This window comes from Ochrobactrum sp. RH2CCR150 (genome assembly GCA_014138095.1).
Lineage (GTDB): Bacteria > Pseudomonadota > Alphaproteobacteria > Rhizobiales > Rhizobiaceae > Brucella > Brucella gambitense.
The window spans coordinates 115,344-230,686 of sequence record JACGXE010000006.1; the positions used below are offsets into that span (position 1 = coordinate 115,344).

Consider the following 115,343-nt stretch of genomic DNA (forward strand, 5'->3'; position numbering starts at 1 on the left):
GGAAGGGAGCTTGTCATGCACACCGCAATCACTGTTTCACATCAAAGGGATCGGCGAAATTTTCTCGTCCGCTTCTGCCAGCTTCTATGGTTCGGGAACGCGATCCTGCTCCCCGTGCTGGCCGTGATCTTCGCCTTGTTTCACCCCTTGCAGGCCCGCGCGGAAACAACCGCTTTCGTGACGCCCAACGAGATGGAATCGGGCAGCCTGCTGATGCAGACTGAACAGGCCGGGCAATATGTCGAGGCCCCCCGGCTTGCCACCGATGTGGACATCACTGTCAGCGGCCCAACAGCACGGGCGCGTCTTACCCAGGCCTTTGAAAATCCAACCGACGGTTGGGTTGAGGCGCTCTATGTGTTTCCACTGCCTGAAGATAGCGCGGTTTATTCGTTGAAAATGATCATTGGCAATCGCGTTGTCGTGGCCGACATCAAGGAAAAACAGGCCGCACGCGCCATTTACGAGCAGGCCCGCAGCGAAGGCAAAAAGGCCGCATTGGTTGAGCAGCAGCGGCCCAACGTCTTCACAAATGCGGTTGCCAATATCGGCCCGCATGAAAAGGTCGTCGTGCAGATCGAATATCAGCAGGCCGTTCGTCTGGCCGATAACCGCTTTTCGCTGCGCGTGCCACTGGTCGTTGCGCCGCGCTACAATCCGCAGGACAAGGCCGCCATCGACCAGCGCGCAGAACTGAATGGTGGCTGGGGACAGTCCACCACCAGCACGGCGCAGACCACCGATAACGCGCCGATCCATACATCACTGACTGGCCCGGACAGCACACGAACCAATCCGGTTACGCTTGCAATCAAGCTGGATGCCGGTTTCCCGGTCGATGATCTGAAGAGCCTCTATCACCCCGTCAAGATCGATAGGCTGAATGGCGAGGCGCGCCAGATCACCTTGCAGGGCGATGCCATTGCCGACCGCGACTTCGTGCTCGAATGGGGCGCTGCGGCAAGCAATACGCCAACCGTCGGTCTGTTTCGTGAGCAGGTCGGCAAGGATGACTATGTGCTTGCCTATGTCACACCGCCGGTTCTGGCTTCGTCCAAAAAGACCGGTCGCGAGATTGTCTTCGTGATCGACAATTCGGGTTCGATGGGCGGCACCTCCATGGCGCAGGCCAAAGCCAGCCTCGACTATGCCCTGTCGCGACTGGAACCGAACGACCATTTCAATGTCATCCGCTTCGATGACACTTTGACCAAGTTCTTCCCGGACAGCGTTGCCGCAACCGGCGAGAACGTCACCGCCGCGCGCAGCTTTGTCGGCCAGCTGGAAGCCTCCGGCGGCACGGAAATGCTGCCGCCGCTGCACGCCGCCCTCGATGACAGCCACCAGAGCAAGGGCTTACGCCAGATCGTGTTTCTGACCGATGGCGAAGTGAGCAACGAACAACAGCTTCTCGATACAATTGCCGCCCGGCGTGGACGCTCGCGCATCTTCATGGTTGGCATCGGTTCAGCCCCGAACAGCTATCTGATGAACCGCGCCGCCGAACTTGGTCGCGGCAGCTTCACCCATATCGGTTCGACAGCGGAAGTCGACGAACGCATGCGCGCCCTGTTCGACAAGCTGGAAAATCCCGCCGTCACCGATATCCGGGCCACTTTCTCCGAAAAGAATGTCAGTCTCACGCCGACATTGCTGCCCGACCTTTATCGCGGCGAACCGCTTGTCATTGCTGCCCGCATGGGCAAGGCAACCGGCGAAGTGACCATCAACGGCATGATCGGCGACCATCCTTGGACCGTGACACTGCCGCTCGATCAGGCCAGCAACGCGGAAGGCATTTCCAAGATCTGGGCGCGCCGCAAGATTGACGATGCAGAGGTTGAAGCTACGCTCGGTTCGATCAGCCAGGACGCTGCTGACGCCCGCATCCTGCGGCTGGCGCTCGATCATCATCTGGTGACGCGCCTGACCAGTCTCGTTGCTGTGGATGTAACCCCTTCTCGCGCTGCCAATATACCGCTGACCCAGGCCGATATTCCGCTGCATCTGCCTGCTGGCTGGGACTACCGCACCTTGCTCGGTATCGGCGCAACCCGTGATGCGAATGCCGGACAGTCAACCGAAAGCGAAACCGCCGAGTGGAGCAGCGTCAACCGTCAGGCCGAGCCGCAGGCTGCTCCGTCGCCGGTTTCTCCGAACCTTCCGCTGCCGCAAACGGCGACACCTGCAACCCTTCTGATGCTTCAGGGATTGCTGGCTGTGCTGGTCGGTGCACTTCTCTTCTGGTTCACGCGTCGTGAAAAGGCAGGCAGCCATGAGTAATCATCAGTCCATCCTCAAAGGGGGCGCGCTTGCGCGCTCCCTCTCCACACTCCTCGCCTGCCTTCTGATTGCAGGCGGTCTGGTCCTCGCCGGTCAGGGCATATGGATCCACGCCAAGGCCTTTGCCGCGCAGATCTTGCTGGAACGCGCCTTTACACAGAGTGTCGCGACCGGCGTTCCGGTCAAGCCATGGAGCTGGGCTGATACATGGCCGGTGGCGCGGATCGAAGTTCCGCGACTGGAAACTGCAACAATTGCGCTCAAGGGCGCGAGCGGTCAGGCGCTTGCTTTCGGCCCGGGACATCTCGACAATACGCCCGAGGCTGGAAATCAGGGCACCGCAGTCTATGCCGCGCATCGCGACACCCATTTCGCCTTCCTGAAAAATGTCGAGCCGAACGACCTGATCCGCATCACGCGCCGCGACGGAAAGGTTGTCACCTATCATACGACCCATATGGCCGTAGCCCGCTGGGACGAAGCGCCGATCGACCCGCAGGCGACGGGAAAGCATCTCGTACTGGCGACCTGCTACCCGTTCGACGCAGTCACACCCGGACCGCTTCGCTATTTGGTCTATGCCGATCAGGTCGCCGATCTGGCAGAAAGCGAATGAGCGGGCAGGTTCAGGCGGGGCCAAGCATGATGTTGGTCTCGCTTTTGCTGACGCCCTGAAGCGAACGTATCGTCGAGATCACCTCGTTGAGTTCCGACATCGTCGCCACTTCCAGTTCGGCAATCACATCCCACATGCCATTGGTGTTGAACACACCTGTCAGACCCGGCACACGCTTGATCGCACTGATCGTCGATTTGAGCGATGAGCCTGACATCTCGATCAGCATGAAAGCCCTGATCTGGTCCTTGCCGATATCGTCGCGCACGCGGACCGTGAAACCCTTGATGTCGCCATTGGCCACCATGCGGTCGAGACGCTTCTGGGCCGTTGCACGCGCCACCCCAAGAAGCTCCGCCAGCTGAGGCACCGATGCGCGGCCATTGATACGCAATTCCGTGATCAATCTCTTGTCGAGTTCGTCCATGTTCCCTCTTTCTTTTTAGTAAGTACGACTACCTATATCGGCAGTAATTTATAAAAATAATCACTTTATGTTCTTTTTTGTCAATCTGATTGCAGATATTGATTTTCGCCGAGGGGATTGCCCAGGTGGTTTCCAGACGTCGAACGCGATGGAAACACACGGACAATCCCGGGCCAAATTTTGCTTGGACCGGTCACAAGGTCACGAAAACAAGCGCATGCAAACGGCGATTTCACGGCCCCGATATCCGGGGCTATCACTGGGGAACTGACCTACATGAATACCGCGAAATTTCTCTCGACAGCGCTTCTGGCGCTCGGCCTCAGCTTTTCCATGACCGCGGCGAAGGCCGACGATCTGGATAAGATCCAGAAGGCCGGCAAGATGACCATTGCCCTGTCCGGCGTTTTCCCTCCCTTCAGCTTTGTGGATGAATCCAACAAGGTCGTCGGCTTCGACGTCGATGTCGGCTCTGAAATCGCGCACCGCCTGAAGGTCGAGCCGGAAATCGTCACCACCGCATGGGATGGCATCATCGCCGGTCTGGTCACCGGCCGCTACGACACCATCGTCGGCTCGATGGGCATCACCGAAGAACGCAAGAAGGCCATTGCCTTTGTCGGCCCTTACTACCGTTCGGGTCTGGCGCTGTTCGTCCGCAAGGACGACGCTGCCACCTCGCTCAAGGAATTTGAAGGCAAGACCATCGGCGTGACGCTTGGCGAAACGTCTGAAAAGTGGGTCCGCGAGCAAGGCAAATACGACGTGCGCACCTATAAGGGCCTGCCGGAAATGCTGCTTGACCTCGGTTCGGGCCGTATCGATGCAGTTGTCGCCGACGACGTGCCGGTTCTGGTTGCCATTTCCAAGAGCAACGCGCCGATCAAGCAGGTCAAGGATGACCAGCTGCCGCGCTACGACATCGGCATTGCGGTGCGCAAGAACAATCCGGAACTTGCCGCTGCCATGCAGAAGGCTCTGGACGACATGATGGCAGACGGCACCTACAAGACTATCTCCGAAAAGTGGATCGGCGCGGATATCCGCTAATCTCCCTCTCTAGAAGATGGGTTGTTACACACAACCCATCTTCGAATTTGATCCCCGATAACGCCTTGGTACTGCCCGCTTCTTGACCGCCGACAGACGGCTCGATCAAGCGTCACGGCTCCTCTGGCCATTCCGTGGACCACGTCCATGAGCACCGATGGGGAAGAAAGGTTGAAGGATGGATATCGCACTTATCGAGCGGATTTTTCCCTTCATTGTTCAGTCTGCCTGGGTCACCGTCCAGCTGACCGTCGTATCGCTTTTGATCGGTCTGGTCGTCGCAACCGTTCTGGTCATTGCCCGCTTTTCGCGCTTCAAGCCGTTCCGCTGGTTCGCCACGGGCTATGTCAGCATCATGCGTGGCACGCCGCTTTTGGTGCAGCTTTTTCTGGTCTTCTTCGGCGGCCCGCAATTCGGTCTGGAATTCAGCCCGTTCATGGCCGGTGTGATCACCATGGGCTTCAACATCGGAGCCTATATGTCGGAAGGCATACGCGGTGCCATTCTGGCCGTGGACAAGGGCCAGAACGAAGCTGCCCGCAGCATTGGCTTCGGACGTTTCAACACGATGCGGCTTTTCATTCTGCCGCAGGCAGCACCCTTGATGATCCGTTCGCTCGGCGTCAACACGATCATCCTGACCAAGAGCACCGCGCTTGTCTCGACAATCGGGGTGGTTGAACTGACCTATTCCGCACAGCGTTTCGTAACGTCGACATACAAGCCCTTTGAAGTCTTCACGATCGCCGGCATCGCCTACATCGTCATCATAGCGATCATTTCGATGATGGTTCGCGGCATTGAAACCTTCTTCAACGCTGACAGGAGGGCCGAAGCATGAGCCTCGATTTCACGGTCGTTCCTTCCTATCTGGAGCTGCTCTTCATCGGTCTGCTCTGGACGGTGCTGATCACGATCCTCGCCGGTGTCATCAGCGTGGTGCTGGGCGTCGTCATCGCTCTGGTGACGCTGCATGCGCCCAAGATCGTCAGCTTGCCGGTGCGCGGCATCGTGTTCCTGTTCATGGGAACGCCGCTGCTGCTCCAGCTCTATCTTCTCTATTACGGCCTATCGCAGATCGGCATCATGGTTCCGGCCTTCTGGACCGGCGTCTTCGGCCTTGGCATGCATTATGCCGCCTATAATGCCGATATTTTTCGCGCTTCCCTTCAGGCCGTGGACAATGGCCAGATGGAAGCAGCCCGTTCGCTGGGTTTCAGCCGGGGCATGTCGCTGCGCTATTTCATCATTCCGCAGGCGATCCTGACCGCGCTGCCGCAGGTGGGCAATAACAGCATCATCCTGCTCAAGGATACTGCTGTGCTCTCCGTCCTCGGCATCACGGAACTGGTTTTGAATGCGCAGCGCGCCATCAGCGAAACCTACCGTCCATTCGAATTCTATTTCGTCGCCGCCGTGCTCTATTACGCCGTCAATCTTCTGATGGAGTGGGCATTGAGCAAAGCGGCCAAGAAAGCGGAAGCTATCCGATGAACACACAGACACCCATGATCGAATTGCGCCAGATCAGGAAATCCTATGGCGACCATGAAGTTCTCAAGGGCATCGACCTGACCGTTGCGCGCGGCAAGATCGTATCCATCATCGGCCCCAGCGGGTCGGGAAAAAGCACGCTTCTGCGCTCGATCAACATGCTGGAAGAAACCTCGGGCGGAGAAATCTGGCTCGATGGCAATCAGGTCAACAAGCCGCTCAAGGGCCATGCCTTCGAAAAGCATATCAACCATATCCGTCAGGAAATGGGGATGGTTTTCCAGCAGTTTAACCTGTTTCCGCATCTGACCGTGCTGCAAAATATCATGATCGGACCAATGCGGCTCAAGCATCTGCCGCGCGCCGAAGCGCTGGACCGCGCCAACGCGCTGCTGGCAAAGGTCGGGCTTGTTGACAAGGGCGACGCCTATCCGGCCCGCCTGTCGGGCGGCCAGAAACAGCGCGTGGCGATTGCGCGCGCCCTCGCCATGCAGCCGAAAGTCATGCTCTTCGATGAGGCCACATCGGCGCTCGATCCGGAGCTGGTTGAAGAAGTCAATCAGGTGATGAAGCAGCTCGCCAGCGAGCACATGACCATGCTGATCGTGACCCATGAAATGCGCTTTGCCGCTGAAGTATCCGACCATGTGATGTTCATGGATGGCGGCGTGGTAGTCGAACAGGGATCGCCCGACCAGATGCTGTCCAATCCGAAAGAGGAACGGACCCGCGCTTTCCTGCGAAAGCATCTTTCGCACTAGAGCGCACAGCGCTCCTGAATTTTGTTTTGAAGCGCATTCTTTTCCGAAAACAGTTTAGACTTTTCGGGATGCGCTCTAGTCCACGGAGACGAGATCAATGACTGCGAATGGTTCAAACGGCCTGCAAGGCGCCGTAACGACGGCGCATAACCAAATCGATGCGAAACATGTCGAAGAGCTGGCTCTTCGCATGGTCAGCTGGCGCAGCGAAACCGGCACGCCCGGCGAAGCGGAATTCTCCGGCCGTTTTGTCGAACTGCTGAAGGAAATACCCTATTTCCAGCAGAACCCGGCAAATATCCGCACGGTTGCCAGCCATGGCGATCCGCTGACCCACAATGTGGTGGCGCTCGTTCGCGGCAAGGGTCGTGAGACGGTGGTGCTTGCCGGTCACTTCGACACGGTCGCGACCGACAATTATCACGAGTTGAAATCGCTCTCCTGCGATAGCGTTAATCTGAAAGAGGCGCTGATCAAGGACCTTGGCAAGCGCTCACGCTCGCAGCAGGAAGAGCGCGCGCTGGAAGACCTCCTCAGCGGTGACTTCCTCCCGGGTCGTGGCCTGCTCGATATGAAGAGCGGCATCGCCGCCGGCATTGCCTGCCTTGAACGATTTGCAGCTGATCCCGACCGCAGCGGCAATCTGGTCCTGATCGTCACACCGGACGAAGAGCGCGAAAGCCGCGGCATGCGGTCCATGCGCAATGCGCTGCCGGACATTGCCCACGACTTCGATCTCGATATTTCGGCTGCCATCAATCTCGACGTGACCTCCGATCAGGGCGACGGCAGCGAAGGCCGCGCCGTCTATGCTGGCACCATCGGCAAGCTTCTGCCTTTTGCACTCGTCATCGGTTGCAGCTCCCATGCCAGCTACCCTTATGAAGGCGTCAGTGCACAGGCGATGGCCGCAGGCATTCTCACCCGCTTTGAAGGCAACGCCGATCTTGCCGACCGCGACGAAAAGGACATTTCTCCACCGCCCATCTGCCTTGAGGCAAAGGACCTGCGCGACGGCTATGAAGTGACGACGCCGGAACGCTTCTGGATCGCGCTCAACTGGCTCTATCACGGCATGACTGCCGAAGAACTGTTCAAGCGCTTTCAGGACGAAGTGCGCACCGGCGCGGTCGATGCAGTTGCACGCTTCGCCGCACAGGCCGAAGCCTATGGCAAGCTGGTCGGCAAGCGCGCCGGAGCGACCCCGCCTGAACCGAAGCTGGTCACCTTCACGCAGCTGCGCGCCATGGCGGCAGACATTGCAGGCGACGACTTCGAACGCCTCTATGATGAGCAGGAACAAGGCCTTTCCGGCATCGACAATCCGCTGGCCGTCAGCCGCCAGCTGACCGAATGGCTGGTGGGCGTGGCCCACCTCGCCGGACCGGCGATTGTTGTCGGCTTTGCCGGACTGCACTATCCTGCAAGCCATCTCGACGATACGAAAACCAACGACCGCCTGTTTCAGCAAGCCATTGACGAGACCATCAAGGTCTTTGCCGCTTTCCCCGATCAGAGCCTTGTCTGGAAGCCGCATTTCCAGGGCATTTCCGATATGAGCTTTCTCGGTCAGGCAACGCTTGGACAGGATATCGTATCGCAGAACACGCCCGTGTCGCGCCTCGTCGATCATCCAGCCGCCAATGCGCTGCGGTTCCCTGTGGTCAATATCGGCCCATGGGGTCGCGAGTTCCACCAGAAGCTTGAGCGTGTCCACGCGCCCTACGCCTTCGAGGTTCTGCCGCAGATCGTTTCGATGATCGCTGAAAAATTCCTCGCGGCGAAGACCGGAAACGGCGCCCGCTGATCGGGCGCTCGCGCCCTGTGCAAAAAGGTTCATTCAAATGACCAATGATAAACTGAATATCGTCCCCTTCGTCAGCGTCGATCACATGATGAAGCTGGTTCTGACGGTGGGGGTCGAAACCTTCCTCAAGGAACTGGCCGTAGTTGTCGAAGAAGACTTTCGCCGCTGGGAACAGTTCGACAAGACGCCGCGCGTCGCCTCCCATTCCAAGGAGGGCGTTATCGAACTGATGCCGACCAGCGACGGCACGCTCTATGGCTTCAAATATGTGAATGGGCATCCGAAGAACACCCGCGCGGGGCGTCAGACCGTGACCGCCTTTGGCGTTCTCTCCGATGTGGACAGCGGCTATCCGCTGCTCCTGACCGAGATGACCATTCTCACCGCCTTGCGCACCGCCGCCACCTCGGCGGTAGCCGCAAAGCATCTGGCGCGCCCGGATTCCAAAACGCTGACGATCATCGGCAATGGCGCGCAGAGCGAGTTTCAGGCGCTGGCCTTCAAGGCGCTGCTTGGCATCGACAATCTCCGCCTGTTCGACATCGACCGCTCGGCAAGCGAACGTTGCGCCGCCAATCTGGCCGACAAGGGCTTTGCGGTCACGATCTGCGGTTCGTCGCAGGAAGCCGTCGAGGGTGCGGATATCATCACGACCGTCACCGCCGACAAGCAATATGCCACCATTTTGAGCGACAACATGGTTGGCCCCGGCGTTCACATCAATGCCGTTGGCGGCGATTGCCCCGGCAAGACCGAGCTGAACAAGGAAATTCTCCTGCGCTCGGATATTTTTGTCGAATACCCGCCGCAGACCCGCATCGAAGGCGAAATCCAGCAATTGCCGGAAGATTATCCGGTCCAGGAATTGTGGGAAGTGATCACCGGTAAACTGCCGGGTAGAACATCGGATCGCGCGATCACGCTGTTTGACAGCGTGGGTTTTGCCACTGAAGACTTTTCCGCCCTGCGCTATGTCCGCAGCAAGCTGGAAGAAACCGGTCTCTATGCTGAACTGGACATGCTTGCGGACCCCGATGAACCGCGCGATCTCTATGGCATGCTGCTGCGATGCGAGCAGGCATTGGAAGCCGCATAAGATTTCGCCGGGATGCCTGGCATCCCGGCTCAGAAGATAGTTCGGCCCAACACATGCTGTTGGGCCTGTTGTTGACGCTGCAATGTGATATCACCAACGGCATGTAACAGTGCGCGTGTAGTTGGATATCCATGATCGTCTGAACGATGCAGCAATTGGCCAGAAAAATATCTGCAGAAATCGGCTGGGGTATTCCAAGCTCGATCGTCCTGCATCTGTTGCTGGCCTTTGTTCTGCTCGTCCGCTTGCCGGAATTGCCGACAGCGCAGGAACAGAGCGTCAATGTAGAGCTTGTTCCGCCACCACCGCCCGCCGAAGAAAAACCCAAACAGGACCAGGACAAGCCCGCTCCTGCGCCGCCGCAGGCGCAAGCCCAGAAGCTCGCCTTTGAATCCGCTTCCAACGACCCCAAGGATGAAGCGCCAGAGCAACCGGATGTCCCGCCAGCTGCGCCGGAAGCTAGCGAAAAGCCCGACGAAGTTCCGCCTGCAACTGCCGAGGCCAAGAACGAACAGCCGCAGGAAGAGAAGCAGGAAGCGGCAGAGCTGAGCGCTCAATCTTCAAATGTCGATGACACCAACGGAGCCGCGGCCCCAGCTGTCGAGAACCCGCCTATTCCACAGCCAAAGCCAGAACAGGAAAAGCCAGCAGCCAAGGCCGTTTCAGAGCAAAAGGCTGAAAACTTCAAACAGGCGCGCAGGCTTTACTCGAAGGATGCCCTGTCCGATCCGCGTGTAAAACAAGCGCTCGGCAAGCTCTCGCCAACAGATCGCGTCATCCAGATTTGCAGTATCGAAGCGCTTGAACAGATCCGCCGTCAGCAACCGGGCGCTTTCCCCGACATGCTGGCGCGCGCCGGAGGTTCCGTTTCCAACACCGGTCTGACGGTCAGCAATGGCGCGTTTCGCAGCCGCGCCCAGTGGTATGGTGTGGACTTCAAATGTCAGGTCGATGCCGAGGCGATGTCGATCCAGTCCTTCAGCTATGCCATTGGTCACGCCATTCCCGAAAGCGAATGGGGCGCACGACAACTTCCCAGAGACTAGAATATGAAGTGATGAGACAAGGCTTGCAGCATTTGCTACAGTCCTCCATGTAATGCCCCACGAAACTAACATTGAATGGAGACAGGCATGAAAGTCGTATTTGTGACGACCGCTGTACTCGCTTTGTCGGTTACGGCTGCGATGGCAGACTGCACTTACCATAGTGCGCAATCTTCTACCAAAATGGAAAAGCCGCAAACAACGGCGAGCGCAGAAACTACTGCACCCACCCAGAAATAACTATACTCCCAATGGGAGGTATCGTGTGAAACGGTGCCTCCTGTTTGGGACACGGGGAACCCCAGACGCTAGTCAAAACCGCAGGCTGATTCCCGCCTTGCGGAGAAGCCAATAGAACAGCGCTGTCGCGCCTACCCCCAGCAGCATCGCCCAGCCAAAGCCGGACCCATCGCCGGTGAAGGGCAGTCCGGCGGTGTTCATCCCGAAAATCCCGGCGATCAGCGTGCCCGGCAGCAGCAGGGCGCTCATCACCGCCATTACTTTGAGGCTGCGGTTTGAATCATCCGCGAGTTCCGCCGCGATCTCTTCCTGAAGCAGCCGAGCACGATCATTGACCATGACGATCTCGCGGTCGAGCCGCTCCAGCCGCAAGGAAAGCCGCTTCAAGACCGCATGTCCCATCTCTGGCAAGGTCCAGTCCACACGGTCTTCTTCTTCGAACAGAGCCACCATACCGGCCACCGGACGGTGCAGCGAGACCGCCAGACGGCGCACTTCCTTGAGGTCCCGGCGCTCGTCGTTCAACCGCTCTGTCACCAGCCGGTCTTCCACGGAATCAAGCATCTTGCTTGCTTCGTTGAGCCTTTTCGCCGTGTTCTTGCAGAAACCTGTGACCACAGCCTCGAACAGTTCATAGGCCGTTGTCGGGCAAAAGCCGCTCGCGAATGAATGACGCACCCGGTCTATGGCTTCCAGCGGATGCCGCCTGCCGGTGACAAGAAGTCCGCTCGTCACCGCAAAATGCAGGCGACCGATAGTCGTGGACATGCGCTCCATATCCTGATGCATATCGGCTATGACACCGTGGATCGTCCCGGCTTCGTGGCTGAGCACCAGACTGTCGTCGTGCCCCTCCAGTATCGCCCGCGCCGAGGCTGGCAAGGCGCAACGTTCCGAAAGCCATCCTTGTGCACGCTGATCGACCAGATCCACATGCAGCCAGACCCAGCCGTCCTGCGCGGCCAGTGCAGCACCCACCTCATCAGCTTTCAGTTCAACCACCGGCTGGTTGGGGCGCTTGTGAAAAGCGCCCACCAGACCAGGACAATGTTCCGTGTTGGAACCGTGAATAATGTTCAATGGCGTATACCGATGCTCGGCGCTAAGCGGCCTTGCACGTGACTTTCAATAGACTTCCGGCACATACATTTCGGACGGAGTCTGGTGACGCACATAATCGTCATGACGCACGCGTTCCGGCAGATGAATGGCAGATTTCGGCACATCCTCATACGGTATCTGCGTCAGAAGATGCGCAATGCAGTTGAGGCGCGCCTTCTTCTTGTCGACAGCCTCGACAACCCACCAGGGCGCTTCCTCAATATGGGTGCGATGCAGCATCTCTTCCTTGGCCTTGGTGTAGTCTTCCCAATGCACGCGGCTTTCGAGATCCATCGGAGAAAGCTTCCACTGCTTCAGCGGATCGTGGATACGCATGTTGAAGCGGAATTCCTGCTCCTCATCGGTGATCGAGAACCAGTATTTGATAAGAATGATCCCGGAGCGCACGAGCATGCGTTCGAACTCGGGAACGGAGCGGAAAAACTCTTCCAATTCGTCCTTGGTGCAAAAGCCCATCACCCGCTCGACCCCCGCGCGATTATACCAGGAGCGGTCGAACAGAACCATTTCGCCAGCGGTCGGCAGATGCGGCACATAACGCTGGAAATACCACTGATTGCGCTCGCGTTCGGTCGGTGCAGGCAGTGCGACAACGCGGCAGACGCGTGGATTGAGGCGCTGGGTCACGCGCTTGATCGCGCCGCCCTTGCCGGCGGAATCGCGGCCTTCGAACAGCACGACAACCTTGAGCTTCTTGTGCTGCACCCAGTCCTGAAGCTTGACCAGCTCATGCTGGAGGCGAAACAGTTCGCGGAAATACAGGCGGCGTTCCAGCGTCTGTTCGGCAGGGCCGGACATGCCCTCAGCGACCATCGCGTCCAGACGCTCTTCCTCGATCTGCATTTCCAGCTCTTCATCAAAACTGTCGGCGATTTCCGCCTTGATACGGTCCAGATGGCTGTTCTCGAACATGTTCACACCATAAGCTGAAGATTATCTCCGAAACCTTAGCGGCTCCGCGCAATTGCACGAATATTAGAAGTCCGTCGTGACGGTTTCGTGACGTAATTTCGTCAGTCGCACCCCTTCTTGCTTTCCCCCAAGACTTTCTATCGGCCCCCGCATCACATGCCGACCGTCATCAAACTGAAATATCTATCAGCCATGGCAGGATATGTGTTTCGGTGAGGACAGAACCCAGATGAAGAATACATACGATCTTTTGGTTGTCGGCGCGGGCATTGTCGGCCTTTCCACCGCGCTTGCCGCAGCCCGCAAAGGCAAGAAGGTCGTCGTCGTCGAGCGCAACGCCAAGGCCGTAGGCGCATCGATCCGCAATTTCGGCTTCGTCACCATATCCGGCCAGAAGGCAGGCGATCACTGGGCACGGGCGCGCCGCGCCCGCGATATCTGGGCCGAAATCGCCGACGATGCGGGTATTGAGATCATCCATCGCGGACTGGTCATGCCTGCTTACCGCGAGGAAGCGGAAACCGTGCTGGATGCTTTTCTGAAAACGCCGATGGGTGAAGGCTGCCGCAGGCTGACATCTGGCGAAGCGCTGGAACATGTCCCGTCGATCCGAGCTGATGGAATGCGCAGTGCGCTCTTCAGCCCTCATGAACTGCGTGTCGAATCGCGTGACGCTATCCCGAAAATTGCCGCGTGGCTGGAACGCCGCCACGGTGCCACCTTCCACTGGAACACCGCCGTCAATGCCATTGAAGGCAACAAAATTACCACCAGTCGTGGCGTTATCGAAGCGGAAGCCACGGTCGTGTGCCCCGGCGACGACTTTTCGACTTTGTTTCCGGAACGCATCGCCGCCTATGATCTGCGCATCTGCACGTTGCAGATGCTGCGCGTCATGCCAGCCCAAGCAGCGCGTTTCGATGCCGCCGTCATGTCTGACTTGAGCTTTGGCCGCTATGAAGGCTTTGCCGATCTGCCGGAAGCCAAGGCGCTCTGCGACCGGCTTGATGCCGAACTTGGCGAAATGCGCCGCGGTGGCATTCATTTGATCGCCGTGCAATCCGCCGATGGTTCGCTGGTGGTGGGCAACAGTCATGTCTATGGCAATGCCCCCGAACCCTTTGCGCAGGAGCGCTTCGACACGCTGATCATGGAAGCCTTCGACCAGATATTCGATCTGCCGGGCCGCGAGGTCATCGGGCGCTGGTGCGGAACCTATGCCTCGGCCAGCGACCGCGTGGCCATGATCGATGAACCCGCCGACAATATCCGCCTCGTCATGGTTACAGGCGGAACCGGCGCTTCGACAGGGTTCGCGCTCGGTGAGCAGGTCGTCAATTCACTCTACGCATAACAACGGAGCAGTTATGGGACATCTCAAAGCAGTCGTGTTCGATTGGGCGGGCACGGTCATCGACTTCGGTTCCTTCGCGCCAATGGGTGTGTTCGTCGAAGCATTCGCACAATTCGGCATTGAGGTTTCGATTGCCGAGGCGCGTGAACCCATGGGCCGCCCGAAATGGGATCACATTGAAGCGATGCTGGCGCAGCCGCGTATCCATGCCGCATGGGAAGCGCACCACGGCCACGCACCGACGCAGGCCAACATTCAGGCGGTCTATGATGTGTTCGTTCCGCTGAACGAAAAGGTCGTCGATCAATATGCCGATCTGGTGCCGGGTGCTGCGGAAACGGCCCGCGCGTTGCGGGAACGCGGCCTCCAGATCGGCTCCACGACCGGCTACACCCGCTCGATCATGGAGCGCGTCCTGCCGCTTGCCAAGGCGCAAGGGTATGAGACCGACAATCTGGTCTGCGCCGGAGATTTGCCGCACGGTCGCCCGACCCCGATGAACATGTATCAATGCTTTCTCGATCTCGATGTCTGGCCAGCGCATGCTGTGGTCAAGGTTGATGATACCGGCGTCGGGATAGACGAAGGACGGGAAGCCGGATGCTGGACAGTGGGCGTATCGCTGAGCGGCAACGAAGCGGGCGTCACGCCGGACGAACTGGACCAGATGAGCGAGGCCGACAAAAATGCGCTTCGCGAAAAGGCATCTGCCGTTCTCGCCCGGCACCAGCCCGACTACATCATCGATACGGTTGCCGATCTCCTTCCGGTTATCGAGGCAATTGAACAGCGGCTCGTCAATGGGGAGCGCCCCCTTGCCCATAGCCCTGCCTGAGCGAAGCGCGTCACCGAACTAATTTGACGCAAACGTAAAAAAATATGCTTTCGTTGAAACCCGTTTGATTGCATTCTCCCGGTGATGCGAACCACCGGGATCGTTCAATGATTGCAAAACCTTCCTTCCGTTTCCTCCGCTCCGGACGAAGCGTCATATTCGGAGCCACGGCTGCTTTTGCATTCAGCATGTCGGTAATGACATTTGTCGTTCCCGGCCATGCCGATTCCCGCAATGTGGTTGCGGTCTCGGTGATGAAAGTCGCGGCAAGCGATTATCAGCCTAAATTGACGCTGTCCGGGGCGATAGAAGCCCGTTCGCTGGTCAACACATCGTTCCGGCTTGGCGGACAGGTTGTGGAGCGCAAAACGGAGATTGGCCAGCATGTCGACAAGGGCGAGCTGATCGCCCGCATCGACGATGCCGAACAGCAGGCCAATCTGAGGGTCGCTCAGGCATCGAAGGATGCGGCGCAAGCGCAACTCGTTCAGGCGGATGCCAATTTCAAACGCCAGAAGGCGCTGCTGGCTCAAGGTTTCACAACCCGCAGCACCTATGATCAGGCAAACCAGACCCTGCAAACCGCGCAAAGCACGCTGGCAAGCGCCGAAAGCCAGCTGAGCGACGCACGCGATCAGCTGTCCTACACCGAGCTGCGCGCGCCGGTTTCAGGTGTTGTCACGGCGCGCAACATCGAGGCGGGTCAGGTGATACAGGCCGCGCAGACGGCATTTTCCATTGCAGAAGACGGCCCCCGCGATGCCGTCTTCGACGTACAGGAAACGCTGGTCAACCACGCCAAGAATGGCATGGGCGTGACGATCGCGCTCCTGTCGGACGCCTCAGTGGTTGCCGAAGGCCAAATCCGTGAAATCTCCCCTGTCGTCGACGCACAGACCGGCACTGTCAGGGTCAAGGTCGGCATCGCTCACACCCCACCGCAGATGGCGCTGGGCGCGACCGTAACCGGCACCGTGCATATGGAGAACCGTCAGGTCATCGTCCTGCCATGGAGCGCCATGACCTCCGACGCCGGGCGCGCCGCGGTGTGGCGTGTGGCTGGCGATACGAATGTTGCAACGCTGGTGCCGATCACCGTGCTTTCCTATGAAAAGGAACGGGTGATCGTTGATAGCGGCCTGAACGACGGTGAACTGATCGTCACGAAGGGCGCACAGATGCTGCGCTCGGGCGAGCCGACCGAAATCATGCAGACGCAGGAAGGGGCGGTTGCGCAATGACGCCAGAAATCCGAAAGCCCGTTGCCCTGCCCTTCATGCGCGTTGCCGTCCTGATGGCCACCATAGCGCTTGCAGCTTGCGGGAAGAGCGATGAAAGTGACGCCAAGGCCGAACCCGTCCGCCCGGTTCTCTACATGGTTGTTGAACCAAGGCCCGCCACACAGGCCGGTTTTGCCGGTACGATCGAGCCGCGCTATTCGACCGACCTCGCCTTCCGGGTGCTCGGGCGCATCATCAGCCGCCCTGTACAGGTGGGCGATCTGGTGCAGAAGGGTGAAACCGTCGCAACACTCGATCCATCGACGCTCGATCTGGCGATCCAGTCCGCAAAGGCCGATCTCGCAAGCGCCGAGGCGCAATTTGCCAATGCCTCGGCCAGTGAGGAACGGCAGCGTATTTTGCTGCAAGGCAACAATGTTTCCCAAGCCGATTATGATGCCGCCAGACAGGCGCGCGACAGCGCCAGCGCCAATCTGGAAAAGGCCCGCGCCGGACTGAAAAAAGCGCAGGACCAGCGCAGCTATGCCGTGTTGCGCCCCGACTATGACGGGGTGATTTCGGCAACCAATGCCGAGGTTGGGCAAGTGGTCTCTGCCGGTCAGGCCGTGATGACAGTGGCGCGCCCGGACATTCGCGAAGCCGTGGTCGATATTCCCGACAGCATGACCCAGTATTTTACGCCCGACGCTGCCTTCAATGTGCAACTTCAGGCTGACCCATCGGTGACCGGTGCCGGCACCGTGCGGGAAGTTGCGCCACAGGCGGACGCGCAGACGCGCAGTCGCCGGGTGAGAATTGCGCTCGATAACCCTCCTGACGGTTTCCGTCTTGGCGCGACCATTCGAGCCGCTCTGGCAACCCCGGAGAAAAGTCTGGTGCGGCTGCCGATCCAGTCCTTGCGCGAGGATAGTGGCAAGACAAGCATCTGGATTATCGATCCCGACAAGCAGACCGTCTCGCTGCACGATGTTCAGGTCATCGAACGGCAGGGCAGCAACTTCGTCGCCGGTGGCGTCGATGTCGGAAGCTATGTGGCGATTGCTGGCGTACATGAGTTGAAAGAAGGACAGAAAGTCCGTCTGGACCAGAAAGGAACTGGCCTGTGAAAAAGGGATTCAATCTGTCCGACTGGGCTTTGAACCACAGATCGCTGGTCTGGTATTTCATGCTCGTGTTTCTGGTCGCTGGTTTCGTGTCCTATATCGATCTCGGTCGCGAGGAAGACCCGGAGTTTACTGTCAAGACGATGGTGGTGCAGGCCAACTGGCCGGGCGCTTCTGTTGAAGAGACGCTCAATCAGGTGACTGACCGCATCGAGAAGAAGCTAGAAGAACTCGATACGCTGGACTACACGCGCAGCGTCACCACTGCGGGCCAGTCGGTCGTCTTCGTCTTCCTCAAGGACACGGTGCGCAAACGACAGGTCACCGACGCCTGGAACGAAGTCCGCCATATGCTGGACGACATCAAGCCGGACCTGCCGAGCGGCGTCTACGGGCCTTATTACAATGACAAATTCGGCGATGTTTTCGGCAATATCTTCGCCTTTACCGCCGACGGTCTGTCGATGCGACAGCTGCGCGACTATGCCGAAGATGTGCGCGCCAAGATTTTGACGCTGCCCAATGCCGGCAAGGTCGAGCTGATCGGCGCGCAGGACGAAGCGATCTATCTCGAATTCTCGACGCGGCAGGTGGCGGCGCTCGGTCTCGATCAGCAAGCCGTGCTTCAGGCCTTGCAGGACCAAAACGCGATCACGCCATCGGGCGTCGTTCAGGCCGGGCCGGAACGGATCAGTGTCCGCGTCAGCGGCCAGTTCAATTCCGAAGCCGATCTGCGTGCAGTCAATCTGCGTGTCAATGACCGGTTCTTCCGTCTTTCCGATGTCGCCACCATCACGCGCGGCTATGTCGATCCGCCGACATCCATCTTCCGCGTCAATGGCGCGGATTCCATCGGGCTTGGCATCGGCATGAAGCCGAACGGCAATCTGCTCGAATTTGGTGCAGCACTCGACAAGATGATGCAGCAGGTGACGGCGGAACTCCCCGTCGGCGTCAAGGTGTTCAAGGTGGCCGACCAGCCGCATGTCGTGAAGGAAGCCGTTTCCGGCTTCACCAGCGCACTGTTCGAAGCCGTGGTCATCGTGCTTGCGGTCAGCTTTGTAAGCCTTGGCTTGCGCGCCGGTTTCGTGGTGTCGCTATCGATCCCGCTCGTGCTTGCGATCACCTTCCTGTCGATGTCGCTTCTGGATATTTCGCTCCAGCGTGTGTCGCTCGGCGCGCTCATTATCGCACTCGGCCTTCTGGTCGACGACGCCATGATTGCCGTCGAAATGATGGTGGCGCGACTGGAATTCGGCGATCCGATCAACAAGGCTGCAACTTACGTCTATTCGCATACGGCATTTCCGATGCTGACGGGCACGCTTGTGACCATTGCGGGCTTCATTCCAATCGGCCTCAATTCCAGTCAGGCTGGCGAATATACGTTCACGCTCTTCGTGGTGATCGCGGTCTCATTGGTGGTTTCATGGATTGTCGCGGTGCTGTTTGCGCCACTGCTCGGCGTCACCTTCCTGCCCAAGAAAATGAAACCCCATGCAGAAAAGCGCAGTCGTTTCTTTGAGGCCTTTTCCAAGGCGCTGTTGATGGCGATGCGCTATCGCTGGGTGACCATCGTCACCACGATCCTCCTGTTTGCGCTTTCAGTTTTCGGGATGCGCTTCATCGAACAGCAGTTCTTCCCGCAATCGGATCGCCCCGAACTCGTTCTCGACTGGACCTTACCGCAAAACAGTTCCATCGCCGAAACCCGGGCGCAGATGGAGCGTTTCGAACAAACGATGCTGAAGGATAATCCCGACATTGAGCATTGGAGCACATATGTCGGGCAAAGCGCGATCCGCTTCATCCTCTCCTTCGACGTGCAGCCTAATAATCCTTATTTCGGCCAGATGGTCGTCGTCGCCAAAGATGTCGAAGCGCGTGATCGTCTGAAGGCGAAGTTCGATGAGGTCTTCCGCAAGGATTATGTCGGCACCGATGTCTATGTGAAATTTCTGGAACTTGGACCGCCGGTCGGACGCCCCGTGCAATACCGCATTTCCGGTCCCGATATTCAGAAACTGCGCGGCATAGCGCAGGATTTTGCCGGTATTCTCAGTGCCGACCAACGGCTGGGCGTGGTGAATTATAACTGGAACGAGCCCGGCCGCGTTATCCGTGTCGATGTCATGCAGGACAAGGCGCGCAAGCTTGGCATTTCGTCCAAGGATATTGCAACAACGCTCAACGGCGTCGTCGGCGGCATTACGATTACGCAGGTGCGGGATTCGATCTATCTGATCGACGTCATCGTGCGCGCGCAAAAGCATGAACGCGATTCCATCGACACTTTGCAGAGCCTGCAAATTGCGACGGGCAACGGCACCTCGGTGCCGCTCGCATCTATCGCCAATTTCCGTTACGAGCTTGAGCAACCCGTCATCTACCGGCGGTCGCGCATCCCGACCATCACGGTGGCGGCAGGCATCATCGACAAGACGATGCCAGATACGATCGTGAAGGATCTGGGGCCTGCCATCAAGGCTTTCGCCGACAAACTACCGGCTGGCTACTATATCCAGACCGCAGGCACGGTTGAGGAAAGCGGCAAGAGCCAGGGACCGATTGCAGCCGTTGTTCCGCTGATGTTGTTCGTGATGGCGACTGTGCTGATGCTGCAATTGCAGAGTTTCCAGCGTCTGTTCCTCGTCGTGGCGGTTGCGCCACTTGGATTGATCGGCGTGGTCGCAGCACTTCTGCCGAGCGGCAAGCCGCTTGGCTTCGTTGCTATTCTGGGTGTGTTGGCGCTAATCGGCATCCTGATCCGAAACTCGGTCATCCTGATCGTGCAGATCGAGGAACACATCACCGAAGGCATGAAGCCATGGGATGCGGTGATGATCGCCAGCCAGCATCGTATGCGCCCCATCGCGCTGACGGCGGCAGCGGCAAGCCTTGCGCTTATCCCCATCGCGCGTGAAGTGTTCTGGGGGCCGATGGCCTATGCCATGATGGGCGGCATCATCGCCGGCACGGCGATCACCCTCCTGTTTCTGCCAGCGCTTTACGTGGCCTGGTTCCGGATCAAGGAACCGGATGCGGAAGAGACCCCCGCACCGCAGCATTGATCTGTCAACAAAATCAGTCTGGAGCGGGCTTCGCTCCAGACTAGGATAGCCCATCACAAAAATTTTATACCCGGGTCTTGAACGGGACAAAAACATACACATTTGAAGAAGGCAGCGCCGGGCCCCTCTGGTCATGGTTTTCCGCTATGGCGATGTCGGGGCTGCTCCACTTGTTCAAATGGAGATGGTCCGGCGATGGATTCGCTTATTGCAGCCCTTTCGGGCGATTTTCTCGGCACACCTGTATATTTCTGGGCGGCATTCATCACGATCGTCGTGGGTTTGCTGGTTTTCGATCTTGGTATTCTGCATCGTGACGAACATGAAATCGGAGCCAAGGAAAGCCTGCTCCTCTATGGTTTCTATGTTCTGATCGCGCTGGCCTTCGGCGGCTGGGTCTGGTGGGAACGCGGCTCGCAGGCGGGTCTGGAATTCTACACCGGCTATCTGATCGAGCAGAGCCTTGCGATGGACAATATGTTCGTCATCGCAACCATCTTCGGCTTTCTCGCCATCCCCCGCCTTTACCAGCACCGCGTGCTTTTCTGGGGTATTCTGGGCGTCATCGCCTTCCGCGCGGTTCTCATCGGACTGGGCGCAGCACTGGTGCATGAGTTCAACTGGATCCTGTTCCTGTTCGGCGCCTTCCTCGTCTTCACCGGCTTCAAGATGTTCCGCCATCAGGATGAGACACCCGATATCGAGCAGAATGCGGTCTTCAAATTCCTGCGCAAGCGCTTCAATATTACGAGCGAAGTGCATGGCCGCAATTTCACCGTCAAGAAGCCGCATCCGAAAACCGGCAAGATGGTCACGTGGCTGACGCCGCTTGCCGTCGCCCTGATCATGGTTGAAACCGTCGATCTGATCTTTGCCGTCGACTCTGTGCCCGCCGTCTTTGCCGTCACGCAGGATACGTTTATTGTCTACACCTCGAACATCTTCGCCGTTCTCGGTCTGCGTGCGCTCTACTTCGCACTCGCCGCCGCGATGAACCGCTTCCGTTATCTTCAGGTATCGCTGGCGATCATTCTGGTGCTGATCGGTATCAAGATTTTCCTCGTGCCGCTGGGCGTCCACATCAACACGTTGCTGTCGCTGGTGGTAACGCTCGGTATTCTCGCAAGCGGTGTTCTCTACTCGCTGTACAAGACCCGTAACGAGCCGGATATGAGCGTCGAAGAGCTGGCCGCGCAACAGCATAAGGAAGGCTGATCGAAAGCTCTCTTTCCTCAAGACAAAGCCCCCGGACTTCTCCAAGTCCGGGGGCTTTCCATTTCGGGCAGAAGATCAGGCTGCGATATAGTTTTTCAGGAAGGCGCGTGTCCGGTCCTGCTGCGGGTTGCGCAGTACGTCTGCGGGCGCGCCTTCTTCAACCACAACGCCGCCATCCATGAAGACGATCCTGTCGGCAACCTCACCGGCAAAGCGCATTTCATGCGTCACGATCAGCATCGTCATATGCTCGGCCGCGAGCTGCTTCATGACCGCATTCACTTCATCGACCAGTTCCGGATCGAGCGCCGAGGTCGCCTCGTCGAACAGCATCACCTTCGGCTGCATGGCCAAGGCGCGGGCAATGGCGACCCGCTGCTTCTGGCCGCCGGACAGGCGCGACGGATAGGTATCGACCTTGCTGGCGAGACCCACCTTGTTGAGCAGTTCCAGCGCGAGTTCACGGGCTGCGGATTTCGACAAGCCCTTCAGCTTTGTCGGTCCCAGCGTGATGTTTTCGAGCACAGTGAGATGCGGGAACAGATTGAAGTGCTGAAACACCATGCCCATCTGCTGACGCACGGAGTTGATGTGTTTTTCAAAAGCCTGCCCGCTGAGCGGCTGGTTGACCTGCAGCCCATCCAGCCAGACCTCGCCACCATTCAGCGTCTCCAGATGATTGATGGAGCGCAGCAATGTGCTCTTGCCCGAACCGCTCGGGCCGATGATCGCAATGATCTGGCCGCGCGATACCGAAAGATCGATCCCTTTCAGAACCTCCAGCGCACCATAGGCTTTGCGGGCGCCCTTAACTTCAACCATAGGCTTCAAGGCGCTCATCGCGTAACCTCCACTTTTCTTTCGATATGTCGCAGGCCCGCTTCCATGATGAGATTGACCACGTAATAGAGCGCGGCTGCAGTCAGATAGAACTCAAAAGGACTATAGGTTTCACTGATGGCGATCTGTGCGCTGTGAACCAGTTCGGCAATGCCGATGATCGACACGAGCGACGTATCCTTCAGCAGCACGATCATGTTGTTGCCGATGGGCGGGATGGTGTTGCGAATGGCCTGCGGGATGATGATATAGCGCAGCGCCTGTCCGCGGCTGAGCCCGATGGATCGCGCACCTTCCATCTGGCCGGGATCGACCGAAACGATACCCGCCCGGAACACATCCGCATTATAGACAGCGAAATGCAGGCTGAGGCCAAGAATGCCGGCAAACAAGGCCGGAATATCAATGCCGATCTGCACCAGACCGTAATAGATGAGATAGAGCTGCAAAAGCAGTGGCGTGCCCATGAAGAGCCACATGAAGAAGCGGACCGGATAGGCGAGCAGGGCCGGTGCGTAAAGCACGACCAGCGCAAATGCAATGCCGAGGATAAAGCTCAGCGCACTAGAAGCGACCGCAAGAATGAAAGTCCACCACAATCCGGTCAGAAGCAGATCGGTATAGGGAGCGACGATACTGAAATCGAGAGCTGGCATAGCGTCCTCCCTCAGCGTGCAGCGAAGCGCTTGTCGAGCAGATCGACAATCGACGCCACCACATAGACGATGACCATGTAAATGACCGCAGCAACCGCGAAAATCTCGAACGGCTTGTAGGTAGAGCTGATGAAACGTTGCGCCGTATAGGTAAGTTCAACCACGGAAATGGTCGACACCAGCGCCGAACCCTTGACCAGAGCAACGGCATTCACACCGAGCGGGCGGATCATCAGGCGCGCGGCCTGCGGCAGAATGATGAGGCGCAGGGTCTGTCCGCGTCCAAAGCCGATCGAACGGGCCGCTTCGTCCTGCCCCCGGTCAACACTCGCAATCGCACCGCGAATGGACTCGGCCATGTAAGCGCCGATATTGAGCCCCAGACCGATCACACCCGCCGCATAGGGCTCCAGTTCCAGACCGATCTGCGGGCCGCCGAAGTAGAGGACGAAAAGCTGCACGAGGCAGGGGGTTCCCCGAAAGATGCTGACATAAGCGCCGGATAGAAAACGCAGAATAGTACTGTTTGAAAGGCGTCCGGCGACCAGAATGCCCGCAATGACGAATCCCAACACGAGAGCAAGCACGGAAATCTGCACAGTTACCCATGCCGCCTCCAGAAAAAACGGGAGGACGTGCCGCATTAACGCAAGATCCATAGAATTACTCCGGAAGATCGCATGTGCCGGCCCGGACAAACCGGGCCGGATTGAAAGCTGGCTTAGCGAATATCGCTACCGATCCATTGCATCGAGATTTTCTCGTAGCCGCCATCGGCGAGCATATCGTCAAGCGCCTTCTGCATAGCTGCCTTGAGTTCCGGATTGTTCTTGCGAATGGCAATGCCGAGCGCCTCACGACCGCCTTCAATATTCGGCGTATCGAGAATGCGTACCTTCTGGCCGGTTTCCTTGACGGCGATCTTCACCGGAATGCTATCCATGATAAGCGCGTCGATGCGGCCTGCATCGAGATCGATCAGCATTTCCGGCAGGCCCTTATAGGTACGTACATTGAGGTCGCCCTGCGCCTTGGCCCACTTCTCATGGGCATCGCCCATGGTCACGCCAACGGTCTTGCCGTTGAGGTCTTCAAGTTTCTGGATGGGGGCGTCTTCCTTGACCACAACCGTGCGGCCCGCATGGTAGTAGGGTCCCACAAAGTCGACGGCCTTTTCGCGCTCTGGCGTGATGGTCATGGAGGCGACAACAGCGTCATATTTCTTCGCCAGAAGACCTGCAATGATACCGTCAAACGGCGTGGTCACGAGTTTGACCTTCACACCCAGACGATTGGCGATTTCCGTTCCGATGGAGGCATCGAAGCCGACCACCTGGTTATCAGCATTCGTGAAGCTGAATGGAGGATAGGCGCCGCTCATGGCAACGCGTAACTCACCGCTTTCCTTCAGCTTTTCCAGCTCGTCAGCATGCGCAGGCATGGCTGAAAAAGCGGCTGCAATCGCAACGGCGCCCGCCGCAAACAGGGTCTTGAGTTTCATATTCATGGCTTTGTGTTTTCCTCTGGAATGGTCTTATTGTTAGGCTTATGGTTTGCCATCAACCTTCATCGGCAGAGCTTCGCACAGGCGTTGTTTTCAAGCATCCTGCAATATGACTGCGGACCCGACACATTGCCGGAATTGACCGGCATATTGTCGGCGGAAGAGATGCTTTTTCCGACAAAACGCCATTACTACGTGCCGAAGTTTTGTCCTGCCCCTCACCGACAGAACAAGCGTCACACTTTGAACCCCCAGCGCGAAAAAGGCCGCACTCCCATCCGATGATCCGAATGGGAATGCGACCTCAATAATCAGCCCTGATGTCGAAGGCTTACTTCAATGCAGCCTCAAAGCTGTCGGCGAGAACGCTGAGCAGATGATCCGCATTTGCGCGGTTGAACACCATGGACGGGCGCATCTTCAACACGTTGTCGTGCGGACCCTCGGTCCCCATCAGGATACCGCGTTCGCGCGCGCCGTCGTTGATCTTGCGAGCCAGTGCCGTTGCGGGAGCCTTGGTCTTGCGATCCGTGACAAGTTCGATGCCAAGGAATAGTCCCTGACCGCGAACATCGCCGATAATATCGAAGCGCTGCTGCATCTTGCGGAAACCGTCGATGAGATAGTTGCCGACATTCAGCGCATTCTCGCGCAGCTTGTCGCGTTCGATCACATCAATGACTGCAAGACCAGCGGCACAGGACACCGGATTGCCGCCAAAGGTGTTGAAATATTCCATACCGTTATTGAAGCTGTCTGCGACTTCGCGAGTGGTCACAACAGCGGACATGGGGTGGCCATTGCCAATCGGCTTGCCCATGGTGACGATATCCGGCACCACGTCCTGCATTTCAAACGCCCACCAATGGCTGCCGACGCGGCCGAAACCGACCTGTACTTCGTCGGCAACGCACAGTCCGCCTTCCGCGCGAACCATGGCGTAAACTTGCCTGAGGTAACCTTCCGGCAGGAACACCTGACCGGCCACACTTGGAATGGACTCCGCAAAGAAGAAAGCCGGCGCACGACCCTGCTTGCGCATGGTGTCGATCTGTTCCGCAATACTCTCAGCAAAGCGCTTGCCATGCTCTTCCAGCGGCCAGTCTTCCGGCGCGTGATAGCTGTCAGGAATGACTGCCTCATAGACGTGATCCGGTCGTCCTTTGCCGCCCTTCCGCTTGTATTTGTAGGGGCTGAGATCGATCAGTTCCTGCGTGGTGCCATGATAGGCCCAGTCGAGAACGATGGCTTCCTTGCGTCCCGTATGATTGCGCGCCATGCGCAGCATCAGGCTGTTCGCTTCGCTGCCGGAGCAGGCAAAGGACGCGACAGTCAGCCCTTCCGGCAAGGTTGCCGTCAACCGTTCGGCATAGGCGACGATATTGTCGTGCAGATAGCGCGTATTGGTATTGAGCAGCGCCGCCTGACGGGCGATGGCTTCCACCACTTCCGGATGGGCATGGCCCAGATGGCAGACATTGTTGAAGCAATCGAGATAGGCGCGACCATAATTGTCGATCAGCCACGTACCATCGCCGCGCACGAACTTGATCGGTTCCGAATAGGAAATCGACAGGTTCGGCAGCAAGATTTCCTTGCGCTTCGCGATGATCTCGGCACGGGTGCGTCCATCCTGATGGAAAGTTTCCGGCGGAATGCCGGCCAGCGCCGCCACATCCGGGAAGACATCGGCCCATACGTCGAGATAGGCGGCTTCGCCAACGCCCAGAATTTCGGTTGCCGTCAGATTGATATCCGTCGTCATTTCGAAATGCAGATGCGGGGTCCATCCGCCATTCTCGTGAATGTCGCCCATATGGCCGACGAGGTCGCCAGCCTGCAACTTCTGACCCGGCTTGAGACGACCGAGCGCCTCATGTGCCATGTGTCCCCACAGGGTCACGAAAGGCGGGCAGCCTTCCGGGCGATGCTCAAGCTTGACCAGCCCGCCATAGCCGAGCGGTTCGCGTTCGATTTCAACGCTGACGACTGTTGCGGCCAACGGCGTGTAAAGCGGCGTCCCGGCAGGCATGAACAGATCAACGCCCAGATGATGGATGCGGCGCTGCCCTTCGATGAAGCGCGATTCAAACGCTGTGTCGGTATAGACGGTGCGCTTTTCGCCCCAAGGTCCGATACCAAGCTGGACGTTGTTCTCGGCGCAGAAACTATCCCACCATTCCGTCGCTTCCTTCGCGCGCTGTTCAGCGGAAGCAACCGTCATGAAATGCGTTGCATCGCCATAAGGCACCAGAGCCTTGGTCATGGTTGCCGGAGCCGGATGCACGATCGGCGCGAATGTTTTGCTGTTATCGGCAATCCATTTGCGGACAGCACCCGCGCCCTCAATGGCGTCGAAGCCGCAGGCCTTGCGCAGAATAGCGGTGGCAAAGCGCGGGTTCATCGCGTCCATCTTTTCAAGAAGACGCCAGGCCGGTGCCTCGCTGATCGCGAGATATGGATTGTCATCCGTCTTGTCGTGGCGCGAAGCCGAGAAAGTGACGCTGGTGACGAGACGCATGGCGATGAGATCGAACAGCAAGTCGATTTCTTCGGCCTTGAGCGGGTATTTTTCATGGAAACCGGCGGCCAGCGCTGCCGCCGCGCCGATTGGGTCTTCCATGTCGAGGATGGAATAGGCGCAGGCAATGGCAACTTCAGCAATCAGAACGGTGTGCACCGCATCGCCAAAATCGATCAGTCCTGCAATCTGTTCATGGTCGCTCTTGCTGACGAGCACATTCCAGTCATTGGCGTCATTATGGATGACTTGCGCACGCAAACGGGACAATTTCGGCGCAACATGGTTTTCAAAACGTACGATGAAGCGCTCAAGCAGCGCACGCCTGTCGGCATCGCCGACGAAATGCAGGCGCATCCGCGCCCGCCCGGCGTGGCGCAAATCCCAATCGAGTTCGCGCACGGCGCCCGGATGGATGAAGCCCTGCAATGCATGATCCAGTTCGCCAAGCGCGCGACCCAGATTGCGCATCAGTTCGAATGTGCGTTTGACTTCGGCAAGCGGAACGCCCGGAAGCCAGCCCACCAGTCGCATGGCATGGCGCTCGCCGCCGCTAGCAACAGCCGAAGCAAGCACATCGCCCGAAAGGCTTGGTTTCAGATGCGGAACGGCAAGTTTCGCATCCGCATTGGCAAGATGGTGCAGAAGTGCGGTCTGGAACTCACTTTCAACCTGCGGCTCGCTGGCATTGACGATCTTCAAAATCCAGTCGGCATCCGTTCCGGTCTCCAGACGAAAATTGCGATCTCGTTCGCTGTCGAGCGGCGATGCCGTCGCTGTGACGCCAAAGACTTCAATGGCTAGTTTCTCGGCATCGGCTGCGGAAAACTGCGGGTTCGGATGGGAGAGATCGGTCATAGACGGTGCGTTTCCAGTTTACATTTCTTATCAGAAGCTTGGCACGCAATGCGTTTTCGGGCATCAAGTATCCTGTCGGAAGAACCGGCACTTTGTCGGAATAGACCGGCATATGTCCGGTCACGCGTATAGGGTAACGATGCGGGAACTTGATGCGAAAGATCGCGAAATACTGGCAATTCTGTCCAAGGAAGCGCGCATCGCGCTGAAGACACTGGCCGGTCGTATCGGCTTGTCCCGCAGCGCGACCAGCGAACGTGTCACGAATCTGGAACGCAGCGGCGTTATTCGCGGCTATCGCGCGGATATCGGCGAGATCGATACCAATTTCATCCGCGCCATTCTGCTCGTAAGCCTGAAACGCACGCCCGCGCTGGCGCTTCTCGACATTTTGGCGCAGCACGCGGAAGTCCGCCGCGTCTCGTCGGTCAGCGGACAGCTTGATCTGGTTGTCGAACTGGAAGCGGCAACAATCGACGATCTGAACCGCGTGCGCGACCTCGTTGCCGCCCATGATATCGTCGACGACATCACCACCGCTTTCGTGCTGCGGCGCGATATCGACCGCGAAGTCAGATAGGCATCATACAAACGGCAGGCTGAAGCTCGCGCTTCGCCTGCCCATCATATTGCTTTAAGCTTTTGTTTTCACGTATGTCTTTATCCCGAAACGGTTTCCGCTTTCGGGAGACATGCTCTAGCTCTGATAAATATCAGCGCGTGTTTGCGGCACAGCCGAAATGCCACGTTTGCGCTTCGAGGCGAGCGTCTGGTTGATCTGAACCGTTCCGCGTTCAAATGCCAATGCACATCCTGCGAGATACAATATCCAGAGGCGCGCCCGCGGATAACCGACCTCGGCAACGGCCTTGTCAAAATTGGCATGAAGCCGTTCCGCCCACATGCGGCAGGTGCGGCCGTAATGCTCGCGGAGATTTTCCACGTCATGCACCTCGAAGCCATGGCCTTCGAGATTCTCGACGGTCATGCCCAGATGGTCCAGTTCACCGCCCGGGAAAATATATTTCACCAGCGCCAGATGCTCGGCGCTTTTGCGGTTGAAACTCTTCTTGTTCTTCTTCATGCGCCGGGTAATGGCGTGATGCATATAGAGGCCACCGGGCCGCAGCAAACGCCGCACCGATTTGAAATAGGTGTCGTAATTGGCAATGCCGACATGTTCGAACATGCCGATGGAAGAGATCTTGTCGAACTCCTGATCAAGCTCGGTATAGGACTTGATGTGGATGGTGATCTTGTCTTCCAGCCCGGCAGCCTTGATCCGTTGTCGGGCCAGCGCCGTCTGCGCTTCCGACAGCGAAACGCCGGTTCCAATCACGCCATAATTTTGCACAGCGTGGATCAAAAGCGCGCCCCAGCCGCAGCCGATATCCAGAAAACGGTCGCCCGGCTTCAGACGCAGCTTGCGGCAGATCAGATCCAGCTTGTCGTGCTGCGCCTGATCCAGACTGTTCTGCCAATCGGTGAAATAGGCGCAGGTGTAGACCATGCGTTCATCGAGAAACAGCTGATAGAACTCGTTCGACACATCGTAGTGATGGGTGATCGCTTCCTTGTTCGAACCGCTGACGAAGGGCGACTTTCCGTCGATATTCGCCTGCTCCTTCGCCTTTCCGGCAAAGAGCAGTGATGGAATGCCTTTCATCAACTGCCATTTCGGCAGCGCCTTGATCCGTTCCTTGAGATGACCGTCGAGCTTCGTTTCGGCGACATCGAAGATGGTTCCATTTTCGATGTCGACCGCGCCGGACGTCCAGAGACTGATAAGCGTATCGTAATTCGGCTTCAGCACCACCTGACGCACGACCGACGGGTCCTTGATCGCGAGCGTTGGCCCGTCAAAAGCGCCAATCTGGGTGCCGTCCCACAGTTTGACATTCAACTGCGGTCGAATGGTTTCGACAATGGTCCGAATGGTACGCGCCGCACCGGTCTCTGCTGCCATGCAATGTCTCCCAATCTGGACATCGATTCGCTATGAAGAATTACCGTAATCTCTCCGATTGGAGAAAGCATCAGGAATACCGATCTGCTGCTCGGCGCGATACAAGTTACCGTGAACGCACAGCTTTTCAGCCTATGCTTTGACCGCGATGAATGTCCTGCGGTCGGATTTTGGCAAGTGCGGACACCAGAACGCCGGTGATAACAGCCTTCACCACATCGCCCGGAATGAAGATGGCCAGCAGCTTGACCGCTTCAAGGAAAGGCTTTGCGAGGATCAGCGACATGCCGATTGCGCCGAACAGATAAAGCACAACAATGCAGCCCAGAACCGCACCGATAAAGGTCGATACACCGAGATTGGCGATGGGTGCACGCTCGATGAAAAGGCCCGTGACGTAAACTGCCGGTATCCAGCCGAGCAGAAAGCCAACCGTCGGGCCGGAGAAAACACCAAGTCCGCCGCGTCCGACCGCCAGAACAGGCAATCCGATTGCGACCAGAAGAATGACCAGCGCCACAGCGGCGACACCGCGTTTCGGCCCCAGAACAGCTCCGGCAAGCATGACGCCAAGATTTTGCGCAGTAATCGGCACGCCGAAGCCGAGCGTGACAGCCGGCAAAAAGCCCAATGCGCAGATCAGCGCTGCAAACAGGGCCACATGGGCGACATTTCTTTCCATAGGGTGAGCCTTTACTTGAGAGTTCCACCGCGAGCACGCAATGCTTCGGCAACATGATCGGCATCGTCGAGTGCCGCCAGCGAAAGCGGCAATACCAGTTGCCAGCCCGGACGCCTGCGCGACCGGGCGCACCATGCTTCAACGAGCTGTCCGGCCTTGGCAATCAGCACTGGTGAAAAGCGTATCACCAGCGGGATGGCCGTTTCGAGAATTTTTGTCGGCAGGCCGAGGCGACGGAGAGGCGCGTTCAGAAACCGCAGCAGATGCACGAAATCTTCAAGCGGCGTGGTCATCGTTACCAGATTGGCCAAGGCAATCATCGTGACCACCCGTACCGTGATCTCCACCCCTTCAAGGGCTGTGTAGAAAGCCAGATGCCAGAGAAAAATCACCGCAGCAAACGGCAGAACCGGACGCATGGCCTGCAAGCCCGCGCGAAAGAAAACGCGCCCCGGAAGGGCATAAAGCACGAGGCAAAACACAAAAGCGCCGAGCTGGAACCAGACCGACTTGACCATGAAGAGCGTCGTGGTCGCAATGCAAAGCGCTGCCACCTTGGCCGCCACCGGCCATTGATGGGCGCGTGTTTTAACGGGAGAGGTGAGAGAGATCATCGCTCTTGCCCTGAAGGATCATTTCTTCAACATAGCGGGTCAGAACAGTTTGCGCATCCCCGGTTTCCCTGATCTGGCCCTGATCGATCCAGAACACTTCGTCGTAGCCGTTCAAATCTTCCGGATGGTGGGAAATGTGGAGAAGACGCGCCTCACCGGCATTCAGATAGCGCGACAGCTGATGCCGCGTGGGAATATCGAGACCGGCAAAAGGCTCGTCGAGGATGATCAGCGCCGGGCGCATCGCAACCACGGACATCATGCAGACGAGATGCTTCTGCCCCTGCGACAAAGACTGGATGGCGGCATCGGCCCAATGTTCCTTGCCAAAATCGCCCAGCACCTTTGTCGCCATCGTCCGCGCATCGGCTTTGGTTGCGCCCTGCTGGCGCAGGCCGAAAGCAATTTCCTCAATGACAGTTGGAAAGATGATCTGGTGTTCGGGGTTTTGAAACAGGATACCGACCGTTGAAAGCGCCGCCTCGCGGTCTTCGTAAAGGTCCTGACCTGCAATGCGGATCGCTCCTTCCGAGGGTTTCAGCAGACCCGCCAGAAGCCGCGCCAGCGTGCTCTTGCCGGAACCGTTTCTGCCGACAATGCCCATTCTGCGCGCTGTGGAATGGAGCGAGACACCATGCAGGATCGGTCGCCCGGCGATCGCGTAACCGACGCCGTCGACAGCAATGAATGGTGCAGATGCGCCATTATCGGGCATGGTTCAACAATCCTGTATCTGGTCCGTCTCGGGCCTGCTTCTCACATCTCTGTAAAGCCTTGCAGGCTTTGACCAGAACCCGTCTAGGATTGCAACCATGCAGGCAGACCCGTCGCGCATGCGGATCAAGATGTTCATTCGTCAAACCGGCTTGTCGGTTCGTCCGTTTTTACTGTTTCCCAACACCTAAAGATTGGTTAATGTTCAGTTAATTGCGCCGATCTCGCGGCGACCCAACGCAGTTAGCGTTGGATGGGGGAGAAAATGAAAAATGCGCAGCAGTTCAATGAAGAGGGATAGCGGGGCAAAAGCGGAATCGCCCGCCCACACATCGACAAGAACGAACGGACAATTGAAGCGACCAATCTGGATCGACCGGCTTACGGCATCGGAACTGGCGCTCTTTGCCTGCTCATGTGCGGTCGGCACCATTATTGTGCTCAGCCAGGTGCTCCAGTTCTGAAGCTGCGGCCTTATGAAAAAGGCGGGACTGTTCAGTCCCGCCTTTTGTTTTATCAGGCTGCCAGCGAGGCGATATCGATCACGAAGCGATAGCGCACGTCGCTTTTCAGAACGCGCTCGTAGGCTTCGTTGATATCCTGAATATTGATCATCTCGATTTCGGAGACGATGTTGTGCTCACCGCAGAAATCCAGCATTTCCTGGGTTTCCTTGATCGAGCCGATCATCGAACCGGAAAGGCTCTTGCGGCCGGGGATGAGCGAGAAGGCATGGAGCGGCACCATATCTTCCGGCACGCCGACAACGACCATGGTTCCATTGACCTTGAGCAGGCCAAGATAGGCGTTCCAGTCAATGGCGACGCCAACGGTGCAGATGATCAGATCAAAGCTGCCTGCAAGCTTCTCGAAGGTCGCGGCATCGCTGGTGGCGTAGTATTCCTTCGCACCAAGCTTGAGGCCGTCATCCTTCTTCGACAGCGACTGGCTGAGCACTGTGACATGCGCGCCCATCGCATTGGCAAGCTTCACGCCCATATGGCCAAGCCCGCCCATGCCGACAATGGCAACACGCTTGCCGGGACCGGCATTCCAATGGCGGAGCGGCGAATAAAGCGTGATGCCGGCGCAAAGCAGCGGTGCCGAAGCATTGAGCGGCAGATTGTCCGGCATGGACAGGACATAGCCTTCCTTGACGACGATCTGATCGGAATAGCCGCCCTGCGTGCGCGCCTTGCCGTCGGCTTCGTCGCTATTATAGGTCTGGACCAGACCCGGCATGTAATGCTCATTGTCGACGTCGCGCGTCGCACAGCCGACACAGGAATCCACGAAGCAGCCAACGCCGACCTTGTCGCCAACCTTGAACTTCGTCACCTTGTCGCCAACGGCAGTGACAACACCGACGATCTCATGTCCGGGGACAATCGGATAAACGGCGTTCTTCCATTCATTGCGAACGGTATGAATGTCGGAATGGCAAACACCGCAATACTGGATCGAGATGACCACATCGTCGGCATTGGGCTCGCGGCGTTCAAACGTGAACGGTACCAGCGGCTGATCCGCATCAGTTGCGGCATAACCTCTTGCAATAGCCATAATAAACTCCGTTTTTCAGGGAAAAATTGGGGGAGGATGAGATGATCGACTATGCTCCGAACCGGGAAAACAGGGTAGACCGATCCTGCAAGCTTCTTGCACAATCCTGCAAATCTGATGTGCCCGACCAACCCTGTCCCTTGGTTTCGATTTCCGAAGAGGATAAATAAGGACCATGTCGGATCGTTGACAAAGCAAGGTGCCCATGAATTTACCCGTCGATGCATATAGGGAGCTGGCGTCGCTTGCCGAGCGCTTCATCGAGACTGATGGCGAGCGCAAAACTGCGATCGACGGCCTGTCGATAAGCAGACGTTCGACGCCAAGTGTGCCCTGCCATGGCAGCTATCGCCCATGTCTCGCGATGGTTCTTCAAGGTTCGAAGTCGCTGCGTCTTGGGTCGGCCACGATCAACTATGCAACGGGAGAATATCTGGTCACCTCGCTCGATCTGCCGGTAACCTGGCGCGTGGTCGAAGCCAGCGCGGAAGCGCCGCATCTTTGCCTGTCGCTCGCAATCGACAGCGAAAAACTGGTCGATCTGCTTGGTCGCAGCGATATTCGTCGCGGCATTATCCCTTCCGAAAACCAGTGGGGCATCAGCGTCAATGCGGCACCTGCCGGGCTGGTCGATGCGGTGATCAGGCTTTTGCGCCTCCTCGATAGCCCGGAAGATATTCCCGTCATGGCGCCGCTGATCGAACAGGAAATTCTTTATCGTCTGCTGACAGGCCCAAGCGGCGACCGTCTGATCAATATCGCCACAGTGGACAGTCAGGCCAACCGGATCGCGCGCGCCATCGGATGGCTGCGCCAGCATTTTGCGCTGCCTTTGCGCATCGAGCAACTGGCTGAACATGTGAATATGAGCCCGTCGTCATTTCACCACCATTTCAAGTCGATCACGGCCATGACGCCGATCCAGTATCAAAAGCAGCTGCGCCTGAGCGAAGCGCGCCGCCTGATGCTAGTCGAGAGACTGGATGCCGGCACGGCTGGCCACCGCGTGGGCTATCAAAGTCCTTCGCAATTCAGCCGTGAATATAGCCGCCTCTATGGCAATCCTCCGGTTCGCGATATCGAGGCCGCATAAGAACATCACAAAATTTGTTCAAACTTCTTCACTATAGGCAGGCTTTGCTTGCTGTCGCTGTCGTATTCCCTATCTATAAACGAGGCGGATCGATGCATGCATGATGGTGAAGATGATGAATACAAACGTCCAGGGATTCTCAAATCCGGAGCGTAGTTTTTCCGTTCCGGCCAATGAAGTCGAACGGCTGGAAAGCGTTCGAAGCCTTGTCTCCCTTTCGAGCATCGGCTTGCCTGAACTCGATACGCTTGTCGGTCTCGTCAAGGATGCATTTGGCGCGAGCACATCCGCTCTCAACATTGTCGATCAGGACTGGCAGCGCGTCGCCGCCAATGCCGGGCAGCAAGTCGGCAGTTGTCCGCGCGAGATGACCGCCTGCACATTCGTCGTTGAAAGCGGCAAAAGCTTTGTGATCGAGGACATGGTTGAAGACCGTTTCTTCTGCACCATGCCCTATGTCACCGGAGAACCGCTTTTCCGGTTCTATGCCGGCGCGCCGGTTTCGGTCGATGCAGGCCTGACGGTCGGTTCGCTTTGCATTCTCGACAACAAGCCCCGGCATATTTCCCAAAGCGACATGGCCAAGCTTGAAGACTTTGCACGCGTTGCGAGCGGCCTTCTGCGCCTGCAAAAGACCAACAAGTTCCTCAATGACGATTCCATTGCCCTCAAGCGTCTGGCCCTGACCGACCGGCTGACCAAACTCTACAATCGCGGCGCGCTTTACGAGCTGGCAATCCCGATGATCGAGGATGCGCTGAAGAACGGCAGATCGGTTGGGGCGCTGTTGATCGATCTCGACCGCTTCAAAGCCGTGAACGACACGCATGGACATATTATGGGCGACGGCCTGCTGATTGAGGCCGCGCGGCGTCTGCGTTCAACCCTTGGGGCCGACGACCTGCCGGTGCGGGTCGGCGGCGATGAATTCGCTGTTATTCTGCCCAATCCGAGCGGAGAGAACGAAATCGAAGCCGTTGCCGGAAAGATCGTGGACGCCTTCCGCGAGCCCTTCATCATTAATGGCATTGTTCTGGATGTCTCCGCCAGCATCGGCGCTGTTGTGGCGCCACGCGACGGCCTCACACCGCAGGATCTGGCGCGCAATGCCGACATCGCGCTCTATGAAGCCAAAGGCAAGGGACGCAATTGCTACAGCATCTTCAGCGCAACAAACTAATCTGAGCCCTCTATCCAAAACACTGCAACCGATCAGAACTGACCGGTTGCAGTGTTTTCATTTCAGGTTTTTTCAGTCGAAAAACTGGTTCCGCGGCCGCGGCAGTCCGAGATGATCGCGCAGGGTAGAACCCTCATAGTCGCTGCGGAAAATATCGCGCCGCTGCAATTCCGGCACCAGCTTTTCCACCACATCGTCCAACCCTTGCGGCACGAATGGAAACACAACCGTAAAGCCGTCACAACCGGCCTCGTCCAGCCATTGCTGCATTTCGTCGGCGACACTTTCCGGCGTTCCCACGAAAGCCAGACCCGAATAGCCGCCATAGCGTTGGGCAAGCTGGCGAACCGTCAGGTTTTCTTCGCGCGCCAGCTTCAACACCTGTTCCTGGCTCGACTTGCTGGCATTGGTGTCAGGAAGTTCCGGCAGATAGGAATCCGGATCGAGGCCGGATACATCGTGCCCGATGGCAATCGACAAGGAAGCGATAGCGCTGTCGTAATGCACCAGACTGTCGAGCTTTGCCCGCTTTTCCTTTGCGTCGGCAATCGTCTCACCAATGACGATAAAGGCGGCGGGCAATATTTTGAGGTGATCGGGATTTCGCCCGGCGGCTGCAACGCGGCTCTTCAAATCGGCATAGAGTTTCTTTGCATCCGACAATCCGCGCGGCGCGCAGAAGACAACCTCGGCTGTCTCGGCGGCCAGTTGGCGTCCCGGTTCCGACTGACCCGCCTGCACGATCACCGGCCAGCCTTGCACCGGGCGCGCGATATTGAGCGGCCCGCGCACGTTGAAGTCGTCGCCCTTGTGGTCAAGGACATGCATCCGCGACGGGTCGAAATAAATGCCGGATTGCTGATCGCGCAGGAATGCGTCATCGGCAAAGCTGTCCCACAATCCCGTCACGACATCGAAGAATTCACGCGCCCGCTTGTAGCGCTCATCGTGAACAAGATGTTCTTGCTCGCCGAAATTGAGCGCCGCATCCGGATTGGCGGTCGTGACGATGTTCCAAGCCGCCCGCCCCTGGCTGATATGATCGAGCGAGGCGAAGCGCCGGGCGATGTGGTAGGGCTCGTCAAACGTCGTGGACGCCGTTGCGGCCAGACCGATCTTATCCGTCACCGCCGCCAGCGCCGATAGCAGGGTAAACGGTTCAAACGACGTGACTGTGTGGCTGCGCTTCAGCGCCTCTTCCGGCATGTTGAGCACGGCCAGATGATCGGCCATGAAGAAGGCGTCGAACTTGGCGGCTTCAAGCTTCTGCGCAAAAGACTTCAGATGGTGGAAATTGAAATTGGCATCGGGATAGGCTCCCGGATATCGCCACGCGCCGGTGTGCAGACTGACTGGGCGCATGAAGGCGGTGAGGTGTAACTGTCGTGTCATTCGTTCATTCCCGAAGCAGTTTCGAACCCCAATTTTAAGGGGCTTGATCCCACAACGGCAAGCACGAGCTGTTTCCACCGACCGGCGCAATTGCGCAACATTTTGTTATCGGTAGGGGGTCTTGTAGCAATCGCGACCCGATCGCCCCCCGTCTGGAAACAAGACGAAAAAAAGCCCGCCCCGGGAAATCGGGGCGGGCTTACGATCAAACACCTGAACTTATTTTTCGATGGTGCGGTTCCAGCGGCTGTTAAGCTGCTGGCGGCCTTCATTGACAGCATCCCAATCGAGCGTGTTTGCGGTTTGCATGTAACCGCGGAACGCATCAAGCTTGGCCTGTGCTTCCGGCGTACCGGCCTTGGCCTTCTGGTTCGACGGAATGACATTGCCATGATCGAGCGCCTTGCTCTGCGCATCGGCGGACAGCAAATAATGCGCCAGCTTCTGGCTCAGTTCCGGCTCGCTATTGCCTGCCAGCACGCATTCGGTCACGGCGAGAACGACCGAACCTTCCTTCGGCTGCGCATATTCAACCGGAATGCCCTTGTCCTTCAGGTTGTTCACGCCGGTTGGCGTCAGCGGGAAGATTGCAGCTTCACCGGTCTGAACCATTTCCGAAATCTTGGCCGAAGACGGGATATATTCCAGAACATTCTTGCCGATCATGTCGGGGAACTTCTCGAAGCCCGGCTCGAGGTTCTTGTCGTCGCCGCCCTGAATGCGGTTGAACATCAGGAATGCATGCAGACCGAATGTCGAGGCGGAAGCCGACTGGAATACGACGGCATTGGCGTATTTTTCATCAGCGAAGTCCATCCAGGAGGTCGGCGCAGCCCAACCCTTTTCGTCGAAAAGCTTCTTGTTATAAGCGATGCCGGTCATGCCCATATCGACGCCGATGGCCATGTCGTCCTTGATGCGGGCGGCTGGCTGAATATCGGCCAGAACCGGATCGTCAGAGATTTTCTGGCACAGGCCGCCATTGATCGCGCGAACCATCACGCCATCATCGAGCAGCATGACGTGCATCTGCGGATTGTCCTTCTGGGCGGTCGCCTTGGCGAGAATATCTGCCGACGTGCCCGGCACGACCACGACTTTCACATCATTGGCTTTTTCGAATTCCGGCAGGACGTGCTCGGTATAAGCCTTTTCCATATTGCCGCCATTCATGCCGATATAGAGCGTCTTCGTTTCTGCCGATGCGGCTGAAGCGAAAGCGACCGACAGGCCAAGCGTGGCTGCAACAGTTTTCGTAATCCGGTTGGTGTTCATGCTACTCCCCTTTGTGGTTTCAGGTTGGATTGTTTTCGGGCGCAAAACGGTCGATGGCGAAAGCGCCGATCGGCGTTTTCGTTTCTCCGTTAACGGCGAAATCGGCGAGCACGGCTCCAACTCCCGGCCCGGTCTGAAAACCGGCGCCGCAGAAACCGAAGGCGTGATAGAGATTTTTGACCCGGCTGCTTGGCCCGATCACCGGATTTCCATCCGGCATTTCAGCCTCGGTGCCAGACCAGAAGCGGATAACCTGGGCATTTTTCAGGTGTGGAAAGAGTTCGATGGCGCGTAACATCACCGATGACGCCGCATTGACTGACGGACGCGAAAAATCCGGGTTTTCAAGCGCTGTGCCGCGTCCGCCACCCATCACATAATTTCCGCGCGTCACCTGACGTCCATAGAAACCGCCGCCTTCTTCGCCGAGACTCATCGGCAGGCGAAGCGGCATGGGTTCGGTCACGACCATGGATGGATAGACACGCTTCAGCGGGACGGGCTCGCCGAAAGACGCCGCAAAGCGATCAGACCACGCACCGGCGCAGTTGAAGAGCAGGCGCGAGCGGATTTCGATCTTCTCACCCGCCAGAATGGCAAAGCCGTCGCCGGTCGCCTGCACGTCATGCACTGGCGTATTTTCCAGAACCGTCGCGCCCGCCGCCTTGGCAGCGCGTGCAAAAGCAGGCGACACAAGACGCGGATTGGCGTGACCATCATCAGCGCAAAGCGAAGCGCCAGCCACATTGCCGGGCAGCCAGGGAAACCGCTCCTTGACGGCATTGCCGCCAATCAGTTCCACCGCAAGACCCAATGGGCGAACCGTCGCCGCATAGGCTTCCAGACTTGCAAAATGCTCCTCAGTGCGCGCCAGTTTCAAATGGCCGCTGCGGATATATTCGCCGTCAATGCCGATCAGTTCCGGCAGCCGCGCCCATATCTCATGCGCGCGCTGCGATAGGGCGATCTGCTCGGGCGGGCGGCCTTGCCTGCGCACACCGCCATAATTGACGCCACTTGCCTGCGCGCCGCAAAAGCCCTTGTCGAGCAGGATAACCGACAGGCCAGCCTGACGCATGAACAGCGCTGCCGAACCGCCAACAATTCCGCCGCCAATAATGACCGCATCGGCCTGAAGACGCTGGTTCATGACGAAACGTCCTCTCTGGCCGCAGCGCCAAAACCGAGCGGGATCGGCTTGACGGGTGCCTGGGCGCGGATACGTCCGCCATCAGCGGGTGACTTGTCGCGCATGGAAGCCAGAAGTTCCGCTGCCGCTGCCGAACACATTCGGCCCTGACAGCGCCCCATGCCAACCCGGCTCAAGGCCTTGAGGCGATTGATTTCCTGCGTGTTGCCTGCGCCGATCACATCCCGCGCTTCGCCAAGGCTGATCTCTTCGCAACGGCAAAGCGTGACATCGCCTACCACCGTCTGGAACCAGTCGAGCGGAAACGGAAATGCCTTTTCGACGATAAGCCGTTCGCGATAAATACCATCAAGCTTGCGGATGAGACGTTGCTCGGTCCCGCCATCGAACGGCAATCCAAGATCGCGGAGAAGCGCGATAGCGGCAAGCTGACCGCGAATTTCGGCGGCATCGGCACCGGCAATACCGGCACCATCACCGGCGACATAGACCCCGATCCGGCTGGTGCGACCAAGCTTGTCCGTCATCGGTAACCAGGCGCGGTCGCGGTCCTCGAAGCGGAAATCACAACCGGCAAGATCGGCAAGCTGCGTTTCAGGGCGGAGCGCAAAGCCATAGGCCAACGCATCGCACGCCACTTCGCGCTCACTCTTGCCCGTGCGATAACGCAGACCTTCCACATGGCCGTCACCAGTTACCGCCTCGGGCCGAACATCATAATGGATCGGAACGCCCGCCAGTTTCAGACGCAGGCCGTAATAGGCCCCCAGCGCCACAATGCGCGGCGCGTGCAGCGCCAGATGCGCGAGATGAAACTTCGCAGTAAAAGGCGCCGTATCCAGAACAGCCGCCACCTTGGCGCCTGCATGGTGATACTGCCAAGCCACCAGATAAAGCAGCGGACCGGAACCCATGAACACGACGCGTTCGCCAACGGTGCAGCCCTGCGCCTTGAGCGCGGTCTGCGATGCGCCAAGCGTATAGACGCCGGGCTTCGTCCAGCCCTTGAAGGGAAGGACACGATCCGTTGCGCCGGTTGCAAGAATAAGATGGCTATAGGGCAGCTGATCATGAACGCCATCGGTCAGCAGATCGAGATGATCGCCATCGTTGCGTGAAATATTCCAGACCAGCGTTTCCGGGCGATAATCGATAGAGCCGCGCAATGTATCGAATGTCGTGTGCAGCGCTTCGGCCTTGTGGGCCTCGGAACCATAACGGCTGCGATAACTGCGCCCGTCATCGATCGGCGGACGGCGATAAATTTGCCCGCCGGAGCGCATGCCTTCGTCCAGCACGACAGGCCGGAGACCAGACTCGACGAGAATTTCGGCGGCGCGAATGCCCGCAGGTCCAGCGCCGACAATGATAGGTGCCGAAGCCGTGCTCATGTCGCAGGCTCCGTCACAAACGCCATGCCGTCTTCCAGCAATGTCGTGCAGGCGCGCAACTGGCTCCCTTCCGCCGTCATGACATGGCAATCCTGACAAGCGCCAATCAGGCAGAAACCTGCGCGCGGTTCGCCGGTGAATTCGGTATGACGCAGCTTTCCCTGCACCGACAGAATGGCAGTCAGCACAGTGTCGCCACGGCGTCCCTCGCAAGGCACGCCGTCGAGCGAGAAGCTGAGCGGCTGTTCGGCCAGCCGATACCGTCTGCGGAACTGGGCCGCGGAAGGTGAAACCGGGATCGTCATGATCGGATCAGCCCTTGCCTACCAGAAGACGGTCGAGGCCGAACATGCGGTCGATGATGATCATGGTGACGGTCGCGACAAGGATCATCAAGGCGGAGACCGCAGCCATCATCGGATCGATGGATTCGCTTGCATACATATACATGCGGACCGGCAGCGTGACCGTCGAGGGCGACGTGACGAAGATCGACATGGTCAGCTCATCAAAGGAATTGATGAAGGCAAGCAGCCAGCCGCCCGACAGACCCGGCAGCAACAGCGGCAAGGTGATGCGACTGAACACTGTCCACTCTCCGGCACCCAGCGTCCGCGCCGCATTTTCAGCATTGCGGTCCATACTGCCGAGCGAAGCGAGAATGAGGCGCAGCGCATAAGGCGTAATCACGATGGAATGCGCAGCAACCAGCCAGACGAATGAACCCGTGAAGCCCATCAGGGAGAACAGGCGCAGGAATGCGACACCCAGCACCAGATGCGGAATGATCAGCGGCGACAGAAACAGCGCATTGAGCGCATCGCGGCCACGGAAATTATATTGCGCAATGGCAAGCCCGGACGGCACCGCCAGCAATGTGGAAATCGTGGCCGAGAAGAAGGCGAGCTTCACGCTGTTATAGAACGACGTCATAAAGTCGTTATGCTCGAACACAGCCTTGAACCAGCGAAGCGAAAGGCCGTTCCAAGGCATGGTCAGCGTGTTTTCCGGGGTGAATGCCACCAGACACACCACCAGCATCGGCGCCAGCATGAAGATGACGACCAGCGTGTGGAAGAAAAGGGCGAAAGGACCGTTCTTGACCATGGTGCTTACCCCAGTTTCTTCTTGGCCTGCCCTTCGAGCAGGCGGTTATAGGCGATCATGATGATGAGATTGGCCACCAGAACGATGATGGCGATCGCAGCTCCCAGCGGCCAGTTCAGCTCGATCAGGAATTCGTCATAGACGACGGTAGCCGCCATCTTGAGACGGCGTCCGCCAAGCAGGCCCGGAATGGCAAAGGAACTGGCCGACAAAGCGAATACGATGAGGCTGCCCGAAAGAATGCCAAGCACGGCCTGCGGAAACACCACGCGGCGCAATGCCGTCAGGCGCGATGCGCCAAGCGTAAGCGCGGCTGCTTCCACTGACGGGTCGAGTTTCTGCAGCACGGTCCACACCGGGATCACCATGAAGGGCAGCATGATATGCACCAGACCGATCACGATGGCGGTCTCGCTATAAAGGATCTGCGTCGTCGGCAGGCCGACCAGCTGCAGCAGGCTGTTCACCAGACCATTGCGTCCGAGAAGCATGCTCCAGCCGAAGGTGCGCACCACGACCGAAACCAGAAGCGGTCCGATGATCACCAGCAGGAAGATGGAGCGCCACGGCTTGCGCATATTCGAAAGAATATAGGCTTCCGGCACGCCGATCAGCACCGTGATGACAGTCGTGATAAGAGCGAGCTTGAGCGTCCGCCAGAAGATCGACAGATAATAGGGGTCTTTGAGAACCTGCGCGTAATTGGCGAGCGAGTAGACGTTCTCGATGCCCTTGTCATAGCTGTAGCTGTTGAAAGACAGCAGGATCGTCAGCCCCAGCGGCAACAGCACCAGCGCGAAGAAAAGCAGGGTCGACGGCCCGGCCAGGAAAAGCGGCATCAGATTGCGCGGTTCCTTCGGGGCTGCGGATGTACCTTCTGAGATCACCGAAGCCATGTTCAGTTCACCCCTGCGGTGAGGATACGGCAGTCTTCATGGTTCCAGTTGAGGCCGACTTGCGTGCCCTCAGCGGGCGGCGGATTGCCGAGATTGGGCAATGACACCGAAAGCTGGCCCGCCGCCGTATTGACGCCGAGCAACCACTGGCTGCCCATGAAATAGCGCGTTGCGACTTCACCGGCGATATGACCCTCGCCGTCATTCACCAGCTGCACTTTTTCCGGGCGGATAAACACCGAGAGATCGCCGGAAAGCTTGGCTTCGCCCGCCGGGAAGCGGATCGCTGTGCCCGCAAGCGCGATCATCTCGCCTGCGGCGCGTGCCTTGAGGAAGTTGGACTTGCCGACAAAATTGGAAATGAAATGGTTGTGCGGATGCTCATAGAGCTTGTAGGGCGCATCGACCTGCGTGATGAGGCCGTTTTCCATGACCACGATGCGGTCGCTGATCGACAGCGCTTCGGCCTGGTCGTGGGTCACCATGATGGTGGTGATCCCGACAGTGCGCTGAATGCGGCGCAGTTCGAACTGCATTTCCTCGCGCAACTGCGCATCGAGATTGGAGAGCGGCTCGTCCAAAAGCAACACTGGCGGATTAATGACCAGCGCGCGGGCAATCGCAACACGCTGGCGCTGACCGCCCGACATCTCGCGCGGATAGCGATCCGCCAAAGCGCCGAGATGCACCAGTTCCAGCACTTCGCGCACACGCTTTTCACGCTCGGCCTTGGCCACATTGCGCATTTCGAGGCCGAAGCTGACATTCTGCGCCACCGTCATATGCGGAAACAGCGCATAGCTCTGAAAGACGACGCCGAGTTCGCGCTTGGCCGGGGCCAGCCGGGTAATATCACGACCGTCAAGCGTGATCGAACCGGCGGTCGGGGGCACCAGTCCGGCGATCATCTGCAAGGTTGTGGTCTTGCCGCAGCCGGAAGGACCGAGCAGCGAAATGAACTCGCCCTTTTCAATCGTCAGATTAAATTTATCGACAGCCGCGAACTTGCCGTAGTGGCGGGAAATTCCGGAAAGGGTCAAAAAGCTCATTGCGTCTCCCTCTCGGCCTGACTTCCGCAGAATTGTGCGGGGGAGCGGAAGCGCCGTGATGTTGTCTCACGTCGCCTCTTTACAGGGCTGGCTGGCGGGGCGGTCATTCATGCTCGGTTGCGCAGCAACACTTTATTGGCCAGCCGCTTTCGCGGCTGCATCGTTCCCTGAACAACGCCTGAAGCAAAACCGCCGATCCGTTTGCAGCACCTTTTCGGTGCCTTGCCGGACCTTCCCATTGGCGACGCTTTCAGATGGCAGAAAAAATTCCGCGATTACAAATTATAATTTTTAAATCCGGAAGAAATTATATATATCTTTTAAAATACAGAATTTGGAAGCAATTTTATGGATGATATATCAGAGAATTCGAAATCTGGCGCTGCTCTCAACTCAAGTCTGGTGAAGGCAATCCATATTTTGAAAGGTCTGGCCGCCAGCGCCGAGGACGGCGTGCGGCTGATCGATCTGGCCCGCGATCTCGAATTGAGCCAGCCATCCACCCATCGTCTGCTGAAGACGTTGATTGCCGAAAACCTTGTCGAGCAAATCGCTGACAAGAAAGCCTATCGCCTGTCACTGGAGTTTTTCGCCATGGCGGCGCAGGCCCGGCAACGCGACGGAATACTGAATATTGCGCGCCCGTCGCTCCTGCGGCTGTCGACCACGTTCAACGATACGGTTTTCCTGCTGGTGCGCAGCAATTTCGATGCTGTGTGTCTTGATCGCGTCGAGGGACCGTTTCCGATCCGCTCCTATACCGGCGATATTGGCGGCAAGGTTCCGCTTGGTATCGGCCAGGGCAGTCTCGCCATTCTCGCCTTCCTGCCGGAAGAAGAGCGCGAGGCGATCATCCGCTTCAACATGCCCCGCATTCTGGATAAGTCCACCATCGACGAAGTTGATCTGCGTATCCTGATCGATGACGTGCGAAAGACAGGTGCTGCAACCTTCAACTTCAATATGATCGACGGCATGGCCGGTGTCGGCGTGCCCATTCTCGACCATAGCGGTGAAGCCGTGGCGGCCTTTAGCGTTGGCACGCTGGCCTCACGCCTGACCGAACAGCGGCTGCAAACAGTTGTCGAACTGCTGAGCCGGGAAGCGGCAATCATTTCCCACAAGATCAGCCCGTTCGATCCCAGCCTGCGCCAGCCTAATCAGGCGCTGGCAAATCGCAGATAGCGGTTACAAGCCTTACTGGGCGCGGCGCACGGTTTCAGACGGAAGATAACCGAAACGTTGGCGGTAATCGGCCGAGAACAGGCCCATATGGTTGAACGCCCAGGCCATGGCGATGCGCGTAATATCGCCGGGTCCGGCATATCCGCGGGCAAGCTCTGCATGCACCTTGTCCAGCCGCATATTCTTGAACACGCCGAGCGGCGTGTTGCCCCGGACACTGCGGAAGGTGCGGTGCAACGTGCGGGCGCTGGTGCCCGTTGCGTCGACCAGCTCCTGCAAGGTCAGTTGCTTGTCGAGATTGTCGAGCATGAATTTTTCGGCGCGCTGGACATAGCTCGGCACCGCACTCATCAGCGGTCTTGCGCGCGGCTGCGTATCGAGCGCCGCCGCAAGCGACGCCATCAGGCTGTCTTCCAGCCGCTCCGACAGACCGCCATGGAAGAAGGCTTCCTTGTCCTTCTCGATCTCGTTCATGACGAAATGCGCCAGCTGATAGAAGGCATGGCCAACCGGCGTATCAAACGAGACGACGCGCTTGTTGTGGGTGAACTGCTCGATGAATTCCTTGCCGCCCAGAATATCAATCTGGGTATCGTTCAGGCTGAAAATCAGCATGCGCGTGGACGGGTGAAACTCAAGATCGATTGCCGAATGCGCATCAACCAGCTGGGCATTCATGCCCGACTGATACAACAGCTCGTCACCGCGCCGGTCGCGTGAAACGAAGATGCCCTGCAACGGAACCTGCAACAAAGTCATATCGTTATGCGCTTCGACTTCGATGCGGGCGTGGCCGCCAATGCGGATTGCCGTCAGGCCGAAGGGCCGCATGCGCCCATGGGCAACTTCCGTGCGATAGGTCCGGCTGGATTTCTTCGAGATGCGGCAAGGCCGGAGCAACCCGGACATGGTGTCCTGAAACGAATCGATGGACGGCGAAAGCCGGTGCATATAGCTCGTAGTCGGCATCACGATATTCCCCGTATCTCGTTTAGAGAGCATTTTATTTTAAGATTAAAGTATCATGCCGTGGCGAGAGCGCAAGCACCGTGAAAATTTTGCCCAAAAGCGCGTTTCTGGCGGTTTCCTGTTAGGAATGGCGATTTGGTGATAGACAGCACCGTTCCCGCTTTTATCGTTGGTCCCAGGCGCCAGAGAGCAGCCACGAAAAAGGGAACCGCGAATGAAAGCGATTATCGTCGGAGGGGGCATTGGCGGCCTCACCATGGCACTGATGCTGCATGCACGAGGCATTGCCTGCCAGATTTTCGAAGCAGCACCGGAAGTCCGCGAACTGGGCGTTGGTATCAACGTCCTTCCGCACGCCATCCGCGAACTGGCTGAGATCGGTCTTCTGCCAGCACTCGACGCCACCGGCATCCGCACCCGCGAGCTGATTTACGCCACACGGCAGGGCCAGGAAATCTGGCGCGAACCCCGCGGCGTGGATGCAGGCTATGATGTGCCGCAGTTTTCCATCCATCGCGGCTATCTGCAGAAACTGCTTTATGATGCCGTGATCGAACGTCTCGGCCCAGACGCTATCGTCGCCAACCAGCGCTGCGTCGGCTATGAGCAGAACGAAGGTTCGGCGACAGTGCATTTCGCTGAAGGGTCGAAGATCGCCTCGGCAACCGGCGACATTGTCATCGGCGCGGATGGTATTCACTCCGTCATCCGGCATCAGATGTTCCCGAACGAAGCCGGGCTTAAATGGAATGGCGTCATGATGTGGCGCGGCGCAGTTGAAAGCGATCCGTTCCTTGACGGCCGCACCATGATCGTTGCAGGCGGCTTCACCTATAAGCTGGTGCTTTACCCCATCGCCAAGGGCACCACGCCCGGCAAAATTCTCAACAACTGGGTCGTCACCTATCGTCCCGGCGCCGACGGTTCGCCTGCGCCGAAGCGCGAGGATTGGAGCCGTCGCGGCACGCATGAAGAGCTGATGCCGCATGTCGAAAAGTTCGGCATCAATGTCGTGGATCTTGCCGCGCTGGTGCGGGCAACCGATACGTTCTTCGAATATCCCATGTGCGACCGCGATCCCGCGCGCTGGTGGACCGATGGCCGCGTGGCGCTGATCGGCGATGCCGCCCATCCGATGTATCCGGTCGGGTCCAACGGCGCGAGCCAGGCCATCATCGACGCCCGCACGCTGGCCGATCATCTGGCCGTCGCCGAACACGGTCGCGCGGCACTTGCCGCCTATCAGGCCATCCGGCTGCCCGCGACAGCGGAAATTGTTCGGCTCAACCGGCTGGGCGGCCCGGAAGGCGTCATCGATGAGGTCGAACGTCGCGCACCGTCCGGTGTTGCCGATCTGGACGGCGTCATCAGCTTTGCCGAACGCGAGGCGATTGTTCGCGGCTATGCCGCAAAGGCGGGCTTTTCAACACAGCAGGTCAACCGGGAAGTGGCTCGAGCCTCGGCCTGAAACCTGCACCTGAATAGTTTCTAAACGCGCATCTTTTCCGAAAACCGTTTCACACTTTTCGGGATGCGCTCACATGAAAGGGAATCCAAGTGACTGATCTTCCAGCTGGCGTTACCAAATCCGGCTCCTCCGTCGACGGTGTTGTCTGGCACATTCTGGGCCAGACCTATGTGCCCAAGCATGTCTGCGAAAGCTCCATGTCGTGGCATGCAACCTTCCCTCCCGGCACCTTCGTTCCGCCGCATATCCACACCACGCAGGAAGAATTCATCTATGTGCTGGAAGGCCGCCTCGACCTGCTGCTCGACGGCAAGGATGCCGTTGCCGAAGCGGGTGATCTCGTCTGCCTGCCGCGCAACGTGTCGCACGGCATTTTCAACAAGTCCGAACAGCCGGTGAAGTGCGTTTTCTGGGTTTCGCCGACCGCAAAACTCTGGGACCTGTTCGTTCGCATCAATAATGTCGGTGATCCGGCTGAAATAGTTCGCGTTGCACCGGCTCACGAGGTTGAATTTTTGCCCGCGCCAGCAGAATAATGCATCCGCCCGGCAGATGTATGGGAGTACATCTGCCGGGTATTAAGCATTTCCAGCAAAAGCGTTTCGCGGTTTTGTGTCGGGCAATGCGAAAGAAAAAGAAAACAGAGCAAAAATCTGCAATCGAGGTGGAACAATGAAAATTTCGACGAAAGCAGCACTGGCGCTGCTCGCCGCAACCATGTTGAACGGAACCGCGCAGGCCGAAGACGGCAAGATCAAGATCGGTTTGATCTATACGCTAAGCGGGCCATCGGCCTTGCTGGGCGAACAGTCCCGCGACGGTTTTTTGCTCGCCATGGACAAGCTGGGCAACAAGCTCGGCGGCCTCGATGCTGAAATCATCGTTCAGGACGATGAGCAGAAGCCGGATATCGGCGTCAACAAGGTCCAGCAGATGATCCAGCGCGACAAGGTGGATTTCGTCATCGGGCCGATCTTCTCCAATGTCCTGAACGCCATCGTCAAACCGGCAACCGAATCCGGCGCATTCCTGATCTCGACCAATGCAGGCACGTCCAATCTGGCCGGCAAGGACTGCAACCCCAATCTGTTCGTGACGTCCTATCAGAACGACCAGATGCATGAAGTTTCCGGCAAATATGCCGAAAAGCAGAACTACCAGCGCGTGTTCCTGATCGCCCCGAACTATCAGGCAGGCAAGGACGCGCTCGCCGGATTCAAGCACTCCTATAAGAACCAGGTCGCACAGGAAATCTATGTACCGCTCGGCCAGCTGGATTATTCGGCGGAACTGGCGCAGATCGCCGCTGAACAGCCGGATGCGGTCTATGCCTTCCTGCCCGGCGGCATGGGTGTGAATTTCGTCAAGCAGTATCGTCAGGCCGGCCTTGAAGGCACGCCATTCCTCTCGGCATTCACCGTGGATGAGACGACCTTGCCTGCGCAACAGGATGCAGCGGTTGGCTTCTTCGCCGGTTCGAACTGGGCGCCCGATCTCGATTCCGCACCGGCCAAGGAATTTGCCGCCGCCTATGAAGCCAAGTTCAAGCGCATTCCGGCAACCTTTGCCGTGCAGGCCTATGATGCTGCCATGCTGATCGACGCGGCGGTCAAGCAGGTCAATGGCAATCTGGCCGACAAGGACGCCTTGCGGGCCGCCATGAAGGACGCGAAATTCACCTCGCCGCGCGGTGAATTCAGCTTTGGCGACAACCACTTTCCGATCCAGAATTTCTACCTGACCAAAGTCGTCAAGCGCGATGACGGCCAGTTCGCCACGTCCTACGTTGAAACGGTCTTCAACGACTACAAGGACAACTACGCAGCTGAATGCAAGATGTAACCCGGTGGAAGAAGGGCGCTCCGATGAGCCCAGTCTTCTCAATTTCCAAGTCTGAAACAGTTCACGCCAGCCCGTCTGGCGTGAACCGGGCTTCAGTACAACGAGTTCCGGACATCCCCCATGCTCAATCTTTTTCTGCTGCAGTCCCTTAACGGGATTCAGTTTGGCATTTTGCTCTTTCTCGTCGCCGCCGGGCTGACGCTGATCTTCGGCGTCATGGACCTCATCAATCTGGCGCATGGCGTTCTTTATATGGTCGGGGCCTATCTGACTGCGAGTTTCACTGCCATGACCGGCAGTTTCTTCTATGGCATCCTGATTGCCCTTCCCGTCACGCTTGTCATCGGCATCGTGCTGGAAGTGCTGGTCTTTCGACGATTATACGAACGAAGCCATCTCGATCAGGTTCTGGCGACATTCGGACTGATCCTGATTGTGAATGAACTGGTGAAGATCATCTGGGGTGCAGCACCGCTCAGCGTGCCGATGCCCGAATCCCTGTCCGGCTCCATCCAGCTGTTTGGAAACCTGCGCTATCCCGTATATCGCCTGCTGATCATCGCGGCTGGCCTTCTCACAGCGGCAGGCCTCTATGTCCTCGTCAATCACACGCGCATCGGCATGCTGTTGCGTGCCGGAGCAACCAATGGCGACATGGTCTCGGCTCTCGGCATCAATATTCGCCGCCTGTTCATGGTGGTGTTCGGATTGGGCGCGATGCTTGCAGGCTTTGCTGGCGGCATGGTCTCCCCCATCCTCTCGGTCGATCCGGGCATGGGCGATTCCATCCTGATCCTCACCTTCGTTGTCATCGTGATCGGCGGCGTCGGTTCGGTGCGCGGCGCTTTTGTTGCGGCCATCGCTGTCGGCCTCGTCGATACGCTCGGCCGCACCTTCGGGCCGATGCTGCTCCGCAATCTGCTTGATCCTGCCGCCGCTTCCCAGATGGGCCGCACGCTGGTGCCGATGCTCACCTATATTCTGATGGCAGCCGTGCTCTATTTCCGCCCGACCGGCCTCTTCCCGGCACAGGGAGGAACGCGATGAGCGAGATTACCCATAACAGCGCCCGCGATACCGCTATGCCGGAAAAGGCCAAAAACCGACCGTCGCCTTTGCTGGATGCGGGGCCGTGGCTGGTCTTCGCCGCCTTTGCAATCGTTCCGCTTCTTGCGTCCGCTCTCGGCGACAGCTTTCTTCTGGTGATCGTCACCCGCATCATGATCTTTGCGCTGGCAGCGCTTTCGCTCAACTTCATCATGGGTTACGGCGCGCTCGTCTCGTTTGGTCATGCGGCCTATATCGGGATCGGCGCTTATGCGGTCGGCATCCTGTCCAGCTATGGCATTGATGATCTGATCCTTCAGCTGGTCGCGGCTATTGTCGCCGCGGCGATCTTCGCCTTCGTCACCGGCTATATTTCGCTGAGAACCAGCGGCGTCTATTTCATCATGATCACGCTGGCCTTCGGACAAATGGCCTTCTTCTTCATGGTGTCCCTTTCCGCCTTTGGCGGCGATGATGGAATGACGCTGTCGTCGCGTTCCACGCTGTTCGGCAATACGCTGCTTTCCGGCAATCTGGTGCTGTTCTATTTCGTGCTGGCGCTGCTTGTCGGGGCGTTTCTCGTCTTTCGCATGCTGGTGCATTCAAGGTTCGGTCGCGTGCTGCGCGGAACGCGGGATAATCCGGTGCGTATGCGCGCCATCGGCTTCTCGCCGTTCTCGTTTCAGCTCACCGCCTATGTCATCGCCGGTGTGGCGGCGGCCATTGCAGGTGTTCTGCTGGCCAACCAGATCCAGTTCGTTTCGCCTGCCTTCATGAGCTGGCAGCGCTCCGGTGAGTTGATCGTCATGGTGGTGCTGGGCGGCATGGGCACGCTGATCGGCCCTGTCCTCGGCGCAACCGCCTTCATCGTGCTGGAAGAAGTACTCGCTCACTTCTCCGAGCACTGGAAACTCGGCCTCGGCCTTTGCCTCGTTCTCGTCGTGCTGTTCAGCCGCGACGGTATCGGCGGGCTGATCCGCAAGCTGCGTGGAGGTTCCGATGTCGGATGAACTTCTTCAGGTCAATGACCTGCACAAAAGCTTTGGCGCGCTTAAGGTCACGGATGGGGTCAACCTGACCGTCAAACGCGGCGAGATTCACGCGCTGATCGGCCCGAACGGTGCTGGAAAGACGACGCTGATCCACCAGCTTTCGGGCAATCTGAAAAGCGACCGTGGCTCGGTGATTTTCGATGGCCGCGACATTTCCAGTCTCGCCATGCCCAGTCGCGTTCACTTAGGCCTTGCACGCTCGTTTCAGATCACCTCGGTTCTGGAAGGCTTCAGCGTGCTTGAAAATGTTGCGCTGGCCGTTCAGGCGCGATCAGGCTCAAGCTTCCGCTTCTTTCAGGCGGCGAGTAAGGAAGCCGGGATCAACAAGCAAGCCATGGCAGCACTCGCCCGCGTGCGGCTGGACGACCGTGCCCATCGCCGGGCCGGAGCGCTTTCTCATGGCGAAAAGCGCCAGCTTGAGATTGCCATCGCGCTTGCCACCGAAGCACAGATGCTGTTGCTCGATGAGCCACTGGCTGGCACCAGCCACGAGGAATCCGTAGTGCTGGTCGAGTTGATGCGCTCACTGCGCCAGACCCATACGCTGGTTCTGATCGAACATGACATGGACGCCGTTTTCTCACTGGCTGATCAGGTGAGTGTGCTTGTCTACGGGCGCGTCATCGCATCGGGAACACCCGCCGCCGTGCGCTCCGATCCGGATGTGCGCGCCGCCTATCTCGGTGAAGAGGAGGCCGCATAATGCTGAAAGTCGAAGGGCTCCAGAACGCCTATGGCCAGTCCCGCATTCTCTTCGGCATCGACTTTGAAGTCGGTGCGGGAGAGGTCGTTACGATCCTCGGCAGAAACGGCATGGGCAAAACCACAACCATCAAGTCGATCTTCGGCTTGCTGCCGCCCAAGGGCGGCAAGGTTTTCGTCAATGGCCAGGATGTTACCGGCAAACCGCCCCATGCGATTGCACGCGAGGGGCTAGGGCTGGTGCCGGAAGGGCGGCAGATATTTCCAACGCTCAGCGTTGAGGAAAACCTCTTGGCCACCCGGCGCTCGGATGCCCGCTCGTCCAAATGGACGCTGGAGAGCATCTATCGGATGTTCCCGCGCCTGAAAGAGCGGCGGCGCAATATGGGCAACCAGCTTTCCGGCGGTGAGCAGCAGATGCTGGCGGTTGGGCGCGCGCTGATGACCAATCCGAAAATGGTCGTGCTGGATGAGGCGACCGAAGGATTGTCGCCGCTGATGCGCGAAGAGATCTGGTCCTGCCTGCGCAACATCAAGGATGAGGGTGAAGCGATCCTCGTCATCGACAAGAATGTCGATGCGCTGGCGCGCTTTGCAGACCGTCACGTGGTTATCGAAAAAGGTCGTGTGGTGTGGAGCGGCGACAACGCTGCGCTGTTGAACACCCCGGAGATCAAGGAACGTTACTTGCACGTTTAATCGAGAGCACATCACATCCCCGAGAAGATGTGCGTGAAAACAAATAGTTAGGACGACCTCGACGGTTCAGCTCTCACTGAAACGCTTGGGCAGTCGAACGCAAATGACTGGCATTGACAGGAGAAGAGCATGCACCCCAGCGCTCATGTGGACACATTCGTTCTGGATAATCTCCCGGCTGCGGAACTTCTACCGGACATCATCAATCTTGACGAACTCGGCTACCCGGAACAGCTGAACGCGACCTATGAACTGGTGGATGCGCATCTGGCAAACGGCAAGGGCGACCGCATCGCCTTGCAGGCGCCGGGCGTGCGCTGGACCTATAGCGATCTTGCCGCCATGATCAACAAGATCGCCAATGTGCTGACCGACAAGCTCGGCATGAAAACCGGCAACCGCGTGATGATCCGCTCGGGCAATAACCCGACCAAGATTGCGCTTTATCTGGCGATCATCAAGGCAGGCGGTGTCGTCGTGGCAACCATGCCGCTTTTGCGCGCCCGGGAGCTGGTCCAGATCATCGACAAGGCCGAGATCAGCATTGCCTTTTGCGATCAAACGCTGATCGGTGAAATGCAAAATGCCGTGGCGCAGACCAGCTTCATCAAGACACTGGTGACCTGGGAGGACAATGCGGGCGGAGAGCTTGGCGCATTGCTGGCCGATGCATCCAGCGATTTCGATGCAGTGGCAACGCGGGCGGATGACCCCTGCCTGCTCGGCTTTACATCAGGCACCACGGGCTTGCCGAAAGCCACGATCCATTTTCATCGCGACCTGCTGATCGTCTGCGACTGCTATGCGCATCACATTTTGGACGCGACGGAAGATGACATCTTCATCGGCTCGCCGCCGCTGGCCTTCACATTCGGTCTTGGCGGACTGGTTCTCTTTCCTTTCAGGATCGGCGCTTCGACAGTGCTTCCGGCAAAGACCGCGCCCCATGATCTGGCGCTCGCCATTGGAGATTATAAGCCGACTGTCTGTTTCACCGCACCAACGGCCTATCGCGCCATACTTTCGAAAATTGATCAATATGATCTGTCTTCACTGCGCAAATGCGTTTCAGCCGGTGAGGCTCTGCCGCTCCCCACTTTCGAAGCGTGGAAGCGCGCAACCGGGCTTTCGCTTGCAGATGGCATCGGTGCTACGGAAATGCTGCATATCTTCATCTCCGCGCCGGAAAACGACATTCGTCCCGGTGCGACCGGCAAACCGATCCCCGGCTATGAAGCACGCGTCATTGATGACAAGGGGCAGGAATGCGCGCCCGGGACCCCTGGACGTCTTGCCGTTCGTGGACCACTCGGCTGCAAATATCTGGCCGACCCGCGCCAGACCAAATATGTCGAGAACGGCTGGAACATCACCGGCGATACCTATGTCATGGATGACGACGGCTACTTCTGGTATCAGGCCCGCAACGACGACATGATCGTTTCCGCCGGATACAATATTGCCGGGCCGGAGGTCGAGGCCAGCCTGCTCGCGCATCCGGCTGTGGCGGAATGCGGCGTGGTGGCAGCGCCGGATGAGGAACGGGGCTGCATCGTAAAAGCCTATGTGGTACTCAACGAGGGTTATAATGGCGATGCGAGCTTGCAGGAAACACTGCAACGCCACGTCAAAAGCGAACTCGCGCCCTATAAATATCCGCGCCTGATATGCTGGGTTTCCAGCCTGCCCAAGACAGAATCCGGAAAATTGCAGCGATCCGCCCTGCGCGCGCAGGCGGCAACCGAAGCCCGCGCCTGACGCGGCTTCACGCATGAAACATGCAGGAGACTTCAGTGCTTCAAGACTTCGATACCGCCTATGACAATATGAAAGCCATCAGCGATTCCGCCACGTACCCGCCACGCTGGACGGAACTGGCCTCGGGCTTTCGCGCAAAAATGCGCGATCAGGGCCGCTTGATCCCTGACATCGCTTATGCCGAGGGTGCGCGCAACCATTACGATCTCTTCCTGCCGGAAGGCACGGCCAAGGGTACGCTCGTCTATGTCCATGGCGGCTATTGGAAGGGGCTGGACAAAAGCTTCTGGTCGCATCTGGCACAAGGCGCGCTTGCGCGCGGTTATCGCGTGGCCATGCCGAGCTATACGCTGTGCCCCGAAACGCGGATTTCCGGCATCACGCAGGAAATCGGTCGTTTCATTGACCATCTGGCGCAGGAAGTGGATGGCGAGATCGCCTTGACCGGCCATTCCGCAGGCGGCCACCTCGTCAGCCGCATGGCTTGCGAAAACGCACCCATTGCCGCCGCAACGGCAGACCGGATCAGCCGTGTTCTTTCCATCAGCGGGCTGCATGATCTGCGCCCGCTGCTCAAAACCGCGATGAACGACATTTTCCACATGGATGCGGAAGAAGCCGTCGCAGAAAGCGCCGCTCTACAGCGCCCGCGCGCGGAAATTGCCGTGCATTGCTGTGTCGGCGGCGGCGAACTGATGGAATTCCGGCGGCAAAATGCGCTGCTGGCAAACATCTGGTACGGATTGGGGATCGAGACCAGCGCCTGGGAAATCGACGGAACGCATCATTGCAATGTGATCGACACGCTCTGCGATCCCGAAAGCCGCGCCGTTAAATTCCTCTGCCCGTAAAGCCGAGAACGCGAAACGCTTTTCGCTTATAGCGGAAAGCGTTTTCAGAAATGCTCTATCGGAAGGCCGCGCCGCTCATGTCCTGACAGGGCGAACCCCGTCGGCTCGGCTTTTGTCCCGCCGCTCATGCGGTTGATCATCACGGCCACTTCGGTTCTGTTATGCACACCGAAACGCTTGATCAGATCATCGACATAATCCTTCACCGTATGGGGCGAAAGTTCCAGATGCCGCGCAATCTGCTTGTTGGTGTTGCCCGCAGCCAGCAACCGGGCGACTGTCGAAAGACGCGGCGGCAGGCTGGTCAGATTGGCGCCGGGCGTCTTCGCCGGACGGCCTTCCTGGATATTACGCAAGGCTAGCGCCGACGAGCGGCACAGCAATGACACCTGCTCTTCGAGCTGCGTTGCGTGCATCTCGAAACCGGCGGCATAAATCAGCGCCTGAATATTGCCGCCGACATAAATCGGGCAGCACAAGTTATCGTTGTAGTTCCATCGGTAGAGCAGCGTTCGCATCAGCGGCACATTGCCCGCTGCATTCTGGGGCAATCGCGAGCCAGCAACCGCGCTGGCATTCTGCACCACTGCCGCAATCATCGGATCTGAATCCGCCAGCCCGTTCTGATATTCGAGAAGAAAGCCGGTGGGCGTGTTGATGCTGTGAAAAAGGCGCGGCCGATTATTCTCCAGCAAATAAATTCCAAGCGAACGCACGCGCAGAACATGCGCGGCAAAATAATCGCAAGCTATTGTAAAATCGTCATAATTACGGCTCTCCGCAACAGAAAGTGCTGCAGAGACCCGCTCGTCTATCGATAGTATTTCCCTGGGCATTCTCTCTCCCGAATTCCCAAGCCCCCCATTCGGGGGGAATGTTTGTTCCCGCTCTTGTTCGTATCATTCCCGCTTACAACGACTAAATCAAGGGGAACCGTTTTGGATACCAGCGTGCACCGGGCTCACACCGCCGACAACTATTCCGCAGTCATTCAGGGCTTCAACGACCGCCTGCAAGCCATTCTACCTTTGATTGAAGAAAAGGCGGAAAAAGCGGAACAACTCGGGCGGATGCATGATGACGTCGTGGATGCGATGCGCAAGGGCGGCTTCTACACGATGCTGTTTCCCAAGGAAGTTGGTGGCGCAGAATTGCGCCCGATCGATGCAATGAAAATCATGTCGGCGCTTTCTTATGCCCATGCCTCATCCGGCTGGTGCACGATGGTCAACAATATGGAAGGCACGACCATGGCGATCTACCTCGACGACGAGGGGATTGCCAATGTGTTCAAGGATGGCGTCGATGTCACCATTGCAGGCAACGGCGTGCCGCGCGGCTTTGCCCGCAAGGTCGATGGCGGCTACATGATCCGCGGCAACTGGGCCTATGGAAGCTCCATCTTTCATGCGGAATGGATTCATTCCGGCTGCTTCCTGCTTGATCCCAAAGACCCGAGTGGCAAGGCGCTGCTGAAAGACGAAACCGGCGCGCCACAAATCATCGTCGCGCATCACCCGCGCTCGACAATCCAGCTGCTCGGCAATTGGGATGTGCTCGGCCTGCGCGCAACCGGCAGCTTCGACTATACGCTGGCAACCGATGAAGACCTCTTCGTGCCGGATTCCATGGTCTATAGTTTCACGCAATCCGCACCGAAACGCGGTCAGTCGCAGGGGCATCTCGGACTGGCGGGCTACAGCGCCCTCACCCATACGAGCTGGGCTATTGGTGTCGGTCGCCGGATACTCGACGAACTCGCCAAGGTGATACGCCAGCGGCAGGACCCGTTCGGCAAGAGTGCGGATAGCGCCAGCCTGCGGTTCCAGTTTGCCAATGCGGAAGCCCGCTATCGGGCGGCGCGGGCGCTTGCCATGGAAACATGGGAAGATGTCTCGCAGACCACCGCATCTGGCGGTGTTCCAACCCTCGACCAGATGACGATGGTAAAGCTCTCGCTGCGCTATATGCACGACATCGTTTCCGATGTGGCGACATTTGCGCATCGTGCGGCGCGCGGCGCATCGCTGCACAACACGGCCATGCAGCGTTTCTATCGCGACATTCATTCCGGCACCCAGCATATTCTGCTTGCCGACCAGATCGTCGAGGAATGCGGCAAGGGTCTGCTCGGCCTGCCCGGCCCCGATGCACGGTGGACCGTTTTCGGCATCAGCGAAAACTGAGACCGGCCATGACGAGAAATATTGTCAGCTTCGTCGGGTGTGATCGCCCGACGAAAGTTCACCGGCTAACCCAAGCGATTGCCGCAAGGCTGGAAGCGGAAGACGATGTGTCGGTCACGCATCTGGACCTGTCGCATGCCGGGCCGAACCTGTTTACCGTCAATCGCAAGGCGCTCGACCGGCAATCCGAAAGCCTCATTTCGGAGATCGAGCATTGCGATGCCTTGATCGTCGGCTGTCCGGTCTATCAGGGAAGCTATCCCGGCCTTTTCAAGCATGTGTTCGATCTCGTCCATCCACTAGCGCTGCGCGGTCGCCCGACCGTGATGTGCGCTGTGGGCGGCGGGAATCGTCACGCGCTGGTCGTCGAGCATCATCTGCGTCCGCTCTTCGGCTTTTTCGAAGCGGGAACCGTCGCAACCGGCATCTATGCCTGTTCGGCGGAACTGGAACCGGACGGGCTGTTGCCTCCGGCCCTCGAAGCGCGGATCGACAGCGCCGTCGACCAGATGAGAAAGCAATTGGTCCAGTCACACCAAGCCAGCGGCATAAGGTGGAAAGATGTTGAATTACTCGAGCAGTTTTGAAAAACACACGGTCGAAATCCGAGGCAAAACCGTCACCTATCTCATAAAGGGTGAAGGCAAGGATGTCGTCTTTCTGCACGGAACCGGAACATTTCCCGGCTTCGACAGTCTCGCCGACATTGCTTCGCGAAACCGGCTCATCATTCCGTTTCATCCGAATTTCGGTGAAAGTGACGATGATGCCGATATCGTGCAGATGGGCGACTATGTGCTCCATTACATGGATTTCTTCGATGCGCTGGGGCTGGACCAGTTCAGCCTCGGCGGTTTTTCGCTGGGCGGCTGGATCGCCGCCGAATATGCGATCAGACAGCCCGACAGGCTCTCGGCGCTGTTTCTGGCAGCACCCGCCGGTCTTGACCTTCCGGCCATCCCTCTCCCCGATCTGTTTCAGGTCGCGCCTGCCGATATTCCCGCCCATCTGGCGCACGATCCGGCGGTCGCGCTCCGCTATTTCCCATCTGCGCCCGACAGCCGGTTCGATGCAGCACTGGGACGCGAAATGGGCGCGCTGGCGCGGGTCCATGCAACCGACGGCCGCGGCAATCAAAAGCTTGGCCATTGGCTGCACCGGCTGAACATGCCGACCCTGATCCTCTGGGGCGAGGAAGACCGGGTTATCCCCGCGCAATATGCCGAAGAGTGGCAGCGCGGAATCGCTGGCGCACGGCTGGAGAAGCTCGGCGCAACCGGCCATCTGCTGTTTGAAGAGACGCCGGCGGCGGCGACACTTGTGCGCGATTTCCTGTCGACGGTCTGAGGTCCGTTTTCAAGCATTGGGCACCGCACGCTCCCGCTTGGGAGCATCATGAAGTTGCAGGTAAAAATAAGGGGAACCAGACCATGCAATGGGAAAGCCTATCGGACTTCGATCAATCCAGAATAAAGCGCTGGCAATGGGGCATGCTGGCGCTGGCGCTGTTATGCGAGATGTTTCTCGCCGCCGACTGGTACGCCTTTGCGGCGGTGATACCGTTCATTTCGGAAACACTTCAGCTCGATTCCGCGCAGGCCGGTCTGGCGCAAGGGATCTTTGCGCTGACCTATGGTCTCGGGATGATTGTCTGGTCGCAACTCAGCCGTCGCATGAATGCGCGATCGCTGCTGCTGATCGGCCTGTTCTGCACCGCCATCGGCATGGTGGCGCAAGTCTATGTCCAGACCTATGCCCAGCTGATTGCGCTGCGCCTGTTCATCGGCTTCTTCGATGCCGCTATCTTCCTCGGCAATATGAAACTCATCATCGGCTGGTTCCCGCAGAAGCGGCGCGGCAGCATGATCGGCTTGATCCTCGCGGCCTATAGTCTTGCAATCACGCTGGACTTCGCGATTGGCATTCCGCTTTCCATCACCTATGGCTGGCGCACCTTCTTCGCCATTCTTGCCATCGGTACGCTGGTGACAGCGGCTAGCGTGCTGCTCTTCACCCGCAACAATCCGGCCCATATCGGCTTCAAGGATTTCCGCTGGGAACCCGAAAAACCGCAGACCTCCACGGCGTCACTGTCCAGCATCTTCCGCTCGAAATGGATCATCGTCGGCAGCCTCGGCATTTCAGCCTGCACAATGGCCATTGCCGGAACCGCGACATGGGTCATTCCCGGATATATTGCCGTGCATCAGATGCCGGTGGAAGACGCGGCCCTGATTGGCACCTTGATGGGGCTGTCGCAGGTCGTGTTTCTCGTCATCGGCGGTTACGCCGCCGACCGCCTGAACAAAACGGGGATGATCAAGTTCGGAACCGTGCTTGCCGTTCTGGTCGCGGCAATGTTCACCCTCGGCATGGCGGTACCGCTGGGCTTTGGCTGGCTCATCCTGATGGCGCTTTTGAGCGGCGTGGCGCTTTTCGGCGGTGGTGCGATCTTCGCCTTTCTCAGCGAAAAGTATCCGGAAGAACTGGCGACGGCAGCCGTTGGCTATGCCGAGATTTTCGCCATCCTTGCGACCTTCATTTCACCCTGGGTCATGGGCGTGGTCATCAAGGTTTCGGGCGGGTCTTTTGTCAGCGCCTTCCTGACCTTCGCCATCATGGAAGCGATCATTCTGGCCATCATTCTGGTGGTCACGCGCGAGAGCTTCAGCCTGAACGACGACAAGGTCGCCATTGCCGCCAGCGGTAACGGCATTTCGGGCGAGGCCTCCCGTTCCTGATCCAGGAACTTTGCGGATGCGGCGGATGCGAATGACAGGTCGCATCCGCCTTTTTCTCTGGCTTCTTTCCGCAACCGATATTAACACCGATGAGAGCGCCTTGTTGCGTCTGATGCCGAACCGCATCGGGCGTATGACTGTTGCAACCATGATCTAAAGCGAGGGAATTCATGGAGGAACGCTTCTCAGGTACGGTTCTGGCTTCCGAGCATCTGGAAGAGAATCCCGCGCGTTCGCTGGGCGAGATCGGCCTGAACAGTTTTGCGCCCTACCTGATGAACCGCCTGATGGCGCGCTATAATGCAAACCTCGCGGATGGGCTGAAGGGCCGCCAGATCACAACGGTCAAGCTGCGCACGCTCGCCGTTTTGAGTGTGACCCCTTCGGCCACCATCAACGAGCTGGCGGTCTTCACCGTGACCGAACAATCGACGATGAGCCGCACGCTCGATTCGCTTGAAGAACAGGGTTACATTCGCCGTCAGGCGCGCGCCGAAGACATGCGCATCCGCGATATTTCGATGACCGAAGAAGGACGCAACATCTTCAACGAAGCATGGCCGACCATGTATGATCTGCTGTTGCAATTGTTTGAAGGCATTGATGAAGACGAGCACCGCGCCTTTGTCGGCACCTTGCAGAAAATGCTGCGCAATATCCGTAAAAACGAACTTTGAAATTATGCTGAATAATAGGCCGATCCGCTTTTGAAAGCGGATCGGCTTTTTTGTTGCTTAGAGCATTTCCAGCAAAAATGCGTAGCGGTTTTGCGTAGAATAATGCGTAGAAACAAATAGATAGAGCGGTTCCACGATTCCGTTTTAACCGGAACCGCTCTAGTCCGTCGAGCGAGACGGGATCAGCGCGGTCGCTACAGCGGCCAGAGCGGCGACGATAGCAAAGATGTAGAAGTTCCATTGCGGGCCGACATTGAGGCTTGCGATCAAGCCGCCCAGAAGCGGACCCGACAATGCGCCAATGCGGGAGAAGCTCAGCGCCCATCCGGTTCCGGCAGAACGGATTGAGGAATCGAGCCGCTGCGCCAGAAAGCCTGTCAGCACCAGCGACGCCGACACAGTGCCGAAACCGGCAATTGCAACGAACACATAATTCATCAGCAGCGAGCCTTTGAAGGCGAGCGCCACAATGCCGAGCGCGCCCAGCGCATAGGAACAGGCCACCGTGCGGCGCACGCCGAAACGATCTGCCCATGTGCCCAATACAATACCGCCGATTGCCGAGCTGAGGCTGAAAACGGCAAGGAACAGCAGGCTGTTGCCGAGATCATAGCCGTTCTTGCGCATGATCTGCGGCAGCCATTGCGCAAGACCATAGACCAGCAGCAGCCCCATGAAGAGCGCGATCCAGAAGCAGGCGGTTTCGAACGCCTTTTTCGGGGAGAAGATTTCATTGAAAACGGTGCGCCAGCCAACCTTGCCATGCTTGCGGACAATCGCCGCCGGAACACCGACGCCCATGCGCTGCGCGGTCTTGCGCGCCGCATCGTGCTTGCCGCGCTGGACCAGCGATTCCACGCTTTCCGGCAGGAATGCGAGGAAGATAGGCACAAACAGCAGCGGCACCGCGCCGATCAAAACGATGGTGCGCCAGCCATGGGCTTCGAGAAAGCCACGACCGCAGAGCGCGGCAGCGAGCAATCCCATGGAATAGCCCGAATACATGAGCCCGTAATTGAAGCTCTTCTTCTTGACCGGGGAATATTCAACCGTCAGCGCTGCCGCGACCGGAATAATTCCGCCAAGACCGATGCCCGAAATGAATCGGCTCAATCCGAAGATGAAGGGTGTCGGCGCCATGGCGCTGACAATCATGCAAAGTGAAAATATGGTGATACAGGCGACGAACAGCGGCTTGCGTCCATGAAGCTCGCTCAGCGTGCCTGCCAGAATGCCGCCGATCAGCATGCCGATCACCGTATAGCTGCCGATGGCGCCAAGCTCTATCGGCGTCAGCTGCCAGACCGGATCGACGGACAAGGCAGGCAGAATGGCCCCGATGACGCCGACGTCATAGCCTTCCGCGAAAATCGCGAGCCAGCACAGGCCCACGACCAGCAGGCTTTTGCCCACCGATATCTCCCTGCCGGCCACAGCCGGCGCATCTATGCTCTGCGCTTGAGACATAGTCTTCCCCTTTTCTTTGAAAGTGCGGCGCGCGTCCTCGTGCACGCCGACGTTTCATGTCGAACATGACTGTTCCGGCATCTTTGCGATGCCCTGCGCTCTTTGATCAGAGCGTCGCGATTGTTTTCAGTGCGCCATCGAGCGCAATGCCCTGTTCATCCAGCAGGGCCGCCTGCCGCAAACGCCGCAGCCACGCTGCGCCGTCGTCCCGCTCACTCAGAGCGGGCAAGGCGGACATGACGCGGTCAAATTTCGACAGGCCACGCGAATGCGTGTCGGAATAGCCCTTGACCAGACGGCGGCAACCCAGAACCTCGACCGCGAGATCATAGTTCTTGGGCAAGGCGGCCAGCGCCTGTGCCAGCCAGGCTTCACAATGCTCAGTCTCTCGCTGATGGCGCAGGCTGCCGCGCCGGAAACGACGCAGGCCCGAGACGACATAAAGCCCGGTGAACCAGAACAGCGTTCCCGTATTCACCCGACGACCCTTGCTGACACGCTTGTCAAGCCATGCAAAGAGTTTCGGGCGATTTTCGATCCAGGCGCCGATACCTCTCGGCAATGTGCCGCACACTTCTTCCATGCGCGGATGCATATATTCGGTCGTATAGGCGATCTGGTCTTTCTTGAGGCCAATTTCCTTGCGCACCCGCTCGAACCGCGAGCCGCGCACCTTGATATCGGCCACCCGGACCACATCGTCATACGCCATGGCGACAGCGACATATTTTGCCGCCTGTACGGTGAAGGCAAAGCCGTGCGCCGTACCGCCATTGGCAAGATCGGCCTTGAGCATGCCGGCGCAACGGTTCAAATATTCATCTGCATAGGCCGGGTCCTGAAACTCGGTCAGCTTCTTGATGCCCGCGAAAAGCATCGGATGGCACTCACCCGGAAACTCATTGCGGATGCGCTTGATAAGCCCCTCCAGTGCTGGATGCTCAGCCCGCTCTGGCAGAGGGTCCAGCCGCTTTGCAGGCGTTGCCGCCAGCTTGTCATTCGCGCCGCCAAGTGCTCGCTGATAGGCAGCATCAAAAGCTCTCAGACTTGCCTCGATGCCTTTACCGCCAGACTTGATGGTTGCTTCAAAGGCGGCCTTGTCGAAAGGCAAAGCGCCCGAAGCCGCAAGCGCGCCGAACAGAGCCGAAGATACCACGCTGCCGCTTTTGGTTGCCAGTGCTTCCATGTCGAAAGCGATGGTTTTGCGCGCAGCAAAGGCTGTCGCGTCCTCCACGACCACCGGATTGCCGATGCCGTCACCCGGCTTTTCCTTTTCACCCACCGCAAAGGAGCGATGAGTGGAGGTGATGAGCAAGGTCTTGTCCGGCGTCACAAGGCCGCGCAGCACCGAGCGCCCCGCTTCCATCAATTCAGCCGCAATGACGATATCAACGTCGCCGGGCGTGGGCATCAGCGACAGGATCGGATGTGCCCCATCACGGGCCCGCAACAGCTCAAGATAATAAATCGTCGCGCCGGTTCTCTGCGCCACGCCGGGCACGGAGGTGGTCTGCGCGACCCAGCCATTGTTTTCCGCCAGCGCCACAACCCAATCGGCGAGAACGCCGCCGCCCTGCCCGCCCATGGCGAGGATGGCAATCGATAGCGGTTTGTCCTGCGAAAGAAGAGCGGACGGCGATGCATTCAGTGTAGACATGGCCTGTTCCTCAATCCGCAAAGACAATGCGCGACGCGCGGCGGCGCTTTTGCAGCCAGCCAATGACACCGGAGCGCAGACGATGCACGAACTTGTCCCAACCCGTCGGATTGTGGATGACATCGGCGCGATAGAAGGACGGGCACAGAACCGCCGCTTCCGAAACCTCACCGCAATTGCCGCAACCAACGCAGGAATTGTCGATGGCCGCGACCGGATCGTCCTTCAGCGGATCGTCAGTGTGCCTCACCGAAAGCGAAGGACAGCCCGAGAGGCGAATACAGGCGTGATCGCCGGTGCACACATCCTCATCGACACCGAAACGCTGCTTGACCATTCGCTTGCCGTCCTTGACAGCCTTGGCGAATTGCGGCTTCACGCGGCGCTGCTTGTTGAGCATGCATTCCGACGACGCCACGATGATCTTCGGGCCTTTTTCTTCCGTCGTCAGCGCTTCCTTCAACGTGTCGCGCATCTTTGCGACGTCATAGGTGTGGTCGATCTGGCGAACCCAGCCCGCACCGATTCCCTTGACCGCATCGACGATGGAATTGTTGGTCTTGCGGCGCGGATTGATTGCTCTGGAGGACATTACGTCCTGACCGCCCGTCGCCGACGAATAGTAATTGTCGACCACGAGGATGACACCATCCTGCTTGTTGAAGACGGCATTGCCGACCGAAGTGGCAAGACCATTGTGCCAGAAGCCGCCGTCGCCCATCACCGAAATAGAGCGCTTGCCCGCAGGCACGTTGAAAGCGGAAGCCGAGGCCGGACCAAGGCCATAGCCCATGGTCGTGCCGCCGAGATTGAACGGCGGCAGAATGGAAAACAGGTGGCAGCCGATATCGGCAGAAACGTGATGCTCGCCCAGTTCCTTTTCCACCAGCTTCATGGCAGCGAAGATCGGGCGTTCCGGGCAGCCGGTGCAGAAACCGGCGGGGCGCGGCGGAACCACTTCGGCCAGCGCCTTGACGCGCTCATCGGCCAGAACCGGTGATGGATCCGGCAGCGGCGGACGGTTGCCGAGCAATTGCGGTGCATGCGCATCGAAGAATGCCGTCAGGCCTTTCAGAAGCACGGGCGTGGTGTATTCGCCGCCCAGCGGCAGCACATCCTTGCCGGACAGTTTTGTCTGGATATCCCGGCGGCGCAGCAGCGTATGCAGCGCCTGCTCGATATATTCAGGTGCGCCCTCCTCCAGCATCACCACGGCTTTCTTGCCGGCAACGAAGTCGATGACTTCATCGTCTATCATCGGATAGGCGACATTCATCACATAGATTGGAACGCGGCTTTCGCCGTAAACATCGGCCAGCCCCATTTGCTGCAAGGCACGCATGGCGCTGTTGTACAGCCCGCCCTGGAGGATGATGCCGACATCGCCCTCTTGCGGGCCGAAATATTCATTGAGACGATTGGCTTTGACAAACTCGACGGCAGCGGGCCAACGCTTCTCGAGCTTTTCCTTCTCGTGCAGGAAGGATGCGGGCGGCAGGACGATGCGGTTCACGTCGCGCCTCGGATTTTCCAGCGCATCGGCCAGCGTGTGGGCAGGCCGCTTGTTATCCTTCGCTACAAACTGACCATGCACATGGCAGCTGCGAATACCAACCTGTAGCATGACCGGCGTGTTGGAGGCTTCCGACAGTTCAAAGCCTTTTTCAACGGCTTCCACGATCGAAGGCAGATTGGGCCGCGGCGTCAAAAGCCACATTTGCGATTTCATCGCATAGGCGTGGCTGCGCTCCTGCATGATGGAGGAGCCTTCGCCGTAATCCTCACCAATGATGACCAGCGCGCCGCCGGTCACACCGCCCGAGGCGAGATTGGACAGGGCGTCGGAGGCGACATTGGTGCCAGCCGTCGATTTCCAGGTGACCGCGCCGCGTACCGGATACATTACGGAAGCGGAAAGCATGGCCGCAGCCGCAGCTTCCGATGCGGACGATTCGAAATGAACGCCCAGATCTTCCATCACGTCCTTCGCATCGGCGAGAACGTCCATGAGGTGGGAAATCGGCGAACCCTGATAGCCGCCGACATAGGAAACGCCTGACTGCAGCAGCGCCTTGGTGATGGCGAGAATGCCTTCACCGCTGAAAATATCGCCTTCGCCGAGCTTCAGATCCTCGACTTCACGGGCGAATGAGCGCTCCGCCATGACAATTCCCCTTTTCCGTTCGCCGGAATATCAATTCATTTGCATCAGCATATTTTCTAATTCTAAACTGTGTCAATAGCGCTTTTCAGAACGATTATAATTATTGCATTTGCATATTTCTATTTGGAGGCGTTTTCCATGCTCCTTAACGGAATGTGAGAAAGGCCGCGATTTTTTCGCTTGACGTGCCAGAGCACCCAATTATATTTTAAGCTTAAAATAATTAACCGGCTCCGTTCGGCAAATATCGCTCGGCAGCATATCGGAAAGGGAACTCAACATGCGTATCGTGTGTATTGGAGGAGGTCCGGCCGGCCTTTATTTCGGCCTTCTGATGAAGAAGCTTCATCCGGAACATGACATTACGGTCGTGGAGCGCAATCGCCCCTATGACACGTTCGGCTGGGGCGTGGTGTTTTCCGACGCGACCATGGAATCGATGAAAGTCTGGGACCCGGAAAGTGCAGCCGAAATTCAGGACGCCTTCAATCACTGGGACGATATCGAGGTGTTGTTCAAGGGCACGCGCCAGCGCACGAGCGGTCATGGCTTTGTCGGCATCGGCCGCAAGCGCCTGCTCAACATTCTTCAGCTGCGCTGCGAAGCGCTGGGCGTGAAGCTTCAGTTTGAAACCGACGTGGAAAGCGATCTCGATTTCCCGGACGCCGATCTCATCATCGCTTCGGACGGCCTGAACTCCCGCATCCGCAATCGCTACGAGGATGTGTTCGAGCCCGATCTGATCGTGCGGCCCAATCGCTATATCTGGCTCGGCACAGAAAAACTGTTCGACGCCTTTACCTTCGATTTCCGCAAGACCGACCACGGCTGGTTCCAGGCGCATATCTACAAGTTCGACGACAAGACCTCGACCTTCATCATCGAAACCACCGAGGAAGCCTATCAGGCACATGGTTTGGACCAGATGGACCAGACAGCCTCCATCGATTTCTGCGAGAAGCTTTTTGCTGAGACGCTGGAAGGTGTGCCGCTGATGACCAATGCGCGCCATATGCGCGGCTCGGCCTGGCTGAACTTCAACCGTCTCATTTGCGGAAAATGGAGCCATTTCAACGGCAATTCCCATGTGGTTTTGATGGGCGACGCAGCCCATACCGCGCATTTCGCCATCGGATCGGGCACCAAACTTGCCATCGATGACGCGATTGAACTGGCCAACCAGTTCCAGAAGCTCGGTCACGGCAAGGAAGGCATTCCTGAAGTCCTGCATGCCTATGAGGAGATCCGCCGGGTCGATGTTGCACGCATTCAGAACGCTGCACGCAACGCCATGGAATGGTTCGAGGTCGTCGGCCAACGTTATGCCGACACGCTGGAGCCGGAACAGTTCATGTATTCCATGCTCACGCGTTCGCAGCGCATCAGCCACGAAAATCTGCGCCTGCGCGACAAGAATTGGCTGGAAGGCTATGAGCGCTGGTTTGCCCGCAAGCAGGGGCTGAACGTGACGGAAGACGAGCGTTGCCTGCCGCCAATGTTCACCCCCTATACGCTGCGCGGCGTGACGCTGCCAAACCGCATCGTCGTGTCGCCAATGGCAATGTATTCCGCAACCGACGGCCTGATCGACGATTTCCATATGGTGCATCTGGGCAGCCGCGCCATGGGCGGTGCGGGACTGGTCTTCGCCGAAATGACCTGCGTGTCACCCGATGCACGGATTACCCCCGGCTGTCTCGGCATCTGGAACGATGCACAGGCCGAAGGCTGGAAGCGCGTTGTCGATTTCGTGCACGGCAACAGCAATGCCAAGGTTGCCATGCAGATCGGCCACGCCGGACGTAAAGGCGCGACCAAGCTTGCATGGGAAGGCATTGACCAGCCGCTGGACGACGGTGCATGGCCGCTGCTGTCTGCCTCGGCCCTCCCCTATCTCAAGCACAGCCAGACGCCAAAGGCGATGGACCACGCCGACATGGATCGGGTGAAAGCGGATTTCGTTGCCGCCACCAAACGCGCGGCGGAAGCCGGCGTCGATTGGCTCGAACTGCACTGTGCCCACGGCTATCTTCTATCGAGCTTCCTGTCGCCGCTCACCAACCGGCGCGAGGACGAATATGGCGGCAGCTATGAAAACCGCGCACGTTATCCGCTGGAAGTCTTCCACGCGGTCCGCGAAGTCTGGCCGCAGGACAAGCCGATCTCGGTTCGTCTTTCCTGCCACGACTGGTTTGAAGGCGGCAACACGCCGGAAGATGCGGCGATCTTTGCCGAGATGTTCAAGGCCGCAGGGGCCGATCTGATCGACTGTTCATCTGGTCAGGTCTGGAAGGAAGAAAAGCCGGTTTATGGCCGTCTGTTCCAGACCCCGTTCTCCGACAAGATCCGCAACGAAATCCACATTCCGACGATCGCCGTCGGTGCGATTTCAGAAGCTGATCACGCCAATTCGATCATCGCCGCCGGGCGCGCCGATCTCTGTGCTGTGGCACGCCCGCATCTTGCCGATCCGGCATGGGCGCTTCATGAGGCGGCGAAAATCGGCATCAACTCCATCGCCTGGCCGAAGCAATATCGCTCAAGCAAATATCAATATGAAGCCAATCTCGCCCGCGCAGCCGCTGCACCGCAAGGCGCGAAATAGAGCGGTTGAGATAACAGGAGATTGCGATGAACGATCCGGCTATTGGCCTTGCCCTTTCCGGCAAACATGCGCTGGTCACCGGTGCCGGTAGCGGCATTGGCGCCGCTATCGCGGTCGGTCTTGCGCGCGCCGGGGCCAATGTGACCCTGGCTGGCCGCCGCCGCGAGCCGCTGGAAGCAACTGCCGCCCTGTTGGACTGGCAGCGATGCTTCATTGCCGATGGTTTCGACGTGACGAACCGCGAAGCCATTGAGACCGGCCTGAACGGCGCGCGCGCCGCATTCGGGCCAGTCAGCATTCTTATTAATAATGCCGGGGAAGCGCCGAGCGCACCTTTCGAGAAAACCAGTCTCGATATGTGGAGCCGCGTTCTCGACGTCGATCTCACCGGCGTCTTCAATGTGACGCAGGCGACCCTTGATGACATCAAGGCGGGTGGCAAAGGCGGGCGCATCATCAATATCGCGTCGACGGCGGGCCTGAGCGGTTATTCCTATGTCTCGGCCTATTGCGCTGCAAAGCACGGGGTCGTCGGGTTGACCAGAGCGCTGGCGCTGGAACTGGCCCGCAAGGGCGTGACGGTCAATGCCGTTTGCCCGGGCTTTACCGATACGCCGATCATTGCCCGCTCGATCCAGGCCATTGTCGCCAAGACCGGACGGTCGGAGGACGATGTTCTGGCAGAATTCGTCAAGGCGAACCCGCAGGGACGCCTGATACAGCCGGAGGAAGTGGCTGAAACCGTGCTGTGGCTCACATCGCCCGGCGCGCAATCGATAACTGGACAGGCGATAGCAATCGCCGGTGGGGAGGTAATGGCAGGATGACCGACGGCACAATTTCGATGGCGAGCAATCTGAAGCCTTTCAAGGATTATCAGGCCGAGCATTTTCTGTGGCAGACGAGCGAAGACGGTCGCGTTGCAACGCTGACCCTGAACCGCCCGGACCGGAAAAATCCGCTGACATTCGAAAGCTATGCCGAGCTGCGTGACCTGTTTCGCAATCTCGTTTATGCCTCCGACGTGCGCACCATCGTGCTGACCGGCGCTGGCGGAAACTTCTCGTCGGGCGGTGATGTGTTCGAGATCATCGAACCGCTGACCAAAATGGCGATGCCCGACCTTCTGGCTTTCACGCGCATGACGGGCGATGTCGTCAAGGCCATGCGCAAATGTCCGCAGCAAATTATTGCCGCCGTTGACGGCATTTGCGCTGGTGCTGGCGCAATTCTCGCCATGGCATCGGATTTGCGCATCGCGACGCCGGAAGCCAAGACAGCCTTCCTTTTCACCCGCGTCGGTCTCGCAGGCGCAGATATGGGCGCATGCGGCATTCTCCCGCGACTGATCGGTCAGGGCCGCGCATCGGAACTGCTTTATACCGGCCGTTTCATGAGCGCTGACGAAGGCGAGCGCTGGGGCTTCTTCAACGCGCTGCATCCGCAGGGCGACCTTATCGGCAAGGCCGAAGCGCTGGCACGCAACATCGCCGACGGCCCATGGTTCGCGCATGGCATGACCAAAACCATGCTCAATCAGGAATGGGCGATGGGCATTGAAGAGCTGGTGGAATCGGAAGCGCAGGCGCAGGCCATCTGCATGGCGACGCAGGATTTCCGCCGCGCCTTCGAGGCTTTCGCAGCCAAGCAGAAGCCCGTTTTCGAGGGGAACTGACCATGGATAGTTCCGCAGCAAAACCGCTGACGCGGGAGCATCTCGACTGGCCGTTTTTTGACAAAAACCACACCGACTGGGCCGCGAAGCTCGATGCCTTTGCAGCGAGCCCGGCGCTGGCAAATGTCGATCACAGCGACACGGACAATGCCTGCCGTGCTTTGGTGAAAGCGCTGGGCCAAGCCGGGCTGCTGGAAGCGGCTGTCAGCCTGACAGGCGGCGAAGGCATCGATTCCCGCAAGCTTTGCATCGCCCGCGAGACATTGGCTTATCACGATGGTCTCGCCGATTTCGCTTTTGCCATGCAGGGCCTCGGCACCGGCGCGATCAGCCTGACCGCATCGGACGAACTCAAGCAGGCTGTGTTACCGAAAGTGGCAAGCGGCGAATGGATTTCGGCCTTCGCTCTTTCGGAAAAACTGGCCGGGTCCGATGTGGCGGCGATGAGCTGTGCCGCCAGAGCTGACGGCGACCATTATGTGCTCGACGGTGAAAAGACCTGGATTTCCAATGGCGGCATCGCCGATGTCTACACCGTCTTTGCCCGCACCGGCGAAGCGCCGGGCACGCGCGGCATTTCGGCCTTTGTTGTTTTCGCCACCGATCCCGGCTTTTCCATTGCGGAGCGCATAGATGTGATCGCGCCGCATCCGCTCGCCACGATCCGCTTCGACAATTGCCGTATCCCGGCCTCGCGTCGCCTCGGCGCGCCGGGCGAAGGCTTCAAGATCGCCATGCGCACGCTCGACATTTTCCGCGCATCGGTTGCGGCAGCGGCACTAGGTTTCGCACGCCGTGCGGTCAGCGAAGCGCTGTCCCATGCACGGTCGCGCCCGATGTTTGGCGGCGCATTGGCCGACTTGCAGCTGACGCAGGCCACGCTTGGAGACATGGCGACCGATATCGACGCCGCAGCACTTCTGACCTATCGCGCAGCATGGCGGCGCGACGTTCAGAAGCTGAACACAACCAAGGAAGCCGCAATGGCCAAGATGGTTGCGACGGAAAACGCCCAGCAAACCATCGACAAGGCCGTGCAAATGTTTGGTGGTCGCGGTGTGAAAAGCGGCGAAATCGTCGAGCGGCTTTATCGCGAGATCCGCGCACTTCGCATCTATGAGGGCGCAACAGAAGTGCAGAAACTCATTATCGCGCGCGAACTGCTGAAAGCGAATTAAAGCCTTTTACCGCGCGCATTTTCTGGAGACACAACATGCATAAGACACTTCAGCCGCAAGGCTGGGCCCGCCCCATCGGATATGCCAATGGCGTTGAAGCCCGCGGGCGCACCGTCTACATCGGCGGCCAGATCGGCTGGAACGAACAGCAACAGTTCGAGACCGACGATTTCGTCGAGCAGACCGAGCAGACATTGAAGAATATTGTCGCCATTCTGGCGGAAGCTGGCGGCAGGCCGGAACATATCGCCTCCATGACCTGGTATTTCACCGACAAGGTTGAATATACCGCCAATCTGAAAGGCATCGGTCGCGCCTATCGCGATGTGATCGGCAAGCACTTCCCCGCAATGGCGGCAGTGCAGGTTGTCGCGCTGGTTGAAGACCGGGCCAAGATCGAAATACAGGCTTTTGCCGTTATACCGGACTGAGGCAACCATGGCCGATAGACGCGAATTCTCCCCCGCTGTGACAGGCACGGTTGTCGACGGCATTCTTGTCGTCACGGTCGAAAACCCGCCGGTCAACGCCACATCCGCTGATGTGCGCAAAGGTTTTGCCGCAGCCATTCGCCATGCTTCTGGAGAAGCGGCGATCCGTGCGACCGTGCTGAGCGGTGCAGGCAAGATCTTCATCGGCGGGGCGGACATTCGCGAATTCGGCAAACCGCCGGTTGAACCGACATTGCCGGATGTTATCACGATTATCGAAAGCGCCGACAAGCCCGTGGTGGCCGCGATCAACGGCCCCGCTTTGGGCGGCGGGCTTGAGGTTGCACTTGCGGCGCATGCCCGTATCGCATCGACCAGCGCCTCATTTGCCTTGCCGGAAGTCAAGCTCGGGATCGTGCCCGGCGCTGGCGGCACGCAGCGCCTGCCCCGACTGATCGGGCCGCTCGCAGCACTCGACATGATCGCGACGGGACGCCAGATTGCACCGGATGAAGCGCTGCAACTGGGCCTGATCGACCAGATATCGAACGGCGACCTTGTGGCCGACGCTATCGAGTTAGCCAATGCGCTGATCGACAAGCCGTTGCTTCGGACCGGCGATCTGCCCGTTACCGCACCCGATGCTGCCGCCTTTGAACAGGCTAAAGCCAAGATTCTGAAAAAGGCGCGCGGCGCGACGGCTCCCGGCGAAGCGGCGCGGCTGGTCCAACTCTCGACAACGACCGCGATTGCCGAAGGTCAGGCCGAAGAGCGGACAACCTTCATTCGCCTGCGCGACAGCGCGGAAGCAGCCGCCTTGCGGCATCTGTTTTTCGCCGAACGCGCCGCTGGAAAAGTAGAAGGCATTGAGGCGAAGCCTCGGGCGCTTTCCACCATCGGCATTGCCGGGACCGGCCTGATGGGGTCGGGCATCGCCGTCGCCTGTCTCGCCGCTGGCTATAAGGTCATTGGCTATGAAACGACTGCAGATGCAGCCGCCAAGGGCCATACGCGGATCAGCGACATGATCCAGAAGTCTGTCGATACCGGCAGGCTTTCCACCGAAGCCGCAGACGCGCAACGTGCGAAGCTCACTGTCAGCGCCGACATGGCTGCGCTTACCGATGCGGATCTTGTCATCGAAGCTGTGTTCGATGATTACACCGTGAAGGCATCGCTGTTCCGCGAGCTTGATGCGTTGCTGCCTGCGGCAACCATTCTCGCGACCAATACAAGCTATCTCAACCCGGATGAGCTGGCCGCCGTCACGAACCGCGCCGACCGTGTGCTGGGCCTGCACTTCTTCTCGCCGGCCAATATCATGCGGCTCCTGGAAGTGGTGCGCTGTGCGGAGACCTCCGATGAGACGCTGGCAACCGGCATCGCCTTCGCCCGCAAGATCAAGAAGCTGCCCATCGTCACCGGTGTCTGCGAAGGCTTTATCGGCAACCGGATGTTTTCGGCCTATCGCACTGAAGCCGAGAGAATACTGGCCGAGGGGGCTTATCCCGAAGATATCGATCGCGCCATGGAAGCCTATGGCTTTCCGATGGGACTTTTCACTGTTTACGACATGGCCGGGCTGGAAATAGCCTGGGGGCGGCGCAAGAGAGCGGCGGCAAGCCGCGATCCCAACCTGCCCTATTTCGATGTTGCCGACAAATTGTGCGAAGCCGGGCGCTTTGGGCGCAAGGCCGGTCTCGGCTGGTATCGTTATGCGGATGGTGTTCGCGCCAGCGACCCGGACGTTCACGCGTTGATCGACGATTACCGCGCACGCAACGCCATTGTCCCTTGCAGTTTCAGCGATGAAGCGATCATGCAGCGCCTGCTCGCCGCCATGGCGAATGAAGGAAAAGCGCTGCTTGAAGAAGGCATCGCGCGCCATTCCGACGACATCGACCTTGTTCTGGTCAACGGCTACGGCTTCCCCTCGATCAAGGGCGGCCCCCTGTTCGCAACAGGCGATCAGGCGAAGTAAAAAACCGGCAGGCGGAAGGCGGCTTACTCGTCTTCCGCTCCGGAAAGATGGTTTCGCACCGACTTCTTCAGCGGATCGAGATCGGCCAGCAATATCTGGATGACGTCGTGATCGACGTCGGCCATCATTTCCCGCAACCAGCCTTCATGGGCGCTGGCCATCTGGCTGAAAACCGAAATGCCCTGATCCGTCAGGCGGGCAACCGTGACACGGCGATCAGCACCCGGCGTTTCGCGCTTGACCAGACCTTCGGTCTCCAGTCGCTCCACCAGCCCGGTCACATTGCCATTGGTCACCATCGTGCGGCGTGACAATTCCCCCAGCCGCAAACCCTCCGGCTCCCGATAGAGCTGCGCCAGCAAATCGAATTGCGGTAGCGTCGCACCGAATTCGTTGCGCAGACGCCGCCTGATTTCCTGCGAGATCAGCTTGGTCGTGGACAACATGCGCAGCCAGAGACGCAGTTCCGGCTTTTCGCTTTCATGATCCTCGCTGACTATGATCTCGAAATCCACCGACACGCCAATTTCCTTTGTTCAACCGCACGCTGGTCAGGCTCAGGAATCGAGCCATACCGTGCTTTAAGATTCGCGTTTGCCGGAAAATATTTCAAGCCTTAAATAATTGATCGGACAGCCGATGTGAGGACGGTGAAACGCCCTTCATCCGCACGAAATGCAGCCCGAGCGGCATTTTATTTCTAAATGCATATATTTTTCACTGCAAACGCGATTTTTGCATTCAAGAAAATGTCCGACGAAGCAAGATTTCAAGCTCGATAAGCCTGTATGGAAAGTCGCTCCGGGCCGCTTAATTACTTGCAAAGTCATATGATATTGCATAGCTTTCCTCTCAAGGCTCACAGAAGCCATTACACAAATCCGCAGCTCCACCCACACTGGGTTGAGAGCGGCAAAGACGAGGGAAACTATGAAAGAGACATCCGTTCTCACCGGTCTCGCATCCGCATTGGTGTCACAATCGATCAAGGTCGTGGATATTACCGCGCCGCTCGGACCCGACACGCCGGTGCTTTATCTTCCGCCGCAATTCGGCAAGAACACTCCGAATGTGAAGATCCACGAGATCAGCAAATATAATCAGGACGGTCCGTTCTGGGCATGGAACTGGATCGAACTGGGTGAACACACGGGAACCCATTTCGACGCGCCAAGCCATTGGGTCACGGGCAAGGATCATTCCAACAACACGACCGACACCATCCCGCCGCAGAATTTCGTTGCGCCGGTCAATGTGATCGACCGTTCTTCGGAAGCAGCCGCCAATCCGGATTATCTCCTCACGGTGGAAAGCATCCAGGAGTGGGAAGCCGAGCACGGCGAGATTGAAGCTGGCTCGTGGGTGATCCTGCGCACCGACTGGTACAAGCGCAATGGCTCGACCGAGACATTCCTGAATGCCGACGAGAATGGACCGCATTCGCCCGGACCGACGGCGGAAGCAATCCGCTATCTTCTGTCCAAGGGGATTATCGGTTGGGGTCAGGAAACCATTGGCACCGATGCCGGTTCGGCAGGCGGCATGACTCCGCCCTTCCCGGCGCATCATCTGCTGCATGAAGCCAATCGCTATGGCCTCGCAAGCCTCAGCAATCTCGACCAGCTTCCGGCAAAAGGCGCGATCCTGATCGCCGCACCATTGAAGTTCGTCGCTGGTACGGGCTCGCCTGTGCGCGCACTGGCGCTGGTTCAGGGCTAAAACATTTTCAAAGCGGTTCCTGTTTCATCGAAACAGGAACCGCTTTGAAACTTATGACTGCCGCTCGAGATAAGGCAGTTCACGCGGCCGGATCGTGCTGGCCAGCGTATTGATGCGCAGCATAGCGCGTTCATGCGAGATTTGCAGATGATGCACGAGCGCGCGCTGTGCCCCGGCCAGATTGTCGGCCTGAAGACATGTCACGATCTCAACATGCTCCGGCAGAAATGGTTCTGACGCGAAAAGTCCCGACGTCCACTGATACAGGAAATGGTGCGCGACGAGCAGGGTCTGCGGCAGACGCACCGCCTCCAGCAGGGAGGCGCTGTCGCAATGGCCAAGCAGCTCGACATGCAGTTCCTGTTCCAGCCGGTCCAGCGTTTCGCCCGCGACCAGCGGGGAGGCGACCGCTTCGTCCAGATTCCGACGAACCCGCTCCAGAAGTCCTTCGGGCAGACGCGGCAGCGCCTTTTCAAGCGCGAGCGGCTCAAGCACCCATCGCAATTCGAACAGGTCGTGGATGTGCTTGTCGGTCAGCGCCGGGGCTAGCCAGCGACCACGCGCATCCTTCTGGATAACGCCGCGCTGCTGCAACCGGGCCATGACGTCATGCGCGACCGTGCGGCTGACACCATAGTGCTTTGCCAAGGCCAGCTCGTTGACGCGCCAACCATCCAGTGATGTGCGGGCAAAAATCTCGCTTTCGATTTCAGTATAGATGAGCTGCCAGCTGGGCATGAACTGCATGCGGCTGTTCTTGCTCTGCCTGACAAGGTGGTCGTCGCTTGAACGCCCAGACCCGTTCGTCGCCGCGTCCTCAACGATCGCATAACCGCGCCCGTCCGCCTTGCGAATGAGGCCGCGCTGTTCCAGTTCCGCCAGCGCCTGCCGCGCCGGTGCCCGGCTGATGCCGAACAGTTCTGCGACCCAGCTTTCCGTCAGCCGCCTGTCCGTCGGGATAGCGCCATTGGCAATATCCGCCGCCAGACTGTCACGCGCGCGCTGATAAAGTTTGGGTGCGATGTTCCGCATGATGTCAATTTCCTCCCCTGAATGCGTCCGGCTTTTTGTTATTTTGTCCGGCTAGCCCCGCGATATCCCCCAGATACTCGCAGGCATGCTCCCACTTATGTCGGAGCGGATAAGCTCACATACAACCCATTGAGTCCAGTATGGTTTATGGATTGATTGTTCATCTCCGTGAACGATTGCAGGACCCTCCAAATGGCCCCGATCTTGCCAATCCTCCCCCTAGCGCTGCCCGCTAATATATCCCGGATTGCGCCTCCCCATAAATTCGTATAGTGCATGCACAATACATTATGGCTGGAGGAGTTTCATAGTGCAACAGGCAGTTGACCAGGCCACGTTCTCGCTCGTATCGCTAGAACGGTTCTGCCGTGAGGTTTTTTCCGCATGTGGAGCAGATGCCGCGACCGCCGATGCGGCAACGCGCGCCATGATGCACGGCACACGCTACGGCGTAGACAGCCACGGCGTTCGACTTCTCGCGCATTATGTGACGGCACTCGTTGGCGGTCGCGTCAACAAGACCCCCAATCTCAAGGCCGTGCGCAGCTTCGGTGCTATCGAAACGCTCGACGCTGACGATGCCCATGGCGCTCTGGCGGCCTATACCGCCATGGATCGTGCCATCGCCCTGTCCGATCAGTTCGGCATCGGCGCGGTCGCCATTCGCAACAGCTCGCATTTTGCCGCCGCCGGTGCCTATGCGCTGGAAGCAGCGCGGCAGGGCCGGATCGGTGTGGCGGTCTGCAATTCCGACAGTTTCGTACGCCTTCACGATGGCGCAATGCGGTTTCACGGCACTAATCCGATTTCGGTCGGCGTGCCGACCACCGACGAAAATCCATGGCTGCTCGATATGGCCACAAGCTCGATCCCCTATAACCGCGTCATGCTCTATCGCAGCCTCGGCGTCGAGCTGCCGCAGGGCGTTGCATCCGACCTCAACGGTGTGGACACGCGCGACGCAGAAGCGGTCGAAATGCTTGCGCCGCTGGGCGGCGAATTCGGCTTCAAGGGCGCAGCGCTTGCCGGTGTTGCGGAAATTCTCAGTGCCGTTCTGACCGGCATGAAGCTCAGCTTCGATATCGCCCCGATGGGCGGCCCGGATTTTGCGACGCCGCGCGGCATGGGCGCTTTCGTTCTGGCGATCAAGCCGGAAGCCTTTATCGAACGCGATGTCTTCGACGCCGGCATGACCCGTTATCTCGAAACGTTGCGCAACTCACCAGCGCGCGAAGGCTGCACCGTTATGGCTCCGGGCGACCGCGAATGGCGCGTTGCCGAAGAGCGCGAACAGACCGGTGTCACCATCGACCCGGTGACGTGGCAGTCATTCGGTGAAATGGCAGAAAAATACGGCGTGGCCCTGCCCGCCTGACCTTGCAGGTCACATACGCATAAACACCCCGTCAGAGCGGTTACAGCAATGCAGCCGCTCTGATTATCATTCGAACTACGAAGACATATCCCGGGAGGATATTGGGAATGAACACTTCAAACAAGGCGCCTTTCGGCGCCAGCCGCTTCCGGTATTTCATACTTTTCATGTGTTTTATCGGCATCGCGATCAACTATCTCGATCGCGCCAATATGAGCGTGGCGCTGCCCTTCATTGATTCCGAACTGGGCCTGAACCTGACGAACACGCAGAAGGGTCTCATCCTTGGCGCGTTTTTCTGGGCCTATGACGGCATGATGCTGTTTGCGGGCTGGATCACCGACAAGCTGGGTGCGCGCAAGAGCTTCTCGCTCGCCGCCATCTGGTGGTCGATATTCACCGCCGTCACCCCGCTCGCCAACAGCTTCTGGTCTTTCTTCACCGTCCGTTTCTTCCTCGGTGCTGGTGAAGCACCTGCCTATCCGGCAGCAACCAAGGCGGCTTCGCGCTGGTTCCCGAGAAGCGAACGCGCCTTCGCAACGGCTGTGATCGATTCCGGCTCGCGCGTCGGCACGGTTCTGGCGCTGCCAATCGTGACCTCGATCATCGCTTTCGCGACCTGGCACTACTCTTTCGTCATTCTGGGTGCTGTCGGCCTCGTCTGGGCATTCTTCTGGTACGTCACCTATCGCGATCCGTCGGAACATCCGCGCGCCAACGATCTGGAGCGTCAGTACATCATCCAGAACGGTGCTCGCACCGACGACAATGACAGCGAAGAAGCACAGAAGATCCGTTGGGCAGACCTGTTCCGCTACCGCACGGTCTGGGGCATGATGCTCGGCTTCTTCTGCCTGAACTTCGTCATCTACTTCTTCCTGACCTGGTTCCCAACCTATCTGAAGACCGCACGCGGCCTGAACCTCGCAGAACTCGGCCTTTATGGCATGCTGCCGGGCATCGCTGCTGTCGTCACCGCCTGGATCGCCGGCCTCCTGGCCGACCGCGCCATCCGCGGCGGCGCGAATGTTACCACCGTGCGTAAGATCGTCATGGTCGGCGGCATGCTGGGCGGCGCAGCTATCCTTCCGGCAGCGCTGGTTGAATCGCTCTATGCAGCTTTGTTCTTCCTGGCGATTTCCTATAGCAGCCTTGCCATCGCAGCGACCGCGATCTGGTCCCTGCCAGCCGACGTTGCACCAAGCTCGCGCCATGTGGCTTCGATTGGCGGCATCCAGAACTTCGCTTCGAACATTGCAGGCATCATCAGCCCGTTCCTGTTCGGCTTCCTGCTGGATCAGTTCAACGGCAGCTATACGCCGTCCTTCCTGATGGCCGCCATCATGGCTGTCGTCGGCGCATTCTCCTACGCGTTCATTGTTGGACGTGCAGAGCCTCTGCCGATCCTGCCTCCCCGCTCGTAAGATCATCCACGAGCGCTGACGAAAAAAGCCCCCATCCGGGTGATCCGGATGGGGGCTTTTCTTTTAGTCAAACGTTAGGAACGCAGCGCCGTTGCCGGACTCATACGCAATGTGAGCAGTGCTGGCACCAGAGACACAATGGCCGCGACAAGGATAAAGCCACCAGCGCCGTAAAGATCATCCATCGAAAACTCGACGGGCATTCTCACCGCCGTTGTCGCCGTCAACCATGCCGTGATGACATGGGCGGCTGCGTAGCCGATGGCGAGACCCAGCAGGATGCCAAGCACCAGCAGGAAGAACAACTCGCCCCAGACAATTGTCATCACCGCACTGACCGGCGCGCCAAAGGCCCGCAAAGCACCGATCTGTCGCTTACGCGCGCCAATATGCATGACGGCAACCAGCAGCAAAGCGAAAACGACGATCACCTGCGTGCCGACAGCGATACCGAGCAAAAGTTTGCGGGCATCGCCCAGCGTGGAATAGAGCCGTGTCAGCACTTCCGCTGGGAAAACCGACAATGTCGTTTCAGAGCGATATTCCTGTCGCAGCCGATAGGCATCAGCGATGGTTTTCGGCTTGACCAGAACAGCCGGAATTCCGGGACTACTAGCATCGAAATGCTCGTCAAGCGGCGCATCGACATCGATCCGAGCATTGTGATCGTGTGTATCGTTCGGCCCGATTACCGCAAGCGAGCCTTGCGTCTTCGGCGCTTCCTCATGGGCATCCGCATCATCGTGGTCATGACCCTTCATGCCATGCAATTGCCAGACCGCACGAATGGGCACAAGGATCGAGCGATCCCACGCTGTTCCCGTCGGGGCCATCTTGCCGCTGACATGATAGCTCAATTCCGTATGCGCATGACCGCCGGTTTCAACGGTGCCATGCATCGGATTGACCCGGCCGCCAATCGGGAGATCCACCGCTGATCCGATAACCGCCTCGCCCAACCGGGCAAAAACTTTGCCTTCCGCCAGTTCGGGCGACAAGGCCGCGATCAACTGGGTCGTTGTCCCAACGATGGGAAAGCCCATCGCGCTATCGCCAAAGCCAATGGGCGCGGCGAAGGCCACGCGCGGGTCGGCGGTGAGCTTGCCCAGCATCGCGCCCGACATCAACGGCAGAGGCGACGGCTGCAGAAACACGGAAGACAGCGTGAGTTGCGTATCGCTTCCGGCTGCACCCACCACAAGATCGAATTTCTCCGACGCACGCGCGGTGCCCAGACGCACCGCCCGCTCCTGCAATGTCACCACCGTGCTCAAGGCCACGGACAGCGCCAGCAGGATAATCACCGCGACGGCTCCACTCCAGAACCGGCGAAGATCGGCAAGAATGAAAGTGATCATGTCGCGCCGTGTCCCGTGGTGTCTTTCGTTATGCGTCCGCCTTCCAGAAAAATCTGCCGCCGCAGGCGCTTCATCAATTGCGGATCATGCGTGACGGCAATCAGCGTGGCTCCCTGCGCGCTAGCAAGCTGCACCAGAAGTTCGGCGATTTCCGCGCCGGTTTTCTGATCGAGGCTGGCGGTCGGCTCGTCGGCAATGATGACCCGTGGCGCAGGGAACAGCGCACGCGCAATGGCCACGCGCTGCATCTCTCCACGGGACAGCGTTTCGATATGCTGGTCGGGTCTCGCAATACCCACTGTTTCCAAAAGTTCGAGTGCCCGATCGCGCCGCACCGGCTTCACCACCCGGCTCAGTTTCGCGGGCAGCAGAACATTGGCAATGGCCGAAAGGCCCGGAAAGAGATGAAAGTCCTGCATCACCAGCCCGATATTACGGGCTCGAAACGCATCGCGCCGAAACGCCGACAGGCTGCTGAAGGCCTCGCCATTCCAGGAGACCTGTCCTGTTTTGACACCTTCAAGGCCGGTGATTGCATTGATCAGCGTGCTTTTTCCAGACCCCGACGCACCGGCGACAGCCAGATGTTCGCCCTGCGGCAGATGAAATGTCTCAATGGCGAGTGCAGGCTCTGGAAGGCCAGGAAAGCGAACTTCCAGCGCAGAAATGTCCAGCGACAGGCCGGACCTGTGTTCAGTCAGCATGTCAGGCCGTTGTGAATGAAGCATCGCGCATGCGTAGCTGGCTAACAAATCCAGTTTCAGGATCGGTCCACGAACCATATTCAAGTGTGCCGCGCGTGAGGATTGGCGCGTTGAACTGCACGAAAGTCTGCTTCGCGGCGAGATAAACCACAACAATATTATCCGGCCAGTCGGAATCCGACGAGCAGAACGGGCAGATCGACATTGGTATTTCGGTCAGCACGAAGAAATTGGCTTCCGCCTTCAAGGGCGGCGCCATGAAACCGCTGATGGCAACTTGCTTGCCAGCCGACTGCTTGACCTGATCGGAAAACTCAAGGCCCAGCACGCCGAAGCTTTTATAGAGATTGTTGAAGCCGAGTTGCTCGGCAGCCTGCGCTTGTGGGATACCTGTCGCCAGCGGCAGGGCCAGTGCGCCAAGCATCACCTGTCGGCGGCTAAGATCGTTCCGGTTAGACATCGGACGCTCCATCAATTGCGGGCAAGCGGCGCAAGCCGCCTGCCCTGTTTCAGGATAGACCTTGATTACTCGGACTTCGGCTTACCGAGAGCAAAGGCATCGGCAAGGGCGCGATACACGTCGCTCTGTTCCATATAGCCGCGCAGCCCTTCCGAACCCGGACCGGTTGCCTGAAGCACGATATCGTCTACCGCGTGAACGCCGGTATCCTCGTCCTTCGGGATGTTGCCCTGCACGAATACCGCGCCCGGCACATCCTTATAAGCTTCATTGGCAACATACTCGCCCTTTTCGTTCTTGATAGCCGGAACGAACGGATCATCCAGCTTCGGGCGGAAGGTTTCATAATGATCCGGGCCGTTATTGGCAGCCATGAACAGGCGGCGCGAAACGTCCACGCGATCCGGATAGCCGTCGCCGTCCTTGTCTTCGTAGTTCGGGAAGCCAGCCGCATCGTAAGTGCCAACCTTGGCGCGCATTTCATCGCCCGGCTTCTCGTCATCGACCGTGCCGATAATCGCCACGCCATGGGTGTGGTCACCGGTCACAACGATCAGGGTATCTGGATTGTTCTTGGCGAATTCCTGCGCAACGCCGATGGCCTTGTCGAACTCGATCGTGTCGACCAGCGCGCGTTCCCAGTCGAGCGGGTGGCTCATCTTGTCGATCGACGCGCCTTCCACCATCAGGAAGAAGCCTTCCGGGTTCTTGGACAGCTTGTCGAGCGCGGCCTTGGTCATGTCGACCAGACCGGGCTGGTTCGGGAACTTGTCGACAGTGCCCTTCTTCAGAAACTCGCGATCCAGCGTCACATCCATATTGCCGGTGTGGAACAGGCCGAGCAGGTTCTGCTGATTGGACTGACCGGAAGCGGCCAGTTCATTCTTATCGGTGACGATGGCATAACCCGCATCACGGAACAGCTGGATATAATCCTTGTCGTCCTTGCGCTTGGAGCCCGGAATATCCTTGCTCAGGAAATAGGCCGAGCCACCGCCCAGAAGCACATCAGGCTTAACCTCGTAGAACATGCCGACAATGTCCGCCTTGTCGGAACGCTTGCGCGTGTGTGAAACCAGCGCGGCAGGCGTTGCGTCTTCCACTTCCGCCGTGGAAACGATGCCTATAGACTTCTTCGTCTGGCGACGCAGCGCTTCGGCAATGGTTTCGACCTTCGGGTCGTCCTGGCTCGCAGGGGTGCGGTCTGCATAAACGCCAAGCGCATTCACGCGCGCTTTATGGCCCGTCATGTAGGCCGACATGGTGTTGGCGCTGTCGGTCGCGATGGAATGGGTCGACGACGTGCCGATAAAGGCAACCGGCGGTACATCATCCATATTGAGGCGACCATTGGCCTTGCCCCCCGTCATGCCCTTGGACATGATGCGTGCACCGGTGCGGTGCGCGACCGAAAGGCCATCAGCCACGAGGAAAATGATATTCTTGGCTTTCGCTTCGGTTGCAGTCGGATAGACATCCCAGGTGACGGTCTTCGTCTCATCGCCTGCCGAAACTTCGACTTTGTAAGCGCCCGGCTCTGCGAGCTTCAGATCGCGCAGGATGAGGGCTGAGCCCAGAACCTTGTCCTCGCTCCCCTTCTCTTCCGCGACGAACTCGGCTTTGGAGCCAAACAAGGCTTCATAGTCCTGGCCGTTCACGGTCACCTTGACCTCTTCCGGCTTCACGACCTTGTCGAGTTCCACTTTGAAATCGAAAGGCGAGCCGACGAGAATAGTCGCCCGGTCGAGCGGATAAATGTCGGCAGCATGGGCAGCGCCGCTCAGAAATGTTGCGGATGCCAGAGTGAGCAAGAGCTTATGCATGGTAGAAACCCCTTCCTAAGAGTATCAGGCCTCCATAAGCAAGCTAGATGACGTGCATATAACGGTTTTGCATTTGTTGATCGCTGCGACCACTTCAGGACCGTTTTGCCCGCTCTCGGCAGTGACGTCGTGTCGATAGTTTATACGCAAGAAGGGCAGATTCGCCTTCAGGCAAAGAGCTGAATCTGAAAGACACGAAGGCATTTCGCAGAACGTCAAACTGAATGAAAAGCGGGTCGTTTCGACTACGGAATGGAAAAATTCAACATCATGAGATCAAACGGTATTTTCGCGCAAACGAAAGCTAAGTCGACGTTAGGTTTCCCTAGCGCGACTGGTCGAAAACGAACATTTTAGAGAAGATTTTACCGTTGAGACGAGGCCAAAGCTCTAAAAAGGAATCTCTGTAACGATAGATTGGATGGTAACGTGAAGAAGTTAAAAAATCTACAGCATCGACCCATAAAAGCACAAAAAACATCGTTCCTTGCCAATCCCTACACGAACCCAATCTAAGGACCAGATCGTGCTCAGCAAGAGTTGAGCAGGTTTTCCGACATAGATCCAGCTCCCTCTATACGAAGCAATTAGCCCTGGGGAACACCGCCTGGTTGACGCTGGTCAATTCACGTCTGCACCAGTGCACTGCACCTGACCGCCTGACATCAGCACGACCCGGTCAAGCCGTTATCATCCGCGCCACAACCAACACCGGAAGCTTCATCGGCTTGAATAGGCATCTTTCGTTCAACCCGGTAATCAGAAGCATGATGGACGATTCGGGCGGCCCATCCATCGACTAAAAGCGTGGACGATGACAATAAATGACTCCACCTGCAGTCGTCAGCATGCCGCATGCGATGGTAGACTGCGGTCTAATTTCGATAAAAGCTTTTAAAAACAATTCGATAAAAGAATTCGATTCGGAAAGATAAAATTCTTTGTAATTTTTAATTGCCTGCTAACCCTTTGTTAATCCGGGCAGCACTTGCGATACAAGAAGAATCGGACATAATGACGGTATTTAGGCGGTATTAGTTCCGATGCCGTCACTAGGGATCCCAAGTCAATGAATATCGCAAATTCAACAGCAGGCTTGTCGTTTGACGACATGATATTGACGCAAGGGAGAGAAATCTCTCGCAAGCTCAATCTGCTGCGCCATGAAAACTTCCCTCCGGATGCGCGGAAAAATCTGCGCCAGTTTTCCATGGCTGAAGCTGCATATTTCCTTGGCGTCTCCCCCAGCAATCTGAAGAAGCTACATCTCGAAGGCAAAGGCGTCGAGCCGACCATTCTGACAGGTGGACGCCGCGCTTATAGCGTGGACCAGCTGCATGAACTGCGTTTGTGGCTCGACCAGAACGGCCGTGCCGAAGTGAAGCGCTATGTTCCGCATCGCCGTGTCCATGAAAAGCTTCAGGTTATCGGCGTTGTGAATTTCAAGGGCGGCTCGGGCAAGACCACGACAGCCGCGCATCTTGCGCAGCATCTCGCCTTGACCGGTCATCGCGTGCTTGCCATCGACCTTGATCCGCAGGCTTCCTTGTCTGCTCTGCATGGTATTCAGCCTGAGCTGGATGAATTTCCATCGCTCTACGAAGCTATTCGTTACGATTCCGAAAAGAAGCCCATCCGCGACGTCATTCGCCGGACAAACTTCCCCGGCCTCGACATTATTCCGGCCATGCTGGAGCTTCAGGAGTACGAATACGATACGCCTTTGGCCATGCAGAATGGCGGCGAGGGCAAGATGTTCTGGAATCGCATCGCGTCGGTCCTGGCCGACGTTGATGATTCCTACGATGTCGTCGTCATCGACTGCCCTCCCCAGCTTGGCTATCTGACGCTGACGGCGCTGTCCGCAGCCACGTCCGTGCTGATCACTGTGCATCCTCAGATGCTCGATCTCATGTCGATGTCGCAGTTTCTACTGATGCTGGGCGACATTCTGAAAACCGTTCGTCAGGCTGGCGGCGCGGTACAGCTCGACTGGTTCCGCTATCTGATTACCCGTTATGAGCCGACCGACGTGCCACAGGCACAGATGGTAGGCTTCATGCAGAGCATGCTGGCGTCGCATATGCTCAAGCATCAGATGCTGAAATCGACCGCCATTTCGGATGCTGGTCTGACCAAACAAACACTTTATGAAGTCGAACGTTCATCCATGAATCGCGGCACCTATGATCGCGCGATGGAAGCCATGGAAGCGGTCAATTCAGAGATACGCGGCCTTATCCACGAAGCATGGGGACGTTAGACCGCCGTCTAAAGCGGTAAATACGCAATAAAATCAGGTCTATGACCGGTTTAAGGAATAGAGAATGGCACGGAAGAACATTTTTGACAGCGTGATGCGGAACGAATCGGCGGCGGAACAGCCTTCCCAGCCGGTCGATGCCACGTCGCGCCGGTTCGGCGCTGCCAAGTCGCTTTCCGCTTCGATTGACGAACTCGCCAAGCAGGCTTCGCAAAGGCTGGATGGCGAAACTGTCGTTGAGCTTGATCCAAACAGTCTCGATGCGTCTTTCGTGGCCGACCGTCTGCCGGAAGCCGACGACCTGGAATATCAGGAGCTTCTCGAAGCGATCCGTGATCGCGGGCAGGACAGCCCTATCCTCGTGCGTCCGCATCCTGAGACCAGCGGTCGCTATATGATCGTCTTTGGCCATCGGCGCGCACGCGTTGCCCGTGAACTGGGGCACAAGGTCAAAGCCGTTATCAAGCCGCTTGCCGACCTTGAGCATATTCTGAGCCAGGGTCAGGAAAACTCTGCGCGCGCCAATCTCAGCTTCATTGAGCGCGTTCTGTTCGCAGCACGTCTGGAAGCGCTTGGTTTCGAGCGTGAAGCCATTCAGGCGGCTCTGACCATCGATTATCAGACCCTGTCGAAGATGCTGACCATTCCCAAGGCTATACCGGAAACCATTCTTCTGGCCATCGGTCCAGCCAAGGGAATCGGACGTGATCGCTGGCTTGAATTGCGCAAGCTTATCGAGATTCCGGGCAAGCAAGACGCTGCGGAAGAACTGATGGCGACAGACGCGTTCAATGCAGCTGCGTCGGCTGAGCGCTTTGAACAGCTTTATGGTTATCTGAAAGGCGCTCGTCAGAAGAAGTCTGTCACCAAGGCGGCTCTTCGCCCGGGTTCGACCTGGACAGCTTCGGACAAGTCCGTCAGTGCCACGATCAAGCAGAACGGCAAATCGGCAACGCTGGCTCTCGGTGCAGCCAATGGGCCTCGTTTTGCCGAATGGCTCTCTCGCAATCTGGATACGCTTTATGCGTCATTCCAGAGCGACGAGAAGTAACAAGCATTCGGATTGGAAAGCGGTTTCCGCGGCCTGGTCCAGTATCTGAGTACGATTATCTGCGTATCTGTATCGCGTGATTAAAAGCTATTTCAGCAGAAGTCTGAAACGGCTTGGCGTTGGAAAATATGTGACACAAAGAGATGACCAGTTTTAACGATCCCGTTGATCGTGGTTCGCTCTAGGGAAAAGGAACGAGATAGCAAAAGAAAAAGGCCCCCAAACGTCGCCGCGTGGAAGCCCTTCTCATTGGTTTAGCAGCTAGAGAATCGCAAATCCACGAATCACTGTCAAGTGTAATTAGCGTCATTTCGGCGGGTGGATTTCTTTTGCCTTGTGGAAGGTGAAAGAAAATGGAGATGCATTTGGCTTCGACGCCGTTTGGCAGTCGACCGATGACGGCTGCCTTGTTGGCGGCGCAACGCAATGCCCGGCAAATGCCACAAGACCTGACGGTCGATAAGTGGCAGCTGCACCGCTGGCTGTGTGAAGCAAAGACAATCTATGGTCTGAATGATCGCTCGCTGGCAGTCCTGTCAGCATTGCTGTCCTTTCATCCGGACAATCAGCTCAAGGCCAATGAAGGCCTGATCGTCTTCCCGTCCAATAAGCAGTTGGCGCTGCGTGCCCACGGCATGGCGGACGCGACCTTGCGTCGTCATCTTGGCACGCTGGTCGATGCCGGTTTCATCACCCGTCAGGACAGTCCAAACGGCAAGCGTTATGCCCGTCGGGCCAAAGGCGGCGAGTTGCAGATCGCATTTGGCTTTTCGCTTGCTCCCTTGCTGTTGCGCGCAGATGAACTTGAAGCATCTGCCGAACAGGTGAGGGCGGAAAAGACTGCATTGCGCGAGCAACGTGAACGCTTGACCTTGCTGCGTCGTGATATCGCCAAGCTGATTGAATTTGCCACGGTCGAGAAACTGTCCGGTGATTGGTCAGCAATCAACCAGCGCTTTCGGGCCATTGTCGATACGATTCCACGCCGTGCGGAACGCGATGAACTCGCTCTGTTGGTTACCGCAATGGAAGAGCTTTCGGCGGAAATCGATAAGCTGTTGAATATAAATCAGAATACAGAAATTTTGAGCGGCAATGAGTCTCAAAATGAGCGGCAGCAAATTGAATCGAATCCAGATTCCTATTTTGAAAAGGACAGCGTTTCGCAAATCGACCAGTGCCAGATGATTATCGACAAGACACAGGCAGAACCGACTGTATCGCTCGATATGGTTCTACGAGCTTGCCCTGAGATTGAAGCCTATTCGCCGAGCCCTATTCGGCAATGGCATGGATTGGTAGATGCAGCCGAGACCGTTCGCAGTTTCGTCGGGATTGATGCCAAGCTCTATGATTTGGCCAAAAAGACGCTAGGAAATTATAATACGGCTATCGCAATTGCCTATATTCTCCAGCGTTACGATCACATTCGATCCGCAGGCGGTTATCTGCGCATATTGACGGAGAAGGCTGCAGAAAGTGGTTTCTCGATCAAACCAATGATGATGGCCGCGCTGAATGCCCAGCGCCGCGCCAACTAAATCAGATGTTTGAACTGACTTTCGAGCATACAATAAATCGGTTCTGGTGAAATTCATGGTTAATGAAATGTAAGGATCAGTAAATCAATGAACGCTAATTGATTGCTGGCGAAACCAAAGAAAGATATCTGGCCGTGTATTTACAGCGAAGCGTGTTGTATATATGCAGCCAGCCCGTTGAGAGGAATAAGTTCACTTCAATCTTAAGGCTGGAGCACCAAGGCTGTGAGTCTGGTTATCGATTTCATCAAGTATGTTTCTATCGTCTTCATCGGCCTGCTGCCGATCATGAACCCGCTCACCACCATTCCGCTCTACATGGCTTTGACCAAGCGGATGAGCAAGGAGAACAAGCAAAAGCAAGCCATAAAGGCCTGTATCTACGCATTCTCCATTCTGACCGCTTTTCTGCTGCTGGGACAGGGGATCATCGCGCTGTTTAATATCTCGCTTCCCGGCATCCGGGTGGCCGGCGGTATCATCATCATGATCCTGGCGCTGCGAATGATCTTTTCCGGCGAGGACACGTCTTCGGAGGTCAATGTCGAGCCTTCCGAGATCAAGAAGGCCGAGATTGATTATTCCTTCTCGCCGCTCGCCATGCCCAGCCTTGCAGGCCCGGGATCGATCGCCGTGGTGATGAGTTTTGGTTCGCAAATCCCTGCCGAACACACGATCATCGGCCACATCATCGTGATCGTAGCCATTCTGTTGACGGTCAGCATTGCTTATGCGGCGCTATCGTCGGCGACTTTCATAGAGAAGATGCTTGGCGAACACGGCATGCAGGCGATTACCAAGATCATGGGCTTTCTCCTGACCTGCATTGCCGTGCAGTTTCTGGCCTCCGGCGTTCACGATTTCTATATTGAGTTCGCCAAGCTGTAAGCTTTGCTTTTCTTTACGCATTATCCAACGCAAAACCGCTTCACACTTTTGCTGGAAATGCTCTATTCCATGGCGATGGTGTGATCGACTTCCTGCGCAACCTTTGGCTTGCGGAGCAAGAGAACAAGCGGCATCGCCATAAGCGACATCAGCATCAACAGCTTGAAATCATCGATATAGGATATGACGGTCGCCTGTTGCGTGATGATGTTATCGAGAAGCGCGCGTCCGGCAGCCGTGGTCGGGTTGAGATATTGCGAAACAATCGCGCTATCGAAATTATGATTGAACGGCGTGACATAGGCGCTGATATCCGCGTGATTGGCCTGAACATTCTCTGTCAGAAGCGCTGAAACCACCGAAATACCGACGCTCGACCCGATATTGCGCGAGAGATTGTACAGACCCGTACCGTCGCCGCGCAGATGGGCGGGGAGGGTGGAAAAGGCAATCGTGGTCAAGGGCACGAATAGGAAACCCAAGCCTGCACCCTGAATGAAGCCAACCCGCACAATGGTCCATTGCGAAACATCGGGCGTCCAGCCGGTCATCTCATACATGGCCCAGGCCGTCAGTCCGAGACCGGTCAAAAGCAGATAGCGTGAATCGACACGCCCAATCAGCTTGCCGACCAGAAACATGCAGGCCATGGTTCCCATGCCACGCGGCCCCATCACGATACCGGCTGTGGTCACCGGATAACCCATCAGGGTCTGGAGATAAGGCGTCATCAGCGCCAGCGACGCCAGATAGGTCACGCCGATAATGAAGATGAAGAGCATACTCACCGCAAAATTGCGGTCGAGAAACAGCTGCGGTTTGACGAAAGAATTCTCTGCCGTGAATGTGTGCACCACAAGAAGATAAACTGCTGCCGCGCAAACCAGCGACTCGATGACGATTTCGCTCGAAGAAAACCAGTCCATCTGCTCGCCGCGATCGAGAAACAATTGCAGCGAGGCAATCGCAAGACTGAGCAAACCGAACCCCGTCCAGTCGAGACGCGCCGTTCGATCGATCTTGGTTTCGGACACGAAGATCATGATTCCGGCAAAAGCCAGCGCACCAATCGGCACATTGATATAGAAAACCCAGCGCCAGCTCATATTGTCGGTGAGCCAGCCGCCGATGACGGGTCCGAGAACTGGCCCAACCATCACCGAAACGCCGAAAAGTGCCATGGCGGAGCCACGTTCTTCCAGCGTGTAGATATCGAGCAGAATACCTTGCGACAGCGGCACCAGCGAAGCGCCGAACAGGCCCTGCAAAAGACGGAAACCGACAATCTGCGGCAGGGATTGCGCAAGACCACAAAGGACGGAGGCCACAACGAAGCCCGCAATGGCCGCCAGCAGAACACGCTTGCGGCCGAATTTGGCGGCAAGAAAGCCTGACGGCGGCGTCATGATCGCAGCCGCCACGATATAGGAGGTCAGCACCCAGTTGATCTGGTCGGCGCTTGCCGAAACGCTGCCCTGAATATAGGGCAGGGCGACATTGGCAATCGTCGTATCCAGCGCCTGCATGATGACCGCGAGAATGACGCAAGCGGTGATCGCGCCGCGATGTGCGACGATAGACGCGCCGGAAATGGCGACGTTAGACATGGTTTCCACCACCGAAAAGATTGGTAATGAAGCTCGGCAGGCCGCGCGGGTGGCCTGTATCGACTTCAACATTGACGCTCATGCCGACACGCAGCGGCGGCTGGCCACTCTTGTTGTCGATGCTGACGCGCATGGGGATGCGCTGCACGACCTTGACCCAGTTGCCAGACGTATTCTGGGCTGGCAGCAGCGAGAAGCTGGAACCTGAAGCCGGGCTGATGCTGGCGACTTTGCCTTCCCAGCGCGCATCGGGATAAGTATCGACCGAAATCGTCACCGGTTGGCCGGGTTCAATCCCGGTCAATTCGGTTTCCTTCGGATTGGCGGTGATCCAGAGATGATCGGATGAAACCAGCGAGAATGCCTGTTGTGCGGCTTGCAGATAGGAGCCGACCTGCAGGCTGTTCACATTGGTGACGATGCCGTCAAACGGCGCGCGAATGGTGGCGTCATCAAGCTGACGCTGGGCCTCATCCACCTTGGCCTTGGCTTGCAGATAAAGCGGGTTCTGTTCCACAGGCTGGTCAGCATTGCCGCCGAGCTGGGCCAGCGCCGACTGGGCCTGCGCCTTGGCCACGGCAACCTTCTGCTGGGCGGCATCGAGATCGTGCTTTGCCTGATCGAATGTCGCGCGCGATGACGCGCTGGTCGCCACGAGATCCTGTTGCCGCTTGAATGTGGCCTGATAGAAAGGCAGATCGGCTTCGGCCTGCGTGATTTCGGCAAGCGATTGCTGATAGCTGGCCTGAAGGCCCAATATCTGGTTACGCACCTGACCGAGTTCAGCCTGAGCACCTTCAAGCGCAATGGCAAAGGAATCCGGCTTCAGACGGAACAGCACCTGACCGGCTTTGACCAGCTCGTTTTCATGCACATCAATGCCCGCGACAAGCCCCGAAACATCGGTCGAGATGCCCACCATATCGGCCTGCACATAGGCGTTGTCGGTTGAAACATAGCGTCCGCCGGTGACGTAGAAATAGCCGCCGACCACAAGCGCCAGAGGCAGAAGCGAAAACATCATGCGGCGGCGCTTCAACCGGCGGCGTGCAGCAATCTCGCTTGCGCTCGGTTTCAGGGTCGCGTCGATGGCGCTTTGCGGCTGCGCGGCCGGACCAGTGCTTTCGGCGTGGGTTTCCTGACGTGCTTCAGGTTCATCCCGTTCGATAGCGGCGGGATGCTTTACGATATTGGACGTGTCAGTCATGATCTGTATCTTCGTTGACGATTTCGGGACTTGCGGGAGACCGGCAAGCCCGGGAGAGATTGTCTTTCATCGACAGGAGGGTCTGGATCAGCTGTTCCTGTTCCGCCTGCGAAACACCTTCAAGCGCTTCGGCCCGCGTCTGGCCGCCGAGCACGCGCATATCTTCCAGAAGCGGCATCGCCGCCTCGCATATGTAAATCAGATGCGCACGCCGATCGGTCGGATGGGGCCGTCTTTCGACAAATCCCTGTTCGACGAGCCGGTCGAGAATGCGCGTAAGGGTTATAGCCTCCACGTCCAGCAGATCAGCCAGACTGCGTTGCATGATCCCGTCATTCTTCGAGAGGAATGCCAGCGTTTGCCACTGGGCCCGTGTCAGGCCAGTTCCGCGTGCGCGCTGCTCAAAACGTTTGCGAAGAAGGCGGGCAACATCATGCAACAGAAAACCGAGAACGCGGGTGTCCGCCACTTGTATGCTCACTTATTTATAAGCTACCTTATTATTTGTAGCTTATGACAAGTGCCTTGAATATGGCAAGTGAATTGGATCGCAGGTGGAAGCCTGCGATGTCACAATCACGTGACAACTTGTTGGGATAGAGAGGTTGCCGGTCAGTGCGCTGGTTGCGGCGTGACGGCTTCCAGCCATTGTGCGCGATAGGCGGCATAAGCGTCGCCGGATGCACCATCGTCGGGATGATAGGTTCTGCCGTGCTTTTCCTGGGGCGCAGCGCCTGCCAGCAAGCCTGCGCCGGTGGCCGTCCCGGTTGATCCGGCAATTGCCTCGACCGCGCGTCCGGAAAAATTCGCCAATGCTTTCAGATAAATAGCATTATCGGAAAATGGACCTTCGACGACAATCGGTCCTTTGGCACCCAGCAGGCCAAGGCAGCTCTCCGTCATCAGCGCAGCATAAATACAAGCGGCTGCATAGCGTTCGGCATCGCTTGCCTGATCCGCGTTGCGCCAACGCAGGTGTGTGTCGGGGAAAGGGCCGCAGCCCGGAACGGCGGAAGGCAAAGCCATGATCCTGCGATGTAGAACCTGCGCGGCAAGGGCACCGTACTCGGCGGGCGAGGGCTTTTGCAGACCCTCCGTCATCAGGTCGAATTCTCGCCCGCCCATATAGCGCGCCGAAGGCACGGCCCGCCCATAGGCATCGACATTGGCGAGCGTATCGCGTTTCGGGTCCAGCTGGTCGAGATTGCCGCCAACGGCGAAGCTTACCACCCATGTGCCGGTCGAAACCACCGAAAATGGGCCTTTGCGATTCATCAGATGTGCAAGCAGCGATGCGTTGGAATCGTGAATGCCGCAATGCACCGGAACAGACGAGGGCAGTCCGATATCGGTCGCGATCTCCGGCAGTAGCGGCCCAAGCGCATCGAAGGCGGAGCGCAGCGGCGGGAATTTCTCGCGAATGTCCAGTCGGTCGACAAGAGCAGAAAAGGCGGATTGTTTCGGCAGCCACAAATCGGTGTGGCAGCCAAGCGAGGTCACTTCCGATGCAGCAATGCCGGTCAGACGCCAGGCCCAATATTGCGGATAGGTGAATATGAAATGGGTGTGCGCGAAATCGGCAGGAAAGACCGTTTTCAGATAGTGAAGCTGCGCACCGAGATTGAGGCCGAGCGACAGGGTCGGCGAAAACGTATCGCGAAAATCCGGCTTTATGGCCGCATAGGCGGCGCGGATTTCGGCTGGATATTCGAGTTCATAGTCGAGAACCGGCATTGCCAGCGTGCCGTCTTCAGCAACGAGAGCCGCCGACGCGCCATGCGTGGTGATGGAAATGGCATCGAAGCCCGGCTCTTGCGCAAATTCCGCCAGGCTTGCCAGAAAGAAGCGCCAAAGCGCCTCGATATCATAATGCGGGTAGGGGCCGTCGCGCAGAACGGTGTTCGGCATGCGGCGTGCAGCAATTTCCTCGCCGCCTGCCGCATCGATCACGACGACTTTGGCATTGGTCTTGCCGATATCGAGAATGGCGATGCGCTTCATGACATGTGAAACACTGGCTTGAGATCGACAGAAACCGGCGAATTGTCGGGGTTCGTCGCCATGATGTCGGCCATATGCGCCCACCATTTCTTCATGACGGGATGGTCGGGCAGGGCCGCCATACCGTGGCTGGCGCTGCGCGTCAGCACGCCAAACAGGCTATTGGTTTCTTCATCGAGATAGATGGCATAGTCCGACACGCCAGCCGCGTGCAGAAGTTTGACCAGTTCGGGCCAGATTTCGTCATGGCGGCGGCGATATTCCGCTTCCATGCCCGGATTGAGCTTCATGCGAAATGCATAGCGTTCGGTGATCATGTCGCGCGCCTCCCTTTGAACTGCCGGATGAGGATCGGCAGCGAAATGGTGACGATGAGCAGGAGGCCGATAAAGATCGACATGACGATGCCCGGCACATTGAGAAGGCCAAGCCCGAAGGTCACAAGGCCCATCACGAAAGCCGCAATCACGACGCCGACAATGGTGCCCGATCCGCCGAGGATCGATACGCCGCCCAGCACGACCATGGTGACGATTTCCAGTTCCCAGCCTTGCGCGATAGACGGGCGCGTGGAGCCGAGGCGTGACGTCAGGCAGACGGCAGCGATGCCGCTCATCACGCCGGTCATCAGGAAAAGCACGAATTTGGTTTTCTCGACCGGAATGCCGGAAAAGCGCGCCGCGAACTCATTATTGCCGATGGCATAGATGCGGCGTCCAAAGCTGGTGGCATGCAAGAGCACGCCAAACAGCACGGCAAACAGAATGAACAGCACGAATTCGAACGAGAAGACCCAGAACACATAGCCCTGTCCGAAATAGGCAAAGCTTTCCGGATAGCCGCCAAAGGCCTGATCGCCGAGCACGATATAGGAAATGCCGCGGAAAAGGCTCATCGTGCCGATGGTCACGACGATGGATGGCAGTTTCAACCCGGCCACCAGCCCGCCATTGATTGCGCCGCAGACAAGGCCAGTGCCAATGCCGATGCAGACCAGACCCGGCGTGCCGACGCCAGCCTGCGCAGCTGCGCCCATCGCAGTCGAGGAAAGCGCAATGATGGCGGCGACCGAGAGGTCGATTTCACCGGAAATGATCAGAAGCGTCATCGCAAAGGCGATCAGCGCCTTTTCGGTGAAGTTGAATGTGGCGTCTGAGAGGTTCCACGCATCGAGGAAATAGGGCGAGGCGAAGGAATTCGCGATGAAGATCGCAATCGCCACGCCAAGCAGCAGCATTTCCCAGCTTGCAAAGATGCGCGAGAAGGGCGTTCCGAGGCGGTCGGGAATATGACGGCGCTGGTCGTTCATGTCCGTCTGGCTCATGCAGCAACCTCCTCATAAGTCTTCGCGGCCTTGTCGCGCAGGATGATGCGTCCACGCCGCTTTTCCTGCCGCGCATTGAAAATCACCGCCAGAATGATCACGGAACCGGAGATCGCCATTTGCCAGAAGGGCGATATGTCGATGACCGGCAAAGCGTTCTTGATGACGCCGAGAAACAGCGCGCCCAAAACCGCACCGGCAACTGTGCCGATGCCACCGAGCGTCGAGATGCCGCCGATGACGCAGGCCGCAACACTGTCGAGTTCGAAACCGGCGGCCACATCCACATAGGCGACGGCATAGCGCGACACCCAAAGATAACCGCACAGCCCGGCGAGCGCGCCCGAAAGCACAAAGGCGAAAAAGCGTGTGCGACCGACTTCGATGCCGGTATAGACGGCGGCGGTCGGATTGCCGCCGGAAGCATAAAGGGCGCGGCCAAAGAATGTCCGCGTCAGCAGCACATAAACGAGCGCCACGATTAAAATCGCCGTCCAGCCCAGGAGCGGCAGGCCGAGGAAAGGCGTGCGTGGCGTGTTGAGAAAGGGCGCTGTCATCTGGTGCGCATTCACCCATGCGCCGCCGGACAGCACAAAGGCCATGCCGCGATAGATGGTGAGCGTGCCAAGCGTGACGACAATGGCCGGAATGTTGAGCTTCCAGACAAGAATGCCGTTGATCGCGCCCAAAACTGCACCGATGCCAACGGCAAGCACGATCAGCAGCACCAGCGGCAGGCCCGGATAGGTGGCGTTGAGCATTGCCACGGCCATGCCGGTAAAGGCGAGATTGGCAGCAACCGACAGATCGATCGACTTAGTCAGGATCACCGCCATCTGTCCAAGCGCGATGATGATCAGGATCGATGTGTCGTTGAAGATACCCGCCAGATTGCCAATGCTGGCAAAGCCCGGCGCGCGGCTTGCAAACAGGCCCACCAGAAGCGCGATGATGACGAGGAGCAGGAGTTCCCGCTGTTTCAGCAATTGTTTCATGATTTACTCCGCAGCCTGCTCGGCATTGCCTGTGGCGGCGCGCACCAGCACTTCCGCGTCGAGGCTTGCGCGTTCGAAGACGCCTTCCATAAGGCCTTCGCGCATGACCATCACGCGGTCCGACATGCCGATGATTTCCGGCAGTTCCGACGAGATCATGATGATGCTGAGGCCCTCGGCGGCGAGTTCGCTGATAAAGGCGTGAACCGCAGCCTTGGAGCCGATATCGATGCCCTTGGTCGGCTCGTCGAGAATGATGACCTTCGGATTGGTGGCGAGCCACTTGCCGATGACGACCTTCTGCTGATTGCCGCCCGATAGCGTTCCGACCGGTACGGAAAGGGCGGCAGCGCGCAGATCGAAGCGCTCGGCATATTTGCGCGCCAACGCGAGTTCTTCCGCCATGCGCAGAAAGCCATTGCGCGAGGTGCGGGCAAGCGATGGCAGCGAAACATTCTGAAAGATCGGCAGTTGCAGCACCGCGCCGTGACGTCCACGCTCTTCCGGCACATAGACGATGCCATGGGCCACCGCGTCGCCGGGGCGGCGAATGCTGATCTCGCGATCTTCAAGCGTCACACGGCCACGGGATGGCTTGGTGATGCCGAACAGCGATTGTGCGAATTCCGAGCGCCCGGCGCCGACAAGGCCGTAAACGCCGAGGATTTCACCCTTGCGCAGTTCAAAGGAAATGTCGCGAAACTCGGTCGGGTGCGAATAGTTTTCAACCTTCAGCACCGGCTTGCCGATGGCGACATCCTGCTTGGGAAAGGCCTGATCGACAGACCGTCCGACCATCATCCGCACGATATCGTTCTGCCGCGTATCGGCAAGTGTGCCGTGCCCAACGGCGTGCCCGTCGCGGAAAACTGCATAATTATCGGCGATTTCATAGACTTCATCGAATTTGTGGCTGATGAAGAGGATGGCTTTACCCTGCGCTTTCAGCCGCGCCACGATGCGAAACAGGTCGTCCACTTCCTTGCGCGACAGGGCTGCGGTCGGCTCGTCCATGATGACGATGCGCGAATCCACCGACAGCGCGCGGGCGATGGCGACCAGATGCCGCTGGGCGATGGACAGTTCCTTCAGCTTGATGCGCGCGTCGACCGTCGTTTCCAGCGAGGACAGCAAGGCCTGCGAACGGGCATATACAGCCTTCCAGTTGACGAAGCCGAATTTCGTGCGCGGCGCATGGCCGAGATAGATGTTTTCGCCCACCGACAATTCGTCAAAGAGCACGGTTTCCTGATGAATGGCCGTTACGCCGTGATCGGTCGCATCCTGTGCGGTCGCCAGATGCACCGGCTTGCCGTCGATGAGGATTTCACCTTCATCGGGCTGATAGATGCCGGTGAGGATTTTCACGAGCGTGGACTTGCCCGCGCCGTTCTCGCCGATCAGCGCTGTCACTTTGCCGGGATAGAGCGCGATATTGACGTCATCGAGCGCACGCACACCGGGAAATGTCTTGGCAATGCCGCGCATTTCCAGAATGGGCTGGTCCGTCATGGCAAGCACCGTCTGCTCACCGCTGGAATCGCCGCTTGAGAGAAAAGCTGCATTCATTGCAGACACCTGAAATCGATTCTGGGGAACGGGAGGCGGCACCCGTTCAGCGAATGCCGCCTCTTTTTAAAATGCGCATCGTGTCCGAAAACCGTTTCACACTTTTCGGGATGCGCTTTCCGATCAGAAGACCTTGGAAAACTGGTCGATGTTCTTCTCGTCATAGACGAAAGGATCGCTCATCGCGGCTTCGCCGTTTTCGCCGATCTTGATCTTGCCCATGCGTCCGGCATCGATTTCGGAACCCGGCTTGCCATCGGTATCACCCTTCACGAGGTGATAGGCGATCTGGGTTGCGGAATAGCCGAGATCGATCGGGTTCCAGATGGCGAATTCCTTGGTCGCGCCCGACTTGATTGCGCCAGCCATTTCAGACGGCAGGCCGAGGCCCGTCACATAGACATCGCCGATCTTGCCGGCATCCTTCACCGCCTGCGAAGCGGCCAGAACGCCCACGGTGGTCGGCGCCACGATGACCTTGACGTTCGGGTTCGACTTCAGGAGGCCCTGTGCTTCACGATAGCTCTTGTCGGCAAGGTCGTCGCCATAGACAGTCGTAACCAGATTGAGGCCCGGGAAGTCCTTAAGCTGCTTCTTCATCTCGGCAATCCAGATATTCTGGTTGGTCGAGGTCGTGGTGGCGGACAGGATCGCGAAATCGCCCTTACCGTCCGGCAGGTGGTCGGCTGCAAGCTTCAGGCACATCTTGCCGATCAGCTCGTTGGACGATGGGTTGAGGTGCACGATACGGCCAGCCGGAGCCACGCCCGAATCCCACGAGATCACCTTGATGCCGCGCTGGGCAGCCTTTTTCAGCGCTGGTACGACCGCATCCGGATCGTTGGCGGAAATGGCGATGGCGTTGACGCCCTGCGCAATCAGCGAATTGATGACTTCAATCTGGCCTTCGGCAGTCGTGGTGGTCGGGCCGGTATAGATGACCTCGACGCCGCCAAGTTCCTTGGCAGCTTCCTGCGCACCCTTGTTGGCGGCTTCAAAGAAGCCATTGCCGAGCGACTTCGCGACGAGCGCGATCTTCATGTCGGCAGCCTGTGCCTGACTTGCCATGAAGGCGACAGCCAGTGCAGTGCCGAGTGCGAGTTTCTTGAAAAGCTTCATGTCTCATTCCTCCCAGTATAAAGACATATGTTTCACGATGATCCCGGCATTGGCCGGGATGATAATAGAGTTGGCTCAGGCAACTTCGGCGGAATCCCCCTGTTCGCCGCCCTTGCCGGCATTTGCGGAAACCTGCGCTACAATCAGCCGGATACCCGCATTTTCGACCATCCGCCGCGCCTCATCGGAAATGCCGTCATCGGTGATCAGCGTGCTGACACGGTCGAGCGGGCAAAGGATGAGGCTGGAACGGCGGGTGAATTTCGATGAATCGACCATCAGGACAAGTTCGTCCGCCTGGCCCATCAGTTTCTGTTCGCTCTGGATGATCAGCGCGTCGGATTCCATCACGCCGAGCGGGCTGACACCCTGACAGCCCATGAACATCCGCCGACCGTAAAAATTACGGATGACGTCATTGTCGAAAGGCGAAAGGATCAGGCTCTGGTCGCGATAGATCGCGCCGCCGGGCACGATCACCGTGCTTTTCGACTGCCGCAACAGATGTTCGGCAATGGCGAAGGAGTTGGTCAGAACCTGAAGGCGGCGCGCCGTCAGATAGTGTACCATCTGGAATGTCGTGGAGCCGCCATTGATGATGATGCTGTCGCCTTCATCGCAGAGCGCCACGGCTTCGCGGGCGATGGCGCGCTTGCGATCACCATTTTCGGATTCGGAAACCTTGAACGGACGCCCCGCCAGACTGCCAAACTGTGGCGGGTGGATGGCTTCAGCACCGCCGCGCACGCGCTTTATGCGGCCCTGCATATGCAACGATGCGATATCGCGCCGAAGGGTCGCTTCCGACGCCTCCGTCAGTTCCACCAGATCCTGAATGGTGATCACCGGTTTCTCCTGAACAGCGCTCAGGATGATGCGGTGGCGCTCTCTTTCGTGCATGACTCCTCCTGCGTCCATCTATTCTCATATTGCTGGCGCATGTCAATCACAAACAATCAATAATTCGCATATGTGTGAAATATTTGATCGGTTATGATTGTTTATGATTGACAGTATTTCGTTTCATGCGTCATATCTGCCGCCAACATGATCGCTCGCGCATGGGAAGGATATGCGCGCTGCGATTGGCCATAACCTGGCATAACTGACTTGGGAGGATGATATGGTGGTCAGCAATCGGCTGCTCGATAATCGCTGGGACGACGCCAAGGCGGCAACGCTGGATGAGCCGGGAAAGCTGCTTTACCGCTCCAATCTGCTCGGGTCAGACAAGCGCATCACCAATTACGGCGGCGGCAACACCTCTGCCAAGGTCGAGGAAATCGATCCGCTGACTGGCGAAAAGGTTCAGGTTCTCTGGGTCAAGGGTTCGGGCGGCGATGTCGGCACCATCAAGCTCGACGGTTTTGCCACGCTTTATCAGGACAAGCTCGATGCGCTGAAGGGCATCTATAAGGGCGTTGAGGATGAAGACCGCATGGTCGGCTTCCTGCCGCACTGCACCTTCAACCTCAATCCGCGTGCCGCATCCATCGATACGCCGCTGCATGGTTTCGTCGCTTTCAGCCATGTCGATCACATGCATCCCGATGCGATCATTGCGATTGCGGCCTCCAGGAATTCCCGCGAGCTGACGGCTGAAATTTTCGGTGACGATATTGGCTGGCTGCCATGGCGTCGCCCGGGTTTCCAGCTCGGTCTCGATCTCGAAGCTTTCGTCAAGGCGCATCCACAGGCCAAGGGCGTTGTCCTTGAAAGTCATGGGCTTTTCACCTGGGCGAATGATGCGAAGACCTGCTACGAAACCACGCTCGCTATCATCAACAAGGCCATTGAATGGCTGGACCGGAAGACGGCGGGCAAGGCCGCTTTCGGCGGTGCTGTCACACAAAGCCTCGCGGCTTCCAAGCGTCGCGCTATCGCAGCGCGGCTGATGCCGGAAATTCGCGGGCTCATCGGCAAGGAAGAGCGCAAGCTCGGCCATTTCGACGATCAGGATGCGGTGCTGGAATTCGTGAATGCAAAGGAACTGCGCCCGCTGGCCGCTCTGGGCACATCCTGCCCGGATCATTTCCTGCGCACCAAAATTCGCCCGCTGGTCGTCAATTTTGATCCGGCCAGCCCGGATGTCGATGCTATCGTCGCTGGGCTTGAAGATGCGCTGGAAGCCTATCGCGCCGATTACAAGCGCTATTATGAGGCCTGCAAGCACGACAATTCGCCGAAGATGCGCGATCCCAATCCGGTAATTTTCCTGATCCCCGGCGTCGGCATGCTGTCCTTTGCCCGCGACAAGGCGACGGCGCGTATTGCTGGCGAGTTCTATGTCAATGCGATCAATGTCATGCGCGGTGCGTCGGCAGTGTCCGAATATCAGGGACTGCCGGAACAGGAAGCCTTCGATATTGAATATTGGCTGCTTGAGGAAGCCAAGCTGCAACGCATGCCGAAGCCGAAAAGCCTTGCCGGGCGCATTGCCCTTATCACTGGCGGCGCTGGTGGCATCGGCTATGCCACCGCCGAGCGGCTGGCGGGTGAGGGCGCTTGCGTGGTTCTGGCGGATATTGACGCAGAATCGCTCAAATCCGCTCACGCCAATCTGTCAAAGCGTTATGGCGCCGATCAGGTTCGCAGCGTCGAGTTGAACGTGACCGACGAAAAGGGCGTCGCAAACGCCTTTGTCGAAGCCAGTGTCGAGCTGGGCGGCATCGACATTCTGGTTTCCAATGCGGGTATTGCGTCATCCGCTCCTGTCGAAGCGACCGAACTGTCGATGTGGAACCGCAATATCGACATTCTGGCGACCGGCTATTTCCTCGTGTCGCGGGAGGCCTTCCGTCTGTTCCGCCGCCAGAAGATCGGCGGCAATGTGGTGTTCGTCGCTTCCAAGAACGGTCTTGCCGCATCGCCCAATGCGTCCGCCTATTGCACGGCCAAGGCTGCTGAAATCCATCTGGCCCGTTGTCTGGCGCTGGAAGGTGCTGATGCCGGCATCCGCGTCAATGTCGTCAACCCGGATGCGGTTCTGCGGGGCTCCAAGATCTGGGACGGCGAGTGGCGCGAACAGCGCGCGGCGTCGTCCAAGATCGACGTTTCGGAGCTGGAGGAGCATTATCGCAAGCGGTCGTTGTTGAAGCTCAATGTTTTGCCGGAAGATATCGCCGAGGCCATCTATTTCCTCGCCAGCGATGCTTCGGCAAAATCCACCGGCAACATCATCAATGTCGATGCCGGGAACCAGCAGAGTTTCCCACGTTGACCCTATAATCTGGAATGTTCTGGGAGGAACCATGTCCGATCAACGTATTTCGGCCGATTTCATCGCCGAGCATAATTCCGGTTTCGAAAATGCGCTGAAAAGCGATTATCAGGCGCTGGGCGCGCAGCTTGCGCGTCGAGGCATCGAGATCGATACCATTACCGACAAGGTGGCAAGCTATTTCGTCGCCGTGCCTTCGTGGGGCACCGGCACGGGCGGCACCCGTTTCGGTCGCTTTCCGGGCGGCGGCGAGCCGCGTGGCATTTTCGACAAGCTGGACGATTGCGCCGTTATCAACGAGCTTTCGCGCGCAACGCCGAATGTCTCACTGCATATTCCGTGGGACAAGGCGGACCCGAAAAAGCTGAAAGCCCATGCCGCAGCGCTGGGCCTCGGCTTCGACGCCATGAATTCCAACACGTTTTCGGACGCTGCCGATCAGAAACTGTCCTACAAATACGGATCGCTCACCCATGTCGATGCGGCGGTGCGGGCGCAGGCTGTTGAGCACAATCTCGAATGTATCGAAATCGGCAATGCCATCGGCTCCAAGGCCCTGACGGTGTGGCTCGGCGACGGGTCCAATTTCCCCGGCCAGCAGAATTTCACGCGTGCATTCGAGCGCTATCTCGCTTCAATGGGCGAAATCTATAAAGCGCTCCCCGACGACTGGCGCTTGTTCTCCGAGCACAAAATGTATGAACCGGCCTTCTATTCGACGGTGGTTCAGGATTGGGGCACAAATTATCTCATCGCCTCGACGCTTGGTCCCAAGGCACAATGTCTGGTCGATCTCGGCCACCATGCGCCCAACACCAATATCGAAATGATCGTGGCGCGGCTGATGCAGTTCGGCAAGCTCGGCGGTTTCCATTTCAACGACAGCAAATATGGCGATGACGATCTCGACGCCGGTTCCATCGATCCTTATCGACTGTTTCTGGTGTTCAACGAGCTTGTGGATGCCGAATATCGCGGCGTGAAGGAATTTAATCCGGCGCATATGATCGACCAGTCGCATAATGTAACTGATCCGCTGGAGAGCCTCATTTCGTCGGCAAATGAAATCCGCCGCGCTTATGCGCAGGCGCTGCTGGTGGACCGCGAGGCGCTGGAAACCTATCAGCAGGAAAACGATGCGCTGATGGCGTCGGACACGCTGAAACGTGCTTATCGCACCGATGTCGAGCCGATACTTGCCGAAGCCCGCCGCCGCACCGGCGGGGCGATCGAGCCGATTGCCGCCTATCGCGCCAGCGGCTATCGCCAGAAAGTCGCGGCGGAACGACCGGAAAGCAAAAGCGACGGCGGCGCTTTCAACTAAGTTACTTCAAATAAGCGCCGACGGAGAAACTTCGTCGGCGCTGGTCTTTTATACCCGGCCGTAAATATCGTCGAAACGCACGATATCGTCTTCGCCGAGATATTCGCCGCTCTGCACCTCGATCAGAACTAGTGGCAAAATGCCCGGATTTTCCAGACGGTGCTTGAAGCCGCAGGGAATATAGGTCGACTGGTTGTTGGTCAGCAGAATTTCCCGGTCGCCATTGGTCACCTTGGCGGTGCCGGACACGACGATCCAGTGTTCAGAACGGTGATGATGCGCCTGAAGGCTCAGGCGGCGTCCGGGTTTGACCTCAATGCGCTTGATCTTGAAGCCGTCGCCTTCTTCCAGCACGGTATAGGTGCCCCATGGACGATGAGCGGTGCGGTGCAGTTTCGCGGCTTCGTGGCCGTCAGCGCGCAGACGGTTGAAAACCTTGCGTACATCCTGCGCCTTGTCGCGATGGGCGACGAGCAACGCGTCCGGCGTATCGACAACCAGAAGGTCGTGCACGCCGACGAGGCTGACCAGCCGGGTTTCCGACAGAACAAAACTGTTGGTCGTGTCTTCCAAAACGGTTTCCCCGCGCAGACGGTTGCCATCGGCATCGGGATTGATCAGGTCGGCCATGGCAGCCCAGGAACCGATATCCGACCAGCCGCAGGAAACCGGAATGCAGGCAATATTGTCGGCCTTTTCCATGATGGCATAATCGATGGAAATGGCCGGTGTCGCGGCAAACTCGTCCTTTGGAATCTCAATGGTCTTGGTGTCGCCATTGACGCCGCGTCGCGCATTTTCAAGTGACGCCTGCACGCCGTTGAAAATCTCCGGCGCGTGGGCGCGCATCGCTTCCAGCATGGTTCTCGCGGTAAAGCAGAACATACCCGAATTCCAGAAATAGCGTCCGCTCTCGACATAGGCCTTCGCGGTTTCCGCATCGGGCTTTTCGACAAAGCGCAGAACATCCACGCCATCCGCCTCGATATAGCCGAAGCCCGTTTCCGGGTGATCGGGCACAATGCCGAATGTCACGATGCGACCGGCTTCAGCCAGCTGCCGCGCCTTTTGAACCGCTTCCGCAAAGGCGGGTTCGTCTTCGATCAGGTGGTCGGCCGGCATCACCAGAAGCGTGGCGTCCGGGCCGTAGGTTGCGGCGGCATGCATGGCTGCGAGTGCTACCGCAGGCGCGGTATCGCGACCCAGCGGCTCAAGTAGAAACGCATTGTCAGTCTTGGCCGCCTTGGCGTCCGCATAGGCATCGAGCGTCAGAAACAGAAAATCGCGGTTGGTGACGGTCAGGATGTGGTCGACGCCTTCAAGCCGTGCCGCCCGGTTATAGGTCTTGCCGATCAACGTGCTGCCGTCTGGCAGTTCGATGAAGGGCTTCGGGTGGGCATCGCGCGAAAGCGGCCAGAGCCTTGAACCGGAACCGCCGCTGATGATGACAGGAATAAAGCTCATTGCTCAGGCATCCTTTGTTGCGTTGCGGGCGATATCGAGGCCCATGGCCAGAAGTTCAATGGCCTGGTTTTCATTGGCCGCTTCCACATAACAGCGCAGCTCCGGCGCATTGCCGGAAGCGCGATAATGGACGGCATTGCCGGAATGGAAGAACAGTTTGACGCCATCAATGGCTTCAGACCGGATGATCGCATCCGTTGCCGGAAACAGCGTCTTGCGCCCGGCTTCATCCTTGAGGATGGCGAGAAACGCGCCGCTCTTTTCCTGCGGCACATTCTGCAAACGGTCGCTGAGCGCGATGCGAAAGTTGAAAGCCGCGCCGATTTCCGCAAGCGGCTTGCCCTGTTCTTGAATAGCGCTCAGGCAGGCGAGGATTGGCAGAAGCGCGTCGCGGGTCGGCAGTGCGGAAAGCGTGTGGCCATTGCGGGTGCTGTCGCTGCCCAAAAGCACGCCGCCATTGGCTTCGAAGCCGACGATAGTCGTTGACCCCTCCGCTTTGGCGCGCTCCATGCCTTCGATGACATAGGGGGAGCCGACGCGGGTTCTGACAACACGGTCAAAACGCCCGCATTCTTCCAGCGCAGCATTGGAGGTCACCGGCGTGACGATAGTATCCGCGCCGATCCAGCTTGCGGTGATCGCGCCGACGAGATCGCCACGCACGAACTGGCCGCCTGCATCCGCAATCAGTGGCCTGTCCGCATCGCCATCCGTGGAAACGATGGCATCAAGGCGGTTTTCCCCGGCCCACTGGTCGAGAAGCCGGATATCTTCCGGGCGCAACGCTTCGGTATCGACCGGCACAAAAATGTCGGAGCGCCCGAGTGCGAGGGTTTCCGCGCCAAGCTCGGTCAGAATATCCGTTAAAACATCGCGGGCAACAGACGAGTGCTGGTAGACGCCGACGCGCAGGCCCTTGAGGGCGCTGCGCCCCAGATAATCGATATAACGTTTCTCATAGGCGCTGGTCGCTGTGGCGCTTTCCGCGATGTTGCCGGAGTGCCTTGCGGTGAGGTCGGCGGGGAGGGCGGCATAGATCGTGCCAATTGCCTGCTCGTCGGTCTTGTCGATTTCGCCATCGGCCCGATAGAACTTCAAACCATTGCGATCATCTGGGATATGGCTTCCCGTCACCATGATGGAAGGCGCTTGTTTCGCCATGGCGTAGAAGCTGAGCGCAGGGGTGGGCAGCACACCGCAATTCACCGGCGTAAAGCCAGCGTCTTCAATGGCTGCCATGCAAAGGGCGGCAATGTCGGGGCTGGATGGGCGGAGGTCGCGTCCGACGAAAACCTCCGCGCCTTTGTTCAGCTTGCCGCTTTCGGCGAGCATGCGCACGAAGGCGAGCGAATAAGCATAGGCGGGCAAGCCGTTCAGCTCGTTCGCCAATCCCCTGAGACCGCTGGTGCCGAATTTAAGGGAACTGCCACTCATGCCTTCACTCTACCTTCTTGCGAAACTGCACCATCAAGGATGATCAGATATCTTATAACCTTATTTTGATACAGGACCGATCCCTTCAATGGTGCAAGATGTGCATCCTATTGCGGGTGATAATCCTTATAGGCGGGCAAATTCAAGTCGTTAAGGCTATCTGCGTTAACGACCGCCCGCGCGACTGCATCCGCCATGACCGTTGCAGCGATTGCGCCGATGGCGGTCACGTCCGCTTCCACATCCTTGGCCTTGCCGGTCGAGAGTGCGAAAATCGTATCGCCGTCCCACATGGTGTGGATCGGATTGATCGTGCGCGCAAAACCATCATGAGCCATGCCTGCGATCTTCTTCAGTTCCGCCTTGTTGAACGGTACGTTGGTGGCAATCGCGCCGATGGTCGTGTTGGCTCCACCGGATTTGACCACGCCATGGCCTTGCATGATGGCCTGCATCGTATTGCGGAAGCCCTTGCCGTCTTCGCTGCGCGCACCGGCTAGGATCTGGCGCGAGTTTGGCGCGTAAACATCGCCAACCGCATTGACGGCGACGATTGCGCCTACCACGATTTCCGTGCCGGGCACCTTGTAGCTTGCCGTGCCGAGGCCACCCTTCATGGCGAAATCCTTGCCGAACATCTTGCCGACCGTCGCGCCAGCGCCAGCGCCGATATTGCCTTCGCCGGAAGCTTCCGCCTTGGCCGCCTTGCAGGCGAGATAACCGGCTTCCTCATCGGGGCGGATCGAAAAATCGCCGACGCCGAGATCCATCAGGATCGCCGCAGGCACAATAGGCACCACGCCGTTGCCGATCTTGAAGCCCAGCTTGTTTTCTTCCAGATAGCGCATCACGCCGGTTGCGGCGCTAAGCCCGTAGGCGCTGCCGCCGGACAGGAGGATGGCCTGCACCTGCTGCACATAATTGATGGGATCGAGAAGGTCGGTCTCGCGGGTGCCGGGCGCGGAGCCGCGCACATCGACGCCAGCCGAAGCGCCTTCTTCACACAAAAGGACGGTGCAGCCGGTGGGGCGCTTGGTCAGCGTGTGATGGCCAAGCTTGATCCCCGGTACATCCGAAATGCTTCCGCCCATAAGTTCCAGCATGCTCTTTCCTCCCGTGCTCGCTGCCGCTGCCGCGCTAACGACAAAGGGCATTGCTCCCAGCCCCGCAAGCGATTTGCCGAATGTTCTGCGATCCATAAACAGTTTTCTCCTCCATCTGACGCTTCATTCCGAAAGCGCATTCTTTTCGCGCGCGCGCCGCTGGCGCAGCACATCCGCCACGAAGTTGCGCGACAGGGCGTGGTAGAGCGGCTCATTGGAAATAAGCCGCGCCGTACCGTAACCGAGCATTGAGGCGCACATCAGCGGAATGACATTGTTATGATTGCCGGTCATTTCGAGAATGATGACGAAGGCCGTCATTGGCGCCTGAACGACGCCGGCAAAATAACCGGCCATGCCCAGCACGGCAGCCAGGCTTGCGCTGGTGCCGAGCACGAGGCCGATGGTGCTGCCGAGGCCTGCGCCGACCGAGAGCGATGGCGCGAAAATACCGCCCGGAATGCCCGATATCATCGAGAGCAGACCGGCGACGAATTTTTCGACGAAATAGAATGGCGGAAGTGCCGCGCCTTCGACCGCGCCTCGCGCCTGAACATAGCCGGTGCCGAAAGTCGCACCGCCCGAAGCGATGCCGATGATCGCAACCAGTAGCCCGCAAATGCCGGCAAACAACACCGCGTTGCGCAGCGGAACCTTCTGCACATGGCGGCGCACGCGACGTCCGAGATCGAGCGCCAGCGCACTGAAAGCGGCGCCGAACGCCCCGCCGATCACGCCGCAGGCGACGACCAGAATCCAGTCCCTGCCAGTCGTGGCCGTAATCGTCGTCATGCCGAAATAATTATAGTTGCCCACCAGACCGAGCGAGGCGAGACCGGCCAGAATGACCGCCGAAAGCACCAGCCCGTTGGTGCGCGCGGCATAGGCACGCCCCATTTCCTCGATCGCGAAAACAATCCCGGCAAGCGGCGTGTTGAAGGCCGCGGCGATACCCGCAGCCGATCCGGCGAGGATCAATCCGCGCGCCTGTTCCATGCCGCCGATCCGCGCCGATTGCAGCATGATCGATGCGCCGATCTGCACGGTGGGGCCTTCGCGCCCGATGGATGCGCCGCAGAAAAGGCCCACGACGGTGAGCACAATCTTGCCGATGGCAATCCGGATCGAGAGAAGCATCGAGCGATCCTGATGATCGTCGAGATGCCGCGCAGCGATGGCTTGCGGGATACCGCTGCCGCCGGAATTCGGGAACCAGACGATGGAAATCCATGAACAGGCCATGAAGCCTGCCGGGGTGATGACGAGCGGCAGCCAGGCGCGCCAGAAACCGCCTCCAGAACCATCTGTCAGCGCCTTGAACCAGTTCTGCGCAATGTCGGCCGCCTCTGCAAAGCCGACGCTGATAATCCCGATGGCAAGCGCGCCGCACCAGAAAACAAGCCGAGGTCTCCAGAGCCGCGGCGACATCCACATCACTCTGGAACGGCGGATCAACGGGACGCGCTTATACGACTTTCGCATTATCTCCCCCCGGGATGGGTATTATGTCCTATGCGGTCTATCACGCAAATTCTTAGCGGTAACTGAAACTTGTAACCTAAAGGCTTCCCATTTGGTCATAACCGTGTTACCAGCCGGTGCCAATTCAACCAAGTAAACCCTGATTGTCGCTGCTCCCGGACGTATCCCGGAGAGGCGGCTTTTCTTATTCAAAGGAATTGGCAATGGCAAAAATCGTGGAATCGCCCACCGGCGCTCTCGCTCTCACATTTGACGATGTGCTCCTGCAGCCGGGCCATTCCGAAGTCATGCCGGGTCAGGTCGATCTGCGCACCCGGATCGCCAAGGATATCGAACTCAACCTGCCGCTTCTCTCCGCCGCCATGGACACGGTGACGGAATCCCGTCTCGCCATCGCGATGGCGCAGGCAGGCGGCATCGGCGTCATCCACCGCAATCTCACGCCTGAACGTCAGGCCGAAGAAGTTCGTCAGGTCAAGAAGTTCGAATCCGGCATGGTCGTCAACCCGGTCACCATCGGCCCGGATGCAACGCTGGCCGATGCGCAGGCGCTGATGAAGGCGCATGGCATTTCCGGCATTCCGGTCGTTGAAAACGCCACCAAGGGTCCGGGCCGCCTCGTCGGCATCCTGACCAACCGCGACGTGCGTTTCGCTTCCGATCCAGCCCAGAAGATCTACGAACTGATGACCCGCGAAAACCTCATCACGGTTCGCGAAAACGTCAATCAGGAAGAAGCCAAGCGTCTTCTCCACGCCCACCGCATCGAAAAGCTGCTCGTCGTTGACGACAAGGGCCGTTGCGTAGGCTTGATCACCGTCAAGGATATCGAAAAGTCGCAGCTCAACCCGAATGCCGCCAAGGATGCGCAGGGCCGTCTGCGTGCCGCTGCCGCCACGAGCGTTGGCGAAGACGGTTATGAACGCGCCGAACGCCTGATCGAAGCAGGCGTCGATCTTCTGGTTGTCGATACGGCGCATGGTCATTCGCAGCGCGTTCTCGATGCCGTCGCACGCATCAAGAAGGCCTATCCGAATGTCGCCATTCTGGCTGGCAATGTCGCCACCGCAGGCGGTACGCAGGCATTGATCGATTCCGGTGCGGATGCCGTCAAGGTCGGTATCGGACCGGGCTCGATCTGCACCACGCGTATCGTTGCAGGTGTTGGCGTGCCGCAGCTTTCGGCCATCATGTCGGCGGTGGAAGCAGCCCACAAGCAGAACATTCCGGTCATCGCCGATGGCGGCATCAAGTTCTCGGGCGATTTCGCCAAGGCGCTTGCTGCCGGTGCTGTCGCTGCCATGGCTGGTTCGCTTCTGGCCGGTACGGAAGAAAGCCCGGGCGAGGTCTATCTGCATCAGGGTCGTTCGTTCAAATCCTATCGCGGTATGGGTTCGGTTGGCGCTATGGCGCGCGGTTCGGCAGACCGTTACTTCCAGGCGGAAGTGCGTGACGAGCTGAAGCTCGTGCCGGAAGGCATCGAAGGTCAGGTCGCTTACAAGGGGCCGATCTCGGCAGTGCTGCATCAGCTTGCTGGCGGCTTGCGCGCCTCGATGGGCTATGTCGGCGCCAAGACGCTGGAAGAGTTCCGCGAAAAGGCAACCTTCGTGCGCATTTCCAATGCGGGCCTGCGTGAAAGCCATTCGCATGGCGTCGCCATCACCCGTGAAAGCCCGAACTATCCGGGCGGCATGTAAGGCAAACTCGCTTCAATTGAAGCGCATGAAAGCCGGAGCCTCGCGCTCCGGCTTTTGTTTTGATTTGGCGATTGCCTTTTGCCTGTAAGGAAGGCTATGCCGTGACAGTTAGTTAGTAAGGAGAAGCAATGCGGCTTGGTGGACGCCTGCAGGCGGCAATCGAGGTTCTGGGCGATATCGAAGCGGGCAAACGTCCGGCTTCCGATGTGCTGAAGGACTGGGGTTCCGCTCATCGTTTCGCAGGCGCGGGCGACCGCGCGGTGATCGGCAACATCGTCTATGACGCATTGCGCCGTAAGCTCTCTATCGCATGGCGCATGGACGCCGACGATGCGCGCGCGCTGGCCTTTGGCGCTTTGCTTGCCGATGGCGGCATGGATATTGCAGCCATCGACGCGGCACTCGATGGCGACAAGTTTGCGCCCGAAACGCTGGAACAGGCACGCCGTATCGCATGGGAAAGCCGTGATAGCACTGCCGCACCGGATTATGTTCAGGCCGACGTGCCGGAATGGTGCGCCGCTTCGCTTCGCGAGCTTTTCGGTGAACGCTGGGTCGAGGAAGGCAAGGCGCTTGCCACGCGTCCGCCGGTCGATCTGCGCGTCAACAGCCTGAAAGCGAAGCCTGAGCAGACGCTCGCAGCCCTAGAAAAGGCTGGCGCGGCTCCCGCACCATTTCTGGCGCAGGCATTGCGCATTCCGCCGATCAAAGCACTGGGTCGTCATCCGAATGTGCAGGGCGAACAGGCCTTTCTCGATGGCTGGTTCGAAGTGCAGGATCTGGGCTCGCAGCTCGCCGCACTTTTTGCCGGAGCCAAACCCGGCGAGCAGGTTCTCGATTATTGCGCCGGTGCGGGCGGCAAGACGCTGGCCTTGGCAGCAGCCATGCAGAACAAGGGTCAGGTGCACGCCTATGATGCGGAGCGTGCGCGCCTATCGCCCATGCATGAGCGCTTGCAGCGCGCTGGCGTGCGGAACACGCAGGTGCATGGCAATCTGGATGCGCTCGACCCGCTCACGGGCCATATGGACCTCGTGCTGACCGATGCGCCTTGCACCGGCTCCGGCACATGGCGGCGCAGGCCGGACGCGAAATGGCGTCTCAACGACCAGCAGCTCGAACGCCGGGTTCAGGACCAGCAAGAAGTGCTCGAATCGGCCAAGCATTATGTGAAGCCGGGCGGGCGTCTGGCCTATGTCACCTGTTCACTGTTTGCAGAAGAAAACACGCGGCAGGTCGCGCGCTTTCTGGCCGACAATCCCGATTTCACGGAAATGTCTGCGCAAGCGCTGTGGCAGTCTGTCGTGACGGATGCCGATGGCGCGGAACCGGTGTTTCCATCGCATGGCAGTGTGTTTTCCCCATTGTCCACCGGCACGGACGGGTTTTATGTAAGTGTCATGAAGAAAGCGAATTAAGACAACGGGGAATAAATGTCAGCGCATCGCATAGCCGAACCGGATTTCAAGGAACGCGTCGAGGAAAGTTTCGGGCGGCAGGCCGCCATGAAACTGATCGGCGCAGAGCTGACGCGATGCGAACCCGGTATTGTCGAAGTGGAAATGCCGTTCCGCGAGGAACTCACGCAGCAGCATGGCATTCTGCATGCGGGCATGATTTCTGCGGCGCTCGATTCTGCCTGCGGCTATGCAGCACTGACGCTGATGCCCGCCGAGGCTGCGGTGCTGACCATCGAATTCAAGGTCAATCTGCTTGCGCCCGGCAAGGGCGAACGCTTCTTGTTTCGCGGCGAGGTTACCAAGCCCGGCCGCACGATCATGGTCAGCGACGGGCAGGCTTTTGCCGTAACCGATACGGAAGTTCGTCTCATCGCCACAATGACCGGCACGATGATGGTCGTGCAGGATCGCAAAGGTTTGCAAGGATAGGGCTACAGGGATGTTGAAGACCGTTGCCGGACAACGCCTGCTTTATGTCATGGCTGCCGACGCCGAATATGGGCGTCATCTGGCCAAGCTCTTCGATCCGCTGATGATCGGCGTCGGCCCGGTTGAGGCGGCGATCAACCTCTCCCGCGCATTGTTCCGCATGGAACGCGATTGCGAGCAGCCCGATCTGGTGGTCTCGCTCGGCTCGGCCGGTTCCGCGAAACTGCCGCAGGCCGAAGTTTTTCAGGTTTCCTCGGTTTCCTATCGCGACATGGATGCTTCGCCGCTCGGTTTCGAGAAGGGACTGACGCCGTTTCTCGATCTGCCGAAGATGATCAAGCTGCCATATCAGGTGGAAGGCCTTGCCAGCGCCACGCTATCAACTGGCGCCAATGTGGTGTCCGGCAAGGTCTATGAGACGATCGATGCGGATATGGTGGACATGGAAACATTCGCCTGCTTGCGCGCCTGCCAGATTCATGGCGTGCCCTTATACGGTTTGCGCGGCATTTCCGACGGTGCGGACGAGCTGCATCATGTCGGCGACTGGACGCAATATCTGCATGTCATCGACGAGAAAATGGCAGTTGCGGTGGAACAACTGGAAGCGGCTGTTGCCGGTGGACTTTTGCCACCTCCTGACAATGGTGTGTCAGGATAGGCCTCATTCCTGTCACTGCGCTGTTGAGGGAGGCGCATATAATCCGTATATGCCCACCACATAAACATTGCATCCTCACCACTTTTTAAATAGATGCTGCACATGAGCACCACGGCACATCCTGACACAATCCTGATCATCGACTTTGGCAGCCAGGTCACGCAGCTGATTGCGCGACGTGTACGCGAAGCCAATGTCTATTGCGAAATCGTCCCGTTCCAGTCTGCGGAAGAGGCATTCCAGCGGTTGAAGCCGAAAGGCGTCATCCTCTCGGGCAGCCCCCATTCGACGACCGACATCGGCTCGCCGCGCGCGCCGCAGGCGGTCTTCGACCAGGGCATTCCGGTTCTTGGCATCTGCTACGGCGAACAGACCATGTGCGCCCAGCTGGGCGGCAAGGTTGAAAGCGGCCATGACCGCGAATTCGGTCGCGCCTTCCTCGACGTGCAGGAAGACAGCCCGCTTTTCGCCGGCATCTGGGCCAAGGGCACCCGCCATCAGGTCTGGATGAGCCATGGTGACCGCGTCACCTCGCTTCCTGATGGTTTCACCATCATCGGCACCTCGCCGAATGCACCTTTCGCGGCCATCGCCGACGAAAAGCGCAAATATTACGGCGTGCAGTTCCATCCGGAAGTCGTGCATACGCCGGATGGCGCGAAGCTGTTGCAGAATTTCGTTCATCGGATCGTCGGCGTAAAGCCGGGCTGGACGATGGGCGCCTATCGCGAACAGGCCGTCGAGGCAATCCGCAAGCAGGTTGGCAGCGGCAAGGTTATCTGCGCGCTTTCCGGCGGTGTGGATTCGTCTGTTGCAGCGCTTCTGGCGCATGAAGCCATCGGCGACCAGCTGACCTGCATTCTCGTCGATCATGGTCTGATGCGCAAAAACGAAGCGCAACAGGTCGTGGAAATGTTCCGCGAACATTATAACCTGCCGCTGATCCTCGTGGACGCAGCCGACCGTTTCATCGGTGAGCTGGAAGGCGAAAGCGATCCGGAAAAGAAGCGCAAGACGATTGGCCGTCTCTTCATTGAAGTGTTCGAAGAAGAAGCCAAGAAGCTCGGCGGCGCGGATTTCCTCGTGCAGGGCACGCTTTATCCGGACGTCATCGAAAGCGTTTCCTTTACCGGCGGTCCTTCGGTCACGA

101 protein-coding genes (1 of these 101 only partly in view) are annotated in these 115,343 nt (G+C 58.2%); 54 read left to right on the top strand and 47 right to left on the bottom strand.

The genetic code is table 11. The features are described from left to right. The first annotated feature begins 15 nt into the window (after nucleotides 1-15). Nucleotides 16-2,283, top strand: coding sequence for a marine proteobacterial sortase target protein (locus FHW03_RS14580; RefSeq protein ID WP_182521280.1), 2,268 nt, complete (start codon nucleotides 16-18; stop codon nucleotides 2,281-2,283). Beyond that, the gene (locus FHW03_RS14585) at nucleotides 2,276-2,899 is read left to right on the top strand and encodes a class GN sortase (RefSeq protein WP_182521281.1); all 624 of its coding nucleotides are present in this window, start codon (nucleotides 2,276-2,278) and stop codon (nucleotides 2,897-2,899) included. Before FHW03_RS14580 ends, FHW03_RS14585 begins: the two co-directional genes overlap by 8 nt. A gap of 10 nt (nucleotides 2,900-2,909) precedes the next feature. Here the strand turns inward: FHW03_RS14585 and FHW03_RS14590 are convergent, their stop codons facing one another. Continuing rightward, nucleotides 2,910-3,326 carry an Lrp/AsnC family transcriptional regulator gene (locus FHW03_RS14590; RefSeq protein WP_182521282.1) on the bottom strand — a complete coding sequence of 139 codons (417 nt, stop codon included), beginning with the start codon at nucleotides 3,324-3,326 and terminating at the stop codon, nucleotides 2,910-2,912. A gap of 276 nt (nucleotides 3,327-3,602) precedes the next feature. Between FHW03_RS14590 and FHW03_RS14595 the strand changes: the two genes are divergently transcribed. The 7 genes from FHW03_RS14595 (at nucleotide 3,603) to FHW03_RS14625 (ending at nucleotide 10,580) form a co-directional block, all read left to right on the top strand. Then, complete coding sequence (locus FHW03_RS14595; protein WP_182521283.1) at nucleotides 3,603-4,376, top strand: ABC transporter substrate-binding protein; 774 nt, start codon at nucleotides 3,603-3,605, stop codon at nucleotides 4,374-4,376. 178 nt (nucleotides 4,377-4,554) lie between these two features. Beyond that, nucleotides 4,555-5,217: an amino acid ABC transporter permease gene (locus FHW03_RS14600; protein ID WP_182521284.1), complete on the top strand. Its 663-nt coding sequence runs from the start codon at nucleotides 4,555-4,557 to the stop codon at nucleotides 5,215-5,217. Next, on the top strand, nucleotides 5,214-5,870 hold the full coding sequence (locus tag FHW03_RS14605; RefSeq protein WP_138786152.1) for an amino acid ABC transporter permease: 657 nt from the start codon (nucleotides 5,214-5,216) through the stop codon (nucleotides 5,868-5,870). The genes FHW03_RS14600 and FHW03_RS14605 overlap by 4 nt, the downstream gene beginning before the upstream one ends. Continuing rightward, nucleotides 5,867-6,631 (top strand): amino acid ABC transporter ATP-binding protein, encoded by a 765-nt coding sequence (locus FHW03_RS14610; RefSeq protein ID WP_280993425.1) that lies wholly within the window; start codon nucleotides 5,867-5,869, stop codon nucleotides 6,629-6,631. Before FHW03_RS14605 ends, FHW03_RS14610 begins: the two co-directional genes overlap by 4 nt. A 97-nt stretch (nucleotides 6,632-6,728) precedes the next feature. Continuing rightward, nucleotides 6,729-8,438 carry a M20/M25/M40 family metallo-hydrolase gene (locus FHW03_RS14615; RefSeq protein ID WP_182521285.1) on the top strand — a complete coding sequence of 570 codons (1,710 nt, stop codon included), beginning with the start codon at nucleotides 6,729-6,731 and terminating at the stop codon, nucleotides 8,436-8,438. A 37-nt stretch (nucleotides 8,439-8,475) separates the two neighbouring features. Then, complete coding sequence (locus tag FHW03_RS14620) at nucleotides 8,476-9,534, top strand: ornithine cyclodeaminase (RefSeq protein ID WP_182521286.1); 1,059 nt, start codon at nucleotides 8,476-8,478, stop codon at nucleotides 9,532-9,534. 146 nt (nucleotides 9,535-9,680) lie between these two features. Further along, complete coding sequence (locus FHW03_RS14625) at nucleotides 9,681-10,580, top strand: DUF930 domain-containing protein (RefSeq protein ID WP_182521287.1); 900 nt, start codon at nucleotides 9,681-9,683, stop codon at nucleotides 10,578-10,580. A 312-nt stretch (nucleotides 10,581-10,892) separates the two neighbouring features. On the opposite strand, the gene FHW03_RS14630 is transcribed toward FHW03_RS14625, so the two are convergent. Then, complete coding sequence (locus FHW03_RS14630) at nucleotides 10,893-11,900, bottom strand: transporter (RefSeq protein WP_182521288.1); 1,008 nt, start codon at nucleotides 11,898-11,900, stop codon at nucleotides 10,893-10,895. 45 nt (nucleotides 11,901-11,945) lie between these two features. Further along, nucleotides 11,946-12,854: a polyphosphate kinase 2 gene (ppk2, locus tag FHW03_RS14635; RefSeq protein ID WP_078338237.1), complete on the bottom strand. Its 909-nt coding sequence runs from the start codon at nucleotides 12,852-12,854 to the stop codon at nucleotides 11,946-11,948. A 229-nt stretch (nucleotides 12,855-13,083) separates the two neighbouring features. Between ppk2 and FHW03_RS14640 the strand changes: the two genes are divergently transcribed. From FHW03_RS14640 to FHW03_RS14665, 6 genes are all read left to right on the top strand, one after another. After that, a complete protein-coding gene (locus FHW03_RS14640; protein ID WP_182521289.1) occupies nucleotides 13,084-14,208 on the top strand; it encodes a TIGR03364 family FAD-dependent oxidoreductase in 1,125 nt (374 codons plus the stop codon). Nucleotides 14,209-14,221: 13 nt separating this feature from the next. Continuing rightward, a complete protein-coding gene (phnX, locus tag FHW03_RS14645; RefSeq protein ID WP_182521290.1) occupies nucleotides 14,222-15,043 on the top strand; it encodes a phosphonoacetaldehyde hydrolase in 822 nt (273 codons plus the stop codon). Between the two features lie 107 nt (nucleotides 15,044-15,150). Further along, a complete protein-coding gene (locus FHW03_RS14650; RefSeq protein WP_182521291.1) occupies nucleotides 15,151-16,284 on the top strand; it encodes an efflux RND transporter periplasmic adaptor subunit in 1,134 nt (377 codons plus the stop codon). Between the two features lie 35 nt (nucleotides 16,285-16,319). Then, entirely contained in the window at nucleotides 16,320-17,390 is a 1,071-nt protein-coding gene (locus FHW03_RS14655; RefSeq protein WP_182521402.1) for an efflux RND transporter periplasmic adaptor subunit, read from the top strand. Continuing rightward, nucleotides 17,387-20,458 carry an efflux RND transporter permease subunit gene (locus tag FHW03_RS14660; RefSeq protein ID WP_182521292.1) on the top strand — a complete coding sequence of 1,024 codons (3,072 nt, stop codon included), beginning with the start codon at nucleotides 17,387-17,389 and terminating at the stop codon, nucleotides 20,456-20,458. The genes FHW03_RS14655 and FHW03_RS14660 overlap by 4 nt, the downstream gene beginning before the upstream one ends. A 195-nt stretch (nucleotides 20,459-20,653) precedes the next feature. Next, a complete protein-coding gene (locus tag FHW03_RS14665) occupies nucleotides 20,654-21,673 on the top strand; it encodes a TerC family protein (RefSeq protein ID WP_182521293.1) in 1,020 nt (339 codons plus the stop codon). Between the two features lie 75 nt (nucleotides 21,674-21,748). On the opposite strand, the gene FHW03_RS14670 is transcribed toward FHW03_RS14665, so the two are convergent. The 5 genes from FHW03_RS14670 to FHW03_RS14690 all read right to left on the bottom strand — a co-directional run bounded on the left by FHW03_RS14670 (nucleotide 21,749) and on the right by FHW03_RS14690 (nucleotide 28,052). Further along, entirely contained in the window at nucleotides 21,749-22,513 is a 765-nt protein-coding gene (locus FHW03_RS14670; protein WP_280993414.1) for an amino acid ABC transporter ATP-binding protein, read from the bottom strand. Then, the gene (locus FHW03_RS14675) at nucleotides 22,510-23,169 is read right to left on the bottom strand and encodes an amino acid ABC transporter permease (RefSeq protein WP_182521294.1); all 660 of its coding nucleotides are present in this window, start codon (nucleotides 23,167-23,169) and stop codon (nucleotides 22,510-22,512) included. Before FHW03_RS14675 ends, FHW03_RS14670 begins: the two co-directional genes overlap by 4 nt. A gap of 11 nt (nucleotides 23,170-23,180) precedes the next feature. Further along, nucleotides 23,181-23,828, bottom strand: coding sequence for an amino acid ABC transporter permease (locus tag FHW03_RS14680; protein WP_182521295.1), 648 nt, complete (start codon nucleotides 23,826-23,828; stop codon nucleotides 23,181-23,183). 62 nt (nucleotides 23,829-23,890) lie between these two features. Further along, the gene (locus FHW03_RS14685; protein WP_182521296.1) at nucleotides 23,891-24,676 is read right to left on the bottom strand and encodes an ABC transporter substrate-binding protein; all 786 of its coding nucleotides are present in this window, start codon (nucleotides 24,674-24,676) and stop codon (nucleotides 23,891-23,893) included. Between the two features lie 328 nt (nucleotides 24,677-25,004). Then, complete coding sequence (locus FHW03_RS14690; RefSeq protein WP_182521297.1) at nucleotides 25,005-28,052, bottom strand: aminotransferase class III-fold pyridoxal phosphate-dependent enzyme; 3,048 nt, start codon at nucleotides 28,050-28,052, stop codon at nucleotides 25,005-25,007. A gap of 139 nt (nucleotides 28,053-28,191) precedes the next feature. Between FHW03_RS14690 and FHW03_RS14695 the strand changes: the two genes are divergently transcribed. Further along, on the top strand, nucleotides 28,192-28,632 hold the full coding sequence (locus FHW03_RS14695; protein WP_078338226.1) for an Lrp/AsnC family transcriptional regulator: 441 nt from the start codon (nucleotides 28,192-28,194) through the stop codon (nucleotides 28,630-28,632). Between the two features lie 117 nt (nucleotides 28,633-28,749). Here FHW03_RS14695 and FHW03_RS14700 read toward each other — a convergent pair whose 3' ends face one another. The 6 genes from FHW03_RS14700 to FHW03_RS14725 all read right to left on the bottom strand — a co-directional run bounded on the left by FHW03_RS14700 (nucleotide 28,750) and on the right by FHW03_RS14725 (nucleotide 33,591). Then, nucleotides 28,750-30,018, bottom strand: coding sequence for a cyclopropane-fatty-acyl-phospholipid synthase family protein (locus FHW03_RS14700; RefSeq protein ID WP_182521298.1), 1,269 nt, complete (start codon nucleotides 30,016-30,018; stop codon nucleotides 28,750-28,752). Nucleotides 30,019-30,145: 127 nt separating this feature from the next. Beyond that, the gene (locus tag FHW03_RS14705) at nucleotides 30,146-30,700 is read right to left on the bottom strand and encodes a biotin transporter BioY (RefSeq protein WP_182521299.1); all 555 of its coding nucleotides are present in this window, start codon (nucleotides 30,698-30,700) and stop codon (nucleotides 30,146-30,148) included. Between the two features lie 11 nt (nucleotides 30,701-30,711). After that, nucleotides 30,712-31,314, bottom strand: a complete 603-nt coding sequence (locus tag FHW03_RS14710) for an energy-coupling factor transporter transmembrane component T (protein WP_182521300.1) — start codon at nucleotides 31,312-31,314, stop codon at nucleotides 30,712-30,714. Then, entirely contained in the window at nucleotides 31,289-32,029 is a 741-nt protein-coding gene (locus FHW03_RS14715) for an ABC transporter ATP-binding protein (RefSeq protein WP_182521301.1), read from the bottom strand. Before FHW03_RS14715 ends, FHW03_RS14710 begins: the two co-directional genes overlap by 26 nt. 204 nt (nucleotides 32,030-32,233) lie before the next feature. Next, nucleotides 32,234-32,461 carry a hypothetical protein gene (locus FHW03_RS14720; protein WP_182521302.1) on the bottom strand — a complete coding sequence of 76 codons (228 nt, stop codon included), beginning with the start codon at nucleotides 32,459-32,461 and terminating at the stop codon, nucleotides 32,234-32,236. A gap of 83 nt (nucleotides 32,462-32,544) precedes the next feature. Next, complete coding sequence (locus FHW03_RS14725; RefSeq protein ID WP_182521303.1) at nucleotides 32,545-33,591, bottom strand: NAD(P)-dependent alcohol dehydrogenase; 1,047 nt, start codon at nucleotides 33,589-33,591, stop codon at nucleotides 32,545-32,547. A gap of 205 nt (nucleotides 33,592-33,796) precedes the next feature. Here FHW03_RS14725 and FHW03_RS14730 point away from each other — a divergent pair, with 205 nt between their 5' ends. Then, nucleotides 33,797-34,684: an AraC family transcriptional regulator gene (locus FHW03_RS14730; protein WP_182521304.1), complete on the top strand. Its 888-nt coding sequence runs from the start codon at nucleotides 33,797-33,799 to the stop codon at nucleotides 34,682-34,684. A gap of 112 nt (nucleotides 34,685-34,796) precedes the next feature. Continuing rightward, nucleotides 34,797-35,864, top strand: coding sequence for a diguanylate cyclase domain-containing protein (locus tag FHW03_RS14735; RefSeq protein ID WP_377514887.1), 1,068 nt, complete (start codon nucleotides 34,797-34,799; stop codon nucleotides 35,862-35,864). 72 nt (nucleotides 35,865-35,936) lie between these two features. Here FHW03_RS14735 and FHW03_RS14740 read toward each other — a convergent pair whose 3' ends face one another. From FHW03_RS14740 to FHW03_RS14775, 8 genes are all read right to left on the bottom strand, one after another. Beyond that, nucleotides 35,937-37,256 carry an LLM class flavin-dependent oxidoreductase gene (locus FHW03_RS14740; RefSeq protein WP_182521306.1) on the bottom strand — a complete coding sequence of 440 codons (1,320 nt, stop codon included), beginning with the start codon at nucleotides 37,254-37,256 and terminating at the stop codon, nucleotides 35,937-35,939. 219 nt (nucleotides 37,257-37,475) lie between these two features. After that, nucleotides 37,476-38,531, bottom strand: a complete 1,056-nt coding sequence (locus tag FHW03_RS14745; protein ID WP_182521307.1) for an ABC transporter substrate-binding protein — start codon at nucleotides 38,529-38,531, stop codon at nucleotides 37,476-37,478. Nucleotides 38,532-38,550: 19 nt separating this feature from the next. Beyond that, nucleotides 38,551-39,681: an FAD-dependent oxidoreductase gene (locus FHW03_RS14750; RefSeq protein ID WP_182521308.1), complete on the bottom strand. Its 1,131-nt coding sequence runs from the start codon at nucleotides 39,679-39,681 to the stop codon at nucleotides 38,551-38,553. Continuing rightward, nucleotides 39,678-41,072, bottom strand: a complete 1,395-nt coding sequence (locus FHW03_RS14755; protein ID WP_182521309.1) for an NAD(P)/FAD-dependent oxidoreductase — start codon at nucleotides 41,070-41,072, stop codon at nucleotides 39,678-39,680. The genes FHW03_RS14750 and FHW03_RS14755 overlap by 4 nt, the downstream gene beginning before the upstream one ends. After that, nucleotides 41,069-41,377 carry a (2Fe-2S)-binding protein gene (locus tag FHW03_RS14760; RefSeq protein WP_182521310.1) on the bottom strand — a complete coding sequence of 103 codons (309 nt, stop codon included), beginning with the start codon at nucleotides 41,375-41,377 and terminating at the stop codon, nucleotides 41,069-41,071. The genes FHW03_RS14755 and FHW03_RS14760 overlap by 4 nt, the downstream gene beginning before the upstream one ends. A 7-nt stretch (nucleotides 41,378-41,384) precedes the next feature. Continuing rightward, nucleotides 41,385-42,179 carry an ABC transporter permease gene (locus FHW03_RS14765; protein WP_182521311.1) on the bottom strand — a complete coding sequence of 265 codons (795 nt, stop codon included), beginning with the start codon at nucleotides 42,177-42,179 and terminating at the stop codon, nucleotides 41,385-41,387. A gap of 5 nt (nucleotides 42,180-42,184) precedes the next feature. After that, nucleotides 42,185-43,075: an ABC transporter permease gene (locus FHW03_RS14770; protein WP_182521312.1), complete on the bottom strand. Its 891-nt coding sequence runs from the start codon at nucleotides 43,073-43,075 to the stop codon at nucleotides 42,185-42,187. A 2-nt stretch (nucleotides 43,076-43,077) separates the two neighbouring features. Next, a complete protein-coding gene (locus FHW03_RS14775) occupies nucleotides 43,078-44,124 on the bottom strand; it encodes an ABC transporter ATP-binding protein (protein WP_182521313.1) in 1,047 nt (348 codons plus the stop codon). A 348-nt stretch (nucleotides 44,125-44,472) separates the two neighbouring features. On the opposite strand from FHW03_RS14775, the gene FHW03_RS14780 reads away from it, so the two are divergent. Continuing rightward, nucleotides 44,473-45,309 (top strand): IclR family transcriptional regulator, encoded by an 837-nt coding sequence (locus FHW03_RS14780; RefSeq protein WP_182521314.1) that lies wholly within the window; start codon nucleotides 44,473-44,475, stop codon nucleotides 45,307-45,309. A 12-nt stretch (nucleotides 45,310-45,321) separates the two neighbouring features. Here the strand turns inward: FHW03_RS14780 and FHW03_RS14785 are convergent, their stop codons facing one another. Further along, nucleotides 45,322-46,278, bottom strand: a complete 957-nt coding sequence (locus FHW03_RS14785) for an AraC family transcriptional regulator (RefSeq protein WP_151590035.1) — start codon at nucleotides 46,276-46,278, stop codon at nucleotides 45,322-45,324. A gap of 214 nt (nucleotides 46,279-46,492) precedes the next feature. Between FHW03_RS14785 and FHW03_RS14790 the strand changes: the two genes are divergently transcribed. From FHW03_RS14790 to FHW03_RS14830, 9 genes are all read left to right on the top strand, one after another. Further along, the gene (locus FHW03_RS14790; RefSeq protein WP_182521315.1) at nucleotides 46,493-47,746 is read left to right on the top strand and encodes a flavin-dependent oxidoreductase; all 1,254 of its coding nucleotides are present in this window, start codon (nucleotides 46,493-46,495) and stop codon (nucleotides 47,744-47,746) included. An 89-nt stretch (nucleotides 47,747-47,835) separates the two neighbouring features. Beyond that, complete coding sequence (locus FHW03_RS14795) at nucleotides 47,836-48,282, top strand: cupin domain-containing protein (RefSeq protein WP_151589900.1); 447 nt, start codon at nucleotides 47,836-47,838, stop codon at nucleotides 48,280-48,282. A gap of 136 nt (nucleotides 48,283-48,418) precedes the next feature. Continuing rightward, a complete protein-coding gene (locus FHW03_RS14800) occupies nucleotides 48,419-49,588 on the top strand; it encodes an ABC transporter substrate-binding protein (RefSeq protein WP_078338408.1) in 1,170 nt (389 codons plus the stop codon). 120 nt (nucleotides 49,589-49,708) lie between these two features. Continuing rightward, complete coding sequence (locus FHW03_RS14805) at nucleotides 49,709-50,635, top strand: branched-chain amino acid ABC transporter permease (protein WP_109366847.1); 927 nt, start codon at nucleotides 49,709-49,711, stop codon at nucleotides 50,633-50,635. Next, entirely contained in the window at nucleotides 50,632-51,645 is a 1,014-nt protein-coding gene (locus FHW03_RS14810; RefSeq protein WP_182521316.1) for a branched-chain amino acid ABC transporter permease, read from the top strand. Before FHW03_RS14805 ends, FHW03_RS14810 begins: the two co-directional genes overlap by 4 nt. After that, complete coding sequence (locus FHW03_RS14815; RefSeq protein WP_182521317.1) at nucleotides 51,635-52,390, top strand: ABC transporter ATP-binding protein; 756 nt, start codon at nucleotides 51,635-51,637, stop codon at nucleotides 52,388-52,390. The genes FHW03_RS14810 and FHW03_RS14815 overlap by 11 nt, the downstream gene beginning before the upstream one ends. Continuing rightward, on the top strand, nucleotides 52,390-53,088 hold the full coding sequence (locus FHW03_RS14820; RefSeq protein ID WP_182521318.1) for an ABC transporter ATP-binding protein: 699 nt from the start codon (nucleotides 52,390-52,392) through the stop codon (nucleotides 53,086-53,088). The genes FHW03_RS14815 and FHW03_RS14820 overlap by 1 nt, the downstream gene beginning before the upstream one ends. A 129-nt stretch (nucleotides 53,089-53,217) precedes the next feature. Next, nucleotides 53,218-54,846, top strand: a complete 1,629-nt coding sequence (locus tag FHW03_RS14825) for a benzoate-CoA ligase family protein (RefSeq protein ID WP_182521319.1) — start codon at nucleotides 53,218-53,220, stop codon at nucleotides 54,844-54,846. Nucleotides 54,847-54,881: 35 nt separating this feature from the next. Further along, the gene (locus FHW03_RS14830) at nucleotides 54,882-55,697 is read left to right on the top strand and encodes an alpha/beta hydrolase (RefSeq protein ID WP_182521320.1); all 816 of its coding nucleotides are present in this window, start codon (nucleotides 54,882-54,884) and stop codon (nucleotides 55,695-55,697) included. A gap of 44 nt (nucleotides 55,698-55,741) precedes the next feature. On the opposite strand, the gene FHW03_RS14835 is transcribed toward FHW03_RS14830, so the two are convergent. After that, nucleotides 55,742-56,533: a LuxR C-terminal-related transcriptional regulator gene (locus tag FHW03_RS14835; protein ID WP_210277280.1), complete on the bottom strand. Its 792-nt coding sequence runs from the start codon at nucleotides 56,531-56,533 to the stop codon at nucleotides 55,742-55,744. 114 nt (nucleotides 56,534-56,647) lie between these two features. Between FHW03_RS14835 and FHW03_RS14840 the strand changes: the two genes are divergently transcribed. The 6 genes from FHW03_RS14840 to FHW03_RS14860 all read left to right on the top strand — a co-directional run bounded on the left by FHW03_RS14840 (nucleotide 56,648) and on the right by FHW03_RS14860 (nucleotide 61,301). After that, nucleotides 56,648-57,883: an acyl-CoA dehydrogenase family protein gene (locus tag FHW03_RS14840; protein WP_377514895.1), complete on the top strand. Its 1,236-nt coding sequence runs from the start codon at nucleotides 56,648-56,650 to the stop codon at nucleotides 57,881-57,883. Nucleotides 57,884-57,891: 8 nt separating this feature from the next. Then, nucleotides 57,892-58,470 carry an NAD(P)H-dependent oxidoreductase gene (locus FHW03_RS14845; protein ID WP_182521322.1) on the top strand — a complete coding sequence of 193 codons (579 nt, stop codon included), beginning with the start codon at nucleotides 57,892-57,894 and terminating at the stop codon, nucleotides 58,468-58,470. Continuing rightward, on the top strand, nucleotides 58,445-59,230 hold the full coding sequence (locus FHW03_RS14850) for an alpha/beta fold hydrolase (RefSeq protein ID WP_182521323.1): 786 nt from the start codon (nucleotides 58,445-58,447) through the stop codon (nucleotides 59,228-59,230). The genes FHW03_RS14845 and FHW03_RS14850 overlap by 26 nt, the downstream gene beginning before the upstream one ends. Before the next feature lie 83 nt (nucleotides 59,231-59,313). Then, nucleotides 59,314-60,624, top strand: coding sequence for an MFS transporter (locus tag FHW03_RS14855; protein WP_182521324.1), 1,311 nt, complete (start codon nucleotides 59,314-59,316; stop codon nucleotides 60,622-60,624). A gap of 31 nt (nucleotides 60,625-60,655) precedes the next feature. Beyond that, nucleotides 60,656-60,781: a hypothetical protein gene (locus tag FHW03_RS26070; protein WP_280993381.1), complete on the top strand. Its 126-nt coding sequence runs from the start codon at nucleotides 60,656-60,658 to the stop codon at nucleotides 60,779-60,781. Nucleotides 60,782-60,794: 13 nt separating this feature from the next. After that, nucleotides 60,795-61,301 (top strand): MarR family winged helix-turn-helix transcriptional regulator, encoded by a 507-nt coding sequence (locus FHW03_RS14860; RefSeq protein WP_078338198.1) that lies wholly within the window; start codon nucleotides 60,795-60,797, stop codon nucleotides 61,299-61,301. A gap of 159 nt (nucleotides 61,302-61,460) precedes the next feature. Here the strand turns inward: FHW03_RS14860 and FHW03_RS14865 are convergent, their stop codons facing one another. From FHW03_RS14865 to FHW03_RS14875, 3 genes are all read right to left on the bottom strand, one after another. Then, on the bottom strand, nucleotides 61,461-62,768 hold the full coding sequence (locus tag FHW03_RS14865) for an MFS transporter (protein WP_182521325.1): 1,308 nt from the start codon (nucleotides 62,766-62,768) through the stop codon (nucleotides 61,461-61,463). A gap of 106 nt (nucleotides 62,769-62,874) precedes the next feature. Beyond that, entirely contained in the window at nucleotides 62,875-64,425 is a 1,551-nt protein-coding gene (locus FHW03_RS14870; RefSeq protein WP_182521326.1) for an indolepyruvate oxidoreductase subunit beta family protein, read from the bottom strand. A 10-nt stretch (nucleotides 64,426-64,435) separates the two neighbouring features. Continuing rightward, nucleotides 64,436-66,589, bottom strand: a complete 2,154-nt coding sequence (locus FHW03_RS14875; protein ID WP_182521327.1) for an indolepyruvate ferredoxin oxidoreductase subunit alpha — start codon at nucleotides 66,587-66,589, stop codon at nucleotides 64,436-64,438. A 280-nt stretch (nucleotides 66,590-66,869) separates the two neighbouring features. Between FHW03_RS14875 and FHW03_RS14880 the strand changes: the two genes are divergently transcribed. The 6 genes from FHW03_RS14880 to FHW03_RS14905 are packed head-to-tail and all read left to right on the top strand — an operon-like array spanning nucleotide 66,870 to nucleotide 74,459. Next, nucleotides 66,870-69,194 carry a bifunctional salicylyl-CoA 5-hydroxylase/oxidoreductase gene (locus FHW03_RS14880; protein ID WP_182521328.1) on the top strand — a complete coding sequence of 775 codons (2,325 nt, stop codon included), beginning with the start codon at nucleotides 66,870-66,872 and terminating at the stop codon, nucleotides 69,192-69,194. A 26-nt stretch (nucleotides 69,195-69,220) separates the two neighbouring features. Beyond that, nucleotides 69,221-70,021: an SDR family NAD(P)-dependent oxidoreductase gene (locus FHW03_RS14885; protein WP_182521329.1), complete on the top strand. Its 801-nt coding sequence runs from the start codon at nucleotides 69,221-69,223 to the stop codon at nucleotides 70,019-70,021. Beyond that, the gene (locus tag FHW03_RS14890) at nucleotides 70,018-70,869 is read left to right on the top strand and encodes an enoyl-CoA hydratase family protein (protein ID WP_182521330.1); all 852 of its coding nucleotides are present in this window, start codon (nucleotides 70,018-70,020) and stop codon (nucleotides 70,867-70,869) included. Before FHW03_RS14885 ends, FHW03_RS14890 begins: the two co-directional genes overlap by 4 nt. 2 nt (nucleotides 70,870-70,871) lie before the next feature. Further along, nucleotides 70,872-72,047, top strand: coding sequence for an acyl-CoA dehydrogenase family protein (locus tag FHW03_RS14895; RefSeq protein ID WP_182521331.1), 1,176 nt, complete (start codon nucleotides 70,872-70,874; stop codon nucleotides 72,045-72,047). A gap of 35 nt (nucleotides 72,048-72,082) precedes the next feature. Further along, nucleotides 72,083-72,478: a RidA family protein gene (locus FHW03_RS14900; protein WP_078338190.1), complete on the top strand. Its 396-nt coding sequence runs from the start codon at nucleotides 72,083-72,085 to the stop codon at nucleotides 72,476-72,478. Between the two features lie 7 nt (nucleotides 72,479-72,485). Continuing rightward, nucleotides 72,486-74,459, top strand: coding sequence for a 3-hydroxyacyl-CoA dehydrogenase NAD-binding domain-containing protein (locus FHW03_RS14905; protein WP_182521332.1), 1,974 nt, complete (start codon nucleotides 72,486-72,488; stop codon nucleotides 74,457-74,459). A gap of 23 nt (nucleotides 74,460-74,482) precedes the next feature. On the opposite strand, the gene FHW03_RS14910 is transcribed toward FHW03_RS14905, so the two are convergent. Next, on the bottom strand, nucleotides 74,483-74,974 hold the full coding sequence (locus FHW03_RS14910; protein WP_280993573.1) for a MarR family winged helix-turn-helix transcriptional regulator: 492 nt from the start codon (nucleotides 74,972-74,974) through the stop codon (nucleotides 74,483-74,485). A 415-nt stretch (nucleotides 74,975-75,389) separates the two neighbouring features. On the opposite strand from FHW03_RS14910, the gene FHW03_RS14915 reads away from it, so the two are divergent. Beyond that, the gene (locus tag FHW03_RS14915) at nucleotides 75,390-76,178 is read left to right on the top strand and encodes a cyclase family protein (protein ID WP_182521333.1); all 789 of its coding nucleotides are present in this window, start codon (nucleotides 75,390-75,392) and stop codon (nucleotides 76,176-76,178) included. 51 nt (nucleotides 76,179-76,229) lie between these two features. On the opposite strand, the gene FHW03_RS14920 is transcribed toward FHW03_RS14915, so the two are convergent. Next, nucleotides 76,230-77,210 (bottom strand): GntR family transcriptional regulator, encoded by a 981-nt coding sequence (locus FHW03_RS14920; RefSeq protein ID WP_182521334.1) that lies wholly within the window; start codon nucleotides 77,208-77,210, stop codon nucleotides 76,230-76,232. Nucleotides 77,211-77,520: 310 nt separating this feature from the next. On the opposite strand from FHW03_RS14920, the gene FHW03_RS14925 reads away from it, so the two are divergent. Next, nucleotides 77,521-78,585: an Ldh family oxidoreductase gene (locus FHW03_RS14925; RefSeq protein ID WP_182521335.1), complete on the top strand. Its 1,065-nt coding sequence runs from the start codon at nucleotides 77,521-77,523 to the stop codon at nucleotides 78,583-78,585. A 107-nt stretch (nucleotides 78,586-78,692) separates the two neighbouring features. Further along, complete coding sequence (locus FHW03_RS14930) at nucleotides 78,693-80,009, top strand: MFS transporter (protein ID WP_078338185.1); 1,317 nt, start codon at nucleotides 78,693-78,695, stop codon at nucleotides 80,007-80,009. Nucleotides 80,010-80,083: 74 nt separating this feature from the next. On the opposite strand, the gene FHW03_RS14935 is transcribed toward FHW03_RS14930, so the two are convergent. The 4 genes from FHW03_RS14935 to FHW03_RS14950 all read right to left on the bottom strand — a co-directional run bounded on the left by FHW03_RS14935 (nucleotide 80,084) and on the right by FHW03_RS14950 (nucleotide 84,354). Continuing rightward, complete coding sequence (locus tag FHW03_RS14935) at nucleotides 80,084-81,367, bottom strand: ABC transporter permease (RefSeq protein ID WP_182521336.1); 1,284 nt, start codon at nucleotides 81,365-81,367, stop codon at nucleotides 80,084-80,086. Beyond that, nucleotides 81,364-82,071, bottom strand: a complete 708-nt coding sequence (locus FHW03_RS14940; protein ID WP_182521337.1) for an ATP-binding cassette domain-containing protein — start codon at nucleotides 82,069-82,071, stop codon at nucleotides 81,364-81,366. The genes FHW03_RS14935 and FHW03_RS14940 overlap by 4 nt, the downstream gene beginning before the upstream one ends. Nucleotide 82,072: 1 nt before the next feature. Next, complete coding sequence (locus FHW03_RS14945) at nucleotides 82,073-82,531, bottom strand: hypothetical protein (protein WP_182521338.1); 459 nt, start codon at nucleotides 82,529-82,531, stop codon at nucleotides 82,073-82,075. Nucleotides 82,532-82,596: 65 nt separating this feature from the next. Further along, a complete protein-coding gene (locus FHW03_RS14950; RefSeq protein WP_182521339.1) occupies nucleotides 82,597-84,354 on the bottom strand; it encodes an alkaline phosphatase in 1,758 nt (585 codons plus the stop codon). 1,069 nt (nucleotides 84,355-85,423) lie between these two features. Between FHW03_RS14950 and repA the strand changes: the two genes are divergently transcribed. From repA to FHW03_RS14970, 4 genes are all read left to right on the top strand, one after another. Continuing rightward, complete coding sequence (repA, locus tag FHW03_RS14955) at nucleotides 85,424-86,617, top strand: plasmid partitioning protein RepA (RefSeq protein ID WP_182521340.1); 1,194 nt, start codon at nucleotides 85,424-85,426, stop codon at nucleotides 86,615-86,617. A gap of 64 nt (nucleotides 86,618-86,681) precedes the next feature. Next, a complete protein-coding gene (repB, locus tag FHW03_RS14960) occupies nucleotides 86,682-87,668 on the top strand; it encodes a plasmid partitioning protein RepB (RefSeq protein WP_377514903.1) in 987 nt (328 codons plus the stop codon). Nucleotides 87,669-88,021: 353 nt separating this feature from the next. Beyond that, nucleotides 88,022-89,209, top strand: a complete 1,188-nt coding sequence (repC, locus tag FHW03_RS14965) for a plasmid replication protein RepC (RefSeq protein ID WP_182521341.1) — start codon at nucleotides 88,022-88,024, stop codon at nucleotides 89,207-89,209. Nucleotides 89,210-89,434: 225 nt separating this feature from the next. Then, nucleotides 89,435-90,097 (top strand): MarC family NAAT transporter, encoded by a 663-nt coding sequence (locus tag FHW03_RS14970; RefSeq protein WP_182521342.1) that lies wholly within the window; start codon nucleotides 89,435-89,437, stop codon nucleotides 90,095-90,097. 62 nt (nucleotides 90,098-90,159) lie between these two features. Here the strand turns inward: FHW03_RS14970 and FHW03_RS14975 are convergent, their stop codons facing one another. The 10 genes from FHW03_RS14975 to FHW03_RS15020 all read right to left on the bottom strand — a co-directional run bounded on the left by FHW03_RS14975 (nucleotide 90,160) and on the right by FHW03_RS15020 (nucleotide 100,819). Beyond that, nucleotides 90,160-91,704 (bottom strand): DHA2 family efflux MFS transporter permease subunit, encoded by a 1,545-nt coding sequence (locus FHW03_RS14975; RefSeq protein ID WP_182521343.1) that lies wholly within the window; start codon nucleotides 91,702-91,704, stop codon nucleotides 90,160-90,162. Continuing rightward, entirely contained in the window at nucleotides 91,697-92,911 is a 1,215-nt protein-coding gene (locus FHW03_RS14980; protein WP_182521344.1) for an HlyD family secretion protein, read from the bottom strand. The genes FHW03_RS14975 and FHW03_RS14980 overlap by 8 nt, the downstream gene beginning before the upstream one ends. Next, nucleotides 92,904-93,380 (bottom strand): MarR family transcriptional regulator, encoded by a 477-nt coding sequence (locus FHW03_RS14985; protein WP_182521345.1) that lies wholly within the window; start codon nucleotides 93,378-93,380, stop codon nucleotides 92,904-92,906. Before FHW03_RS14985 ends, FHW03_RS14980 begins: the two co-directional genes overlap by 8 nt. 143 nt (nucleotides 93,381-93,523) lie before the next feature. Next, complete coding sequence (locus FHW03_RS14990; protein ID WP_182521346.1) at nucleotides 93,524-94,912, bottom strand: FGGY-family carbohydrate kinase; 1,389 nt, start codon at nucleotides 94,910-94,912, stop codon at nucleotides 93,524-93,526. Beyond that, nucleotides 94,909-95,229: an L-rhamnose mutarotase gene (gene rhaM, locus FHW03_RS14995; RefSeq protein ID WP_182521347.1), complete on the bottom strand. Its 321-nt coding sequence runs from the start codon at nucleotides 95,227-95,229 to the stop codon at nucleotides 94,909-94,911. The genes FHW03_RS14990 and rhaM overlap by 4 nt, the downstream gene beginning before the upstream one ends. After that, the gene (locus FHW03_RS15000) at nucleotides 95,226-96,236 is read right to left on the bottom strand and encodes an ABC transporter permease (RefSeq protein ID WP_377514907.1); all 1,011 of its coding nucleotides are present in this window, start codon (nucleotides 96,234-96,236) and stop codon (nucleotides 95,226-95,228) included. Before FHW03_RS15000 ends, rhaM begins: the two co-directional genes overlap by 4 nt. Next, nucleotides 96,233-97,231 (bottom strand): ABC transporter permease, encoded by a 999-nt coding sequence (locus tag FHW03_RS15005; RefSeq protein ID WP_182521348.1) that lies wholly within the window; start codon nucleotides 97,229-97,231, stop codon nucleotides 96,233-96,235. The genes FHW03_RS15000 and FHW03_RS15005 overlap by 4 nt, the downstream gene beginning before the upstream one ends. A 3-nt stretch (nucleotides 97,232-97,234) precedes the next feature. Next, nucleotides 97,235-98,800 carry a sugar ABC transporter ATP-binding protein gene (locus FHW03_RS15010; protein WP_377514910.1) on the bottom strand — a complete coding sequence of 522 codons (1,566 nt, stop codon included), beginning with the start codon at nucleotides 98,798-98,800 and terminating at the stop codon, nucleotides 97,235-97,237. A 123-nt stretch (nucleotides 98,801-98,923) separates the two neighbouring features. Further along, the gene (gene rhaS, locus FHW03_RS15015; protein WP_182521349.1) at nucleotides 98,924-99,919 is read right to left on the bottom strand and encodes a rhamnose ABC transporter substrate-binding protein; all 996 of its coding nucleotides are present in this window, start codon (nucleotides 99,917-99,919) and stop codon (nucleotides 98,924-98,926) included. A 75-nt stretch (nucleotides 99,920-99,994) separates the two neighbouring features. Next, complete coding sequence (locus FHW03_RS15020; protein ID WP_078338167.1) at nucleotides 99,995-100,819, bottom strand: DeoR/GlpR family DNA-binding transcription regulator; 825 nt, start codon at nucleotides 100,817-100,819, stop codon at nucleotides 99,995-99,997. A gap of 223 nt (nucleotides 100,820-101,042) precedes the next feature. Between FHW03_RS15020 and FHW03_RS15025 the strand changes: the two genes are divergently transcribed. Next, a complete protein-coding gene (locus FHW03_RS15025; RefSeq protein ID WP_182521350.1) occupies nucleotides 101,043-103,139 on the top strand; it encodes a bifunctional rhamnulose-1-phosphate aldolase/short-chain dehydrogenase in 2,097 nt (698 codons plus the stop codon). Between the two features lie 31 nt (nucleotides 103,140-103,170). Next, entirely contained in the window at nucleotides 103,171-104,463 is a 1,293-nt protein-coding gene (gene rhaI, locus FHW03_RS15030) for an L-rhamnose catabolism isomerase (protein WP_182521351.1), read from the top strand. Between the two features lie 48 nt (nucleotides 104,464-104,511). Here rhaI and FHW03_RS15035 read toward each other — a convergent pair whose 3' ends face one another. From FHW03_RS15035 to FHW03_RS15050, 4 genes are all read right to left on the bottom strand, one after another. Then, on the bottom strand, nucleotides 104,512-105,927 hold the full coding sequence (locus FHW03_RS15035) for a mannose-1-phosphate guanylyltransferase/mannose-6-phosphate isomerase (RefSeq protein ID WP_182521352.1): 1,416 nt from the start codon (nucleotides 105,925-105,927) through the stop codon (nucleotides 104,512-104,514). Nucleotides 105,928-105,930: 3 nt separating this feature from the next. Then, on the bottom strand, nucleotides 105,931-107,361 hold the full coding sequence (locus FHW03_RS15040; RefSeq protein ID WP_182521353.1) for a phosphomannomutase: 1,431 nt from the start codon (nucleotides 107,359-107,361) through the stop codon (nucleotides 105,931-105,933). A gap of 107 nt (nucleotides 107,362-107,468) precedes the next feature. Further along, nucleotides 107,469-108,560 carry a P1 family peptidase gene (locus FHW03_RS15045; RefSeq protein ID WP_078338163.1) on the bottom strand — a complete coding sequence of 364 codons (1,092 nt, stop codon included), beginning with the start codon at nucleotides 108,558-108,560 and terminating at the stop codon, nucleotides 107,469-107,471. A gap of 27 nt (nucleotides 108,561-108,587) precedes the next feature. After that, nucleotides 108,588-109,946 carry a chloride channel protein gene (locus tag FHW03_RS15050; protein WP_182521354.1) on the bottom strand — a complete coding sequence of 453 codons (1,359 nt, stop codon included), beginning with the start codon at nucleotides 109,944-109,946 and terminating at the stop codon, nucleotides 108,588-108,590. A 203-nt stretch (nucleotides 109,947-110,149) separates the two neighbouring features. Between FHW03_RS15050 and guaB the strand changes: the two genes are divergently transcribed. From guaB to guaA, 5 genes are all read left to right on the top strand, one after another. Continuing rightward, nucleotides 110,150-111,643 (top strand): IMP dehydrogenase, encoded by a 1,494-nt coding sequence (gene guaB / locus FHW03_RS15055; protein ID WP_182521355.1) that lies wholly within the window; start codon nucleotides 110,150-110,152, stop codon nucleotides 111,641-111,643. Between the two features lie 128 nt (nucleotides 111,644-111,771). Next, nucleotides 111,772-113,061, top strand: a complete 1,290-nt coding sequence (locus FHW03_RS15060) for an RsmB/NOP family class I SAM-dependent RNA methyltransferase (RefSeq protein ID WP_182521356.1) — start codon at nucleotides 111,772-111,774, stop codon at nucleotides 113,059-113,061. A 15-nt stretch (nucleotides 113,062-113,076) separates the two neighbouring features. Then, entirely contained in the window at nucleotides 113,077-113,532 is a 456-nt protein-coding gene (locus tag FHW03_RS15065) for a PaaI family thioesterase (RefSeq protein ID WP_078338159.1), read from the top strand. 10 nt (nucleotides 113,533-113,542) lie between these two features. Next, entirely contained in the window at nucleotides 113,543-114,193 is a 651-nt protein-coding gene (locus tag FHW03_RS15070) for a 5'-methylthioadenosine/S-adenosylhomocysteine nucleosidase (protein WP_182521357.1), read from the top strand. A 102-nt stretch (nucleotides 114,194-114,295) separates the two neighbouring features. After that, nucleotides 114,296-115,343, top strand: the 5' portion of a protein-coding gene (gene guaA, locus FHW03_RS15075; protein WP_078338405.1) for a glutamine-hydrolyzing GMP synthase. It continues 515 nt past the right edge of the window; 1,048 of the gene's 1,563 nt are visible here — the first part of the coding sequence; its start codon is at nucleotides 114,296-114,298; its stop codon lies beyond the right edge, outside the window.

What these genes read in the sequence shown, in the direction of transcription:
- FHW03_RS14580 (WP_182521280.1), top strand. Translation starts at nt 16, where the DNA reads ATGCACACCGCAATCACTGTTTCACATCAAAGGGATCGGCGAAATTTT.
- FHW03_RS14585 (WP_182521281.1), top strand. Translation starts at nt 2,276, where the DNA reads ATGAGTAATCATCAGTCCATCCTCAAAGGGGGCGCGCTTGCGCGCTCC.
- FHW03_RS14590 (WP_182521282.1), bottom strand. Translation starts at nt 3,326, where the DNA reads ATGGACGAACTCGACAAGAGATTGATCACGGAATTGCGTATCAATGGC.
- FHW03_RS14595 (WP_182521283.1), top strand. Translation starts at nt 3,603, where the DNA reads ATGAATACCGCGAAATTTCTCTCGACAGCGCTTCTGGCGCTCGGCCTC.
- FHW03_RS14600 (WP_182521284.1), top strand. Translation starts at nt 4,555, where the DNA reads ATGGATATCGCACTTATCGAGCGGATTTTTCCCTTCATTGTTCAGTCT.
- FHW03_RS14605 (WP_138786152.1), top strand. Translation starts at nt 5,214, where the DNA reads ATGAGCCTCGATTTCACGGTCGTTCCTTCCTATCTGGAGCTGCTCTTC.
- FHW03_RS14610 (WP_280993425.1), top strand. Translation starts at nt 5,867, where the DNA reads ATGAACACACAGACACCCATGATCGAATTGCGCCAGATCAGGAAATCC.
- FHW03_RS14615 (WP_182521285.1), top strand. Translation starts at nt 6,729, where the DNA reads ATGACTGCGAATGGTTCAAACGGCCTGCAAGGCGCCGTAACGACGGCG.
- FHW03_RS14620 (WP_182521286.1), top strand. Translation starts at nt 8,476, where the DNA reads ATGACCAATGATAAACTGAATATCGTCCCCTTCGTCAGCGTCGATCAC.
- FHW03_RS14625 (WP_182521287.1), top strand. Translation starts at nt 9,681, where the DNA reads ATGCAGCAATTGGCCAGAAAAATATCTGCAGAAATCGGCTGGGGTATT.
- ppk2 (WP_078338237.1), bottom strand. Translation starts at nt 12,854, where the DNA reads ATGTTCGAGAACAGCCATCTGGACCGTATCAAGGCGGAAATCGCCGAC.
- FHW03_RS14640 (WP_182521289.1), top strand. Translation starts at nt 13,084, where the DNA reads ATGAAGAATACATACGATCTTTTGGTTGTCGGCGCGGGCATTGTCGGC.
- phnX (WP_182521290.1), top strand. Translation starts at nt 14,222, where the DNA reads ATGGGACATCTCAAAGCAGTCGTGTTCGATTGGGCGGGCACGGTCATC.
- FHW03_RS14650 (WP_182521291.1), top strand. Translation starts at nt 15,151, where the DNA reads ATGATTGCAAAACCTTCCTTCCGTTTCCTCCGCTCCGGACGAAGCGTC.
- FHW03_RS14655 (WP_182521402.1), top strand. Translation starts at nt 16,320, where the DNA reads ATGCGCGTTGCCGTCCTGATGGCCACCATAGCGCTTGCAGCTTGCGGG.
- FHW03_RS14665 (WP_182521293.1), top strand. Translation starts at nt 20,654, where the DNA reads ATGGATTCGCTTATTGCAGCCCTTTCGGGCGATTTTCTCGGCACACCT.
- FHW03_RS14670 (WP_280993414.1), bottom strand. Translation starts at nt 22,513, where the DNA reads ATGAGCGCCTTGAAGCCTATGGTTGAAGTTAAGGGCGCCCGCAAAGCC.
- FHW03_RS14675 (WP_182521294.1), bottom strand. Translation starts at nt 23,169, where the DNA reads ATGCCAGCTCTCGATTTCAGTATCGTCGCTCCCTATACCGATCTGCTT.
- FHW03_RS14680 (WP_182521295.1), bottom strand. Translation starts at nt 23,828, where the DNA reads ATGGATCTTGCGTTAATGCGGCACGTCCTCCCGTTTTTTCTGGAGGCG.
- FHW03_RS14685 (WP_182521296.1), bottom strand. Translation starts at nt 24,676, where the DNA reads ATGAATATGAAACTCAAGACCCTGTTTGCGGCGGGCGCCGTTGCGATT.
- FHW03_RS14690 (WP_182521297.1), bottom strand. Translation starts at nt 28,052, where the DNA reads ATGACCGATCTCTCCCATCCGAACCCGCAGTTTTCCGCAGCCGATGCC.
- FHW03_RS14695 (WP_078338226.1), top strand. Translation starts at nt 28,192, where the DNA reads ATGCGGGAACTTGATGCGAAAGATCGCGAAATACTGGCAATTCTGTCC.
- FHW03_RS14700 (WP_182521298.1), bottom strand. Translation starts at nt 30,018, where the DNA reads ATGGCAGCAGAGACCGGTGCGGCGCGTACCATTCGGACCATTGTCGAA.
- FHW03_RS14705 (WP_182521299.1), bottom strand. Translation starts at nt 30,700, where the DNA reads ATGGAAAGAAATGTCGCCCATGTGGCCCTGTTTGCAGCGCTGATCTGC.
- FHW03_RS14710 (WP_182521300.1), bottom strand. Translation starts at nt 31,314, where the DNA reads ATGATCTCTCTCACCTCTCCCGTTAAAACACGCGCCCATCAATGGCCG.
- FHW03_RS14715 (WP_182521301.1), bottom strand. Translation starts at nt 32,029, where the DNA reads ATGCCCGATAATGGCGCATCTGCACCATTCATTGCTGTCGACGGCGTC.
- FHW03_RS14720 (WP_182521302.1), bottom strand. Translation starts at nt 32,461, where the DNA reads ATGGTGCCGACCGCACATGAGCAGGCAAAGAGCGCCAGTTCCGATGCC.
- FHW03_RS14725 (WP_182521303.1), bottom strand. Translation starts at nt 33,591, where the DNA reads ATGGCTATTGCAAGAGGTTATGCCGCAACTGATGCGGATCAGCCGCTG.
- FHW03_RS14730 (WP_182521304.1), top strand. Translation starts at nt 33,797, where the DNA reads ATGAATTTACCCGTCGATGCATATAGGGAGCTGGCGTCGCTTGCCGAG.
- FHW03_RS14735 (WP_377514887.1), top strand. Translation starts at nt 34,797, where the DNA reads ATGATGAATACAAACGTCCAGGGATTCTCAAATCCGGAGCGTAGTTTT.
- FHW03_RS14740 (WP_182521306.1), bottom strand. Translation starts at nt 37,256, where the DNA reads ATGACACGACAGTTACACCTCACCGCCTTCATGCGCCCAGTCAGTCTG.
- FHW03_RS14745 (WP_182521307.1), bottom strand. Translation starts at nt 38,531, where the DNA reads ATGAACACCAACCGGATTACGAAAACTGTTGCAGCCACGCTTGGCCTG.
- FHW03_RS14750 (WP_182521308.1), bottom strand. Translation starts at nt 39,681, where the DNA reads ATGAACCAGCGTCTTCAGGCCGATGCGGTCATTATTGGCGGCGGAATT.
- FHW03_RS14755 (WP_182521309.1), bottom strand. Translation starts at nt 41,072, where the DNA reads ATGAGCACGGCTTCGGCACCTATCATTGTCGGCGCTGGACCTGCGGGC.
- FHW03_RS14760 (WP_182521310.1), bottom strand. Translation starts at nt 41,377, where the DNA reads ATGACGATCCCGGTTTCACCTTCCGCGGCCCAGTTCCGCAGACGGTAT.
- FHW03_RS14765 (WP_182521311.1), bottom strand. Translation starts at nt 42,179, where the DNA reads ATGGTCAAGAACGGTCCTTTCGCCCTTTTCTTCCACACGCTGGTCGTC.
- FHW03_RS14770 (WP_182521312.1), bottom strand. Translation starts at nt 43,075, where the DNA reads ATGGCTTCGGTGATCTCAGAAGGTACATCCGCAGCCCCGAAGGAACCG.
- FHW03_RS14775 (WP_182521313.1), bottom strand. Translation starts at nt 44,124, where the DNA reads ATGAGCTTTTTGACCCTTTCCGGAATTTCCCGCCACTACGGCAAGTTC.
- FHW03_RS14780 (WP_182521314.1), top strand. Translation starts at nt 44,473, where the DNA reads ATGGATGATATATCAGAGAATTCGAAATCTGGCGCTGCTCTCAACTCA.
- FHW03_RS14785 (WP_151590035.1), bottom strand. Translation starts at nt 46,278, where the DNA reads ATGCCGACTACGAGCTATATGCACCGGCTTTCGCCGTCCATCGATTCG.
- FHW03_RS14790 (WP_182521315.1), top strand. Translation starts at nt 46,493, where the DNA reads ATGAAAGCGATTATCGTCGGAGGGGGCATTGGCGGCCTCACCATGGCA.
- FHW03_RS14800 (WP_078338408.1), top strand. Translation starts at nt 48,419, where the DNA reads ATGAAAATTTCGACGAAAGCAGCACTGGCGCTGCTCGCCGCAACCATG.
- FHW03_RS14805 (WP_109366847.1), top strand. Translation starts at nt 49,709, where the DNA reads ATGCTCAATCTTTTTCTGCTGCAGTCCCTTAACGGGATTCAGTTTGGC.
- FHW03_RS14810 (WP_182521316.1), top strand. Translation starts at nt 50,632, where the DNA reads ATGAGCGAGATTACCCATAACAGCGCCCGCGATACCGCTATGCCGGAA.
- FHW03_RS14815 (WP_182521317.1), top strand. Translation starts at nt 51,635, where the DNA reads ATGTCGGATGAACTTCTTCAGGTCAATGACCTGCACAAAAGCTTTGGC.
- FHW03_RS14820 (WP_182521318.1), top strand. Translation starts at nt 52,390, where the DNA reads ATGCTGAAAGTCGAAGGGCTCCAGAACGCCTATGGCCAGTCCCGCATT.
- FHW03_RS14825 (WP_182521319.1), top strand. Translation starts at nt 53,218, where the DNA reads ATGCACCCCAGCGCTCATGTGGACACATTCGTTCTGGATAATCTCCCG.
- FHW03_RS14835 (WP_210277280.1), bottom strand. Translation starts at nt 56,533, where the DNA reads ATGCCCAGGGAAATACTATCGATAGACGAGCGGGTCTCTGCAGCACTT.
- FHW03_RS14845 (WP_182521322.1), top strand. Translation starts at nt 57,892, where the DNA reads ATGACGAGAAATATTGTCAGCTTCGTCGGGTGTGATCGCCCGACGAAA.
- FHW03_RS14850 (WP_182521323.1), top strand. Translation starts at nt 58,445, where the DNA reads ATGTTGAATTACTCGAGCAGTTTTGAAAAACACACGGTCGAAATCCGA.
- FHW03_RS14855 (WP_182521324.1), top strand. Translation starts at nt 59,314, where the DNA reads ATGCAATGGGAAAGCCTATCGGACTTCGATCAATCCAGAATAAAGCGC.
- FHW03_RS26070 (WP_280993381.1), top strand. Translation starts at nt 60,656, where the DNA reads ATGACAGGTCGCATCCGCCTTTTTCTCTGGCTTCTTTCCGCAACCGAT.
- FHW03_RS14860 (WP_078338198.1), top strand. Translation starts at nt 60,795, where the DNA reads ATGGAGGAACGCTTCTCAGGTACGGTTCTGGCTTCCGAGCATCTGGAA.
- FHW03_RS14865 (WP_182521325.1), bottom strand. Translation starts at nt 62,768, where the DNA reads ATGTCTCAAGCGCAGAGCATAGATGCGCCGGCTGTGGCCGGCAGGGAG.
- FHW03_RS14870 (WP_182521326.1), bottom strand. Translation starts at nt 64,425, where the DNA reads ATGTCTACACTGAATGCATCGCCGTCCGCTCTTCTTTCGCAGGACAAA.
- FHW03_RS14875 (WP_182521327.1), bottom strand. Translation starts at nt 66,589, where the DNA reads ATGGCGGAGCGCTCATTCGCCCGTGAAGTCGAGGATCTGAAGCTCGGC.
- FHW03_RS14880 (WP_182521328.1), top strand. Translation starts at nt 66,870, where the DNA reads ATGCGTATCGTGTGTATTGGAGGAGGTCCGGCCGGCCTTTATTTCGGC.
- FHW03_RS14885 (WP_182521329.1), top strand. Translation starts at nt 69,221, where the DNA reads ATGAACGATCCGGCTATTGGCCTTGCCCTTTCCGGCAAACATGCGCTG.
- FHW03_RS14890 (WP_182521330.1), top strand. Translation starts at nt 70,018, where the DNA reads ATGACCGACGGCACAATTTCGATGGCGAGCAATCTGAAGCCTTTCAAG.
- FHW03_RS14895 (WP_182521331.1), top strand. Translation starts at nt 70,872, where the DNA reads ATGGATAGTTCCGCAGCAAAACCGCTGACGCGGGAGCATCTCGACTGG.
- FHW03_RS14900 (WP_078338190.1), top strand. Translation starts at nt 72,083, where the DNA reads ATGCATAAGACACTTCAGCCGCAAGGCTGGGCCCGCCCCATCGGATAT.
- FHW03_RS14905 (WP_182521332.1), top strand. Translation starts at nt 72,486, where the DNA reads ATGGCCGATAGACGCGAATTCTCCCCCGCTGTGACAGGCACGGTTGTC.
- FHW03_RS14915 (WP_182521333.1), top strand. Translation starts at nt 75,390, where the DNA reads ATGAAAGAGACATCCGTTCTCACCGGTCTCGCATCCGCATTGGTGTCA.
- FHW03_RS14920 (WP_182521334.1), bottom strand. Translation starts at nt 77,210, where the DNA reads ATGCGGAACATCGCACCCAAACTTTATCAGCGCGCGCGTGACAGTCTG.
- FHW03_RS14930 (WP_078338185.1), top strand. Translation starts at nt 78,693, where the DNA reads ATGAACACTTCAAACAAGGCGCCTTTCGGCGCCAGCCGCTTCCGGTAT.
- FHW03_RS14935 (WP_182521336.1), bottom strand. Translation starts at nt 81,367, where the DNA reads ATGATCACTTTCATTCTTGCCGATCTTCGCCGGTTCTGGAGTGGAGCC.
- FHW03_RS14940 (WP_182521337.1), bottom strand. Translation starts at nt 82,071, where the DNA reads ATGCTGACTGAACACAGGTCCGGCCTGTCGCTGGACATTTCTGCGCTG.
- FHW03_RS14945 (WP_182521338.1), bottom strand. Translation starts at nt 82,531, where the DNA reads ATGTCTAACCGGAACGATCTTAGCCGCCGACAGGTGATGCTTGGCGCA.
- FHW03_RS14950 (WP_182521339.1), bottom strand. Translation starts at nt 84,354, where the DNA reads ATGCATAAGCTCTTGCTCACTCTGGCATCCGCAACATTTCTGAGCGGC.
- repA (WP_182521340.1), top strand. Translation starts at nt 85,424, where the DNA reads ATGAATATCGCAAATTCAACAGCAGGCTTGTCGTTTGACGACATGATA.
- repB (WP_377514903.1), top strand. Translation starts at nt 86,682, where the DNA reads ATGGCACGGAAGAACATTTTTGACAGCGTGATGCGGAACGAATCGGCG.
- repC (WP_182521341.1), top strand. Translation starts at nt 88,022, where the DNA reads ATGGAGATGCATTTGGCTTCGACGCCGTTTGGCAGTCGACCGATGACG.
- FHW03_RS14975 (WP_182521343.1), bottom strand. Translation starts at nt 91,704, where the DNA reads ATGTCTAACGTCGCCATTTCCGGCGCGTCTATCGTCGCACATCGCGGC.
- FHW03_RS14980 (WP_182521344.1), bottom strand. Translation starts at nt 92,911, where the DNA reads ATGACTGACACGTCCAATATCGTAAAGCATCCCGCCGCTATCGAACGG.
- FHW03_RS14990 (WP_182521346.1), bottom strand. Translation starts at nt 94,912, where the DNA reads ATGAAGCGCATCGCCATTCTCGATATCGGCAAGACCAATGCCAAAGTC.
- rhaM (WP_182521347.1), bottom strand. Translation starts at nt 95,229, where the DNA reads ATGATCACCGAACGCTATGCATTTCGCATGAAGCTCAATCCGGGCATG.
- FHW03_RS15000 (WP_377514907.1), bottom strand. Translation starts at nt 96,236, where the DNA reads ATGAGCCAGACGGACATGAACGACCAGCGCCGTCATATTCCCGACCGC.
- FHW03_RS15005 (WP_182521348.1), bottom strand. Translation starts at nt 97,231, where the DNA reads ATGAAACAATTGCTGAAACAGCGGGAACTCCTGCTCCTCGTCATCATC.
- FHW03_RS15010 (WP_377514910.1), bottom strand. Translation starts at nt 98,800, where the DNA reads ATGAATGCAGCTTTTCTCTCAAGCGGCGATTCCAGCGGTGAGCAGACG.
- rhaS (WP_182521349.1), bottom strand. Translation starts at nt 99,919, where the DNA reads ATGAAGCTTTTCAAGAAACTCGCACTCGGCACTGCACTGGCTGTCGCC.
- FHW03_RS15020 (WP_078338167.1), bottom strand. Translation starts at nt 100,819, where the DNA reads ATGCACGAAAGAGAGCGCCACCGCATCATCCTGAGCGCTGTTCAGGAG.
- FHW03_RS15025 (WP_182521350.1), top strand. Translation starts at nt 101,043, where the DNA reads ATGGTGGTCAGCAATCGGCTGCTCGATAATCGCTGGGACGACGCCAAG.
- rhaI (WP_182521351.1), top strand. Translation starts at nt 103,171, where the DNA reads ATGTCCGATCAACGTATTTCGGCCGATTTCATCGCCGAGCATAATTCC.
- FHW03_RS15035 (WP_182521352.1), bottom strand. Translation starts at nt 105,927, where the DNA reads ATGAGCTTTATTCCTGTCATCATCAGCGGCGGTTCCGGTTCAAGGCTC.
- FHW03_RS15040 (WP_182521353.1), bottom strand. Translation starts at nt 107,361, where the DNA reads ATGAGTGGCAGTTCCCTTAAATTCGGCACCAGCGGTCTCAGGGGATTG.
- FHW03_RS15045 (WP_078338163.1), bottom strand. Translation starts at nt 108,560, where the DNA reads ATGGATCGCAGAACATTCGGCAAATCGCTTGCGGGGCTGGGAGCAATG.
- FHW03_RS15050 (WP_182521354.1), bottom strand. Translation starts at nt 109,946, where the DNA reads ATGCGAAAGTCGTATAAGCGCGTCCCGTTGATCCGCCGTTCCAGAGTG.
- guaB (WP_182521355.1), top strand. Translation starts at nt 110,150, where the DNA reads ATGGCAAAAATCGTGGAATCGCCCACCGGCGCTCTCGCTCTCACATTT.
- FHW03_RS15060 (WP_182521356.1), top strand. Translation starts at nt 111,772, where the DNA reads ATGCGGCTTGGTGGACGCCTGCAGGCGGCAATCGAGGTTCTGGGCGAT.
- FHW03_RS15065 (WP_078338159.1), top strand. Translation starts at nt 113,077, where the DNA reads ATGTCAGCGCATCGCATAGCCGAACCGGATTTCAAGGAACGCGTCGAG.
- FHW03_RS15070 (WP_182521357.1), top strand. Translation starts at nt 113,543, where the DNA reads ATGTTGAAGACCGTTGCCGGACAACGCCTGCTTTATGTCATGGCTGCC.